This is a genomic window from Tenacibaculum sp. MAR_2010_89 (genome assembly GCF_900105985.1).
Classification (GTDB): Bacteria; Bacteroidota; Bacteroidia; order Flavobacteriales; family Flavobacteriaceae; genus Polaribacter; species Polaribacter halocynthiae.
On the sequence record NZ_FNUB01000005.1, the window covers coordinates 749,730 to 865,072 of the forward strand.

A 115,343-nucleotide genomic window follows, 5' to 3' on the forward strand; every position below is an offset into this window, starting at 1 on the left:
AAAGGAAAGTAAAAAAAATAAAAAGAGAAAATGGCTATAATTATATAGAAGGTTATAGTGATTTTACCATTTGGAATGATGAGTTTCTTTTAATGGTTGACGGTAGTAAATCATATAGTTATTTTAACGACCATAAAGAGCGATTAAATAAGTTAAAAAAAGAGGGAGAGAAAAGTTATTCTTTTAAAAGAAGAATTGTGAATGAGTGGGTGAAGAAGAAAGCTTTTGAAATTTTAAATAACCGTCCTTCTAACTCTATTGCATTAAATTCAAAATTTCAAAGAGGAAAGAAGAAAAATGCTTCTGCATCACTGTGGGTTCGTAATTATGGAATTATGATGTCTAATTTTATTAGTTCTTTTGGTAGTAAAATGTACAGATCAATGTCTTATTTTATGCCTCAAAAAAATAATAATATATACGGTATAGATGAGGTTACTGCCAATTTGTTTTTTGATAAAAACAATGCAAGTGTTTTATTAGATATGACTGTAAATTCTGATATGAAAAAATCTTTTAAAAAGATTTATAATAAAAGAATGGATAATGATTTAATAAAAGGTTTCGATCATAATAATGTATTAGCATTTTGGAGTGTTTCTATGAGTACGAAAGAATTATTGATTCAATATCCTGAATTAATGAATAAAATGTATGGAGGGATTCTTCCTAAATTTAAAGAAGAAATAGATATCGCTGGGAATGTATTGTCATTAATAATTGATGAAGATGCAATAGGACGATTAGTTACAGGTGATGCTCTTTTTGTATTGAATGATTTTGCTAAGAAAGAAGTTGAATATACTACTTACAAGTATGATGAAGATTACAAGAAAAAAGAAATAATAAAAACAAAAGAAACTGTTGTGCCAGATTTTACTTTAATGATTGGCTCTAAAGAAGAGAAATTGTTAAATAAAGTATTAAGATTAGGTCAAAAATATAAGGTTCTTGATAAAGTCAACAATATTTACGAATTCGATTTAAAAGGTCAAAAACTTCCTTTTGGTTTATTTGCAGTAGTAAAAAATGAAGTTTTATATATTACAACTTCAAAAACTAGAGCAATGAATATTAGTTTTGGACGAGGTGGGTATAATTCAAGTAAACATTCTAAATTAATAAAAAGAAATTCAAGTGTTTTATATGCAGATATTAATGAAATTGTAAACAGAGTACCAAAAGAATTTATTGGGAAAAAAGAAAGTAAAATGGTTTTATTTTCAAATGAAAATATAGAAGACATGCATTTTAGAGTTTCGAAAATGAAAGGAAACCAAGTGTCTGCTGAGGTTAAACTAAACACAAAAGGGAATGAAGAAAATACGTTAAAATTGTTGTTTAAGTTTATTAATAGCATGGCTAAATAAAATTTATGATAAAAAAAATAAGTTATACCATTTTAATTATAGGGTGTATACTAATAACGGTTGGGTATTTTAGATATAACCCAACCGTTGTTGTTAATAAGGTAATACCGAATACAGCGGAGGCTGTTGTTCGTGTTAATTTAAGAGCAATAGAGTATAATGTAGTTACTGATATTATAAGTCATCCTTTTTCTTATTTTAACTCAAAAAAGAGTACATCATCTTCTAGTACTAAAGTGAGAAAAATCGCATTGTTAGATCAAGTTGAAATTCCTACTGATTTGTTTTTTTATACGAACTATCAAAATTTAAAGGGAGTTTGGGTAAGTAGTTCTATAAAAGTTAAAGAGAAAAAAACTTTAATCGAGTTTTTTGAACAAGAAGGATTCAAGGAAAAAACAGGTCAAAATTTTAGATATTACGAATCTAAAAATATTGTTTATGTATTGTTGGATGATAACTTGAAGGTGCTTATTAAATTAAAGAGGGTTGAAAATATAGAAATAAAATTAGCAGCTGTATTGAATGTTAAAGAGTATTTAACTGATGAAGATTTAATTATACAGAAGATTAGAGAAAGTAAAGGATTACTAGCTCTAGCTACTAAGCAAGATGATTTTTTTGAAATTAAAATTAACAAGCAGGTATTAAATTTATCTGGGGTTATTGGAGAGGTGAATAATATATTTTTACCGCATCAAACTCGATTTAAAGCTGGAAAAATGGCTCATGTTACTGGTAAGTTAAAAGTGGGGTTTATTTCTAATCTTATAGAAAAGTCAAATAAGGAATCTTTTAAGAAATTATCTACAATGTCATTAGACTCATTGAGTACATCTTGGAATGGTGGTTTTGAGTTAAATTTACAGGGGTTTAAAGAAGAAATAGATACAATAGTTACATATGAGTATGATGATGATTTTAATAAGGTAGAAAAGAAATCTGTTCAGAAGAAAAGAAATCCGAATGTAAGCTTGTATTTAAATAAGACAGATGCTTTTTATAAATATCTAACGTCAAAAAAAGCTGTTAAAACAATAGGTTCAAAAAAAGTGTTTACTATGAACCCTTTATTCACAACATTTATAAATGAAGATAAATTAGGAGTGCTCTTGTATTCTTCAAAAGAGCCTTTGAAAAAGGAAAGTAACGCTAATGATAAGTTTACTTTATTCTTTAATGTCGAAGAATATAATAAAGTTAATAGAGGAATTTACAACATATCTAATAAATACTTTCGATTAATAGAAAACATTAAAGCCAATGTTACAAGTCAAAATGATGTAACAATTGAGATTAGTTTGAAGAATAAATCTCAAAACTTTATGTATCAGTTTTTAAAGTGATATCCTAGTATAATGCAAATGTTATGGTTGAAATTGCCATAATACCAAACGCAGTTAATAGCATGAAAACGAAATTTGCAAAGCAAAACTTTATAAAAGTTTTTATGACTTTTTGTTTGTAGAAATTCTTCATAGCTAAAAACAAGTATAATAAAAACAGGAATAAAAAAGTTAGTAACATTTGATTACTGTTAATTACTTTGAAAAAACTAGTTATTGTAAAAATAATTAAGAGTAAAAAGAATACTGTTTGAATATGGAAAACAAAAACTAAGTGCTCTACATAAGTAAATTTACGTCGAATGTAAAGAAACTTTAATGACAGCGTAAAAATTGGAAGTAACAAAAACAAAGCTATTGATGTATAAGAAACCATTTTTTGAGTAAATTTCTTTGCTTCGTTTTTGTTAGTCATAAAACCATTAATAATTTTGCTTCTTGAATACCAGAACCTGTTTGAAAAATTCTTTTTCATTTTTAAACTGTCAAGAGCTACATCAATATCTGTATTAGGATTGTCTTTGTTGAAAGTGATAAATTTTTGAAGCTTTTCACCGTCAATAAAAGACCTGTCATAATTGATGAAATTATGATTAATAGTGTCAGTGCTTATTGAGTCTTTTGGGATGTTTGTTTTTTCAATAGAATCTATAAGTTTATTAGTATTGTCTAATTGTTTTATTACTTCATATTGAAGAGGAGCTTTTTTGTTTCCTTTGCCAATATTTATAGCCAATTCAGAAGAGGGCATGCTCTTCTCGCTTCTCAAAGTTTGATATTTTTTGTAATTCTCTTTTAAGCCTATTAAAATGAAAAATATAATAGAGGTGGCTAGGTAAAATCTAAAAGGGTTGGTGTATTTATTACGTTTCCCGTTTATATAGTCTTTAGACACCTTCCCTGGTTTAATTAGTAAAGGGAATAAGGTTCTCCAAAATTTAGCGTCCCATGAGAAAAAGCCACTAAACATTTCACGCATGAAACTTCCAAAAGTAACTTTGCTTCCTTTATTTTTTTGACCACATTCAGGGCAGAATTTTTCATTTTGATTAAAGGGGTAGCCACAGTTTAAGCAATTAGGATCTTTTACAATTGGCAGCTTGTTTCTTTTAGCCATTTAATTAAGAGTTGGTGTTGTAGTAAGTTGAAAAGTTGGTATTTTAACAAAAAACTCATTGGAAGAATTAGTGTCAATCATTTTATATTTTCCACTCATAGAGCCTATTGAAGACAGTAGAAAACAATTGGATTTGTAGTTGTACACGCCATTAGGTGTAATGATAGGTGTTTGGCCTATAACACCTTCTCCTTCTATGTATTCTGTGTTGTTTAGTGAATCGAAAATAGTCCAGAAACGCTCAAGTAATTGAACAGTTTTTTCTGATTTGTTTTCTATAGTAATGAAGTAACTAAAAGCATAATAAGGGAGGTAACCACGGTATATGGTTCCGTTGTACATTGTTTTTACCGATATTTTTATGCCTTTTGTTTTTTGTTGAAACATATAATAAATATAATACAAAATATAAATTTCCACAAATTTGTAGAAGTATTATTATCTATTTTGATTAAAATATCCGTTGCCAACTCCTATTACTCTGTCGTAAAAACCGCCAAAAGGGGTGTAGTAAATAATGGCAGTGTATTCATTTTCAGTTTGAAAGAATGACCCGTCTACTTTACTTAAGTTAACTTCTTTTGAATTGTTAATAACTGCATAAGAATAATTATAAAACCCTTGTTTAAGCAGTATTGCGGTTTCATAAGTATTATTTGAGCTGTTATAAGTCATTTTATTCTCTTTTCTCAGTTCAAAATTATTAAAAGCACCATATACGTATACTTCTTCGTTAGTATATTCTTCCTCGACAAAAAGAGAAAAATGAACAAGTGTGTAATCAGCTTCAGTGTTCGTTTCTTGAGCATCTAATGTTTTTATAACAAATTGTCCATTAATATCTGGATTGTATGTGTAAGGTCTGTTAGCTCTTGGTTCATCAGTAAATAAATATGAATTGTATACCTCATTTCTTTCTACCTTGGAAATGTTTAAACTTGTATTTCTTGCATACTTAGTGTCGAAATTTAAAAACTCGTTATTCCCTGAGAAATTAGTGATTTGTGTATGATTGTAAATTAATTGTTGAGGTTTTATAAAAAGAGGTGGTATGTTACTAATAGCTGTACTCCAATCGTAATTCTGTATGAGAACAGATTTTACTTCTTGACTTGGGTTGTTAATTGGTAGATTAGAATGATTTACTAAAAATTGTACTGTTTGCTCTTGTTTGTTTTTTGAGGTATTTCTACTTCTGATAACAGAAACACCTACAGTGCTAATGTTTTCATAAAATATACAACGACGCGTAAATACTACTTCGTAATCTTCATTTAATATTGATATTAAGTAATTTCCACTTTTAGTTATTATAGTATTTTCATTGGGTAGTTTTACAGAGTAATGTGTGTAAGGTTGTAATGTATTAAAAGAGTTAGTTACATTTATAATTGTGTTTTGCTCAAATCCATTAATGTATTGGTTGCTAGTCATGTTACTAGGTTTCCAATCATGAGTCATGTGTTCAATTTTATAAGTGTATTCTTTATTGTCAGCATCTAAATCATCAAATGATAATTCTAATACATTTCCTAAGCTAACAATAGGACTAAAATTATTTAAATTGTTAACTTGTCTTAATTGTATTGTTTTGATATTCTGAGAAATAATTTGGTTAATTGTCAGAAAAAAAAGTAAAATGAAAATATTTCTAATCATAGTAAACAAAAGTATCAAAATATAAGCCAAAAAAACATTTTTTATTTAGAATAAGTATAAATAAAGCTGTTTCTTGAAGATAAGAAAGGATTTGCTCTTATGTGGTTTTCAAAATTTTTAAATTTGCGTGTTTTTAAGAAAATCAAATTAATCAGTTACTATGTCAAAAGACATCCGTATTAAAAAGGGTTTGGATATCAAACTCGTTGGCGAAGCAGAACAGGTAACTACCGAACTTTCTTTAGGTAGTGTTTTTGCTGTAAGACCAGATGATTTTCACGGCGTTATTCCAAAAATTTTAGCAAAAGAAGGTACAGAAGTAAAAGCGGGAGAAGCACTTTTTTATAACAAAAGTGATGAGCGTATGTTATTTCCTAGTCCTGTAAGCGGAAAAATTTCAGAAATCGTTCGTGGAGCACGAAGAAAAGTTTTAGCAATTAAAATCACTGCTGATGGTAAGCAGGAATACAAAGATTTTGGTAAAAAAGATGTTGAGGCAATGTCTGGAGAAGAGGTGAAAAATCACCTTTTTGCTTCAGGGTGTTGGCCATTTATCAAACAACGTCCTTATGATGTGGTAGCCAATCCAAATCAAGCTCCAAAAGCAATTTTTGTATCCGCTTATGCTAGTGCACCTTTAGCAGGAGATTATGATTATTCCTTAAAAGGAAAAGAATCAGAATTGCAAGTTGCTTTAACAGCTTTAACAAAGTTAACAGCTGGAAAAGTACATGTTTCTGTTGGTGAAAATGTAGCTTCATCACCTTTTAAAGATGCGAAAGGAGTTGAGTTACATAAAGTTTCAGGACCACACCCAGTAGGGAATGTGAGTACTCAAATAGCACAAATTGATCCAATAAACAAAGGAGAAGTTGTTTGGGTAGTAACTCCGCAAGATTTAGTAGTAATTGGAGAATTGTTATTAACAGGGAAGTTGAACCTTAGAAGAACAATAGCCTTAACTGGATCTAAATTTAATAAACCTCAATATGTAACTGCTTTAGCAGGTGCTCAAATAGAGGATGTTGTTAAAGGGAATTTAAATGCTGATAATGCTCGTGTAATTAGCGGAAACGTTTTAAGTGGATTACAAGTAAGTGGTAATGATTTCTTAGGATACTATGCTAATCAAATTACTGCAATTCCTGAAGGAGATGATTATGAATTATTTGGTTGGAATAAACCAGTTTTTAATAAAGTATCAACTTCAAGAGCGTTAACATTTTCTTGGTTAAATCCTAAGAAAAAATACGATCTAAATACAAATACAAATGGAGAGCACAGAGCTTTTGTAGTGACAGGAGCTTTTGAAGAAGTATTTCCATTAGATATTTATCCTATGCAACTTTTAAAAGCTTGTATGTATAAAGATCTAGATGAAATGGAAGGGTTAGGAGCATATGAAATTGCACCTGAAGATTTTGCATTAACAGAATTTATTTGTGTATCTAAACAACCTCACCAGAAAATAATTCGTGAAGGATTAGATTTAATGAGAGAAGAACTAGGATAAGATTATGGGCTTAAAACAAAATTTACATAATTTAAAAAAGAAGTATGAAGGAACCAAAATGGCACCGCTATTTAATGGTTTCCATACATTCTTATACCTGCCAAATGAAACGACTCACGGAGGAACTCATATAAAGGCAGCTGATGATTTAAAACGTACCATGAATACTGTAATTATGGCATTAGTGCCATGTTTAATTTTTGGGATGTTTAATGCAGGGTATCAACACAATGCAGCAGTAAATGGATTTACAGAAGGGATGTCTTTTTTTAGTACTGCCTTTTGGAATTTAGATAATTTATTTATTGGAGCAGTTAAAATTTTACCTTTAGTACTAGTATCATACGTAGTTGGTTTAGCTATAGAATTTGTTTTCTGTATTATAAAAGGACACGAGATAGAAGAAGGATATTTAGTAACGGGAATGTTAGTTCCGTTAATTGTACCTATTGATTTACCATTATGGATGCTAGCAGTAGCAGTAGCTTTTGGTGTTGTAATTGGTAAAGAAGTATTTGGAGGTACTGGAATGAATATTTTAAATCCAGCCTTAACAATTCGTGCATTTTTATTCTTTGCATATCCAACATGGATGTCAGGAGATAAAGTATGGGTTGAAGGAGCTAGAGAATTAGCTGGAACAGCTGATGCTATTTCAGGAGAAACAGTTTTAGGAAGCTTAGCTCAAGGGAAAGAATTTGCTTTTTCTACTTGGGATATGTTTTTTGGATTTATTCCTGGATCAGTAGGTGAAACTTCAACATTATTAATTTTATTGGGAGCTTTGTTTTTAATTTTTGCAAAAATTGGAAGTTGGAGAATTATGTTGTCTGCAGTAATAGGAGCTTTAGTAATGGGATTAATTTTTAATCAAGTTGTAACATTAGGATGGATAGGTGAAGGAAGTAAATTCTTTAGTTTAATGAATACTACTTTTTGGCACCATTTATTAATTGGAGGTTTTGCATTTGGAGTAGTTTATATGGCTACAGATCCAGTAACAGCTTCACAAACTAATAAAGGGAAATGGATTTACGGTTTCTTAATAGGTTTTTTATCTATAATGATTCGTGTATTCAATCCAGCATACCCAGAAGGAGTAATGTTAGCTATTTTATTAATGAACGTTTTTGCTCCAACAATTGATCACTATGTGGTTCAAGGTAATGTAAAGAGAAGATTAAAACGTGCTAAAGTTAAAACTGCCTAATTATGAGTAAGAGAACAGATAGTAATGGATACACACTACTTTTTGCCATTGGTATGGTATTAGTAGTAGGAGCGTTGTTAGCTTTTACAGCTTCATCACTTCGCCCAATGATAGACGCTAATAAGCGTATTGAAAAGCAACAAAATATTTTGTATGCAATGGGAGTAAATGAAAATGATGAAAGTAGCGCAATCTTTGTGTCAAAAGAAAAGGTAGCTGAAGAGTTTTCTAAATATATTAAAAAGCAATTAGTTATTGAAGGTGATAATACTACTGAAGATACTAAAGCTTATTTAATAGATGTTAAAAAAGAACAAACAGCTGCTAAAGCTGGTAAGGTAAGAAAATTGCCTTTGTTTATTGGAGAAAAAGATGGTAAAACGTTTTATATAGCACCAATTAGAGGAAAAGGTCTTTGGGACGCTATATGGGGTTACGTTGCTATGGATAAGGATATGGTAGTTCAAGGTGCATTCTTTGATCACAAAGGAGAAACACCAGGTTTAGGAGCTAACATTAAGCAACGCTATTTTATGGATGATTTCATCGGAGAAAATTTAAAAAGTAATGGTTCTTTCAAAGGAATTACTGTTTCTAAATCAAATAATGACCCGAAGAACGAAGATAAAAATGATAACGAGGTAGATGCAATTGCAGGAGCAACTATTACTGGAGACGGTGTTGCAGCAATGATTAAATCTGAACTAGGTTTATACGTACCTTACTTTAAAACATTAAAATAATTATGGGACTTTTATCAAAAAAAGACGCAGCATTAATTACTGACCCATTAGCAGATAATAATCCAATTACAATTCAAGTATTGGGTATATGTTCAGCATTAGCAATTACTGCTGAATTACAAGCATCTATTGTAATGTCAGTATCTGTATTGTTTGTATTAGGAATAGGAAATGTTGTAATTTCTTTATTAAGAAATATTATTCCTTCAAAAATTAGAATTATTGTACAGTTAATCGTAGTAGCAGCTTTAGTAATTATAGTTGATCAAGTATTAAAAGCTTTTGCTTATGAATTAAGTAAAACACTTTCGGTATTCGTAGGGTTAATTATTACGAACTGTATTATTATGGGACGTTTTGAAGCTTTTGCTTTAGGAAACGGGCCTTGGAGGTCATTCTTAGATGGAATTGGAAATGCTTTAGGATATGCAGTGATTTTAATTGCTGTAGGTTTCTTCAGAGAATTGTTAGGTTCAGGTACTTTGCTAGGATTTAAAGTATTAGGAGACCCAATTGAAAAAACTGGATTATATTCTATTGGATACGAAAATAACGGATTTATGTTATTATCACCAATGGCATTAATTGTTGTAGGTATTATTATTTGGGTACAACGTAGTAGAAACAAAGCATTAATCGAGGATTAAATCCTCTTCAATATCTCTTCAATTTTTAGAGATAATTTGATAGAGGGAAAAATATAAAATATGGAACATTTAGAATTATTTTTCAAGTCGATATTTATTGATAATATGGTATTTGCTACGTTCTTAGGAATGTGTTCTTACTTAGCTGTATCTAAAAAAGTATCAACAGCGGTAGGTTTAGGAGCTGCAGTTATATTTGTATTAGCGGTTACAGTACCTATTAACTGGTTATTAGATCAATATTTATTGCAACCAGGAGCATTATCTTGGTTAGGAGCTGAATATGCAGATTATGATTTAAGTTTCTTATCATTTATCATGTTTATTGCAACAATTGCAACAATGGTACAATTGGTAGAAATTATTGTAGAAAAGTTCGCACCTGCTTTATATAACTCTTTAGGTATTTTCTTACCGTTAATTGCTGTAAACTGTGCAATTTTAGGAGGGTCTTTATTTATGCAATCTCGTGAAATTCCTACATTAGGATTATCATTAACATATGGAGTAGGGTCTGGTATCGGATGGTTTTTAGCAATTTTAGCTATTGCTGCTATTCGTGAAAAAATTAGATACTCATCGGTACCACCAGCATTAAGAGGATTAGGAATTACTTTTATTATAACTGGTTTAATGGCAATTGGATTCATGAGTTTTGGTGGAATGTTAACAGGAGGAGATGAAGAAAAGAAAGAAGAAGCACCTAAAGCTGAAATTAAGAAAGAAGATTTAGAAAAAGCAAAGAAAGAAGCTGAAGCTAAATTAGCTGATAACACTAAAAAAATTACAGAATAATGATGTTTTTGGAAGTAAGTACTGGAGGTACAGTAGCTGTAACTGTAGTAGCATTCTTAGGAATTGTATTAGTTTTAGTAGGGTTGTTATTATTTGTAAAGCAAAAATTAGCACCATCAGGACCAGTAAAAATTACAATTAATGGTGATAAGACAATTGAAGTTGCTTCTGGAGCTACATTGTTAACAACCTTAGGAAACGAAAAGATTTTCTTACCATCAGCTTGTGGTGGAGGTGGATCTTGTGTACAATGTGAGTGTCATGTAAATGCAGGTGGAGGTGAAGCCTTACCAACTGAAACACCTCACTTTACACGTAAAGAATTACAACACGGTATCCGTTTAGCATGTCAGGTTAAAGTAAAACAAGACATGGATATTTCTATTCCAGAAGAAATTTTTGGAATTAAGAAATGGGAGGCAACAGTTGTACGTAACTATAATGTTGCAACTTTTATTAAGGAATTTGTAGTTGAAATTCCTGAGGAAATGGACTATAAAGCTGGAGGTTATATTCAAATTGAAATTCCACAATGTGAAATTAAATATGCAGATATGGATATTTCAGCACATCCACAAGATCATCCAGGAGAACCTGATAAATTTGAGGCCGATTGGAATAAGTTTAACCTAAGGCCATTGGTAATGAAAAATACTGAGACAGTAGAGCGTGCATATTCTATGGCTTCTTATCCTGCAGAAGGACGAGAAATTATGTTAAATGTTCGTGTAGCAACACCTCCTTTTGACCGTGCTAAAGGCGGATGGATGGATGTTAATCCAGGTGTAGCTTCTTCATATATTTTTAATCAAAAACCAGGAGATAAAGTAACTATTTCAGGACCTTATGGAGAGTTCTTCATAAATGAATCTGAAGCAGAAATGTTATATGTTGGAGGTGGAGCTGGTATGGCACCAATGCGTTCACATATTTATCATTTATTTAGAACTTTAAAAACAGGTAGAAAAGTAACTTATTGGTACGGAGGTCGTTCTAAAGCTGAGTTGTTTTATATTCACTACTTTAGAGCATTAGAAAAAGATTTTCCAAACTTTAAATTCTACTTGGCATTATCAGAACCATTAGAACAAGATAATTGGAAGCCTAAAACAGACATTAACGATGAGGCAGGAGACGGTTTTGTTGGTTTTATTCACCAAGTTGTAATAGACCAATATTTATCTAAGCATGATAGTCCTGAAGATTTAGAATTATATTTCTGTGGTCCACCACTAATGAATAAAGCAGTACAAAAAATGGGTGAAGATTTTGGTCTTGATGATGAAAACATCAGATTTGATGATTTTGGAGGATAGAAACTTTTAACCTTTTAATATATAAAACCGAGCAAATTGCTCGGTTTTTTGTTAATAACAAAAGGGCATAGGATGGTAAATTTTATTTCTTATTGAAAAATTATTATATTTATAAAAATCAGTTAAAATATGGGGGCATTATTTTTAGGATTTGTATTGAGTGTTTTTAGTTTATTCTTATTACTCATCAATTCAATATTATTTGTAAGCAAAGTAAAAAAAATCAATAATTCTACATATAGTTATGTAGCAACCTATTTAGTAATATTATTTATAGTAGAGTTGTTTTGTAATACAATTGGTTATTTATATCCAGGTCAAAACTTTTATTTATCGCATTTCTATTTCAATGCACAATTCATTTTATTAAGTATCGTTTTTTATCGCTTATTCAAGAGTCACAAACTAAAAAAACTAGTTATTTTGAATTATGTAATAGTAACTTTTATAATACTTGGAATGTATATTTACAATAACCAATTATTTTGGCAATTCAATTTATTTGAAATAGCTATGACTTCTGTATTACTAATTATTTATGCGTTAATTCATTTGAGTAATACAATGGGTACTAAGAAAAAATACTTTTACCTGTCTGTAGGTATGATATTGTATCTTTTATGTAGTTCTTTAATATTTTTGTTTGGAAATTATGAATTAGTTTTTATTGAAGACCCTTATATAGATATTTGGATTTTTAACACCTTGTTTTACATCGTTTATCAAGTGTTTATTTTTGTTGAGTGGAATTATATAAATAAGAATGGTCTAGATGATTAATAATCAGAAAGATTTGTTTTTTATTGTAGCTTATGCAATCATGTTTTTGTTTATTTTTTTAATAGCAATCATTGTTTTTATACTTAAATCTAGAAAGGATAGAATTAACATAGAAGAGAAAAAGAAAGAAATAGAATTAATTGCGAAGCAAAAAACTATTCTACTTAAAGAAATTCACCATAGAGTTAAAAACAACTTACAATTAATTTCAGGACTCTTGTATTTGCAATCAGTTAAACACAAAAATGATGAAGTATCAGCAATGATAGATGAGTCTCAAAAACATATAAATTCGATTGCTCTAGTTCATGAAATGTTATATAAAGATGATACTATTTCGTTAGTTTCAATGGAAAAGTATTTAAAAGAACTAGGAACTCAATTGCTACAAGTTTCATCTCAAAAAAAAATAACTTATAAGTTAAATATTTTAGATGTTTCTTTACCTGTAGATTATGCAACAACCCTTGGATTGATAGTAAATGAATTGATAACTAATTCATTAAAATATGCTCTAACTTCTCAAAACGGAATTGTAAAATTGTCATTAAAAGAGATTCATAAAAATGAGTATTTATTTAAGTATTCTGATAATGGTAGCGGTTATATAGCTAAAAAAGATAATAATAATTCACTTGGTCAGAGATTGATAAAAATGCTAGCTGAAGAAATAGAAGCCGATTTAAAAATTGAAAATGAAAAAGGATTGACTTATATTTTTAACTTTAAAATAGATTAATTGGAAGCACCTATAAAAGTATACATAGTTGAAGATATTGCTATATCAAGAATGTCATTAGAAACAATGTTATTAGAAAATAACTATATCGTATCTGGTTCAGCTGCTAAAGCAGAAGTTGCTTGGATTGATATTCAACAAACAAAACCAAATTTAATTTTATTAGATATTAATTTATCAGGAGATAAAAATGGTATTTGGTTGGCTCAAAAGGTTAGAGAAAATTTTAAAATACCAATAGTTTATTTAACTGCTTATGGAGATCAGCAAACGTTAAAAGAAGTATTAGAAACAAAGCCTAATGGTTATTTAATGAAGCCTTATCAAGAGGCAACATTATTAACAACAATTACTATTGCATTAAATAATTTTTTAGAAAGCGAAAAAGAAAGAGAGGTATTTAAAGAAAACAATGATTCTGATGTTTTTATCTTCATAAAAGATAGAGCTATGAAAGTAAAAATAAATACGAATGATATTTATTATATAAAATCTGATGGGAACTATTTAGAAATTAAGTTAAAAGAAAAAAAATACGTTGTAAGAAATAAATTAATGGAATTTAAAAAACAACTTCCTCATACAATATTCTTTCAAAGTCACCAAAGGTACCTAGTAAACATAAGTAAAATTAAGGTGGTTGGAAAAGATTATGTTTCCATAAATGATGAAAATATTCCACTTTCTTTAAAATATAAAAAAGAAGTAGAGCAAGTATTAATCGTTAAATAGTACTCTTTATTTCAAATGTATGTAAGTCTTATAAAATGAGGCTATATAAGAATATTAATAATTATTGTATTCAACTTCACAAAAAACACTCCAATCTTCACAAATAATTTATAAAAATATTTAAGCGAAGCATATTTGTTTTTTAATTAAAACATAAATGTGGTCTAAACAAAAATTAAACATGCTGTTTTTTTTACTAATGATTAGTGGATTAAAAGCGCAACAAGCAATTATTACTTCTGGAGGTAGTGTTAAAAGTAGTGATGGTAGCTTAACTTATACGATTGGAAGCTTTGCTTATCAAACATATTCAAATGTAAACGGTTCTATAACTGAGGGAGTACAACAACCTTTTGAAATATCGACAGTTTTAGGAACCGATTTAGAGGAGGTTAAGCTGCAATTAAAAGCATTTCCAAACCCGACTATTGAAAATCTTACACTTAGCGTTGGGAATTATATAAATGAAAATTTAAGTTATCAACTTTATGATATCCAAGGAAAATTCATACAGCAAGAAGATTTTGAAACTAATAAAACAGTGATTAGTATGTTGAATTTACCAGCAGGTGCTTATTTATTAAGTGTATATGACAAAAATAGATTAATGAAGATATTTAAAATAATTAAAAACTAAATACATGAAGAAATTTTTCTCCTTATTAATAGCAATAATAATTACAAGTAGTGTATTTGGGCAAACTCCAGATCAAATAAGTTACCAAGCAGTAATAAGAGATGCAACTAACGCATTAATCAAAGAGCAATCAATAGGTGTACAAATAAGTATATTAAAAGGTAGTATTAACGGTTCTGCTGTATATTCAGAAACACAAACACCTTCTACTAATAAAAATGGTTTAATTAGCTTAGAAATAGGAAAAGGTATAAATGTGACAGGCAAGTTTAATTCTATAGATTGGTCTAGTGATACTTTTTTTATTAAAACTGAAATAGATCCAGTAGGAGGAACGAATTATAAGATTACAGGTACTAGTCAATTAATGAGTGTTCCTTATGCCTTGCATGCCAAAACTGCTAGTAATTTCTCAGGTACTATTAAAGAAAGTCAAATATCAGATTTAAAGCATACAATTGATACAAATACACAGTTAAGTGAAGCAGAAGTAGATTCTTTTGTAGATAATAATGGGTATTTGAAAACTGAAGTTGATGGAAGTATAACTAATGAAATCCAAGATTTATCGTTAGTTGGAAATAAGTTGAAAATCACTAAAAATGGAACAGCTACAACAATAGATTTAAGTGGGTATCTAGATAATACAGATACGCAATTAACGGAAACACAAGTAGATGCTTTTGTAGATAATAATGGGTATTTAAAAACAGAAGTTGATGGAAGTATAACTAATGAAATCCAAGATTTATCGTTAGTTGGAAATAAGTTGAAAATCACTAAAAATGGAACAGCTACAACAATAGATTTAAGTGGGTATCTAGATAATACAGATACGCAATTAACGGAAACACAAGTAGATGCTTTTGTAGATAATAATGGGTACTTAAAGACAGAAGTTGATGGAAGTGTAACTAATGAAATCCAAGATTTATCGTTAGTTGGAAATAAGTTAAAAATCACCAAAAATGGAACAGCTACAACAATAGATTTAAGTAGGTATCTTGATAATACAGATACGCAATTAACGGAATCACAAGTAGATGCTTTTGTAGATAATAATGGATATTTAAAAACAGAAGTTGATGGTAGTGTAACTAATGAGATACAAGATTTGTCGCTTGTTGGAAATAAATTAAAAATTACTAAAAATGGAACAGCTACAACAATAGATTTAAGTAAATATTTAGATAATACAAATACACAATTAACAGAATCACAAGTAGATGTTTTTGCAAATAATAATGGGTATTTAAAAACAGAAGTTGATGGTAGTGTAACGAATGAAATACAAGATTTATCATTAGTTGGAAATAAATTAAAGATTACTAACAATGAATCTGCAGTAACAATAGATTTAAGTAAATTTTTAGACAATACTAATACACAATTAACGGAATCACAAGTAGATGCCTTTGCAAACAACAATGGGTATTTACAAACAGAAGTTGATGGTAGTATAACTAATGAAATTCAAGATTTATCATTAGTTGATAATAATTTAAAAATTACTAATAATAGTTTAGCAACTACAGTAGATTTAAGTAAGTACTCTGAATTGCCAACCCAATCTGGAAATTCAGGAAAAGTTTTAACTACTGATGGTACTTCATCTTCATGGAGTGCTCCGGCTACACCTTCTCTTGCTGAGGTGCTAACTAAAAGTAGTGATGCAGGCACAAAAACAATTACTAATCTGAGTAAATTAGGTGTTGGAACTTCAACCGTAACTTCAGGAGCAGCAGTAGAGATCAACTCAACAACAGGAGGTCTTCTTTTACCTCGTTTAACTACTGCTGAAAGAGATGCATTAGCTAAAAACCCTGGATTGATTATTTTTAATAAAGAAACAGGTAAGTTTCAAGGATATCAAGGGTTTCCAGAATCTGAACTATTTATTAATCATAATACATTTATAGGAAATTTAACTTTTTCGGGACAATCATTTACAGCTACAGAAACTGGCAATTTCACAAAATTAGTTTTGAACTTCCAGGCAGCAGTAACCGGAGGGACATTAAAAATATATAGTGGTAATACTGTAACGGGTACTCCAATACATACACAATCATATACAGTAGGAGCTGGAGAACAAGAAATTGTACTATCTAATGCAATAAATGTAGTATCTGGTCAGCAATACACTGTTTTTGTAAATACTACTTGTGCGTATTACCCATTTGCTACATATGCCGGAGGTACAGCTTTTACTGTTAATCTTGCATTTCCAGGGGATTTATGGATGAAAGTAAAGTTTGGAAAATCATCATGGGTAGATTTACATTAAAATAAAATTAAAGCTATTAAAAACCGACGCTTATGCGTTGGTTTTTTACATTTAGAAGCTATTTAATGTCGTTCGGAAAGTTTTGTGGATATTCTATGTGATTTTTTAGAATCTTAGCAGAAGATTAAAATCACCCATTTTGGGTGATTTGGAATATTAGTTAAAGTAATACTTTTGAAAAAATAATAATAATGAATTGTCCAAACTGCCAATCAATAATAGTTAATCGTAAAAAGAGAAGTGTCTTTCAAAAAATTATTTTGCCAAACAGCAAAAAATTAAAATGTTTTAGTTGTGCTACAGTGTTTTTTTATTTTCCTTTTTTTGGAAAATCTATCGTTCCATATAAAACTAAAGTAAATAAGCAAATTAGTAATCAAAATATTTAGGCTCATTTTTTATAAAAACAGGAAAAACCCCCTTCTATTAAAGTTCTTTTTTAGTTATATTTATGAGGCTACCCAACTTCATAAACAAAACCATCATGGAATGTCCTAAATGCAACTCTAAATTGATTAAAAAGGTTAAAAGAACTACACTTCAAAAAACTTTATTTCTACCAAAATTATATAAATGTCATTCTTGTAAAAAAATCTTTTCAAGAATTTCATTCATAAATGCTCTTCATATTGTATAGGTATACATACTAGAGATTTCCTTTTCTAAATATAGAAACCGTACCTTTGTCAAAATTTTCTATAAATGATCTCTTTTCAAGATTTAGATTTATCAAATCCACTAAGAAATTCCATTGAAGACTTAGGATTTATCAACCCAACACCAATACAAGAACAAGCTTTTTCGGTTGTTCGTTCAGGTAAAGATGTAGTAGGTATTGCGCAAACAGGTACAGGAAAAACATTTGCTTATATGTTACCTATTTTAAGGGATTTAAAGTTCTCTAAACAACAGCATCCTAGAATATTAGTGTTAGTACCTACAAGAGAATTAGTAGTTCAGGTGGTAGATGAAATTGAAAAGCTAGCAAAGTATATAAACTTACGTGTTTTAGGAGTTTATGGTGGTGTAAATTTAAATCGTCATAAAGAAGCAGTTTTACAAGGAACTGATATTATAGTTGCAACACCAGGTCGTTTATATGATTTGGCAATAAGCAGAGTGTTGAAACTAAAATCTATTCAAAAAGTAGTTATAGATGAAGTAGATGTAATGTTAGATTTAGGTTTTCGTTTTCAATTGTTGAATATTTTTGAATTATTGCCAGTAAGACGTCAAAATGTAATGTTTTCAGCAACAATGACTGAAGATGTTGAAGCGTTAATAGACGATTACTTTGTTGGGCCTAAAAAAATAGCAATTGCAGTAAGTGGAACACCTCTAGATAATATAGAGCAAGTAGCTTATAATGTACCTAATTTTTATACTAAAATTAATTTATTGTTGGAGTTACTATTCGATAAAAATGAATTTGGTAAAGTGTTAATTTTTGCTCCAAATAAGAGGAATGCTGACAGGATATTTAATTTAGTTGAAGATGAATTTCCAAATCAATCTTGTGTAATACACTCTAATAAAACTCAAAATTACCGTTTACGATCAATTGAAGAATTTAATAATGGAAATCATAGGATTTTAATCGCTACTGATGTGATAGCTAGAGGGTTAGATTTAAATGAGATTACTCATGTAATTAATTTTAATCCAACTCAATACCCTGAAAACTATATGCATAGAATTGGTCGTACAGGTCGTGCTGAGCGTAAAGGGAAGTCTATTTTATTTGCAACTGAAAATGAACAAAAGGTAAAGTTAGCGATAGAAGAACTGATGGATTATAAAATACCACTAGTTGAAATTCCTGAACAAGTAGTAATATCTAAAGAATTAACTGAAGAAGAAAGACCAAGTGAAGATAGAGATCAGTCAAAAAATAGAACCTCACAAGAGTATGTTCCAGGTCCTGCTTTTCATGAAAAGAAGGAAAAAAATAAGAAAGTGAATTTAGGTGGGTCTTATAGAAGGGAAATAGTAAAAAAATATAAGAAACCTAAAACGAGAGGGGATAAGAATTACAATAAGCGCAATAAGAAAAAATAAAAATGCAAAGACTTACCGAGCAAGAATTGCACAATTTAGGGATGAATATTGTAGGGAAAAAACTACAAGAAAAAGGGTATGAATTTGTTGCAATTAATAGCACTTTAAAAAAACATCCTCAATTTGTATTGTTTAAAAAAGGAGAGCCAACAATCTTTGTATTAGTAAACGTAACTCAAAACATACAAAACCCAGAAGACTACGATGTTTTATGGATGGAAACATTTAAAGAGCATGCAAAAAAGCAAAATGCGAAAATATGGTATGCAGGTATAGGAATAGCAAATGCTGAAAGTGTTGACTTGCCAGTGTTTAAAAACCAACCATATTATGTTGCTTTTAATGATTTTTTAACCATTTTATAATAATTTATTAGAACTATTTATAAGTATTCCAAAACCAATTATAATTAATTCTATACCATTTATACATTTTTTTTAATTTAACATTAGAAAACACCTGATTATATTGATAATCAGGTGTTTATGTTTTATTTTTGCAATAGGGAAATTAATTAATAAACATTACAATGAAAAAAACATTACTTAAGGGGATTCAAAACTTTATTAAAAACTTATTATTGGTTTTAAGAGAATTTGGCAAAGGAGCTGGATACGCTATAAACCACTAAACAATAAAGATATTTTGAAGAAGAGACACTCGTTTTAAGATAAAGCGAGTGTTTTTTTATTTACTTAATTTAAAGTGTTTTATTTATTCAATTTCTTGCATAATTTTATTTTATAATACTTATATGTTTTTTAAACTAAATCATAAAGGGGGAAAACACTCTTGATTGTCAGTTGGTTATGGTTTATGTTTACCATGGGAAAAATTAATAAATTAACTAACAATGAAAAAAAGATTACTTAAGGGGATTCAAAAAATTTTAAAAAACATGTTATTGGTATTAGCAGAATTTGGCAAGGGCGCTGGATATGCTATAAATCATTAAGCAAAATTTTTTTGAATAGAAAACACTCGTTTTAAGATAAAGCGAGTGTTTTTTTGTTAGTTTTATAAAATGAATGAATTACTAGAAGAGGTTAGAGGTTGTGATATTTGTAAAAATTATATTACACCTAGGCCAGTAGTTTTTGCAAATGAGAAATCTAAAATATTAATTATTGGGCAAGCACCTGGAACTAGAGTTCATGCTTCTGGTATCCCTTGGGACGATGCTAGTGGAAAACAACTCAGAAAATGGTTAGACGTTACTAATGATCAATTTTATAATGTAGATAATTTTGGAATCATTCCTATGGGATTTTGTTATCCTGGTAAAGGAAAAACGGGAGATTTACCGCCTAGAAAAGAATGTGCTCCACAATGGCATAAGTTATTGTTAAATAAAATGCCAAATGTAGAGCTAGTATTATTAATAGGAATGTATGCTCAAAAATATTATTTAAAAGATAAAGCTGAAAAAACGTTAACCAATACAGTTAGTAATTATCAAAAATATCTTCCAAATTATTTTGTATTACCACATCCATCTCCTAGAAATCGTTTCTGGTTAACTAAAAATCCTTGGTTTGAAAAAAATATTCTCCCTGAACTTAAAAATCAAATAAATAAATTACTTTAATGAGCTTCTAACCAATTATCTCCAATACCAATTTCAACATCTAAAGGAACAGATAATTTAAAAGCATTCTCCATTTCTTCCTTTATTATAGGTTTTATGACCTCTAATTCATCTTTATGAGCATCAAAAACTAGTTCATCATGCACTTGAAGTAACATTTTAGAAGTAAAGTTCTCTTGCTTAAAACGGTTGTGGATATTAATCATTGCTAGTTTAATAATGTCAGCTGCACTACCTTGAATAGGTGCATTTACGGCATTTCGTTCAGCAGCACCACGTACAATGGCATTACGAGAATTTATGTCCTTTAAGTAACGTCTTCTTTCTAAAATAGTTTCTACATATCCATGTTCACGAGCAAAATCTACTTGCTTAGAAATATAATTACGTAATTTAGGATACGTTTCATAGTAAGCATCAATTAAAGATTTAGCTTCTTTTCTACTTAAAGATGTTTGATTACTTAATCCAAATGCAGAAACACCATAGATAATTCCAAAATTTACTGTTTTAGCATTACTACGTTGTTCTCGAGTTACCTCTTCTATAGGTACATTAAATACTTTTGAAGCAGTTGAAGCATGAATGTCTTCACCATCTTTAAAAGCTTTAATCATTGTTTCCTCTTCGCTTAAAGCAGCAATAATACGTAACTCTATTTGACTATAATCAGCAGCTAATAATACATGGTTTTTATCTTTTGGAATAAAAGCTTTACGTACTTCTTGTCCTCTTTTAGTTCTAATTGGAATATTTTGTAAGTTAGGATTGTTAGAACTTAGTCTTCCTGTAGCTGCCACTGCTTGTGCGTATACTGTATGAACCCTTTTTGTTTTCGGATTAACTTCATTTGGTAATGCATCAACATAAGTGCTTTGTAGTTTTTTATATTGACGATATAATAAAATGTCTTCTATTATTTTATGGTCTTTAGCTAAGTTTGATAATACATCTTCAGCTGTTGAATATTGACCAGTTTTAGTTTTTTTAGGTTTGTCAACTAGTTTCATGTTTTCAAATAAAACAATTCCTAGTTGTTTTGGAGAACCAATATTGAACTCTTCACCAGCTTGTTCAAAAATTCGTTTTTCTAATTCTTGAATGTCATTTGTTAACTCAGTTGATAAAGAATTTAAAAAATCAATATTTAAATTAATACCTTCAATTTCCATGGCGGTTAAAACGGACACTAAAGGGGTTTCAACATCATTAAATAACTTTGTTACGTTGCCACTTTCTAATTCTTTAGTAAAATGCTTTTTAAGTTGTAAAGTAATATCAGCATCTTCTACGGCATATTCACTTTGCTTTGAAAGTTCAACTTGACGCATAGAAAGTTGGTTTTTTCCTTTTTTACCAATTAATTCAGTAATAGAAACTGGTTGGTAATTTAAATAGGTTTCAGAAAGTATATCCATATTATGACGCATATCTGGATTTATCAAATAATGTGCAATCATAGTATCAAACAATTTTCCTTTTACTGGAATGTTATAATTTGATAAAACTTTAATATCATATTTTAAATTATGACCAATTTTCTCGATTTTTTCGTTTTCAAAGAAAGGTAGAAACTCTTCAATAATAGTTTGAGTTTCTTCCTGGTTTTCTGGAAAAGTTATATAATATCCTTTTCCAACTTCCCAAGAAAAAGAAATACCAATTAATTCTACTTCTAAAGATTTTAAACCAGTAGTTTCAGTATCAAAACACACTGAAGTTTGTTGTTCAAGTTTTTTAAGTAATAATTTTCTGCTTAACGGAGTATTTACTAATTGATAAAGATGGTTAGTGTTTTCAATCGTTTTAAATCCGTTAATATTGTTTTCTTCAGAAACTGTTCCACTTCCAGGTGTAGCAAATAAATCGAATTGTTGATTATCAGTTGTTTGTGTAGTTTTTGTAGTGGTGGTTTCTGTTTGACTTTTCGTCTCGACAGAAAAATTATAAGTTTTTTTTAAGTTTTCAACTAATCTTCTAAACTCCAATTCACTAAATATTTCTGTAGTTTTTTCAAAATTAGGTTGCTCAAAAATAAGTTTATCCTCTTCTAAATCAACAGGAACATCTAGCATAATAGTAGCTAGTTGTTTTGAAAGTAAGCCTAATTCTTGATTAGCTTCTACCTTTTCTTTCATTTTACCCTTTAGCTGATCAATATTTTCAAATAAGCCTTCCATACTACCATAAGCCGCAAGGAATTTTTTTGCTGTTTTATCTCCAACTCCAGGTAATCCAGGAATGTTGTCAACTGCATCCCCCATCATTCCTAAATAATCAATAACTTGTTCAGGGTGTTCAACTCCAAATTTGTCTTTAACTTCTTCAATTCCCCATTTTTCATATCCATTTCCCATTCTAGGTGGTTTGTACATGAAAATATGTTCAGAAACAAGTTGTGCAAAATCCTTATCTGGCGTAACCATGTAAGTTTCTAAACCAGCTTTTTCAGCTTTTTTGGCAAGAGTTCCTATAATATCATCAGCTTCATATCCTGTTTTTACAATAGCAGGGATGTTCATGGCTTCTAATATTTTTTCAATATAAGGAACTGCTATTTTTATTGCTTCAGGCGTTTCTTGTCTGTTGGCTTTGTATTCAGGAAAAGCTTCTACTCTATCAACACTTCCTCCTTTATCAAAACAAACGGCTAAATAGTCAGGTTTCTCTCTTTTTATTACATCTAAAAGAGAATTTGTAAAGCCTAAAACTGCTGAAGTGTCTAGCCCTTTTGAATTTATCCTTGGGTTTTTGATAAAAGCATAATATCCTCTAAAAATTAAAGCGTATGCATCCAGTAAAAAAAGTCGTTTTCTATTTGCCATGTTGTTATATAAAAGCTATTGAAATATCTTATTTGTTTAGAAATAAATCTAAAGTAAATGTCACATTTAACTAAGCAGTAAAGCTACGAAACTTTAACAAGATGTTAAAAATTGATTTTTAGTTTTACCACTATCTTTACATTCTTCTAAAATTAGATATATGCCTCGTTGGATTTCCTTCTTAATTATTGCTTCTTTAATAATTATTGTTTTTGAAGCTTATGCTTTTCAAGCAATTAAAATGCTAACTAAAAATAAAATGATCAGGTATGGATGGTTATTTGTAGGTGCCTTAGCATATATTAATTTTTTTTATGTAATTTTTTCTACAGACAGAAGCTCAGGGCAAACTCGCCAATTTCAATGGGCAGTAGGTTTTTTGTTGTTAATTTTATTACCAAAATTGATAATGATTCTTTTTATGTTAGGAGAAGATATAGTAAGGTTGATAAAAAAGGGGATTTCTTATTTTTCATCTGAAGAAACAAAAGTATTAGGAGGTAGAAGAAAGTTTATAGCTCAATTGGCATTAGGTTTGGCTGCAATTCCTTTTGCAAGTTTATTGTATGGGATTTTTAAAGGAAAATATAATTATAAGGTATTAAAATATGAATTAAGTTTTGATGATTTACCTGAAGCTTTTGATGGTTTTACAATAACACAAATAACAGATATTCATTCTGGAAGTTTTGATAATAAAGAAAAAATTGAATATGCCGTTGATTTAGTTAATAAACAACAGTCAGATGTTATTTTATTTACAGGTGATATAGTAAATAATTTTGCACATGAAATGGATGATTGGATTCCTGTTTTTTCTCAACTTAAAGCTCCAATGGGAAAATATTCAATTTTAGGAAATCATGATTATGGTGATTATTCAAAGTGGAAAAATAAAGAAGATAAAAAAGAGAATTTTGAAGCAATTAAAAATATTCATCCAAAAATAGGGTTTGATTTATTGCTAAATGAGCATAGATATATAGAAAAAGAAGGACAAAAAATAGCACTAGTTGGAGTTGAAAACTGGGGTAAAGGTTTTAACCAAGCTGGAGATTTAAAAAAGGCGTCTGTAGGAGTTGATAAAGAGGATTTTAAAGTTTTAATGAGTCATGATCCAAGTCATTGGGAATACAAAGTAAAAAAAGATGATTTTAATTATCAGTTAACATTAAGTGGTCATACTCATGGGTTGCAATTTGGAATTGAAATTCCTGGTTTTTTTAAATGGAGTCCGTCTCAATATGTGTACAAACAGTGGGCTGGATTATATGAAGAATTTGGTAGATATGTTAATGTGAATAGAGGTTTTGGATATCATGCTTTTCCTGGTAGAGTTGGTATTTGGCCTGAAATAACTGTTATAGAGTTGAAAAAAGCCTAGCTTTTAGCGTTTTTAATCTTAATTTAAGATTTTAGTGCTAAAAAATTAGTACTTTTAGGCGATTTACAGAAAAAAATTATGTTATATGACAAAATTTGGTGAAATCATAAGTGTTAATAAACCTGTGTTAATTGATTTTTATGCTGATTGGAGTGAGTTTGAGCCAAGTATAGACACACTTCGTGATGTTGCTGCTGCTTTAGGTGATAGAGCAAAAGTTATAAAAATAGACATTAGAAAAAATGAGATTTTAGCAGATGCACTTCGTGTAAAGGGAAATCCAACATTTATGATCTATAAAAATGGAGAAATGAAGTGGCGCCAAACTGGAGAGCAAGATGCAAATACGCTTATAGGTTTAGTTCAACAATACGTTTAAGGAATAGCTTTAAAAAGGTATCCTTTCTTAGTATATTCTTCAAGAATTTTTGGTAATGCATAGTAAAGCTTTTCTTTAGCTTTTATACTGTCGTGAAAAACAATTATGCTTCCATTATTGGTGTTTTTTATAACATTTTCAAAACATTCCTCTTTAGATATATTTTTGTCAAAATCTGCTGAAAGAACATCCCACATTATAATTTTATACCCCTTATTTATAAGTTCAGTAGCTTGTGAACGTTTTATTTTACCATACGGTGGGCGAAAAAGCTTTGTGGTAACTTTTTCTTTACTATATTTCTGAATAATTCCCTCAGCTTTCTTTGTATTGTTTATGTAATCTTTTAAGGAGTGTTTCCAGCCATTTAAATGATTAAACGTATGATTACCTATAATATGACCTTCTTCTAAAATTTGATTAAATATAAGAGGATGTTTTCTAATATTGTCACCAATACAAAAAAAAGTAGCTTTTGCATTGTATATTTTTAGTTGATCTAACACAAATTCAGTTACTACTGGAATAGGTCCGTCATCAAAAGTTAAATAAATCTCTTTTTTAGTAGAAGAAAAACACCACGTATATCTTGAAAATAATTTCTTGATTATACGTGGTGTTTTAATTGTGTAAAATTTCAATGCACTAAGGTTTAATAGAGTCTAATTCTTCAGGTAAAGAATCTTGTTCATCACCCATTAAATGCTTAAACAATTTAGCATGATCGATATAGGCTTTAAAAATCTTGTCAGTAAAATCTTTATCTAAATCGTATTGAGTAATTTGTCGCACTATATTCTGGTACATATATAAATTAGTATCAATATTTTCAAAAACTAATTTTTCATCAGCACCTTTAAAGGTAGTGTAATAAATAAGATTTTGTTGAAAAATATCTATTAATGTTTCAGCAGTTTCACGTGCTTTATCTTTATCACCTATTTTGTAATATAATTCAGGATATCCAAGAGAAATACTATAATGGCCAAAATCTTTAATAGGCATTTTGTACAGAGATAAATCTAAAACATCCTTGGCATTAACTGAATCGTTTAATTTTAAAAATTCTTCTGATAAACGCATTAAGTTATTACGTAATGATATAGCATTTCGCTTACTTTGTTCGTCTAAGTATATTTTTCCATTATTAATAGTTTTCCAGTCCCATTTTTTTACATTAGCATACATCTTTTCAGGATCAATTCTTCCCATATCAAACATAGATTTTCCTTTGTTAGAAGTCTTTATAGGTACTAGCTTATAAGACATACCATCTAATTGTAAATAATCTTTCAACCAAATATATTCTTCATCAGCATTTGCACCTCCAGTGAAATAAATTGGACGTTTCCAATCAAAGTTATTCAAGATGTCAAGCATTAAAATTCGGTTCTTAGCAATGCCTTGTCTGTCAATAGTAATATCAATGTAGTCTACTATTTTAGTAGCGTCTTTTTGTGCAACTAAACCAGTTTTTAATACATTTTCTTTATTTACTGGAATACGAATTCTATTAGTTGGGTAAAACTTTTCTTTTACATTATTTTCTTCATCAATATAATAAGTAACTTTATTGTCACTTTCAATCCAACGCATAAAGTTTTTTATAGACATAATAGAGTCTTTAAATCTAGGATGCGGAATATGGTACGCTAAATCTAAAGTTCCATATTTGTATTGATCATGTGTTAATGTTGAAGGAATAGGATCAGCATCGTATGTTTTCTTTTTCATTTGGTCAATGTACCAATCTGTTTGAAAAAGACTAGTATTAACAATCTTTATATCTGGACGAATACCTTCTACTTGTTGCATGTACCATAAAGGGAATGTATCATTATCACCAATAGTAAAAATAATTGCATTTGGATCACAACTTTCTAAATATGTCTGTGCATTTAGTTGTGCTACAAAACGATCTCCTCTATCATGATCATCCCAGTTTTGAGCACCCATTAATACAGGAACTGCTAATAATGAAACTACAGAAACAGCAATTGCTACAGTTTGTTTGTTTGCATACTTTTTAAAGTAATCATATAATGCAAGTACACCGAAACCAATCCAGATAGCAAATACGTAAAAAGAACCTACTACCGCGTAATCACGTTCACGAGGTTCAAAAGGTTTAGGGTTTGTGTAAAATATAATTGCAAAACCAGTAAAAACAAAAAATAAAGTTAAGGCATATAAGTTTTTCTTGTCTTTGTTTATTTGATAAAGTAACCCTATAAAACCTAATATAAGAGGTAGAAAAAAGTAAGTGTTCCTACCTTTATTATTTTTAATTACTTCAGGGAGATTTTGTTGAGATCCAAGTCGCATTTCATCAATAAAATTAATACCACTTAGCCAGTTACCATTTTCAAAATCTAAATGACCTTGAATATCGTTTTGACGTCCAACAAAATTCCACATAAAATAACGCCCATACATATAACCAAACTGGTAATCTACCATGAATTTTATATTTTCAAGGAATGTTGGTCTTCTTTTACTACGAGCTGGAATACCAGCAATTCTTTTATAATGTTTTTCAGAACCTGGGTCAACCATTCTAGGGATAAAACCTTTATGTTTATCAGAATAGTTAGGTATTACGTTTTTGTATTTATTTACAATTTCATATTTACCATTTCTTTTCTCATATTTTGGTTTGTCATCTTTAAAAGGCTGACTAGCGTCTTGTTCTCTGTTATAAGTTATAGAATAATATTTATCATAAAAAACATTAGCATCACCATATTGTTCACGATTGTAATAAGCTAAAAGTTCACGAGCACTTGATGGGTTGTTTTCATTAATAACAGTATCAGCATTAGCACGTATAGGTAACATTAGCCATGATGAAAAACCAATCATTATAAATAGAACAGATAGTATTAATGTATTACCTGTAATTAAATTCTTTTTACGAGTATAGTTTAATCCGAAATAAAACAATCCTATTAAAATAACACCAGCAATGATAGTTCCAGAATTATAAGGTAATCCTATTTGGTTTATAAAAAACAGCTCAGAAACACTAAAGAATTTTAATGTGAAAGGGAATAAAAATTTAAAAACAAAAGCTAAAACCAATATTGAAATTACAGTAGCAATTGCAGTCGTTTTTATAGTAATGTTTTTATAAGTTTTAAAGAAGTATAACATTACAATAGAAGGGATAACCAATAAAGATAAAATATGAACTCCAAATGATAACCCAACCACAAAACTTATGATAACTAACCATTTATTACCCCTAGGTAAGTGGATTGCTTCTTCCCATTTTAAACCTAACCAGAATAATAAAGCCATTAAAAAAGATGACATTGCGTAAACTTCTCCTTCTACAGCACTAAACCAAAAACTATCAGAGAAAGTATAGGCTAAAGCACCTACTAATCCACTACCTAAAACAGCAATCGCTTCGTTTTTGTTAAAATTACCGTTTTTAATTACCATTTTCTTTGCCAAATTGGTAATTGTCCAAAACATGAATAATATGGTGAAAGCACTAGCTAAACCAGACATGAAGTTAACCATTTTTGCCCATTGACTTGGGTCATTACTGAACATAGCAAAAAATGCCCCTAGCATTTGAAATAATGGTGCACCAGGTGGATGACCAACTTCTAATTTTACGGCTGTTGAAATGTATTCACCACAATCCCAAGAGCTTACTGTAGGTTCAAGAGTTAGGGTATAGGTTATTAACGCCACGGCAAATGAAGCCCATCCTAAAATAGTATTCCATTTTTTGTAGTTAAAATCGTTCATATAATTTTTAATAAGTTGTTGCGAATGTACTAATAACTAGTGTGTTTTAAGTATAGCAAAAATATAATTTTGATTTATTTTTTCAGAATAAAGTTCTGTTAAAAGAAAAAAGTAAAATTTATTTTGTCAAAATAAATTTCTGTTTTATATTTGCACCCGCAATAAGCAATTGGCCTATGGTGTAATGGTAACACACTGGTTTTTGGTACCAATATTCAAGGTTCGAGTCCTTGTAGGCCAACAAAGCTCTTACGAAAGTAAGAGCTTTTTATTTGTGTTTTATTTTAAATCAATAGAACCTTTAATCTTCTTTTTAAGTCAACTTATCTTTGAGATAGCTACCAGTAATCGAAAAACATGTTAAAAAGGTAAGAATCATCATAATTTTGATATTATAAATCAAGGGATTATGAAAAAGTTATTACTTTTTATCGTATTTATAGGGCAAGTTACAATAGCTCAGAATTATAATTATCTAGGAACATATTCTTCTAATGGAAAACCAGATTATTTGGAAAACCCAGGAGATAATGTTTCGGTAGAGACTTTAGAAATGATAAGTAATTCTTTGCCAGAATCATATCCAGTTCCAGATTACAATCCACAATATATAACGGCTGGTTATGATACAAGTATTGAGTTAAATGCACAAGCAGACGTATTTGTTACTTTTGTTTCTGAGGGTGCAGGGTATAGAAATGTATTAGGATTTTATACGTATGATATTAATAACCCTCCTACAACAAAACCAAGTGATGAAGATATCACCATAATTTTTCCTAATGTATCTGCATTAGGAAGTGGAGGAGGACTCCAAACTGGAGATAAAGTTAAAATTGGAAGTTTTCCTGCAAATACAGGAATTGGTTGGGTATTGATGGCGAATGCATGGAGTTCAACATATCAAACTGTTGGGTACGGACATTGGACGTTATTTTCTGAACCAAGTTTTAATCCAGAGAGTTCACCAAGTTTACAGTACCACAATGTTTTACTTTCTGATTCAGATAATGAAAGGATTATTTTAGGGTTTGAAGATATTAGAAGAGACTATAGTAGCTGTGATCAAGATTTTAATGATGCTATATTTTATGTAACTGCTTCTCCTTTTTCAGCATTAAAAACAACTAATGTAGCAGATGTTAGTTCGGCTAATAATGTTACATCTTCATATGATGGTGGGCTTGAGAGTAATGGGAAATTAGCTCAGTTGATTGCAAAAAGAAATCTTGACAGAAGTAAAAACAAAACGTTTAAAAATATTAAAGAATTTCAAAAGCCTTTTAATAAATTAAAGTTATTAAAAAAAGGATCAAAAACATTAGTAGATTATTTACCAACAACAGGTATGTATGGAAATGAAACTTCAAATGTATCTAGTCCAACAGACCTTATAGGGATAACAAATGCTAAAGAAGTGTTTTCGGTAGATTATTATAATGGTAGTGAAAGAGTTTCAGCTGTGTTAGCAACTAGAACAGAGGGTAAAGTGTATGATCATTCTAAGGCCATTTGTGATCGTTTAAATAATTCTGAAATAGAAGATGTAAGAACAGTAATTACCAGAGAACATAAAATTGTAAGTTCAAAAATAAAGAGAGCAAATGGTGTTATTGAATATACACTAAGCTTTTCAGTAAAAACTGGTGATGGTGATAATGAATTGCATAGTTATTGGAATATAGATAAATACCCAGAAGGAGATTATATGAATTTTCAAGTATGGGGGAGCACTTATTCTCAAGTGTTTTCGGTAGCAAATTATATTTTAGATTCTTTTATTGAAGATAAAACACTGACTAGCAATCCTGAAGAAACAACAATACCAACGGTGTTTGTAAAGTCTGGAAGCTATTCTAATGGAAAAATAACGATTGATATTATTAATAAAAGTAAGAGTAAAGAAATAGTTTTTGACGGTAATATATATCCAACTGAAACTTCTAATTCATTTAATATGAATACAGCAATAGAGTTGTCAGGAGAATGGAATGAAACTTTAACTATAGAAACAGGAGTGTTGTTCGATATTGGTTTTTCTTTAAGTGTGCCAGGAAATGATCAAATAGATGCATTGTATTTAGCTGATGGGCCATGGGGTTTAGATTATTTAAAAGAATACGCAAGTGTAACTAGATTTGAAGTAACAAATAATGATGTAACTGATGTAGAAGGAATTTATGAGGTGAATAGAGAGATAGAAGTGGAAGGGAAGGTAAAAGGGAATATGAATATTTTTAGACACCTTTTAGCTGGAGATCAAACATTAGATGTTGCTGAGTATGACTATTTATCTTTTACTGTTAATACAAATAAAGATATCGAGATAGTGTTAATGCCAGAAGGTTTGGAAGATTGGAGCTCTAGGTTACGTTATAAAATAAAAGGAAACTCTAAAGAAACAAAATATGAGATAAATTTTAATGATTTTGTAGATCAGAATGGCGTAAAAGGTGATGTGAAAGATGTTAAAACAATTGTTTTTTCTGTGATAGGAGATTATATTAATGAGGTTGAATATTCTGTAGGTATTAAAGACGTAGTTTTTAGAAGTGGAGTTGCTTTAGGTGTTCAAGATTTTGCAGATACAGCATCTAATGATAAGCTTTTAAATTACCCGAATCCATTTAAAAATACCACAATGATTAGGTTAAATAGAGAATCATCTTTTGCAAATATTAAGGTTTTTGATTTATTAGGTAGAGTGGTTTATTCAGAAAAAGTACAAACATCATTCAGTAATAGAAAGCAAGTAGTGTTTAACGAACCAGGATTTACTTCAGGAATATATAAATATATGGTAATTGATGATGAAGAAAATAAATATAATGGAACTTTTATAGTAGCTAAATAGTTAAATGAAGCGTTAAAAAAAGTAATTATGATTTTTTAATAAAGTTTGTGTTTTTTAATACAAACTTTATTTTTATATTTGCACTCACAAATTATTGGCCTATGGTGTAATTGGCAACACACCGGTTTTTGGTACCGACATTCAAGGTTCGAGTCCTTGTAGGCCAACTTAAAAGTCTTAACTATATTTTAGTTAAGACTTTTTTTTGTAACAAGTTTTAAAACGGGTCGTCTTCTTTTTAAAACCAAATATTATGAAACAATTTTTAACTGCATTTTTTTGCTTATTTTTAGTTAGCATTAATGCACAAGAAGCAAAATTTAAAAGCTTTTATAAGGCAAATAAAGACAAAACAGCTTTCTCAATAAATTTATCAAGTTCTTTTGCTGGTTCATTTTTTGATGATGAAGATGATGACGAAATTAAAAATCTAATTAAAAAGTCAAGTGATTTTAAACTTATGATTTTTGATAAGAATAGAAGCGATGTAGCTAAAGATTTTAAAAGGTTTTCTAGAAGGAATAAATTGAAAACTTTGATAAGAGCTAAGGATAAAGGAGGGAAAGCAGAAATTCTTTTTATCGAAAGAAACAATTTAGTAAGAGAAATCATTATAAAAGCAAGTGCTGATGATGATAAACTTGTTTTGTTGGGGGTTAAAACCAAATTAACAAAAGAAGAGTTAGCTTCAATTATTAGTTCATCAAATAATAAAGATGTTGCTTCCAAATAAAATAAAAAAGGCGGAAAAATTATTTCCGCCTTTTTTTATTGAATTGCCTTTTTTAAACTTTCAATAACCTTTTTACTATTTCCTATATAAATTTCATTGTTTACGATGAAAACAGGGCGTTTTAAGAAAGTGTATTCATCTAAAATATATTGTTTGTAATCAGTTTCTGTTAATGTTTGATTTTTTAAATCCATTTCTCTATACAGTTTTGCTCTTTTATTAAATAACGCTTCAAAACTTCCGCTTAAACTATACATTTCTTCTAGTTGTTTTATAGTAATTGGAGTTGATTTAATTTCTTGTTTTTCAAAACCATCTAAGTTTACTTCTTTTAAAATTCTTCGACAAGTATCACAGGTTTGTAAAAAATAAACTTTCTTCATTTTATGTAAATGTTTAATAATATATTTGAGCTAAAATAAACAGAAAAATGGATACACAATTTGAAGTTCTAAAAAAATCTAGAGAGTTAGTGTTTAATCTTATAGATGGACTAACTATTGAGCAGTTACATAAGATTCCAGAAGGGTTTAATAATAATATAGCTTGGAATGTTGCTCATTTGGTAGTAACTCAACAATTGTTACATTATAAATTATCTGGATTACAGTGTTTAGTGTCAGATGAATTGATAGATAATTATAGAAAAGGAACTAAGCCATCAGAAACTTTTACTGAAGAAGAGTTAGAAGAGGTGAAAGAATTGTTGTTGGGATTACCTGATACTTTAAAAGAAGATTTTGAAGCTGGTATTTTTACAGATTATACGTCTTATAAAACAAGTACAGGTTTTGTTTTAGATTCTTTTAAAACTGCTCTAGCTTTTAATAATATGCATGAAGGAATGCATTTAGGAGTAATTATGGCAATGAGAAAGTTAGTGTAAATTTTTAGTAGTATGAAATTTAATACTAAAGCTATACATGGTGGTCAACAGCATGAAGAAGCAACAGGGTCGGTAATGACCCCGATTTTTCAAACTTCTACATATGCTCAATCTAGTCCTGGTGTGCATAAAGGTTACGAGTATTCACGTGCAGCTAATCCTACAAGAACTGCTTTAGAAAATGCATTTGCATCTATAGAGAATGGAACTCATGGGTTTGCCTTTTCTTCAGGGTTGTCTGCTATTGATTGTGTACTACGTTTATTAAAACCAGGTGATGAGATTATTACAGGAGATGATTTGTATGGTGGAACGTATCGAATGTTTACCAGACTGTTTCAAAAATATGATTTAAAGTTTAAATTTGTTGATGTAGGTGAAGTTACTAATGTAGTTGATGAGGTTTCTGATGCAACAAAGTTAATTTGGTTAGAAACGCCTACCAATCCATTAATGAAAATAGTTGATGTTGTAGGAGTAACTAATGCTGTAAAAAATAAAAACCCTGATATTTTAGTTGCTGTTGATAATACATTTGCAACCCCTTATTTACAACGTCCATTAGATTTAGGAGTAGATATTGTTATGCATTCAGCTACTAAATATCTAGGAGGTCATTCAGATTTAGTAATGGGAGCTCTAATGGTAAAAGATGAAAAGTTAGCTAAAGAGTTACACTTTATACAATTCGCAGCTGGGGCGATAGCTGGCCCTATGGATTCCTTTTTAGCATTACGAGGCATAAAAACATTACATTTACGTATGCAACGCCATTGCGAAAATGGAATGGCTGTAGCTAAATTTTTGAAAGAGCATAACAAAGTAAGTAAGGTATATTACCCAGGTTTAGAAAGTCATCCTAATCATGAAATTGCTAAGAATCAAATGGATGATTTTGGCGGGATGGTTTCTTTTCGTTTGAAGGATGAAAGTAAAAAAGCAACGTTTAAATTTTTAGAGAGCACTAAGTTATTTACGTTAGCAGAATCTTTAGGAGGAGTAGAGAGTTTAGTGAATCATCCAACTACAATGACTCATGCTTCAATTCCAGAAGAAGAAAGATTAAAAATAGGAATTACTGAGTCTTTAATTAGATTAAGTGTTGGTGTTGAAGATATAGATGATCTATTAGATGATTTGTCACAAGCTTTAAAGCAGTAAGAAATATTTTAAATTTACTTTTAAAAGAATCTTTTATAGGTTTTTATCAGAATTATAAAAAAAGAAAAGCACTACAATGTAGTGCTTTTCAATTTAATTATCATTGTTGATTAATCCCCCAATTATCAAAATGATTCCCCTTGTATATTACACTGCAAATATGAGATTAAAAAATAATTTAATATAGGCTTAATGTATAGTTTGCATATCTTCATGTATAATTTGCATATAATTTGTTATGAGATGTATTATTTATGATGTGAGGGCACTAAAATGAGGTTTTTTCAATTTTAATTTTAGCTTTTTAAAGGTTACATTTGATACAAATACTATAATATGATAAGAGCAGTTATTGTAGATGATGAGCCTAAGGCAATTCAAGGTCTTACCTGGGAATTGTCTAATTTTAATAATGACTTAGAAATTATTAAAACTTTTACTGAGGCTGATAAAGCAATTGAATATATCAATTCAAATGTTCTTGATTGTTTATTTTTAGATATTGAAATGCCAACTATGGATGGTTTTCAATTGTTAGAAAAACTAGAGAGAAAAGATTTTGCGGTTGTAATAACAACTGCTTATAATGAGTATGCTATAAAAGCATTAAAAAACCAAGCAATTGATTACTTGTTAAAGCCTGTTGATTCTGATGACTTGGAAGAAACATTAAGTCGAATAAAAAATTACTATTCTAAAACTAGTAGTACAAGTAAGTTTGATAAAATATTATCAAGTTTTAATGAGAAGTTTAATAGACGTAAAATTACAATTAATACCGATGGAAAGCTTGTTTTTTTAGAGGAATCAGAAATTTTGTTTGTTGAATCTGATGGAAACTATTGTTCAATACATACAATAAATAATAAAAAAATAGTAATAACTAAAAAATTAAAAGAAGTTAATATCTTGTTGCCTGACGATCATTTTTTTAGAATTCATAATTCTTTTATTATCAACCTTAATAAGATAAAAGAGTTTTTAAAATCAGATGGCTATGTTATTTTAGAAAACAATCATAAAATACCTGTTTCAAGGCAGAAAAAATCAGATTTTTTAGACAAATTTTAAAATTTAATGAAACTCTTTCCCTTATATATTTTCTTTTTTTGTATAAACTTCAGTGGATATTCTCAAGATCAACCTGTTGAGAGTGAAACTATGATTAAAGCTTTTTTTAAAGAAGACTTTAACGACTATTTTCAAGTACAGCATTATTTTAATAAGACGCAGTTTGGAAAAGGTGAAATAGATTTCCTATTAGAAAAAAGTAAGGGGAGTAAAAATATTCTAGGAAAAATTTATTCTTATACCTTATTAGGTAGGTATTATAGAAATAAAACAACCTATGAAAAAGCAATTGAAAATTATTTAAATGCGCTTAATTTATCAAGAGAGTTTAAAAAGGTAAATGCAGAAATTGTTGTATTAAATCAAATAGGGGTTGTTTATCGAAGACAAGATAAAATAAGAAGTGCTTTAAACTATCATCAATTTGCTCTTGAGTTAGTAAATAAAATACCCAATCCTACCAAAGACATAAAAATAAGTAAAAGTGTATGTGAAAATAGTATTGGTAATATATATTTAAAACTGAAGCAATATAAATTAGCGCTAGAAAAATTTGAAAAAGCAATTGTAACCCAACAAGAGTTACAAGATAAAAGAGGACTAGCAATTAATCACCAAAATATTGGATTTGCATACCAAAATTTAGAAAAATTAGACAGTGCATTGGTTAATTATAATAAGTCGTTACAATACAATTTAGAAAATAAATCTAGAATAGGTAAGGTTATATGTCATAATAGTATTAGTAATGTTTTAATTTTAAAAGGTGAATATAAAAAGGCTTTAAAATATATTGAAGAAGTAAAAGTTTTATCTGAACAAATAGGAAACAAATTTTACATATCTAGAATTTACAACACTCTTGGTTATTGTCAAATAAAATTAGGGAAACTTGATGAAGGTAAAAATAATGTAAACAAGTCTTTAAGTATTTCGTTAAAGCATGGTATTCCTACTAATACAAATAAATCATATGAATATTTATCAGAAATTTATAGGTTAAAGAGAGATTTTGAGAAAGCGTATGTTTTTTATAAAAAATCTATTGTAGGAACTCATAAAACATTTAATGATAGGAATATTCTTTATGTGAATAACTTGATTAATAAGTATGATAATGAAGTAAAAAATAATAAAATAAAAAGTTTAGCGAAAGAAAATGAGATTACTAAATTAAAGCTTACTCGAAATAGAAATATTTTAATAATAGCTTTAGTTTCAATTGCTTTATTTGGTGTTTTACTGTATGCTATCTATGGCCAACGTTTGTTAAGTAATGATAAAAAAATACTGGTGCTAGAGCAAGAAGCACTACAAAATCAAATGAATCCTCATTTTGTGTTCAATGCGCTTAATTCGATAAAACTTTATATTATAAATAATGAACAGAAAAATGCAGTTTATTACCTGAATAAATTCTCAAAACTAATTAGAAGTATTTTAGAATCATCAAAAACAAAAGAAGTTCCTCTAAGTGATGAGTTAAAAACAATGAACCTATATATGAGTATTGAAAATATTAGGTTTTCAAATGAAATTGTTTATCATGAAAATATTGATGAAGGAATAAATTTAGACAAAGTAAAAGTACCTCCTTTAATTTTACAACCGTTTTTAGAAAACGCAATATGGCATGGTTTGTCTTCAAAAAAAGGAATAAAAAAAGTAAGCTTATCTGTACTTAAAGTATCCAATGATTTTATACAAATTGATATATCAGATAATGGGATAGGGAGAGAGGAAGCTTTAAGAATAAAAAAGAACAAATCACTTAAAAGAAAGTCAATAGGTATTGAGTTAACAAAACAACGGTTGCAAAACTTTACAGATGAGTTTAAGAATTGTTATTCATTAGTTTATACTGATTTAACTGATAAAAATAATTCTCCAGCTGGGACAAAAGTATCATTGAAAATACCACTTAGTTAAAAATCAAAAGATAACTGTATCCAAACTGGATCTTTTTTATCAGTATCTAAGTTACTAAATGATATACCTAACAGCCTAACAGATTCTTTTAATTCCTCTTGATATAAGAGCTCTTTAATAATAGGCATAAAGTCTTTTTTTAAATGAATATACTCAGAAACAGTTTTACTTCTTGTTTGTTGAGTAAAATTACTATATTTAATTTTTAAGGTTAATGTTTTTCCTTTGGTTTTAGAATGAAGCATTCTTTTTTCTAACTCTTCTGCTATTGCATCAAGCCGTTCTATCATGTATATTTCTGAAGAAATATTTTCATTAAAAGTTCTTTCAGCAGCTATAGATTTACGAATTCTGTTAGGTTTTACTTTGCTGTTCTGCATACCTCTTACTATGTTATAGTAGTGTAAGCCAGATTTCCCAAAAAGTTTAATGAGTTCTTCTAAGTTTTTTCTCTTTAAATCTAAACCAGTAAATATCCCTAAGTTATGCATCTTAGCTGCGGTTACCTTTCCAACGCCATAAAACTTATTTACAGGGAGTTTTTCTAAGAAGTCAATAACTTCATTAGGTTTAATTGTTTTTTGTCCGTTAGGCTTGTTAATATCAGAAGCTACTTTGGCTATAAATTTATTAATAGAAATACCTGCAGAAGCACGTAATTCTAATTCTTCCCAGATACGTTGACGAATTTCTTGTGCAATTAAACTAGCTGACGAAATACCTTTTTTATTTTCAGTGACATCTAAATAGGCCTCATCTAAAGATAAAGGCTCAACCAAATCAGTATAGTCATAAAAAATAGCTCTTATTTTCGATGATATTTCTTTGTAACGACTATATCTTGGTTTTACAAAAATTAAATGCGGACATTTTTGTTTTGCTAAAGCGCCACTCATTGCTGATCGTACGCCAAATACTCTGGCTTCATAACTAGCAGCAGATACAACACCTCTAATTTCATTACCTCCAACAGCAACAGGTTTACCCAGTAAATCGGGATTGTCAAGCTGCTCTACAGAAGCATAAAATGCATCCATATCAACATGAATTATTTTTTTATATGGAGGTTGTAAGTCTATACAGTAAAAATATAAAAACTCCCAAAGAAAGTTAACTTTCTTTGGGAGTTTTTATAGGAGTATTATGGTAACTTATTTAAAAATTGACCTAAAAATATCATTTCCGTTTGCAAATAGTAATAATGCTAGTAAAAATACAAAACCTATTACCTGTGCATATTCTAAGAATTTATCACTTGGTTTTTTACCAGTAATCATTTCCCATAAGGTAAATACTACATGACCACCATCTAATGCTGGAATAGGTAATAAATTCATAAAACCTAACATGATTGATAAGAAAGCTGTAATATTCCAAAATGCTTGCCAACTCCATGTTACAGGAAAGATATCCATTATCGATTTAAAACCACCTAAGCCTTTCCAAGCTCCAGTACTAGGGTTTACTATTTTTTTCATTTGCTTGATGTAGTTTGTTAAGGTACTCCAAGCTTTATTTGTTCCTGCAGGAATTGCTTCAGTAAATGTATAAGATTTACTCGCTAATTTGTAGTATCCTAATTTTTCTAAATTAGACATAGAAACACTAGTCCACATTACACCTAAATTCCCATGATTTGATACTTTAACAGGAACATTTTTAGTTTCTTCACCTCTTTTTAAAGTGATCGATATATCTTGACCTTTTAAGTTTTTTAGTATAGGTTTAGCTTCGTCATAATAAGTAATAGAAGTACCATTAATGGCTGTGATTATATCTTTTGGTAAAATATCAACCCCAGCATTTAAAGAGTCTTTTTGAACTTTAGCAATAACAAATGGATATCTAACAGCTAAAAAAGGTCCAGCATCTTTTCCTCTATCAACTAATTTAGAAATAAAATCTGTAGGGATTTTTTTCTCTATTGTTTCTCCGTTACGTTCAACAGTATATGTATTTCCATTAATAAATTGTATTGTTAGTTCTCTAAATTTATTAACTTTTTCACCATCAATTGACAATACTTTATCTCCAGTTTGCAATCCTAAATCGGCAGCTAGTTGGTCTTGAACCCAAACACCATCTTTTACGCTGTCATTAGGTAAAAATTTCTCACCATATCCCCACATTAGGCATATATATATTAAAATACCCAACACAAAATTAACAACCACACCACCTAACATAATAATTAAACGTTGCCATGCTGGTTTTGATCTAAATTCCCATGGTTTAGGTTCTTCTTTTAACTGCTCAGTATCCATACTCTCATCAATCATTCCAGCAATTTTTACATAACCACCTAAAGGAATCCATCCAATACCATAAACAGTTTCACCAATTTTCTTTTTAAATAAAGAAAACTTGTAATCAAAAAATAAGTAGAACTTTTCTACTTTGGTTTTAAATAGTTTGGCTGGTATAAAATGGCCTAACTCATGAAGAACAATTAAAAGCGATAAGCTTAAAATAAATTGTGATGCTTTTATTAAAATTTCCATAAATGGGTTTATTTCTAAAATTTAAAATTTGACAAATGTACGTTTTTAAAAAGAGTTCTAAAAGTTTGCAATAGGAGGGATTCATTGATTTAACAAACTTTTTGTAGTATGAATATAGAATACTTGTTTTTAGTCGTATTTTTGTATAAAATTTCAGAAGAATGGACTTAAAATTCTTTAAAAAATCGAAAAGCACATTAATTTTTTTACTTGTTTTTTCAGCAATAGCACTTCCTGTTTTTTATCATTTAGTAAAAGTAGATAAGAAATTACCAATTTATAATCCAGTTGATATAAATCCGAAGTTAGTAGACGCCTCTGTTAGAAATAAATCTAAAAATCATACAGTTGGAGATTTTTCTTTAATAAATCAAAATGGAGAAACAATTACTCAAGAGAATTATAAAAATAAAATTTATGTAGCTGATTTCTTTTTTACCCGTTGCCAAACTATTTGTATAATAATGGCTTTAAATATGACTGAATTACAAAGTCATTTTAAAGATGATAAAGAAGTCTTGTTTTTATCACATTCGGTAACACCAGTTATGGACAGTGTTCCTGTTTTAAGAGCGTATGCTAATAAAAAAGGGGTTATTGATGGGAAGTGGAATGTAACTACAGGAGAAAAAAAAGAAATTTATAACTTAGCTCGTAAACATTACTTTGCTGTATTAGATGAAGGTAATGGTGATGAGAATGACTGGGTTCATACCGAGAATTTTGTGTTAATAGATAAGGAACGTCGTATTCGTGGTATTTATGATGGTACCAAGAAAGAGAATATGCAAAAAATTATTAACGATATCAGCTTACTAAAAGAAGAGTATAAAAAATAGATTGTTATTTTTTATTCCCTTCTTCATCAAAATTCTTATTAATTTCTTGTTCTGTTTTTATTACAGAAACTGCTAACGATAATAACATAATAGCCATAGGTTGCCAGCTTATTTTAGCATTAATAGAAACAAGTAACAAAGAAGCTATTAAAGAAATAGTGGCATATATTAAAAATTGTTTGGTAAAAAAGGCATTAGCAAAATTCCAAACAGCTTCATTTTTCATTGTTTTATTAGTACGGTACCCATAAAAAGAATTTATCTTTTTAGGAGGAAAAAAATAAAAGACAATACTAAATATAAATAGTAATCCATTAATTGATAATACGTAGTAGTAAGGATTCATGTATTAGTTTTTTATAGATGAAATTATATTTTTCAAAAATACATTAATATCTGCGTTTTTAGTCAATCCCATTCTAACAATTACTAATTCTTGATCAGGTAAAATAAATACATTTTGTCCTTTATATCCGTTAAAAGAATACATGTTTGTAGGAGCATCAGGATATCTTTTAGCTGTGTTTAACCATATTTGAGCACCGTAACCACCTTCTTTTTTTATATTAGAGGTAGGTGTTGGTGTGGTTGCATAGGTAACCCAATCCTTATCAAATAAATTTTTACCATTCCAATGCCCATTATGTAAATACAATAATCCAAATTTAGCCCAATCTCTTGGGGTAGCCCAAGCATAAGAAGAACCAATATAATTCCCTCTCATGTCAGCTTCTAAAATCATAGAATTCATTCCTATTTTATCAATTAAAGCACTATACCAAAAATCTAAATATTCTTGATGTGAAGAAAATTGACTACGTAAAATACCAGATAGTAAATTTGTGGTTCCAGAGGAGTAATTCCAAGTTTCATTTGGTTTACCAACTAATGGTTTGTTTATTTGGGTTTTAGTAACATCTTTTTCTAAAAATAACATTTTTGTTACATCAGAAATTGTATTGTAATCTTCCAACCATTCTAATCCTGAATTCATTTGAAGCAGGTTATGTATGGTTATGTTTTTACGATCATCATTTTGCCATTCTTTTATAGGAGCTTTATCCATGACATTAATTCCACCTTTACATTGTAAAATTCCAAACAAGGTTGAGGTTATACTTTTTGTCATAGACCAACCCAATAACTTTGAATCTTTAGTAAAACCTTTATCGTATTTTTCTGAAATAATTTTATCCTTGTAAAGAACAACTACAGCTCTAGTTTTATTGGTTTCATTAAATATAGAGCTAACAGTATTATGTAGCTTATTGTAGTCAATATTTGCAAAAACCGAATCCTTTTGAGGTGCGTTTCCATAAGGGTATGGAGTTAAGTTATCTGAAGTTTCTCTATTAGGTGTTAAATACGGTGCAGAGGTGTCAAAATCGTCAGTAATTAAAACAGCTCCTAACCCTTTTCTGTATATAGCTTTTCTTTTTAATAAGCCAAAAGCAGAACCTGTTGCTGATTTTTCTTCTAAATTAATTTTATCTGAAGTTAAATTAATTGGAGAAAAATTATTGTCTGTACTATCAGTAAAAGCTAAATTTCGGCCTGCAACAAAAACTGAAGAAGCGGTGTTTTTTGCTGAATACCCTGCTAATATGTTTAACTTAGAGTAATTATAAAAAACTACAGCTATTACTATAACTAAAATAATAAGAAGTATTCTTTTTAGGAGTTTCATTATCAATGTTTTTTAGCAAATGTAATAATTTAATTGATTGTTCTCATTTTTAAAAACCAAGTATTACCTTTGTTTTAAATTAGATGATAATATGTTTAGTATAGAAAAAATTCGAGCAGATTTTCCTATTCTTAATCGTGAGGTTCATGGAAAGCCATTAGTATATTTTGACAATGGTGCTACTTCACAAACTCCACAAATAGTTATAGATGCAATTGTTGATTATTATTCTAATTACAATGCAAATATTCATAGAGGAGTTCATACTTTAAGTCAAGAAGCTACTGATAAGTATGAAGAGGCACGTCTTAAAATTCAAAAGCACTTTAATGCTAAACATTCTTATGAGATAATTTTAACAGCTGGAACAACACATAGTGTAAATATTGTTGCATCTGGATTTGCTTCATTACTAAAAGAAGGAGATGAAATAATTGTTTCATCTTTAGAGCATCACTCTAATATTGTTCCGTGGCAAATGCTATGTGAAAAAACAGGAGCAGTTTTAAAAGTAATCCCTATGGCTGAAGATGGTTCATTAGAAATGGAAGCTTATCATGAGCTATTAAATTCTAAAACAAAATTGGTGTTTTGTAATCATGTTTCTAATGCTTTGGGTACCATTAATCCAATTAAAGAAATGATTCATGCCGCTCATAAATTTGGTGCTTATGTTTTGATTGATGGTGCACAAGCTTGTCCTCATATTAGGCCAGATGTTCAAGAGTTGGATGTTGATTTTTATGTAGCTTCTGCTCATAAAATGTGTGGACCTACTGGTGTTGGACTTTTGTATGGAAAAGAAGAGCTATTGAATAAATTACCACCTTATCAAGGAGGAGGAGAGATGATTGAAACAGTAACTTTTGAAAAAACCACGTATGCAGGTTTACCTCATAAATTTGAAGCAGGGACTCCAAATATTTGTGGAGGTATTGCTTTTGGAGTTGCTATAGATTATATGAATTCAATAGGTTTTGATGCCATTGCTAAACAAGAAAACGAATTGTTAGCTTATGGAACTCAAGAGTTAGAAAAAATAGATGGATTAAAAATATATGGAACTACCAATAAAGCATCTGTTATTTCATTTAATATAGAAGGAGTTCACCCGTATGATATTGGATCTATTTTGGATAAATTAGGGGTGGCAGTTAGAACTGGGCATCATTGTGCTCAACCTATAATGAATTTTTATTGTATTCCTGGAACAATAAGAGCTTCTTTCTCTTTTTACAATACAAAAGAAGAAATTGATATTTTGGTGAATGCTGTTAAAAAAGCAAAAATGATGTTGTCTTAACTAATTGATTTAGATAAGGTTTGTTTGAAATCAAAAAATGATATAAATAAAAAAGCAATGTAAATTACATTGCTTTTTTATTTTTTGTTATAAGTTTTTATTAATCTCTTGACATGAAAATTTGCAATACATACCAAAATAAAAGCATCAAAGAAGCAAATAATCCCATTGCAGCAGGAATATAATCTTCATTAGAAAATTTATGAACTAAGTTTGATGTTTGATATAATATTGAACCACCAGCTAATACACACATTCCTACAGAGAACCATAATCCAAGGTTAAATCCAAATAACATACCAGCTATCATTAAACCAATAGCAATAAAAAAGCCAATAGATAATCCTGCACTAATAAAAGAAAAATCCTTTTTTGTAATAAAAACAATAGAAGAAATACCAGCAAACAACCCTAATGTTACTATAGCCGCTTGTTTTAATAAGTCAAAATTGTTAGTATAAGAAATTGCAATATAAATAAGCGGAATAAATATAAAAGCTTGAGCAAAAGTATAACCTGCATATGCTAAATATTGTAAATTTTTATCTGTAGTTTTTAAAGCAGTACTTTCAGCATAGTTTGTAATAAGCATAAAACCACCTAATAAAAGTAACCATTTATACCCTTGAGTCATAGATAACGTAAACTCTACAATGGTAGCGTTTTGTAGTAATAAGTATTCGAATAAAACAAAAAGTAATACACCACCAGCTACATGCGCATAGGTCTTTTTGTAAAAAGCGATTCTTTCTGCTCCTGATAATTGAGATACTAATACTTTGTTGTTGAATGAATTTTCCATAAATATTTAATTTTCTGTAAAGATATTTATAAATAACTAATACTAAAAAGTTAGTTTATTATTTGTTATTTTTAATGTTTAAAATGCAACATAATTGCATTAATTTGTTTAATTTTTTAATTATTTAAGTGATTATTTGACGTTTTTTCAATCTTTTTTGATTTTAACGTTTGGTTTTATGAATTTGTTAAAAGGAGCTCAGTAGTGATATTTAAAAGGGTTCTTATACATTTTTGTTGTTAAAAAAAAGTGTTTTTATTATTAAAAAAAGATTATATCTTGCAAATCGTTAAGAAAACCCTTCTAATTTTATCTTTTCGGTAATAAGTTAACATTTCTTTAACCTTTTAGGTTTTATAGATGGTTTTTTGACAAACAGTATATAATTAATTTTAATTTATTAACATGAGAAAAATTTTTTTAACAATGGCAGTAGCAACTGCTGTTCTAATGGGGTGTCAAGATGAGTCAAAGAATGACGAAGTTTTAGGTCAAGAAGTGCCGGTTGACATGAGTGATTTCTATGTTCAAACTGATGAAGTTCAACATAGAGGGGGGAATGATCAATGTCATTCAATGAAAGTTCTAAACAGACAGCTTAAAGAAAACCCAAAGCTTTACAAAAAAATGTACGATGTTGAGTACGCTACAAGAAAGTTAATCGCTGGTAAGAAAGGTGGTAACGGTGGTGGAAATGGAAACGGCGGCGGTGGTACCGGTGGCGGTGGCGGTGGAACTACACCTGACAACTTAGGTGTTATCAATATTCCTGTTTATGTACATGTTGTGTATAGTAACTCAAACGAAAATATTAGTAATACTCAAATAGCTTCTCAAATGAGTGTGCTTAATGATGATTTTAGAAAGACTAATTCTGATGCTAGTAATACTCCTTCAGAATTTGCAGGGGTTGCTGCTGATTCAGAATTTACTTTCTCATTAGCAGGTACGTTTAGATATTCTAATTCTAGAACTTCTTGGGGAACTAATGATGCTGTAAAGTCAGCTTATCCTCCTGTAACACCAGAAACTCACTTAAATATTTGGGTATGTAATATTGGTGGTGGAATTTTAGGTTATGCACAATTTCCTGGAGGAAACTCTTCTACTGATGGTGTTGTTTGTGCACCACAATATTTTGGTACAACAGGTTATGTTTCTTCTCCATTTGATGGTGGTAGAACTATGACACATGAAGTAGGTCATTATTTAAACTTACGTCATATATGGGGAGATGGTAGATGTCGTCAAGATGATTTCGTTGCTGATACTCCTTCTTCTGATGCTCCTAACTATGGATGTCCATCATATCCAACTGTAAACTGTCGTTCAAATGATATGACAATGAACTATATGGATTATACGGATGATGCATGTATGAGTTTGTTTACAGAAGGTCAAAAATCAAGAATGAGAGCTATCTTTCAATCTGGTGGAGCTAGAGCTTCAATGATCAACTAAAAATATATAAGCGCTATGAAAATAGCGCTTTTTTTATATCCCTTCTTTAATAATTCTTATTAAGTTTCCCTCTTGTCTTAATTATTAAGTAATCATTAAAGTATTAGTGCTTTTTAAACTCTTAACTAATATTAATTAAAATTTAAAATTTTAAAAGATGAAAAAACTTATTTTATCTCTAGCAGTAGTTGCTAGTGTTTTAATTGGATGTGAAACCAATGAGCAAAACCCTATTGAAAGCGAATTTACTGAGACAACTTCATTGCAAAAAGCAGAAAAGCAATGTTTTACAATGGATGTTTTAGGTAAAAACATGAATAATGATCCTTCTTTAAAAGGTAAAATGGAAGCTGTTGAAAGTTTTACTAATGAATATGTTTCTAAAGTAAAAAAAGGTGAGTTTTCTCAAAGATTAGTAAATGGAAAAATTCAAATACCAGTGGTGTTTCACGTAATCTATAAGCGTTCTAGTGAAAACGTGTCATTGGCAGTATTGCAAGATCAAATAACAGCAATGAATGAAGATTTTAACCTTCAAAATCCAAACAGAGGATCTTTACCAGCTGAATTTGCAGGTGTTGAAGCGAATGTTGAAGTTGATTTTGTAATTGAAAGTGTAATTAGAGTTCAAAATAAAAAGAAAAGACGTTGGAGACCAGATGATTCTATGAAATTTGCTTCTTCAGGAGGTAGTGATGTAGTTAATCCACAAGAATTTTTAAATATTTGGATAGTTAATTATATGCCATATCAAACAGGTCAAATTTTAGGATATGCACAATTTCCAGGAGGTAGCTGGTCTACTGATGGAGTTGTTTTAGCTGCTCCTTTTGTTGGAAGAAACCAAAGAACAGCAACTCATGAGGTTGGACACTGGTTAAACTTACGTCATATTTGGGGCGATGGAGGATGTGGTGCTAGTGATTTTGTTGCTGATACACCAGATGCAGATGGTCCAAGTAGAGGTTGTCCTTCTTATCCTACAAATGAGTGTGGTAGTAATAATATGACAATGAATTTCATGGACTATTCTGATGATAATTGTATGTACATGTTTACGCAAGGTCAAAAAACAAGAATGGATGCAGTTTTTGCTCCAGGAGGATTTAGAGCTACTATGGCTGACTAATAAAAATATTTATTTTATTAAAAAGGTGTCTTTTTAGGCACCTTTTTTTATATTTATCACAAAATAAAAGGAACATGAAGTATTTATTAAAAATAACATCAATCATATTTTTTATGGCGATGAATAGTTTTGCACAAGAAAAAGTAAATGATTTTACTGAAATTACTTACGAAGCAAGAACAAGAGGAAGTGAGCATGTTATTAAAGTAACTCAAAATAGTGTATACTTTAAAAACAATCAAGAAACAAAAGAAGTTCCTTTATCTAAAGTAAATAGAGATAAGCTTGTTCAGATGTTAAGTGATTTATCACTTAAGAATATAAACTCATTAAAGGCACCTAGTAATAAAAGAGCTACAGATCGTGTTTTGCATGCTAATTTAGCTGTAAAAACTGGAGGAGCATCATACAAATCTTCAACATTTGATGAAGGGTATCCACCTAATGAATTAAAAAAAATAGTAAAACTGCTTTTTAGTTTGAATAAAGCAGAATAAAAAAAACCGAGCAAATTGCTCGGTTTTTTTATGATTAAAATTTTAACGTGGCTCCAAGTAAAAAGTTTGTGCCAGCTTGTGGGAAATAATATGGAGTTGTTCCCCACATGTATCCATTAGAGCTATATTCTGTATCGAAAATGTTATTAATCAATCCTGATATAACAATATTTTTGAATATAGAAGTTGTATTTATAGTATAATTAATATTCAAGTCATTCACAAAATAACCATCTAACTTTGAGTCTTTAAACTCATTGTTGCTCATAAATTGAGAGCTTACGTATTTAGATAAAAAAGCTATGTTTAAATTTTGAATAGGTTGCACATTAATAGCATTACCAGCAATAAATTCAGGAGAATATGAAATACTAGTATTCCCTAAGTTATTTAAAATTGTTCCTGTAGTTTCTTTGAAATCAACATTTCTGTTTTTACTAATTGTAAAATTAGGGGTAACGTTTAGATAATCAGTTATTTTTATAGAAGCATCAACTTCTAATCCTAAACGATAGCTTTCACCAATATTAGCTCTAATAAAAGATCCTACGTTGTCAATTTCACCAGTTAACGCTAATTGGTCAGTATACGCCATATAGTAAACATTTGTATTAACTTTAATGTTACCTGAGTTAAAACGCCATCCTAATTCATAATCATCTAACTTTTCAGGTTTTGGATTCCCATTTTCGTAATCTGTTCTGTTAGGTTCTCTTTGTGCACGTGCAAATGAAAAATATAAGCTGTTATTATCATTGAATTTAAAATTGAACCCTGCTTTAGGATTGAAAAAATTAAATGTATCGTTTACTAAGTTAGGCTGTACTCCGTTAGCTTTATAGTTCACGTTTCTGTTTTGAAGATCAACAAATAAAGATAATTGATCACTCATTTTATAAGTAGCTTTTACAAAAAGGTTAAAATCTTCTTTATTTCCATAGTTATCATAATAGCGATTTCTTATTTCACTTGATGATGCATAGCGAGCCCAAATAACTTCACCAAAATGATCTCCTTTATATTGATTCCATGCACCTCCAAAAAGAATATCTAAATAATCATTTTTGTAATTTAAATTATAGGTAATTCCGTAGAAGTCATTTCTTAACCATTTTCTTCTTACTAAATCAGTAGAGTTAATAGTTTGCCCTCCAATAGTAATAGGTGTTAGGTTATAACTTGAAAAACTTGCACCTTGCTTATATTGCTCGTAAAAACCTCTTCCAAAAGTATAATGCAACGCAATATTTGATGATAAATTTTCATTATATTTTTGATTCCAGTGTAATTGAGCATGATCTTGTTTATAATTATCAACCTCATTGTCATAATATCCTATTACATTCCAGTTAGTATCATATAAAGCACCTGCAGAATTAAAAGTTTTGTTAGTTTTTAAAGTAGCTGCATCAACACCATTCCATGATTGATATGTAATTTCATGACCTCCAAAAACAAGTCCTTTAATTAACGTATTATCATCAACATAACTTCCTTGTAAGAAATAAGATTTTAAATTTGAAGAAGCTCTATCAATAAATCCATCAGATCTAACTCTAGAAATACGTCCTGTAAACTTAACATGGTCATTTAATTTTCCAGTACCAGCTTTTGCAGTGTATTTTTGTGTGTTAAATGAACCAAATGAAGTAGCTATTTCACCATAAGCTTCATCAGAGTCACTATCAGTTAGTACGTTTAAGCTAGCACCAAATGCACCAGCACCGTTCGTTGATGTACCTACTCCTCTTTGTAATTGAATACTTTGTGTAGATGATGAAAAGTCAGGCATGTTAACCCAAAAAGTTCCTTGGCTTTCGCTATCATTATAAGGAATACCATTAATAGTAACATTTACACGTGTTGCATCTGAACCACGCACACGAATACCTGTGTAACCAATTCCAGCACCAGCATCTGAAGTAGTTACTACAGAAGGTAAGTAATTCATTAAGATAGGAATATCTTGTCCTAAATTACGTTTAGCAATCTCTTTTTTTGATAAATTAGAGTGAGTAACAGGAGCGTCTGCTTTTACACGTACTGCTGATACTAAAACTTCATCTAAAAGATCAGTGTCTGAGTTTAATTGAAAAATAAAATTTTCGTTACTTGTTAACGTAACGTTCTGTATTAATGTTTTAAAACCAACATAAGACACTTCAATAGAGTGAGTACCTTTTGCTAATTTTAATTTAAAACCACCTTCAAAATCAGTAATTGTTCCTTTTTTGATAGATTTTACAACAACAGTTGCTCCTTCTAAGCCCTTTTGTTTACTATCAACTACTTTACCTGATAAAATAAAAGATTGTGCATTTGCAGTTAAGGTTGCAAATAATACCATTAAAAAAGCTACTCTCTTCACTTGTTTAATAAAAGACATCGGTCTCATTTTTTTGTTAAAATAAAATGGAATAAAAAGAGGTAATTATTCTATGGTTTGTTATTGAATAATTAGTTGCCATTTTATAACATTGATGAAGTGTAATTTTCTTTACCAATAATTAGTATCGTAATTTTTTAATTACTTGTTTATGACATTCATTTTCCTAAACAGCATTACCTGTTCTAGGTTCAATGGGTATGATCTCAGCCTAATTTTAATTTTTAAGGCACCCCTTTATGAGAACGGCACAAATGTATGACGGATTTTTGAATTAGAAATGATTAAAAAGAATTATTAGGTCAAGATTTAATTTGATACTTTAGTAGTCGTAATCTATTTTTATTTATGAATAAACCATTTAAAATAAACGTTAATGAATTATATGATTTTAACTTTAATGAGAATGAAATAAACTCATTAGATATTGTTGAAAAATCAAATAAAAGTTATCACGTTATAGAGAATAATCAAACTTTTGAAGCAGCGCTTCTTAAGAGTGATTTTAATAAGAAAAAGTACTCAATTCAAATTAATGGAAATGTGTACGAAATAAAAGTTTCTGATGAGTTAGATATATTAATTAATGAGTTAGGAATGGAAGCCTCTTTAGAAAAGAAAGAGAATGATGTTAAGGCTCCAATGCCAGGACTTATTGTTTCTATTGATGTAGTTGTAGGCCAGGAAGTAAAAGAAAATGAAGGTATTTTGGTACTTGAAGCTATGAAAATGGAAAATACATTATTAGCTCCACGAGACGGGATTATTAAATCGATAGACATTAAAGTTGGAGATAAAGTAGAAAAAAATACAGTTTTAATTGAAATGGAAGCGTAAAATGAGGAAGATATTAGTTGCAAATAGAGGTGAAATTGCGTTAAGAGTAATGCGTTCAGCTAAAAAAATGGGAATTAAAACTGTAGCTGTTTTTTCAGAAGCAGATAGAAAATCACCACATGTTAAGTTTGCTGATGAAGCAGTTTGTATAGGACCAGCACCCTCTAATGAATCGTATTTGTTAGGAGATAAAATTATTGCAGTTGCTAAAGAATTAGGTGTAGATGGAATTCATCCTGGATATGGTTTTTTAAGCGAAAATGCCGCATTTGGCGAGGCTGTAGCAGCAAGTGGAATTACTTTTATTGGTCCAAAATCAAAAGCTATAAAAGTAATGGGTAGTAAGTTAGCAGCTAAGGAAGCTGTAAAAGCATATAATATTCCTATGGTACCAGGAATAGATGAAGCCGTTACCGATGTGTCTTATGCTGAAAAAGTAGCAAATGAAATAGGGTATCCAATTCTTATTAAAGCGTCTGCTGGAGGAGGAGGAAAAGGGATGCGTGTTGTTGAAAAACAAGCAGATATTAAAGAGCAAATGGAACGTGCAATATCTGAGGCAGTATCTTCTTTTGGTGATGGTTCAGTTTTTATTGAGAAATATGTGGGCTCTCCACGCCATATTGAAATACAAGTACTCGCAGATAGTCATGGGAATGTAGTACACTTATTTGAACGTGAATGTTCAGTTCAAAGACGTCATCAAAAAGTAGTTGAAGAAGCTCCTTCTAGTGTATTAACACCAGAAATTCGTCAAAAAATGGGAGATGCTGCAATAAAGGTAGCGAAGGCATGTGATTATTTAGGAGCTGGTACCGTTGAATTTTTGTTAGATGAAAACAAGAATTTCTATTTTTTAGAGATGAATACTCGTTTGCAAGTAGAGCATCCAGTAACAGAAATGATAACTGGAGTAGATTTGGTAGAAGAGCAAATAAAAATAGCTAGAGGAGAAGCACTGTCGTTTACTCAAGAAGATTTAAAAATTAAAGGACATGCATTGGAATTACGTATTTATGCAGAAGATCCGTTAGAAGGATTTAGTCCAAGTATTGGAATTTTGGAAAAGTATCAAGCACCAGTTGGAAAAAACATTCGTGTAGATGATGGTTTTGAAGAGGGTATGGAAATTCCTATTTATTATGACCCTATGATTTCAAAATTAATTACTTATGGTGAAACCCGTGAAGGAGCCATTGAGTTAATGAAAGAAGCCATTGTTAACTATAAAATAAAAGGAATAAAAACTACATTACCTTTTGGTAAGTTTGTTTGTGAGCATGATGCTTTTATTTCAGGTAATTTTGACACACATTTTGTGAAAAAGTTTTATACACCTGAAAGTTTAGAAAAAAACTTCAAGATTGAGGCTAAAATTGCAGCTAAAATAGCATTACAACAATATTTAAAAGAACAACAAATTTTAAAAGTACCAACTCGTGAAATCTAAAATAGAACAATTACAAGAAAAAATAGCAGAAGCAAAGTTAGGAGGAGGTCAAAAAAGAATCGCCCGTCAGCATCAAAAAGGAAAGCTTACTGCACGAGAACGAATACATTATTTATTAGATGAAGGTTCTTTTGAAGAAGTAGGTATTTTAGTAACACACCGAACTAAAGATTTTGGAATGGAAGATCAAAAGTTTTATGGAGATGGTGTAGTTACTGGATATGGTACAGTAAATGGACGTTTAATATATGTTTTTGCACAAGATTTTACTGTTTTTGGAGGGTCATTATCTGAAACTCATGCTGAAAAAATATGTAAAATAATGGATTTAGCTGTGAAAATAGGAGCTCCTTTAATCGGGTTAAATGATTCAGGAGGCGCACGTATTCAAGAAGGAGTTCGCTCATTAGGAGGATATGCAGATATTTTTTACAGAAACGTACAAGCTTCAGGAGTAATTCCTCAAATTTCAGCTATTATGGGACCCTGCGCAGGAGGAGCGGTTTATTCACCAGCGATGACTGATTTTACTGTTATGGTAGAGAATTCTAGTTACATGTTTGTTACAGGACCTAATGTTGTTAAAACTGTAACGAACGAAGAAGTAACGTCTGAAGAGTTGGGTGGAGCAAGTGCTCATTCAACAAAATCAGGAGTAACTCATTTAACAGCTGTTAATGATGTACAATGTTTAGAAGATGTCAAAACATTGTTGAGTTATATGCCACAAAACAATCAAGAAACGACTCAGAAAATTCCTTTTACGCTAGGAGATGAGTTTAGAGAAGAATTAGCGAGTATAGTTCCTGAGAATGCAAATAAACCGTATGATATGAAAGCGGTTATTAATGGAATTGCAGATGCTGACTCTTTTTTTGAAATACATAAAGATTATGCTGAAAATATTGTAGTTGGTTTTGCTCGTTTAGGTGGTAGAAGTATCGGAATTGTTGCAAATCAACCAATGAGTTTAGCTGGATGTTTAGATGTTAATAGTTCTAAAAAAGCAGCTCGATTTACGCGTTTTTGTGATTGTTTTAATATTCCTTTATTAGTGTTGGTTGATGTACCTGGGTTTTTACCAGGAACAGATCAAGAATGGAACGCAATTATTACAAACGGAGCAAAATTATTATATGCTTTAAGTGAAGCTACTGTTCCAAGAATTAGTGTGATTACTCGTAAGGCTTATGGAGGAGCTTATGATGTAATGAACTCTAAACATATTGGAGCTGATATGAATTTTGCTTGGCCTGCTGCTGAAATTGCTGTAATGGGAGCTAAAGGAGCAAGTGAAATTATCTTTAAAAAAGAAATTTCAGAAGCTGAAGATAAAGAAGCTAAATTGTTAGAGAAGGAAGCAGAATATGCTGAGTTATTCGCAAATCCTTATACAGCTGCTGAACGTGGATTTGTAGATGAAGTTATATTACCTGAAGAAACAAGAAGAAAGTTAATAAAAGCTTTTGCAATGTTAGAAGGTAAAAAAGTGGAAAGACCCAAAAGAAAACACGGGAATATTCCTTTGTAATAAATAGTACTTGCATGAGTTTATTTTAATAAACTCATGCAATATTATATTTTAGGTTTTTTACGTAATGCTTTTTTTAAAGAATTCTTCTTTTTAGTTTCTACCCTTTTTTTTATAGAGTTTTTAGTAGGTTTTGTAGGTCTTCTACTTTTAGGACGAATTAAATTGAGCTTAATTAATTCAATAAATCTTTTAATAGCTAATTCTTTATTTCGGTGTTGTGAACGAGTATCATCACAAAATAAAATAAGGAAATGATTTTTAGTTAATCGATGTGCTAAGTTTTTAGAAAGTAATTCTTTTTCTCTAGAAGAAAGTCCTATAGAATTTTTTATATCAAAAGATAGTTCAATTTTTGATGAAACTTTATTTACATGTTGTCCACCAGCACCAGAACTTCTTGTAGCTTTGAAGGTAAGCTCTCTAAATAACTCAGCAATATTCACTATTGTAAAGAAAAATTGTTAGAATCGATATTTTGATGCATAAAATGCATATCTAAATCAGTTAAACTATCAGAAAAAGAATATAAATTTTCTTTTTTAGAAAGTAAATTATCAATAATAGTTATTGCTTTTTTTAAACGAGTTTCTTTGTCTCCTTTTAATAAAACATAAGGTCTGTTGTATTTCTTTAATGTATTTTCAAAAGCTTTAAACATTTCTTCGCGTTCTTCGGGTTTATCACGTAAATCATCGGCTTCCCAAGGAGTGTCTATGTATGTTAGAAAGTAAATGTCATAGGTGTTAGATAGGGCAGCGCTGTCTAAAACAGGATCAACGAATCCTCCATAATATTCTTCAGAATATACTTTAGTTTCTAATAAATCAGTATCACAAATTAATACTTTGTCTGCTTTTTTAGCTAATTCATTTTCTAATTTTATTTGACCTTCAGCTATAGGAAGTATGTCTTCTTGTTCACAAGTTTTACGTTCGTTATTCCATTTGTCTTGCAAATATTCACGTGCAAATTCAGGTGTCCATACCGTATTGTAATGACGTGCTAATTGCCCAGAAAGTGTTGTTTTTCCAGTACTTTCTGGTCCAAATAATACAACCTTTACAAGGTTGATTTGTTGTTGTCTATATTTTTTTTCCATGCTATATAACCTAAAACTGCAATGAATATAAAAAAGAAATATTGTATACTAGTAAATGTAAAGCCTTTATACCAATATAAAGGAACGGATATTAGGTCTCCTATAATCCAATAAATCCAGTTCTCAATTTTTCTTCTAGCCATTAACCACATACCTACAAAGAATACTGCTGTTGTAACGGTATCAACATATGCAGTCCAGTTATTCCATTTGTCGAAATAAGTATACACAGCATACACAAAAATTAAGGTAGCAAAGAAAATAAGGATACTCACTTTCTTTTCTTTAGTGGTTGTTCTTGATATTGGTGTAACATGAGATGCATCAACTTTACGTGTCCATATATACCAACCATATACACTCATAGCAAAATAGTAACCATTTATCATCATATCACCAAGTAATCCCCATTTTAGTAATAAGTATACAAAAATGGAAGTACTAATCATTCCTGTTGGAAAAACCCAAATGTTATTCTTCTTAGAACACCAAACAGATAAGAAACCAAAAAAAACAGCTATAATTTCAAGAGAAATGTCAAGTGTAGAAGAGTTAGCGTATTGGCTAAAAAGAAAATCAAAAACTTGGTTCATAGTTACTACGGTCAGATTTTACAATTTTCATTAATAAGATTCCATTGTCTATGAGTTCAAACGAGTTTTTTAATTCGGAAGTAATTAACTGCATTACTTGATCATAATCTCCATAAACTTGAGTACTCAATGGATTTTCAAGTATAGTTAAACCAGATGCTCTTAGTTTTTTAATAAAGTTTATTATTGGTTCTTCAAATTCATTTTGAAGAGGGGTTAAAGTCAATTCAACAGATATTTTCATTGTTTAAATTTAAAAAAGTAAAGATAATCTATTGCTTGAATAAATTCTTCAATTCTTCTTTTGTTGTTTTTTTCATGTTTAATTGTATCTCTGAATTATCTAACTTTTCATTTAGTGTTATTTTATCATAATAAATTTGAGTTCTATAACTTCCAACTATAATAATGTAAGTTGTTCCACTTATTGGGATGTTTTCAAAAAGTATATCATTTTCGAATTTAGATTCGTGTATAAATGAATTTATGTTTTTATAAACTATATAGGAATCGAAGCCTGAGAATTTATTAGACTTATCATTTAACTTAAAATTAATTTTAGATGTATTTTTAACAAAGCGATCAATATTAATCCAGTTTGTATCATTTTGATTAAGAATAAAAAAGTCCTTAACTATTAAATCTTTGGAAAGATATTTTTCATAGGTTTCATGACCTATACTATTTAAATTTATTTTTTTGTAATAAGGTATTGAATCTTTATCAATAAGTGTTTCTATCCAAATTCCACCACCTCTATAAATTGAAAATAAGCGGTAATTCTGACTTGTAATTTTCCATTTTATATTCCCTGTATGATCTGATTCTGAAAGAAAAATAGTATTATTTTTTAATTTCCTTTTAGGAGGGTATACAATAATCTTTTCTCCTTTTCTAAGGTTTAACTTTTTACCATTAGAGGTAAACACTATTTTTAAAACTCCAGAAGTTTCTAAAAGTTCATTATCAGTTGTAAGTGTTTGTATATTTCTATATAATATTTCATTAAAATCATATAATTCGATTAACTCTAATTGAACTTTATCATTTTGTTTTAAGTTAAAGTAATCTCTCACGTATCTGATTTTTGTTCCATATTTACCTATAATTTCTTTAAATTCGATAGTATCTAAATCAAAAAACTGAGATTTTTCTGTGATAAAATCAGCTAAATGATTCTTAGGTATAAATGGTTTTTGATTTTCTTTTTTACAACTAGTAACAAAAAAAGGAAGAAGTAAAAATAAAAGGTAACGTAGTTTCATGGCAATTAGTTTTGATATTGTTTTCAATGGTTAATCAAAACCTATACCAAAACTAATACGCATAAACACAGGTGAAATCATCTATTTCTAAAAAATGAATATCATAATGTGAGGTTATACCTTCGTATAATATTTTACCAGTGGTTTGTTTATTACTGTTAAAAGGGAAGTCTTCAATGTAAATGTTTTCCAAGAACAATAATTTTTTCTTCCCGTAAATTTTATATAAACTTTCTTTGGCCCCCCAAACAATGGTAAGTTTACTTACTAAAGCATCGTGATTGGCAATTGATTTGTATTCTTCAATTGGAGTAAACTTATGAGCAATTTTTACAATTTTATCTCTTCTTTTCTCAATATCAATACCAACAGGTTTTTCATCAGAAATAATAATACCAGAAAAAGTAAAAGAATGGGTAATTGAAATATGTTTTCCGTCTTTTAAATGCGGTTTTCCAAATTCATCATAAATTAAATCATTATCTGTATATCCTACCTCTTTTAATAAGTGACGAATACTTAAAAAACCTCTTTGATGCAGTTCAGATTTCATTCCATTTAGTCTGTTAGCGCTTTTTTCGGTTAATTGAATTTCTTTTAACAAATCATTAAATGATTCTTCAATCTTCCAAATCAAGGCTTTAGTGCTATTACTAATTGTTACTATTTTGTAAAGTGGCATAATTTAAAAAGTTATTTTGTAACTTTGCAGTTCGAAAATTTGATAATAAATATACAAAAATATGAGCACAAATACCGCTGCATACGTACCATACAAAGTTAAAGATATTTCTTTAGCAGATTGGGGAAGAAAAGAAATAGAATTGGCAGAAGCTGAAATGCCAGGTTTAATGAGCTTGCGTGAAGAGTATAAAGACGAGCAACCTTTAAAAGGGGCAAGAATTGCTGGTTGTTTACATATGACAATTCAAACTGCGGTTTTAATTGAAACATTACAAGCTTTAGGTGCTGAGGTAACTTGGAGTTCATGTAATATTTTTTCTACTCAAGATCAAGCTGCTGCTGCTATAGCTGCTGCTGGAACTCCAGTATATGCTTGGAAAGATATGACAGAAGAAGAGTTTGATTGGTGTATTGAGCAAACTTTATTTTTTGGAGAAGATAAAAAGCCATTAAACTTAATTTTAGATGATGGAGGTGATTTAACTAATATGGTATTAGATAAGTATCCTGAGTTAGCTGCTGGAATTAATGGTTTATCAGAAGAAACTACTACTGGTGTTCACCGTTTATATGATAGAGTTAAAGCTGGAACATTACCTATGCCAGCGATTAACGTAAATGATTCAGTTACTAAATCAAAGTTTGATAACAAATACGGATGTAAAGAGTCTGCAGTTGATGCAATTCGTAGAGCAACTGATATTATGTTAGCAGGTAAGCGTGTAGTTGTTTGTGGATATGGTGATGTAGGTAAAGGTACTGCTGCTTCATTTAAAGGAGCTGGAAGTATTGTTACTGTTACTGAAATTGATCCAATTTGTGCGTTACAAGCTGCAATGGACGGTTTTGAAGTAAAAAAATTAGAAACTGTTATTGGTAATGCTGATATTGTAATTACTACAACAGGTAACAAAGACATCGTTCAATCTCGTCATTTTGAAGCATTAAAAGACAAAGCCATCGTATGTAATATTGGGCATTTTGACAATGAAATTGATATGGCTTGGTTAAATGAAAACCATGGACATACTAAAGATACTATTAAGCCACAAGTTGATAAGTATAATGTAAACGGAAATGACATTATTATTTTAGCTGAAGGTCGTTTAGTAAACTTAGGATGTGCTACTGGACACCCTAGTTTTGTAATGTCTAACTCATTTACTAACCAAACATTAGCTCAAATTGAATTATGGACTAATCGTGATGCTTATGAAAATGAAGTATATATGTTACCTAAGCATTTAGATGAGAAAGTAGCAAAATTACATTTAGCTAAAATTGGTGTAGAGTTAACTGAATTACGTGAAGATCAAGCTTCTTATATTGGTGTTACAGTTGAAGGTCCTTTTAAACCAGAACATTATAGATACTAATTAATAATTTATTTTATTAAATTAAAACCTCTCAATTTGAGAGGTTTTTTTATTGTGCTAATTCTTATGTAACTAAAAAACTCGCCAATGGGCGAGTTTTTGTATATTAATTATTACTGTCTATTACATTTTTAAAGACTCAAATAATTTAACTAATTCAGGACTAGAAGGTCTTGGAGCATTTGCATTCACAATATTTCCTTCTGGATCAACTAAAATAAATCTTGGAATTCCAGAAATAGCATAGTCTTTTACAAATTTAGAATTCCAGTTATTATCAGCAAATAATTGAACTCCACCTAATTCTTTATCATTAACCATTTTTACCCAAGTATCATGGTCTTTTTGTTGATCGATAGAAACACTTACAAATTCAATGTTTTTATCATGAAATTTCTTTTCTACGGTCTTTAAATAAGGGATTTCTTGTTTACAAGGATTACACCAAGTTGCCCAAACATCTATATAAACGTATTTTCCTTTTAAATCATCTAAAGAAGTTTTTCCTCCTTTATGGTTTTCATACTCTGTAAATTTTGGAGAAACTAATCCTTTAGCTAAGGTTTCAGCCATGTATTTTTCTTGAGCATATCTACTGTCTAAATACGGTTTAAGACCTGAAATGTTTTTTGTTTGATTCGCTGTAAAAGCAGAATCTAATGGTTTTGCTACAAGTCTTGAATTAAAACCATCTATATATGATTTTATTTTAGCGTCAAATTCAGCTTTAGGTAATTTGAAAAGAGATTCATCCTTGAAAAACTCTTCTTGAGCTAAAGCAGTTTTTGCTATGAAATTACTCTCCCCAGCACCTTTACCAGTATAAGAAATGGTTTCATCAAATTGTTTAGCGTCTAATGTTAATTTTATATCATCACCATTTCTTAAAAATGTTGTAGCAAATTCTTTACCGTCAAAAACAGAATAAACTCCATTAACTACTTTCATAGTGTCTTTAAAAGCACCGTTTTCGTCAACTTTTATTACTCTTTTAAAGCCTGCTCGATTTGCAACAACAATAGAGTCAGAATTTTTATTTGTTATTTTTCCTGAAAAAGTAACATAATCTTTCGCTTCTTGTTTACAAGAAACTATAGCAATAGAGGCAATTGCTAGGTAAATTAATTTTTTCATTTTAGTTTAATTTAAAATTAATAGTTTATAGTAGACGACTAAGGTAATAAATATTTAATGAACCATATAAACCTAAAAGAAGTACTAAGAAAAGTGATTTATATTAAAAAATAGTCAATTTTAGGTATTGATTTTCAGAGGCTATTATTTGAATTTTGTTGTATGAATAATCAAAACCAAATAATCATGAAAAAACTTATTTTATCGTTAGTGTTAGTTTTAGCACTAAGTTGTACAAAAAATGAGGAATTAGCTTTAACAAGTAATTCTAAAACTGAAAACGAAGTTGTTTTTAAAAAAGATGAAGCTACTAATCTTAATGGTTGGGGTTATATAAAAATTAAAGATAAAATAGCTAAAGAAGAAGTTACTTTATGGATGACACTTAATCAGTATAATTGGTTAAGAAGAAGTTCAAGAAATCAACTTAACTTTATTAAGTATAAAGGGAAATCTATTTATTATACAAATTCTAAAGAGTTGAATTTTACAGGTGATTATCCTATAAGCCCTTTTCCTTTTGATCCTTCTGTCCCTCCAATTCCTGCTGTGTTTGATAATTGTTTACCAAATTCATTTGAATTGAATAATACTACCTATCCAGGGAACTGTGCGTCAAAAAAACAAGCTTTTTGTGATCATCAACAAGAAATTGCAAATTCAAACTGTGAAATACGATTGTTTCAAAAAATATGTTGTGGAAATACAAATGTAGGTCCCTTAGTCTTTTTCCCAGATGAGCCTTGTGTCCAAATTCCATCATTAACAATGAATAACTAATGAATAAAAGCTATCGGATGAATTTTTATTCGATAGCTTTTAAAATTTAAGTTTACTTGTTTAATAATAGCATAAGTATTTTATTAGATTGTAATTTGACTGGATTTTTAATTTCCTTTTTATGCTTCTCCAATGTGTTCTTGTTGTGTAAATTGAAATATACAATGAGTCTGAAATTGTATTTAAAGATTCACCATGTATATATTTAAATAAAACTTCCTTTTCTCTTTTTGTAAGCGAAAGGAATTTTAAATAGTTTTTTTGTTTAAATTTTTCTACTTCTATAATACTCTTTAGAGATTTTAAAAGATTAGAAGTTTCTGAATTTGTTTTAAATTTTAACACCACATTACCTTGTTCGTCTATTCCGTTAAATGAAATATAAGGTTCAACGTTGTCCTCAAGGGTGTTAAATGTATTGGAAGATATCCATTCCATGGCTAAAGATTTGTTTGGAAAATGTTTTGGAGAATCTATTTTTGTTCCTTTAAAACTATCTAATACACTTAAATGAGAGAATATATTTTCACTCACTACAAAAGCTAGTTTTTTGTTGCCAGCTTTAACACAAGGGACTATTACATTTTTTTCTGTCCATTTTTTTGTTTCTAAGTCTATCATAAATTTAAAATTTTCATGCAACCAAAGAGCTTTTGAAGGAGAATATTCTATGTATTTATGAACAAATTTTAGCATTTCACCTTTAAAAATAATTTTTGTGTTTGGAGATGTTTTCCATGTTTGAATGAATAAATCATTTGGTTGGTCGAAAAAAACTTCTAAATAAGTTGTTTCATGTACTACCATAATTTTGTTAAGTTATAATTAATATGACATTATAATATAGCCTAACAATAAGTATTGTTTATTTGTATTTATTACCCTAACCAACCTTCTCTATCTAAGCTTCTATATTGAATGGCTTCAGCAATATGGTTTGAGTCTATACTATTAGCAGCATCTAAATCAGCAATAGTACGAGATACTTTTAAAATTCTATCATAAGCACGAGCAGAAAGGTTTAGTTTTTCCATAGCAGTTTTAAGAAGTTGTTTGCTTTCTTCAGATAGTTTACAAAATTCTCGAATTTGTTTTACATTCATTTGAGCATTGTAATGAATGTTTTCGAAATTGTTAAACCTCGTAGATTGTTTTTCACGAGCTTTAGTAACTCGTTCTCTTATACTTTTACTATTCTCTCCTTTTCTGTCATCTGATAGTTTGTCAAAAGGAACTGGAGTTACTTCAATATGAATATCTATTCGATCTAATAAGGGACCAGAAACTTTGCTTAAATATCGTTGCATTTCTGCTGGTGATGAAGTAACTGGAGCATTTGGATCATTAAAATACCCTGAAGGACTAGGGTTCATGCTTGCAACTAACATAAAACTACTAGGATAGGTAACTGTAAATTTTGCTCTTGAAATCGTCACTTCTCTGTCTTCCAAAGGTTGCCGCATAACTTCTAAAACGTCTCTTTTAAATTCTGGAAGTTCATCTAAGAACAACACACCATTATGAGAAAGTGAAATTTCTCCTGGCCTAGGATATTGACCACCACCAACTAAGGCAACATTTGAAATAGTATGATGAGGACTTCTAAAAGGCCGGTTATAAAGTAACCCTTCATTTTTGGTTTTACCAACAACAGAATGAATTTTTGTAGTTTCTAATGCTTCATGTAAAGTCATTGGAGGTAAAATGGATGGCAATCTCTTTGCTAACATTGTTTTTCCTGATCCAGGAGGGCCAATTAAAATGATATTATGTCCGCCAGCTGCAGCAATTTCCATACAACGTTTTATACTTTCTTGACCTTTAACATCAGAAAAATCAAATTCAGGAAAATCAATATGTTTATAGAATTCAGCTCTTGTATCAACAATAGTTGGTTCAATTTTTTTATCATTATTAAAATGATTGATAACCTCTAAAATATTGTCAACTCCTAAGATTTCTAAATTATCTACAATTGCAGCTTCTTTTGCATTTTCTTTTGGAAGAATTAAATATTTAAAGCCTTCTTCTCTTGCTTTTATCGCAATAGGTAATGCACCTTTTATAGGTTGTAAGCTTCCATCTAATGAAAGTTCACCCATTATAACGTATTGGTCAATTTTTTCAGATTTTATTTGATTAGATGAAGCAAGAATTCCTATAGCAAGAGTTAAATCGTACGATGCTCCTTCTTTACGTATATCAGCAGGAGCCATGTTTATAATAATTTTTTTACCTGGAAGTTTGTAACCGTTGTTATTTAAAGCTGCTGAAATTCGATAAGAACTTTCTCTAACAGCGTTATCAGGTAAGCCTACTAAATGATATCCTATACCTTTGTCAATATTTACTTCAACCGTGATTGTAGTTGCTTCAATGCCAAATACGGCAGATCCATAGATTTTTACTAGCATTTTTTTCTTTTTTTGTTAAAGATATATTTTTTTAAACAAGTTTTAACTTCTTATTAGGTTAAAAAAGAGGTGATTGATATAATTTTTTTAACTTTAAAAAGTTAAATAATATGTAATAGCCTTATTGCTTTTTGAATTAATCAGTAATATCTCTAACTTTACAAACCTTCTTTCTTTTTTTGATAACTTATTTAAAAAGATATTAAGGTTCGGTTATATCTTATTTTTAAGTTTCATTTCAAGAAACTATAACTTCCTATAAGTAGAGATTACTCTCTATTATCTAGGTTTACAATTGCTATTGTACTTATTTTAAATTTTTATTTTATGAGAAAAGAAAAATTGACTATTCTAATAGTTAATGATTACCCATTAATGTGTGAGGCATATAAAAGGGCATTCATTAATGTGAGTAATTATAATGATAATCAATATGATTTTGATTTTATTACGATCCACAACTGCGATGATGCATGTGAAATCATAAAAACATTTTATGATAGGGAGGAAAAAATTGATTTAGTCTTTCTAGATTTAAAGCTATTTCCGTCTAATAATAAAAAGATAATATCAGGAGAAGATTTAGGAATCTTAATAAGAGATATGTTTCCAAGTTGTAAAGTGATTTTATCTACTACTAATGATAATAAATATAGAATTCATAGTGTTTTTAGGAGTATAAATCCTGAAGGTTTTTTAATAAAGAGTGATATTACATTTAAAGAGTTGGTGAAAGCTATTAATGAAGTAGTAAGTGATCCTCCTTTTTATAGTAAAACAGTTTTAAAATTATTAAGAAAGAAAGTTTCAACTGACTTTTTGTTAGACGATGTTGATAGGAAAATATTGTATGAGTTATCTATCGGAGCAAAAGTAAAAGATATGCTTGGGTATATTCCTTTATCAATAGCAGCTATCGAAAAAAGAAAGAGACATTTAAAAAAGATATTCAATGTGAAAGAAAAAGGACATAGAGAATTGATATTGAAAGCCAAAGAAAATGGCTTTATTTAATCTGAATAATTGAAAGTAATGTTTATCCTTACTTTTTTTATCAAAAAAAAATCAAGTTTATATTTTTTTAAAGATAAATTTGATAATAATCTTAAAAATAGCTTAAAAAACTACCGTTTTGAAAAATTCATTAAGTTCCTTAGTAGAGCAATTACTTAGAAAAAATAAAATCTCTTTTGATAAAGAAGAGTTAAGATTTCAAATACAGAGTCATCCATCGTATCCTAGTTTACACGCTATAACAGGAGTGTTAGATCATTTTAATATAGAAAATGTAGCAGCAGATGTTCCTGTTAACTCAGAAACACTAGAGCAATTACCTTCTTGTTATATCGTACAAGTAAATGATAGTACTGGACAGAACTTAACTGTAGTTGAAAAAAAGAAAAGTGATTATATTTTATATACCACAGAAGGCAAAAAAGAAAAGATATCAGAAGAAGAGTTTTTAAAGAAGTTTACAGGGATTATAGTAGCTGTTGAGAAAACAGATACAATACAAACTAGTAAAAAAACTAGTAAGATTCCTCAATATGTAGGTTTTGGAATCATAAGTATGTTAGCAGTTTTCTTAGTGTTAAAAACAACTGGTTCAGTTTTTAGTATTTCTCATTTATTGCTATCTATAGTAGGAATTGTGGTTAGTGTAGCTATCTTAAAACAAGAATTAGGCTTGCAAACTTCTATTGGCGATGCTTTTTGTTCTGGAGCAGATGATAAAAAAGATTGTGATGCAGTTCTTACTTCAAAAGGCGCAGAAATAATAAAAGGGTATAAACTAAGCGACTTCAGTATTTTATATTTTTCAACATTAACCCTTTTAACCTTTTTAGAAATAGCCACACCAGCTGTTTCTTATACATTAAGTTTAGTAGCAGTTCCAATAACATTATATTCAATTTATTATCAATATGCAGTAGTAAAAAAGTGGTGTTTATTGTGTTTGAGTATTGTTGGTTTATTATGGGTACAAGCATTAATTCCTATACTAACAAATACTTATATTTCTAGCTTTGTACCTAGTGATTATGTTGTTTTAGCAATTATAGGAACAAGTACATGGTTGGGATGGAGTTATGTAAAACCTCTTATCTCTGAAGTAACAGAATTACGAAAAGAAAAAATAGAAGGAGTTAAATTTAAAAGAAACTACACTTTGTTTGAAGGTATGCTAAATAAATCCCCTCAAATAAATACAACATTTGATAAAAACCAAGAGATTGTTTTTGGAAATCCAACCTCAAATTTAGAAATAGTTGTTGTAACCAATCCTTTTTGTGGTCATTGTAAACCAGTTCATAAACAAGTAGATGAGATTTTACATAAATATAATGATTCGGTTAAAATAAGAATACGTTTTAATATAAACACTGAAGATAAAAGTGGTAATGCAGTAAAAGTAACTAGTCGATTATTAGAGCTCTATAACAACAATAAACAAAAAGAATGTTTAGAAGCTATGAGTGAGATTTATGAAGAAGGGAATGTTGATTTATGGTTAAAGAAATGGGGAGCGACTAATAATAGCGACTACTTTTTATCTGAATTAGAAAGAGAAAAAGAATGGTGTAAAAACAATGCTATTAATTTCACTCCAGAAATTTTAATAAATGGAAGGTCATTTCCAAAAGAATACAATAGATCAGATTTAATTTTCTTCATCGAAGAACTAGAAGAAAATAGTCAAATTACAATAAGTAAAGTATAAAAAGACAAAGCCCTAAAAAGGGCTTTGAATTTGAAACATATTCTCTCGCGAAGAATAGACACACTCGGTGAGTGTCTTAAAATGTTCGCCGCAAAAGTAATCTTATTATTTTAATTATGAAAAAATCAATTTTAAATTTAGGAAAAGTACTAGATAAGACGGCTCAAGAAAAAATTAAAGGAGGTATAGGTATCTGTAGTTTTATCCCTTTATGTCCTAATATTTCTGATAGATATTGTATTGTAATACGCAATCAACAATGTATTGTTATTGGTGGGTAATAAAATAAGATAATTAAGTCTTGTTATTATACAGGTGTTTTTATAAGGATGAAATTAGAAAAATTTCTAATAATTACTTATGATAAGAGAATAATATAGATATGAAGTATCGAATTTTTTTAGGAAAAAGTTAAATACTATTGAACAAAAGGAAGTGATAGGAGGTTTTCCTGCTATGTGTGATCCAGGTTCTGAAGATGAGTGTAAAAGCTTGGCTTTGATTATTGTAACTCTTTAGGAGTTTGTGTTAAACTATTTTAATAAAACATTAAAACAATTATTTATGAAAAAATCAATTTTAAATTTAGGGAAAAAGTTAAATATTACTGAACAAAAAGAAGTTAATGGAGGAGGAAAAGGCTTAAGACTTTGTAGTTACCATTGTAATGGAACATCATGGGTTTTAGATGGTGGGCAAGGTTCTTATTGTACCTTAAACTTTCCATCTATAATTTATAACCATCCTAATTGTGGAGGCTCTGGTGGAGGAGGAGATGTTTGGGCTTAAACATTTTCGTTATTATTAAAAAATAGAAACCACTTTAAAAAATCAATGGCTGGGGTGGTGTAATGCATCCCAGTTTTTATTAACATTCCACTTGAAGAAATTTCCAAATTATAAGCAAACCGAGGCAAAAGATTGTGGCCCAACGTGTATAAAAATAATTGCAAAGCATTATGGTAAAACAATCAACACACAACAACTAAGAAAACTAAGTGAAACAACCCGAGAGGGAAGTAGTTTATTAGGTTTGAGTGAGGCAGTTGAATCTATGGGGTTTAAATCTTTAGGAATTAAACTTGCTTTTAGCAAACTTAGAGAAGCTCCATTACCTTGTATTATTCATTGGAATAAAAACCATTATGTGGTTCTTTATAAAATAAAGAAAAATACTGTATACGTTTCAGATCCAGCTCATGGACTTATTACTTTTACTAAAGAAGAGTTTATTCAACATTGGATAGGAAACAATGCTGATGAAAATACAGAAGAAGGAATAGCTTTACTAGTTGAACCTACTCCTAGGTTTTATCAAGAAGAATTTGAAGAAGATGAAAAATTTGGGTTCTCATTTATATTCAAATATCTTTTCAAATATAAAAAATTCATCATCCAACTTATTATTGGGTTATTAGCTGGTAGTTTATTACAATTAATCTTACCCTTTTTAACACAGAGTGTGGTTGATGTTGGTATAAAAAATCAAGATCTTAACTTTGTGTATTTAATATTATTTGCACAACTATTTTTATTTGTAGGAAAAGCCTCTTTAGAAATAATACGTAGTTGGATTTTATTACATTTAAGTACTCGTATTAATATCTCGTTAATCTCTGACTTTTTTATCAAACTAATGAAACTTCCTATTTCTTATTTTGATGTAAGAATGACTGGAGATTTATTACAACGAATTAATGACCACAAACGTATAGAACGAATTTTAACTACCTCTTCATTAACGGTGTTATTTTCATTCTTTAACCTTATTATTTTCAGTTTAGTTTTAGGGTTTTATAGCCTACAAATATTTGGCGTATTTGTTTTAGGAAGTGTTTTGTATTTTGGTTGGGTTTTGTTTTTCTTCAAGAAAAGGAAGGAACTAGATTATAAACGATTTTCACAAGTTAGTCAAGAACAAAGTAAAGTTATTGAGCTGATAAATGGAATGCAAGAAATTAAACTTCATAATGCAGAAAGACGAATGCGTTGGAACTGGGAGTATGTTCAAGCTCGTTTATTTAAAGTAGCTACCAAAAGTTTAGCATTAGAACAAACCCAAAGTGTAGGGTCAAACTTTATCAATGAATTAAAAAATATGTTCATTACCATTTTGTCTGCCAAATTAGTAATTGATGGCCAAATTACTTTAGGTATGATGATGGCTATTAGTTATATCGTTGGGCAATTAAATGGTCCTATTGTTCAATTAATCAATTTTATGAGAGATGTGCAAGATGCACAAATATCTATCGATAGATTAGGAGAAATTCATAATATGGAAGATGAGGAAAAGCCTGAAGATGAAAAAGTAACTCATATCCCAGAAAAAGAACCTATAAAACTTAACAATATATCTTTTAGATATACAGGAGGTTTGGAACCTGTATTAAAAGATTTATCCTTAGAAATTCCTGCCAATAAAACCACTGCTATAGTTGGGGTTAGTGGAAGTGGAAAAACAACCTTAATGAAATTATTACTTGGTTTTTACCAAGTAGATACTGGAGATATAAGTATAGGAAACTTTAATTTAAAAAATATTTCTCAAAAAGAATGGAGAAGAAACTGTGGAGTAGTAATGCAGGAGGGGTATATTTTTAATGATTCCATCGCAAAAAACATCGCTGTTGGAGAGGATTATGTAGATAAGGAGAAATTAGCACATGCTATAAACGTAGCCAATATAGCTGATTATATAGAGGGTTTACCTTTAGGATACAACACAAAAATAGGTAGTGAAGGAAACGGGCTTAGTACAGGGCAAAAACAACGATTACTAATTGCACGATCAGTATATAAAAATCCAAAGTTTTTGTTTTTTGATGAAGCGACTAGTGCATTAGATGCAAATAATGAGAAAGTAATTATGGGGAAACTGAATGAGTTTTTCTCTAATAAAACCGCAGTAGTTATTGCACATAGATTAAGTACTGTTAAAAATGCGCATCAAATAGTAGTGCTAGAAAAAGGAAAAATTATAGAAAAAGGAACACATCAGGAATTAATAGCATTAAAAGGAAGCTACCATCACCTAGTTAAAAATCAACTAGATTTAGGTAAATAAAATATAAAAACGTCATAACGAGGAATGAAATAACGAAGTTATCTCTTTAAAATTAGATCACTCCATTGGTCATGACAAAAATATTCTCTCGCGAGGAATAGACATATACCTTGAATGTCTTAAAATGATCAAGGGTTTAATAAATCAATTAAATCTTTTTAAAATGAAAAAATCAATTTTAAATTTAGGAAAGACTTTAAATAAAGTTGAACAAAAAACTATTAGTGGAGGACAAGTGTTTAATGGACCATGTTTTGAATGGTGTGCTGATCCTGACATACAACAAATGTATTGGAAGCCACTATACTGTAACTGTAATACAGGAGGAGGAAATAGTGGAGGCGGTAATGGAGGTGGAGATAATGGAGGTGGCTCAGGTGTTATTGTCTAGTAATAAAATAAGCAAATTAAATGTGTTCCTAATGATTAAATATTAATAATTAAAATATTTAATCATTAGAAAACAAATTAAAACTTAGGGAAAGCTGTAGGTAAGGCTGAACAAAAAAGTATTTGGTGGAATAAAAATAGTGGGTCTGAAATTCCTTTTTCTTGTGAATTTCTTGTATTAGCCCCACCGCCAATTGGTTGTAGATGGGTTAGTAATGTGCCTTGTACTTACTAGTTTGTTTGTGATAGTTGAGGTGTTTTAACCTAAATACTTTCTGAGGTTTACCTCGAAGATTAGCTGTTGTAGAAAATCTCGAAGAATAGACATATACCTTGAATGTCTTAAAATGATCAAGGGCATAATAAACCAATTAAATCTTTTAAAAATGAAAAAATCAATTTTAATTTTAGGTAAAACCTTAAGTAAAAAAGAGCAAAAAGAAATTAATGGTAACGGAGCTATTGGTTTTTGTGATGCTAGTGGAGGTTGTCCAACAGGAAGCCACTGTGAAGGCTATTTTTGTGTAAAAGATAGTACAGGTGGTGGTAATCCTGGAGGAGGTAATGGAGGCGGAGGTTGTGTTCCAGATAGATTTTGTGTTGATGATAATGATACATGTTGTATAGGGTAAATTCAAAAAAGATGAAAAAAACACTATTAAATTTAGGTAAAAGCTTAAGCAAAGTTGAACAAAAAGAAATATTAGGAGGTAACAATCCAGTATTACCTATTTGTAAATGTAACACAGTAGGAACAATTATAAATCAACCATGTGATGGTATTGGAACTGGTTGTGGTATTATAGATATTGAAGTTCCTGATATTTGTGATGTATTTCCTGCTTTATGCTAATTAGTAACTAAAAATATTTACAGATTATTATGAAAAAACAAATTTTAAATTTAGGAAAGACTTTAAATAAAATAGAACAAAAAGCGATTAACGGTGGAGTTGATTGTTTTGAATGTCAAAGCTATTGTATATCCAACAGTGGAGGTGATCGATTAGTGTATGGTATCTGTATGGATGAATGTATCGCTCAGTATTGTCAACTATAATAGATAGATTAAAATTAGATCTAATATTTTCTATTTAAAAATGAAACAGTCATTACTAAACAAAATAGTAATTCTTTAATTTTTAAATAGAAAAATAATAAACGATTAAAAATGAAAAAACAAATTTTAAATTTAGGAACGACTTTAAATAAAAGACAACAAAAAGCTATTAATGGAGGAATTGCTCAATGCGATCAGTACAACCATTGTAATGGCTCAGGATTTTGCTGTTCTGGCGGAGGATGTAAAAGAATAGGAGCTCCTGGAGTAATCTGTGATGCAGAGTTGCCTAGACCAGATTTTTCTCTGTAAAGAATTTATGTAAAATCTAATGTTTTAAAACAATTGATAATTTAATCAAAACTAAATAATTTAAAAATGAAAAAATCAATCTTAAGCTTAGGTAGAGCTTTAAATAAAGTAGATCAAAAAAAAGTATTTGGAGGAACAAAGCAAATTGATCCTCAAATTCCTTTCCCATGTGAGTTTCCTGTATTAGCTCCACCACCAGTTGGATGTAAATGGGTTAGCACTGGGCCTTGTACATACAAATTAGTTTGTAAGAGCTTAGATATCTTAATCTAATACAATTTTTAGGTTAGGTTAATAGTTTTTACTGATAGCTATAGTAATAAAAAATTTCGCGAAGAATAGACACATACCTTGAATGTCTTAAAATGATCAAGGGTTTAATGAACTTATTAAATCTTTTAAAAATGAAAAAATCAATATTAAATTTAGGAGAAGCTTTGAATAAAGCTAAACAAAAAGAAATTAACGGAGGTACTAGTTGTAATGGGCCTTCTTGTTATGGAATTCCAGGAATGGGATGTGGTACTTGTGAGCAATATCATCAACTTTCTAATTACTGTAAAGTAAGAGTTTTTGTTCATATAAGTTGTGAAACTGCTGATACATTTTAAGCTATTATGAAAAAACAAGTATTAAAATTAGGAAAAGTTTTAGGTAAAACTAAACAGAAAGAGATATTAGGAGGAGGTAAGCCTATTAAAGGAGTAAATCAATGTTATAATGACAGTGATTGTTGTAATCATCAACATAATCATAGCTATGGTTATGTTTGTTTTGGAGCAACTCCTGGTGGTCCAGGTGTTTGTGTACCAGGAATTTTTGGAGAGAATCCTTGCGGACTTTAAATTTAACTAACAACTGTATAAATGAAAAAAACAATTTTAAGTTTTGGTGATGCTTTAAGTAAAGATCAGCAAAAGATAATTAAAGGAGGAGTTGGTATAGGATGTTTTCATCATTCTGATTGTCCACGTGATATGGGATGTTGTGATAATGCTCCTTATCTAGGTTTATGTATGTTAGGTAGTGATTATAGAAGGTATTGTAATTAATTTATAAGACTTAATAAGATGAAAAAAACAATTTTAAATTTAGGAAAGACTTTAAATAAAGCTGAGCAAAAATATATTAATGGAAGTGGAGGCGTATTAAGTCTTCGACCATGTGAATGTTCTTCTCCTGGAATACCTAATATTCAACCTTGTGACTGGAGTTCACGTAGTATTGATTGTGATGGTTTTTCTGATGATATTTGTTTGTTTTTTCCAAATACTCCTGGATGTTAACTTTTACATACTATTTAGGTGTGAAGTGTTAATGTCAGTAAATAATTTTTAATATAGAATATCATTTAAAATGAAGAAATCAATTTCAAACATAGGAACGCCTTTAAATAAAGAAAAGCAAAGAACGATTAATGGAGGAGGTTCAGGGAAATGTACTTTTGGCTCGTGTCAAAAGCACTATTGTTGCATAAATAATAGATGTGTAATTGGTCCTTTTCAGGAAGCTTGTCCTGAATGATCAATTTAATTATTGAATATTTATATTCTTTAAAAGTATAAATAAGCTCATCCCTTGAGAGCATTAAAAATCAAGGTTTATTAATTATAAAGTATTTAAATAATGAAAAAGCAAATTTTAAATTTAGGTAAATTTTTAAACAAGAAAGATCAAAAGTTAATTAATGGTGGATTTGATTATCCAGTTGGATTTTGTTATGCTGTTGGGGTAAATCCTCCACAGTTAATTGCTAAAGTTCTTTGCAATGAATTATGTCCAGATGGAGCAACTCCTTTCTGTCCAGTATTTGATGATGGAATTAGAAATTAGTTTTAAAAAATAAAGTAATGAAAAAACAAATTTTAACTTTTGGAGTATCCTTAAATAAAGAAGAACAAAAGTCTATTAAAGGAGGAGATACAGTGGCTCAAATTGCTTGCCGCCAATGTTTACCTGGATATCATTTTGATTTTTGTGATATGCAACTTGCTTGTGATAAGGTTAAAGCCTCAGTTGAAGACTAGATCTATCATTTAAATAATAGATAAATTGCAAATAAAGGGAGTTGAAGAGCTCCCTTTTTAAAGAATAAATTTTAAAATGCCAGAAAATAATCAAGACATAGAAATACGAAGTGAAGAAGTACAAGAAATATTAAGTTATGTACCTAATTGGATGATTCGTTGGGGAAACACTTTATTTTTTTTATTAATTATCATGTTATTGTTCATTTCTTGGTTTGTAAAATATCCTGACGTAATAGCAACAGAGGTAATGGTAACTACTTCTTTTCCTCCAGAGAAAATCTATGCAAAATCTGCTGGCCAGTTTGAAGTTTTTTTAACACATGAAGGAAAAAAAGTAACTAAAAATGAAGTATTAGCTGTCATAGAAAATAGTGCTTCTTATAAAGATGTTTTATTATTAAAAAGTATTACAGATACAATAAATAAAGAAAAAGAAATTTTTTCTTTCCCCATTGATAAGTTACCTCCTTTATTATTAGGTGATATTACAACCAGTTATTCTCAATTTGAAAATCAATATTCTGAATATGTTTTAAATAAAGAATTAACACCATACAAATCAGAATCTTTTGCTAACAGGATGACTGTTATTGAAGCTAAACAACGATTACAAATTTTACGTTCCCAAAGAGAGTTTAGTAGGAAAGAACTAGAAATAAAACAAAAAGATTTAGAACGAAGTATAAAAATGTTTAATGAAGGTGTTATTTCAGCTAAAGAAAAAGAGCAAAAAGAAATAGAAATATTACAATCGAAAAGGTCTTATGAAAATTCAGAAAGTTCAATTTCTCAATTAAGAGAGTTTATTAATAATTCAAAGAAAAACTTAGTAGGAACTACTATTAAAAAAACACAAAACGACACTCGTTTAAAGAAAAAGGCTATTCAGTCGTTTTTATATTTACAAAAAGCAATAAAAGATTGGCTTAAGCAATACGCTTTAACTAGCTCAATAAATGGAAAAGTTTCATTTTTAACATTCTGGAGTGAAAATCAAACTGTAAAAACAGGCGATTTAATATTTACAATAATTCCCGAAAAAAGTGATTCTTTTATTGGTAAGATAAAAGCACCTGCAGCAAATTCAGGGAAAATAAAAAAAGGCCAAAAAGTACAAATACAATTACTGAATTATCCTTCAGATGAATTTGGAGAATTAAATGGAAAGGTGAAGTCAATATCTCCAATAGCAGATGCGGAAGGAAATTATTTAATAGATGTAATGTTGCCTCAAGATTTAAAAACTACTTATGATAAAAACATAGAGTTTAGGCAAGAGATGAAAGGTACAGCTAACATAATAACTGAAGATTTACGTTTGATAGAACGATTTTTCTATCAACTTAAAAATATTATTAAATAAAAGAAATTCTCTCGCGAAGAATAGACAAAATCTTGGGTGTCTTAAAATGATCAAGGATTACTAAATTCTAAATTTTTTAATCATGAAAAAACAAATTTTAAACTTGGGTAAAGTATTAAAGAAGGGTGAACAAATAAGTATTAAGGGAGGTTCAGTTTCATGTTCAACTGGTAACCCTCCAATCCTGACTTGTAGTAATCATATATTATGGGCTTATTGCGGTCCTGGTGAAGTTACATACATGGGACGATGCTAATCTTTTAAATAAAATATTCTCTCGCAAAGGATGGACATAAACCTTGAGTGTCTTAAAATGATCAAGGGATATTAAATTATTAAATTTTTTAACCATGAAAAAACAAATTTTAAATCTAGGAAAAACATTAAATAAAGTAGAGCAAAAAGAAATCAACGGGTCAAAAGCAGCTGTCGGTGGTTGTATAGGATCTGGAGGTCTTTGTCATAGGACAGGGCCAGGTCCAAAATGCTGTTCAGGTAAATGTAATGGCCGTCAGTGGGGTATTTGTGGATAGTACAGAGTTTAGTCAATTATAAAAAGAGATATACTCTTTTTTATAAATTCATGACACAAGTAACTCAAAACTTATTAATATTAAATGAAGAATCATAAGTTATTTACTCAACTTGAAGATTCACTTGAGTAATACTTTATTATTAATTGTAATTTATTAAAATATTCTCTCGCAAAGGATAGACATAAACCTTGAGTGTCTTAAAATGATCAAGGGATATTAAATTATTAAATTTTTTAACCATGAAAAAACAAATTTTAAATCTAGGAAAAACATTAAATCGAATAGAGCAAAGAGAAGTTAATGGAGGTAGAGCTCCTGAATGTTGTATTGATTGGAATCCAGTTGAACGCCATTGTTATAAATGGGATAGAAACTGTAGGTAAATAAAAAAAACAAACAACTAGATTGGATTTTCTAGTTGTTTGTTGTAAATTAATGGCTCTTAACTAAATAAAGAATGTCTTGTTGTTTGATTATAATATTTAAACATTGACATTATTGATAATAAAAGCATAGCTTTTAAATAAATTAAAAGCGGTACTACTATGTTTTATATAAATTGATTGTATGGGTTTTTAGCTTAAAGCTACTATAGCAACAACTATTTATTCGGCAAAACTTATTGAAAAAAAACTCTTCAGAGTTATGAAATGATGGATTTTTATTTAATGATTGTAAATTCTAATTAAATAAAATAGTAAGTTATTTTACTACTACTACTACTACTACAAAAATTTGACGTAAATATTTTAATCTCGATTATTATTAATAGAATAAGCTCTTTTAATTATAAGGGTACATAATATTCATTCGCGAAGAATAGACACAAGTCTTGAGTGTCTTTAAATGTTCAAGAAATTATTAATTACTAAATTTTTTAATTATGAAAAAACAGATTTTAAAGTTAGGAAAAACCTTAGATAGGTCTGAACAAAAACAAATAAATGGAGGAACAGGATGCGTTGTGTATACTCCAGCAAAATGTTTTGGGTGTGGAGGATTTTCTTTACCAAATGGATGTTGTTTAGGATCATATGAAACACATGCTTGTTTGGGTGAAATTGTTCCACAATAGAGGGCATATCAATTATTATTTTTAAGTATAATCCATCCTAGGTTTAATATTTGTTAAGGATATTAAACCTAGGATAAAATACTTTATATAAGTCAATTGATTTATTTCATGTGCAGTAAATTATTTATTCCTAATAAGGAGATGGTGTGCATCTTGAACGTCTTAAAAAACGAGAATTATTAAACTATTAAATAAAAAATTAAAGATGATGAAAAATAAAGTTTTTGGTTTTGGTAGAAACTTAAGTACTAAAGAACAAAAAGAGATTAATGGAGGTATCAGTAATTGTGGTTATTATGCTAGAATTAACCTTTGTTTTGCAGATAATGACCCTTATTGTATTCCTTGTAATCAAATAGGTAGTTATCCAGGAGCAAGTTCTTGTAATAATTTAGATAATGGGTGCTTTGAGTAACATAGTACTCAAAAAGATAAATGTCAATCAATTTAAATAGATAAAAAAATAATATCTTTTTTAATAAAATGAATAAACAAATTTTAAGTGTAGGGATAGTCTTAACCAAAGCTAATCAAAAAGAAATAAAAGGTGGTAATAATGGAACATTTCATTATCCTCAATGTAAATGTGATGCTCATGGAAATATAATTAATGCACCATGCGACGGTGGTTGTATTCGTAAAGAGGAAGAACCTCCTTTAGAAAGTATTTGTGATGTGTATCCTGATTTTTGCTAAGTTTTAGCTTTTAATAAAAAGAGTAATTGCTCTAAATTCATTTCTCTCGTAATATATAGACACATGCCTTGAGTGTCTTAAAGTGTTCAAGGATTAACAAACTATTTAATTTTACAATTATGAAAAAACAAATTTTAAATTTGGGAAAACCGTTAACAAAAGAAAAACAAGTTCAAATTAATGGAGGTAGAAAACAATGTAAACCACATAGCGTATGTATAGATTATGGTAGGCATTGTGCTGAGTTAGAATGCGTGTTTGGACCTTTTTAAATAGTTAGTTTTTTAAAATTATCCATTAAAAAAGCCTCTTTTTTAAAAAGAGGCTTTATTTTTATTATAAAATATATAGTTAATTACCCTTGTAACGGTCTAAACCAGACTTTAACCACTTAAGATAAGTGTCCTTGTCAGTATACTGTTCAGGAGTATTTAATATTTCTAAATCAGGGCTTAATGATACATAGAATGGTTGAGATGCAGTTTTGAAATTTGCAATCTGCAATGTAGCCCATTTATCACCATAAGTTCTAATTCTTTTTACTTTACCATTAGGTTTAATGTAGTCAAATTGTTCATCTTCAGGTAACATTCTTTCATTATCATCTACATATAATGAAATTAATACATAATCATTACTTAATACCGAGTAAACGTCTGGTTGACTCCAAATGTTTTCTTCCATTTTTCGACAGTTCACACAAGCCCAACCTGTAAAATCTAATAAAATAGGTTTGTTTACAGATTTAGCATAAGCAACACCTTCATTAAAATCTTTAAAACAATTTAGGTTTAAAGGACATTTATTATCTTGTTGATATATACTGTGAAACTGAGGAGGTGCAAAACCACTTAGTAACTTACTTTGACTCCAAGCTGGTTTTTCCATAACACCAGGAGCTAAGTATACAGCAAGACCCAAAGAACAAATACCTAAAAGAACTCTGAAAAGAGAAATTTTGCCGTATTTCTTGCCTATAAATCCAAATAGATATAAAGCCATTAATAGAGCTAAAAGTGTCCAAATACCAATGAAAACTTCACGCTTTAATAAATCCCAGTGTCCAACTAAATCAGCATTTGATAAGAATTTAAATGCAAAGGCAAGTTCTAAGAAACCTAAAATAACTTTTACAGTATTTAACCATCCTCCTGATTTTGGTAGTGAGTTTAACCAACCTGGGAACATAGCAAATAAAGCAAAAGGTAAGGCTAATGCTACACCAAATCCAGTCATACCAGCTGTTAATTGCATTGCTCCTCCACTAGAAGTTAAAGAACCTGCTAATAATGACCCTAAAATAGGACCAGTACAAGAGAAAGAAACTATAGCAAGAGTTAAAGCCATAAAGAAAATTCCTATAATACCTCCTATACTAGAAGCACTATCAGCTTTATTACTCCAAGAACTTGGTAAAGTTATTTCGTAGAAACCAAAAAATGATCCAGCAAAGAATATTAATACAGCAAAGAAAAATACGTTTAACCATACATTCGTAGATATATTATTTAATATTTCTGGATCTAATGTGTCTAAGTAATGGAAAGGAACACTTAATAAAGCATATATAAGAATAATAAAGAATCCATATAGTAAAGCACTTCCTAATCCTTTTCCTTTTTGTTCTGTTTTCTTTGTAAAGAAAGATACAGTTAAAGGAACCATAGGGAAAACACAAGGAGTTAAAAATGCTAGTAATCCACCAACAAATCCTAATAAGAATATATTAAGTAAACTACTGTCTTTATCGTCACCAGCTTTATCAGTTGAACTTTTAAGTAAAACAGTGTTTTTTAAATCTAATTTTAATGACTCTGATAAAGATTTACTTTTGTCACTAACTTCAGCTACAGTTTGTTCTACAGCTTCTCCAGTTAAAGAAAACGTAAAATCTTCATCAAATGGCAAACAGTATTCTTTACAAACCTGCGCATCTAAGTTAAGTGTTATTTGAGTTAAAGATGTGTCTGTAATAGTTATACGCTGTACTATAGTAGCTTCATCTACAAAGAAAACTTCATCTTTTCCCCAAATTTCACTAAATTCAGTTTCGGTTTCACTTTCTTTAGCTTTTCCACTTATTGTGTACCCTGACTCACCTTCAGCGGGTGTTATTGTCATTGGTAAAGAAGCGTCTTCCGGATTGTATTGGGAGTACAGGTGCCAATCTTCAGCAATTGTTATGTTGAAGATTAAATCATATTCAGTATCTGAAACTTTTTCAACTGTTGGGTTAACCAATATTGGGTTATCATCAGTTTGGGAGAAAGTAACGAAACCTATAAAAAATAAAATAAGAGTAAAGAGTTTTTTCATTCTATAATTGTTTACAGGGGTTTATATATACTTATTTGCAACATATTGATAGTTTTGTCTGATGGTAGAAAACGCCTGTCTTGTCGTTTCCCTAAAATCCATATTATTTCATTTTTATCAGAACAAAGTATCCATATATTTTGTTTTTCAATTAGTGATAATTTTTCATCCTTAAAATACTTACTAACTTTTTTTTTACCAAGCATTCCTTTAGGGTAAAAAAAATCACCATCATTCCACTTACGCAGAGTGAGGGGGTAATTTAGTGAATTTTTATCAACATAAATAGTATTTTTGTCTAAAGATGTTGTTTTTTGAACGTTTTTAAATAATAAATTTATTGGATAACTGACTTTTGAATCATTACTATTTATTGTAACTAGTTGATTTTCAGTATTTATAAATTTATCAGAGGGTAAAAGTAATAAAAAATCTCTGTCTTTCAACAATGTATGTGATTTTGTTGTTAGTACTTTTCCTGTTTGAGTGTAAATTAAATTAAAAACATCATTCCATTCTGTAAAACCGTATTTTTTAAATAAATGATATAAATAGGCTTTTGGATTGGTGAATTCTTTTATTTTTTTGATGTTGAATTTTATTATTTCACCATCATATGAAATTATCTCTAAGGATTTTTGTTTTATAGTATCATCAATAATTTGTTGACCTTCTTGAAGAAAAGTACTAGTATTATTAAAAGAATTTATAAGATTAGGATTAATTTCTTTTAAAACAGGAATTACGTTATGTCGTATTTTATTCCTTATATATTTTGTTTCTGTATTGCTAATGTCTTCTCTCCATTCAATGTTGTTTAACGTTGCGTAATTTAAAATTTCTTCCCTTGAAAATTTTAATAAAGGACGTATGATTTTACCATTTATAGGAGGGATTCCTGTTAATCCTTCTAAACCAGTTCCACGAGTTAGATTAATAAGGAAAGTTTCTAAGTTATCATTGGAATGATGTGCAGTTGCTACATAATCAATTTTTTGTTCTTCTAATAATTTAAAAAACCAATTGTAGCGTAACTCTCTAGCCGCTAATTGTGTTGATAATTTGTTTTTATTTTGATACTCTCGTGTTGAGAATTTTATAGTAAAAGTGTCTATATTAAATTTGTCTCCGAGCTTTATTATGAATTGTTCATCTAAATCACTTTCATTTTCTCTTAGTTGAAAATTACAATGAGCTAAAGTGATATTATAGTTTAACTTATAAAGTAAATGAGTTAGAACAACACTATCAACTCCACCAGAAATTGCTATAAGTATTTTTTTACCTTCTAAAAAAGGAAAACTTGAAGTAAGATGTTGTTTAAATTTATTGACCATTGATACTAATAAATTAAACTTGTTGGTTTAGCCAATCAACAATGTTTTGTAGCATTTCTTCTTTACATAAATCATTGTGTAATTCATGATAACCATTTTCATAAAGTTTCAAGGTAGCTGTGTTTGAATTTTCAGCAAAAGCTCTAGTGCCTTTGTAATCAATTATTTTGTCTTCAATCCCATGTAATAAAAGCATTGGTGTTTTTAGTAAAGAAGCATTATTAATGGCCCATTCTCCAGAATCTATAAAAGTTAAAGAAAAGTTTGGGCTAATTTTGTCATGTACCAGAGGGTCGTTAATATATTTCTTAACTTCATTTGCATCTCTAGAAATATCATTAGGATCTAATTCATTACCTAAAGTTATCGATGGAGCTATTTTTTGCATGATTTTCCCAAGAGAAATTTTCCATTTTGGTGGTTGAAAAGCTAATTTTAAAAAGGGGCTAGTAGCAATCACACCTTGTAAATTATGTTTTTTACGTAACGTGTAATTAATCACAGCATTACCTCCCATGGAATGACCGTATAAAAAAACTTTTTTGTTTCCAAAAATGTCTTTGGCTTTATCAATTAATTTTGAAACGCTTTCTAAAACAGCATTGTAATTAGGATTATGACCTCTTTTGCCAGTTGTTTTACCATGTCCAAAATGATCAAAAGTTATTACTCCAAAATCATTATCAGTTAGTTTTTTAGCAACGTGAGTGTAGCGTCCAGAGTGTTCTCCCATCCCATGAATAATTACTACTATAGCTTTTGTTTTTTTGGGTTTCCAAAATTGACCAAAAAAATTAGTTTTATGATAATTGAAATTAAACTCTTGATGTGTCATAAATTATTGTTTTTGCAACCATTGTCTAATCTCTTTTCTTAAAGATTGTTCTGGTCTTGGTAGTGGAATTGTTCTACCAAATTGTTTACTTCGTTTAAATTTTGAGAATGTAATTTTTAGTTGTTTCCAATCTTCAGGATATGTTTCTAAAAACATATTAAAAAAACTTTGTTCATTAGCTGTTCCTTCAATTTTAGAAAGTACATGATTAAATTTCTTCTCTTGCTCTATGATCATATTTTTTAGTAAATATAAGTAAAACTACTTTGAGTTAAGTAAAACGTATTTCATTGCTTTTGCTTTTAATAAGCATTCTTCATACTCTTTTTCAGGAATTGATTTAGCAGTAATAGCTCCTCCTACTGAATAAGAAACGTATTTTTCATCAGCGTTATATAGAATACTACGAATTACAACATTGAAATCAAAATCACCTTCAGGAGTAAAATACCCAACAGTTCCTGAATATAACCCTCGTTTAGTTTCTTCTAATTCTTCAATGATTTTCATAGCAGATACTTTTGGTGCTCCGGTCATACTTCCCATTGGAAAAGTATCTTTGATAACATCCACAGGATGTGTTGTTGAATTTATTTCAGAAACGATTGTTGAAATCATTTGATGTACTTGCTTAAACGAGTATACTTTACATAATTCTTCAACGATAACACTTCCTTTTTTAGCTGTTTTTGATAAGTCGTTTCTAACTAAATCAACAATCATGATATTCTCAGAGCGTTCCTTTTCATCACGAGCTAAATCAAAAGCAATTTTATCGTCATCTATTTTGTTAATTAAACGTTTGGCCGTGCCTTTTATCGGTTGAGAAATAATTTTATTACCTTCTTTTTTAATATACCTTTCAGGGGTTGCTGATAATAAATAAAGATTCTCATGTTTAAAGAAAGTAGCAAAAGGAGGTTCAGAAATTTCGTTTAAATGAGTATATATATGATGAGGATCAATATTGGTGTTTTCTGCATAAAATTCTTGACAAAAATTAGCCTCATAAATATCACCTCGATGAATATGTTTTAATACTTGAGAAACTTTTTTATGGTATTCGTCTTTATGAATTCTAAGTTTTATTTTAATATTATTTTCTTGTGATGTGTCTTTATTGGGTAAATTAATGTTTGTTTCAAAAATTTCTTCATAATCCTCTTCTAATTCATCATCAATCATTTGTAAATAATGAAATTCAACTGTATTACCTTTTATAAAAATTATTTTTTGAGGTTGAAAAAAATACAAATCAGGAAAATGAAGGCCATCGAAATTTTTAGAATGTAGTTTTTCTACATTGTTTTTAACATCATAAGAAATATATCCAAATATATAATCATTAGTATACGATTGGTATTCTTTTAATTTATTAAAAGCTTCATGATAGTCAGTTTTGATAGCTGTAAACTCATCAACAGCAAGAGCACTATCAAAAGAGCTATATGTTTGATCATGGTTATTAGAATCTAACCAAATTGCAGTTTCAAATTGTTTAGCCCAAAGAAATAGTTGTTTTTTAAATACTATTGGGTTTTCTATTGAAAATTTACGAATTACTCTTAACATTATGCAAAAATAAGAAACCGAATAGAAACTTAAATGTAATAAGGGTTTTTCTTGTGGATTATCTTTAAAACTATAATTAATACTTTATCGCTACATTTATAGCTGTTAAAAAGTATTTTATGATTAAAAATTGGCTTAAAAACATAGGTCCAGGAACTTTAGTTGCGGCTGCTTTTATAGGTCCAGGAACTGTAACACTATGTACGTTAGCTGGAGTTAATTTCGGAATGAATTTATTGTGGGCTATGTTGGTGTCAATTATAGCCACAATTATATTACAAGAAATGGCTGCCAGATTAGGTATTATTTCTCAAAAAGGACTTTCTGAAGTTATTAGAAGTGAGATTAACAATCCTTTTTTAAGACAGATAATAACAGTTTTAATTTTATCAGCAATAGTAATAGGAAATGCTTCTTATGAAGCAGGTAATATTAGTGGAGGAATTTTAGGTTTAGAAACCGTTTTTGGGAAAATGATATTAGAAATTGGAGGTGTTTCAATTAACTTTATGAGTGTTTTTATTGGTGTGATTGCTTTTGCATTGTTATTTATTGGCAACTATAAATTTTTAGAAAAAACATTGATAACTCTAGTTTTACTAATGAGTTTTTCTTTTTTAATTACTGCATTAATAACAAAACCCAATTTAGTAGAAATATTAAAAGGGTTGTTTGTTCCTAAATTTCCTGAAGAAAGTTTACTAACTATTATAGGTTTAATAGGTACTACTGTAGTTCCGTATAATTTGTTTTTACATGCATCTTTAGTTAAAGAAAAATGGAAAATAGCTGATGAGTTAACTTTCGCAAAAAAAGATACTATAATTTCTATAATTTTGGGAGGATTAGTGTCAATAGCAATTATCATTTCTGCTGCATCAATCCAAACTAATAGTGTTGGGAGTGTTACAGATTTAGCAAAAAGTTTAGCGCCTTTATATGGAGAGTTTGCAAAATATTTTTTAGCATTAGGAATGTTTGCTGCAGGAATAACATCGGCAATAACAGCTCCTTTAGCTGCGGCTTATGTTGCTAAAGGTTGTTTAGGTTGGAGTGGTGGATTAAAATCTAATAAATTTAGAATGGTCTGGATATTTATATTGTTTCTGGGAGTGTTGTTCTCTTCATTTGGGATTAAACCGATTGAAATTATAAAATTTGCACAAGTAGCTAATGGAATGTTGCTACCAGTAATAGCAGGTGTGTTATTGTGGATAATGAATAAGAAATCTGTGTTAGGTAAATACAGTAATACAAAAACTCAAAATATTTTTGGGATTATTATACTTGTGTTTAGTGTTTTTTTAGGGGTTAAAAGTATACTAAAAGTACTCAATGTTTTTTAATATGAAAATAGATATAAATTGTGATGTGGGTGAAGGTGTTGGTAATGAGGAGTTGTTAATGCCTTACATATCATCTTGTAATATTGCATGTACAGCTCATGCAGGTACTATTGAAACAATTGATGCTGTTATACAATTAGCAAAAGAAAATAATGTTAAAATAGGAGCGCATCCTTCATTTCCAGATAAAGAAAATTTTGGAAGAAAAATAATGGATATTTCTACTATAGAGCTTCAAAAAAGTGTTGAGTGGCAAATTAACTTACTTAAAGAAAGAGTAAAGATTCAAAAAAGTGAATTGAATCACATAAAATTTCATGGAGCTTTATACAATTTAGTAGCTAAAAATAAAGAAATAGCTGAAGTAGTTATTCAGTCAATATTAAAAGTAAGTCCAGCTACTTTTTTATATGTTCCTTTTAATTCTAAAATAGCTGAGATAGCAGAAAAAGAAAATATTAAAATTAAGTATGAAGCATTTGCTGACAGAAATTACAATGATGATTCAACGTTAGTTTCTAGAAGTTTATCTAATGCTGTTATAAATGATAAAAGTAAAGCTTTTAACCATGTTTTTAGAATGCTCTCATTAGGAGAATTGAAAACAACTAATGGAAAACTGATAAAAATAAAAGCAGATACTTTTTGTGTGCATGGAGATACTGAAAATGCGATAGAATTAGTGAGTTATATTTATAAATCAATGCAGAAAAAAGGAATTACTATTGCTTAAAGTATTATCATATAAACCATTTGGGGTAAAAGCTATTTTGATAGAGTGGGAGGCTAGAATTAGTACTGTTATTTTAAATGACATCATTAATTTTAAAACTAAAATTAGTTTTTCAAAAAATGATGTTTTAGATGATTGTATTGTTGGGTATCATTCATTAACTCTTGTTTATAAAGAAAGAATCAATGATTTTTTAAGAGAAGTAGAGTCGTTGAAGAGATTAAGTTTAATAGAAGATATAAAGAATAGTACAGCGAAATATATTTGGGAGATACCAGTTTGTTATGATCTTCAGTTTGGAATTGATTTAGAAGAAATGTCTAGAGTAAAAAATATAAATATAGATGAAATTATAAAGTTTCATACTCAAAATTTATATACTGTATATTTTATTGGTTTTTTACCTGGTTTTTTATATTTAGGAGGATTAAACAAAATACTTTATATGAACCGTAAAGCTACACCAAGGTTAGAGGTTTTTGAAGGAGCTGTTGCTATAGGAGGAAATCAAACAGGTGTTTATCCATCTAAAAGTCCAGGAGGATGGAATATATTAGGAAAAACTCCAGTTTTGTTTTTTAATCATAATAATAGTACTCCATGTTTTGCTAAATCAGGAGATAAAATTCGTTTTAAGCCTGTCAACTTAGAAGAGTTTAAAAAGCTTGAAAAAGAAATAAAAAATGGGAACTATATACCTGTAAAAGAAATAATTTATGATTAAAGTTTTATCTGCAGGTTTTTATACAACTATTCAGGACTTAGGAAGGGTTGGATATGGAAGTTTTGGCTTGCCAATCTCTGGAGCTATGGATTTTTATTCAGCTAAACTTTCAAATTTTTTACTAAATAATAATGTTAATGATGCAGTGTTAGAAGTTGTTTATGGTGGATGTAAATTATTGTTTGAAAATGATACTATTGTAAGTGTAACTGGTGCAGATTTTTCAGTTAAAATAAATGAGAATGAAGTGACTATGAATACAGCTTTGTTTATTGAGAAGGGAAGTGTTTTGTCTTTTGGAAAAAGAGGTTATGGAGTGAGAACTTATATTGGGGTTAAAGGAGGAATTCGTTCTGAAAAGTTATTTGGAAGTAGGAGTATGTATAAAGGCATAACATCTAGTTTTAAAATTAATAAAGGAGTACAATTGCCAATTATTCAATTGGGTAAAACAAATGAAAAAAGTTTTTCAAAGATAAAAATAGATGGAAGCTTTTTTTTGTCTAAAAATATAGAATGTAATGAAGGTCCTGAATTTAGTTTATTATCTAAAAAAGAAAAAATGAATTTATTTAGAATGATATTTACAATTTCGTCAGATAATAATAGAATGGGATACAGATTAGAAGAAAAAATTAATAATACTTTGCCTTCAATGTTAACATCTGCAGTTTTACCAGGAACTGTTCAGTTAACACCATCAGGAACACTTATTGTTTTAATGAAAGATAGTCAAATTACTGGTGGATATCCAAGGGTTTTGCAATTAACTGAAGAAGGAATAAGTAAATTGGCTCAAAAAACAACGGGAGACCGTTTTCAATTTAAAATAGTATAAAAAAAACCTCGCAATGAGCGAGGTTTTTTTATACTATGAAATTAACTTTTGTTTTTTGGTTTATGAAGGATTACCATTTTTTGAGTTTCTCCTTTAGAGCTGTCTAATTTAAAATGCTTTTCTCCATGAATTCCTTTTCCCTTCATGTTTTCAATCTTATTTTCAACCTCTTCCAAGGAACCTTCAATTATTTCTTTTTTAGTTTTTTCAACACCATTTTCTGTGTAAGTTGTTGTAATAACTGCTTTAGCTAAATCATCATTTTTAACAGTAAGATTAACTTCTTTTTTTATCTTTTCTGAAGCATGACTGTCAGTGGTTGAGTGTCCTCCTAATATTGGAGCAATTACTAATCCTATTAAACATGTTAACTTAATTAAAATATTCATAGATGGTCCTGAAGTGTCTTTAAATGGATCACCTACTGTATCACCTGTAACTGCAGCTTTATGTGCGTCAGAACCTTTGTATGTCATTTCTCCGTTGATTTCTACGCCAGCTTCAAAAGATTTTTTTGCATTGTCCCAAGCACCTCCTGCATTGTTTTGGAAAATAGCCCATAATACACCACTAACAGTAACACCAGCCATATAACCACCTAGCATTTCAGCAATCGCCATGTTGTTCATTCCAAAAATCATAGGAACGAAAGCGATAATTAAAGGGAAACCGATAGTTAATAATCCTGGTAACATCATTTCTTTTAAAGAAGCTTCGGTAGAAATAGCTACACATTTGTCATATTCAGGTTTACCAGTACCTTCCATTATACCTGGAATGTCTTTAAATTGACGACGAACTTCTTGTACCATTTCCATTGCAGCTTTACCAACAGCGTTCATAGCTAAAGCGGAAAAAACAACAGGTACCATACCTCCAACAAACAACATAGCTAATACTGGAGCTTTAAAAATATTAATACCATCAATGCCTGTAAAAGTAACATAAGCAGCAAATAAAGCTAATGAAGTTAATGCAGCAGAAGCAATAGCGAAACCTTTACCCGTTGCAGCAGTTGTATTACCAACTGAATCTAAAATATCTGTACGTTCTCTAACGATTGGTTCTTGCTCACTCATTTCAGCAATACCACCAGCATTATCAGCAATAGGCCCAAAAGCGTCAATAGCTAATTGCATAGCAGTTGTAGCCATCATAGCAGAAGCAGCTAATGCAACTCCATAAAAACCTGCGAAAGCATAAGATGCCCAAATAGCACCTGCAAATAATAATACAGAAGGAAATGTAGATATCATTCCTGTAGCTAAACCAGCTATAATATTTGTTCCTGCACCAGTGCTAGATTGTTGTACTATCTTTAAAATAGGCGATTTCCCTAATCCTGTATAATATTCGGTAACAGAAGAAATAACTGCTCCAACTATTAAACCAACAAGGGTAGCGTAGAAAACTCTCATAGAAGAAATTTCTTGCAATCCTTCTCCAAAAAACTCCATGTTCATTGTTTCTGGTAACATCCATGTTACAAGTCCATAGCAAGAAATAGCAACTAAAGCAATAGATGTCCAGTTTCCTTTGTTTAAAGCTCCCATTACTTGAGACTCTTTAGCATCATTGCTTTTTATTTTAACAAGCATTGTTCCAATAATAGAAATAATGATTCCAGCCCCAGCAATTGCCATAGGTAATAAAATTGGACCTATTCCGCCAAAAGCATCTGAAATAGAACCTCCCATGTCTTTAATTACATAGTTACCTAAAACCATTGCTGCTAAAACTGTAGCAACATATGACCCAAATAAGTCAGCACCCATTCCAGCAACATCACCAACATTATCACCAACATTATCAGCAATTGTAGCAGGGTTACGAGGGTCATCTTCAGGAATACCAGCTTCTACCTTACCAACTAAGTCAGCACCAACATCAGCTGCTTTTGTATATATACCTCCACCAACACGAGCAAATAAAGCTATAGATTCAGCACCTAAAGAAAAGCCTGCTAAGGTTTCTAAAACTATTGTCATGTCCATTGTATTTGTCCATGAGCCCCCCATAAAAAAGTGAAAGAAGAAGATGAAAAATGCAGTTAAACCTAAAACAGCCAAGCCTGCAACACCTAATCCCATTACGGTACCTCCATCAAATGATATTTTTAGAGCATTTGGTAAACTAGTTCGTGCTGCTTGAGTTGTTCTAACGTTAGTTTTAGTAGCTATTTTCATTCCTATATTTCCTGCATAGGCAGAAAAAACGGCTCCAAATATAAAAGCGACAACGATTAACCAGTGGGTTGTAGGTACAATGAAGGAAACAATTGCTAGTAATACACTAACAATTATTACGAATATTGCTAAAAGTCTATATTCTGCGTTTAAAAAGGCTAAAGCTCCTTCGTAAATATGATCTGAAATTTCTTTCATTTTTCCATCACCTGCATCCTGTTTCATCACCCAAGCCTTTTTAAAGACCATATAAATTAAACCTAAAGATGCCATTATTATTGGCATCCAAATCATCATTGATTCCATATATTATTGTTTGATTAGTTAATTAATGTTCGTAAATATAACAAAATCAGCGACTAATAAAAAAGCCTTTCAGAACTAACTGAAAGGCTTAATGTATTTTTGAAGAAAAAAATTACTAGATAGTAAAGTTTCCGTTTGCTTTATGTTCACTGTTTGCGTAACGTTCAATACACTTATCTAAAATTTCATAAGCTTCATTTGCGTCACCCCAATCACCAATATCAACTTTCTTTTTTTCTAAATCTTTATATACTTGGAAAAAATGTGTAATTTCTTGTTGACGGTGTGGGTTTAAGTCTGATAAATCATTATATCTATTCCAAATTGGATCAGATACAGGTACACAAACAATTTTTTCATCTGGACCTTTTTCATCTGCCATATGGAAAACACCAATAGGTTTTACTTCCATAACACACATTGGGAAAGTAGGTTCTGCACCTAATACTAATACATCTAATGGATCTCCATCTAATGCTAATGTTTCAGGTATAAATCCGTAATCACCAGGATACATCATTGATGAAAATAACATTCTATCAAAACGTATTTTACCTAAATCAAAATCGTATTCGTATTTATTTCTACTTCCTTTTGGTATTTCTATTAAAACATCTACTGTCTTTCTTTCTTTTGCAGTCATATTACTTAACTTATCTTCGTTTCTAAAATCGGAGTGCAAAAGTAATAATTTATTGCTGATTTTATAGTTAAAAACAAGGTTATTTTATGGTTAAATGTATGGCTATAAGCCTGGTTTAATTCCTATTCGTATTGCAAATTTTGGAGTTGGACTTACTACTGAGCCTGCTGGAGGGGTGTAGTTACTTCTCCAAATAGCGTCAATACGTAAAAAACGTAAGTTTCCGTAGCCTATGTTTTCTACTCCAACACTATATTCATAATACATTTTATTTGGTGTGTTGTAATTTATGTTTGACTTATTAATAGCTATATTGTTATTTGAAATTGTACCATAAGCTGCTCTGAAAGTTACTAAACTACGTAGCTTTAGTTTTTTTAATAGAGGTATTTTATTTAAAATAAATCCATTAAAGTGATGCTCTAAATGTGTAGCTGCGTAGGTGTCAGTAACAAAATCATAATAATTTAATAAAGAAAAAGTGTTCTTAACTAAAGAAAGTGATTGGTTAGCTGGTACTGGGTTTAGTAGTCCAATTGGTACAGTTCCAAAAGTTTTACCACCTTCAATCGTTGCGTCTAGTAAACCAAATTTTCCTAAAAGAATAGGTTGCGTATATTTAAATTGAATTTTATCATAACTATGAGTTCCATTAAAAGGCCCTTTATATCCTTTTCTGTAGTTTAATACTAGAGTAGGGAATATATTTCTTCCAAAACGCCTTTCAACCCCCAATCCATAAACAAAACGTCCAGGAGTATAAGAAACATAAATGTCAGAAGCAACGTCTGTTATTTGTGAGCGTAAATTCCCTTTTTCATCAAGGTAATTCATTGAAAAATCTTTCTGTGAAGCAGTTCCAATTCTAGCATGTGATAGGTTAAAGCCTACATGCAGATTCATTTTTATCTGGTAATCAAAATTTGCAGCTACCTTTTTGACTCTTGAAAGGAAAAAATTGTCTCCTCTATTAAGTATAGCAGTGGTACCAAAACTTCTTCCTAATAATTGAGTAGTATTTAATAGCACACTACCTAGTTGTTCAATATCATCTTGATAGGCTAATCCTACAGCTATTCTTGGTTTGTATGATAGTAGGTATCTAGCTTCAGCTCCGTACTTAACTTTTTTGTCTTTAAATCCGTATGCAATGTGCCCACCTAACCTAAAACGATCATCTTTTGTTTTAAAAGTTCTAAATCCTATTTTTGTTCTAAATCCTTCTACTTGATTACTTGCAAAAGCTGTCCAAAATGGGCCGAATTGAATCCCTAAATTAGTGTTTATATATCCACTAGCTACTGTATTTATTAATCCTGTAATGTTTTTTATTTCTTTCTTTTGTTTTACAGAATTAATTAATTTATAGGTTGATTTATTTTCCTCATCAGTAACTCCTTTCCAGTATTCTTGCTTTTTTGTATACTGATCTGGTCGTATTTTAATGTTTTTTTGAGTATAGAAAATAGAAGGCTTTGGTTTGTTAAGAATGTAGTTTTTGAATAAAATAGTTTTCTTTATTGTTAACCCTTTATTACTTTCATTCTTGTCGAGAAAAGTAAAATCACCATCATAAGCATTTTTTGTAGAAAGATATATGCTATCATTTTTAACTTCGTATTCTTTTTCAAAACTCAATCCCCTCACAAAGTTTAAATTAATACTTTTGTGAACTTTCATTTTTATTTTTTTTACTGAATAGTTTTTATCAGCAATCCAAACATTTCCTTGAAAAGCTAAATCACCATTTCTTCTAGGGAAAAAATAGATGTTATATAGCTTCTTTTTATTTTTTACAATACTATCATATAAAACATAATCATAAGTAGCAAAACCGTCTGAAGATAGGGGGCTAACAAATGACTTCTGTAATAGTGTAATGTTATTTTTAAATACATCAATGTTTTGAAAAGTATTTGACATTCTATCAAAAACAAAACCTTGAGCACCTAATCCTTCTTCTTTTTCAGCTTCGATATCGGTTCTAATATTGTTCTCTTTATTATTACCATATACATTGGCAACTTGCTCTCTTAAATATACAGGGATATAGTAATTAATACCGTCGTTGTCATATTTAATTTCAGAAATTGCTTTTTCGTAATCTTGTTTAAAAATTCTTTTAATGAATACTGTATCTAAATTATTAAGCCCAATTTCAATACTGGTATGTTTTTTAAATTGATAATTATCAACTAAGTTTAGGCCTAGTTTACGTTTACGCTTCCATACTTCTTTTAAAATTCTATAAGCAGGGTTTTCTTTTTTCTTTAGCCTTTTTTTAGGTTTAGTTACAACAATAACTTCTTCAAGTTCATTTGAAAGTTCTTTTAAAACAACATTAAGATATTTTGTTTTTTGATTAACTTTTAAAACTTGAGTTTTATATCCTATAAAAGATATTTCTAAAGTTCCTCTGTATTTTTTTGTTTTTAAAAAAAACTTACCATCATCACTAGTAGTAGTTCCATAAGTTGTGTTTTGTAAAAAAACATTAACAAATGGTAATGGATTATTAAATTCATCAACTACTTTCCCTTTTAAAGTTATTTGTGCACTAACTGAGGTAGTTATGAATATAAGTAAGTAAAACAGCCGAATTTTCATTATTTTCTTTTACTGCAAAATCCTTTTGATATAAAAAATCAAAAGGATTTTGGATTATTTTTTCAATTTCAATTTGTTTATTTGATGTATAAAACTTCTTTTACAGCAGTAACAACATCATTTGCGTTTGGTAACCATTTTTCTAATAAAACTGGTGAATACGGAGCAGGAGTATCAGCTGTCGTAATTCTTTTTATAGGTGCATCTAGATAATCAAAAGCTTCATCTTGAACTCTAAAAGTTATTTCTGAAGAAACACTTCCAAATGGCCAAGCTTCTTCTAGAACTACAAGTCTGTTTGTTTTCTTTACAGATTCTAAAATTGCATTATGATCCATAGGACGAACAGTTCGTAAATCGATAATTTCGATAGAAATACCTTCTTTAGCAAGTTCGTCAGCAGCTTTATAAGCTTCTTTAATTATTTTACCAAAAGAAACTACAGTAACATCAGTACCTTCTCTTTTAATATCTGCTACACCAATAGGTATTATGTATTCCCCTTCTGGAATTTCCATTTTATCACCATACATTTGTTCAGACTCCATGAAAATAACTGGATCATCATCACGAATTGCTGCTTTTAGTAAGCCTTTTGCATCGTATGGGTTTGAAGGAACGATAACTTTTAACCCAGGACAGTTAGCAAACCAGCTTTCAAAAGCTTGTGAATGAGTTGCAGCCAATTGACCAGCAGAAGCAGTTGGTCCTCTAAATACTATAGGACAATTGAATTGTCCTCCACTCATTTGTCTAATTTTAGCCGCGTTATTTATAATTTGATCAATTCCTACTAATGAGAAATTGAAAGTCATATATTCAACAATAGGGCGGTTTCCATTCATTGCTGAACCAACAGCAATTCCACCAAAACCTAATTCAGCAATAGGAGCATCAATTACACGTTTAGCACCAAATTCATCTAGCATCCCTTTACTAGCTTTATATGCACCATTGTACTCAGCAACTTCTTCACCTATTAAGTAAATGCTTTCATCTCTGCGCATTTCCTCACTCATTGCTTCGCAAACGGCCTCTCTAAATTGTACTGTTTTCATACGTTTTATAAGTAGTTGTTTATCAAGAGTGCAAAAGTAGTAAAAATAGATGTAATGTAAAGGTTAGAATTTTCTTAAAATCCAAATATCTTGTGTAGGTTTATTATTAATAATCCCTCTTTCAATATGCTTAAGTACTTTAAAGTTATTTGAGGTGCATAAATTATTAAAGAAAATAGGAGGGTGGTAAGTAGCAAAAAGTCTATTACCTTCTACTTTATATGAATGTTCAATTAGTTTTCCCTGATTAAAATTTATAGTCTCTTTCTTAGAAAGTTTGTTTTTATATGCATTTCCATGAGTTGTTATGAATAAAATAGCTCCTTTTTTTGAAACTCTATTTAATTCTTTTATCCATAAATGATGTTTTTCCTCTGATAGATGCGTGAAAATTGAAATGCTATAAATGAAATCAAAAAAGTTAGCTTGAAAATTTAAAGGAGGGGTTAAGTTGTTTTTAATAACATTTATATTCGATAAATTTTTTGAACACCATTTTATGTATTTTGAATTATAGTCAGAACCCCAAAAAATAGATTTTTTAATAAATTTAGGCATATGCCTTAATATTCTTCCAGTTCCGCAGCCCCAGTCTAAAACTTTAATGTTTGTTGGTTTTATGAATTCTTTAATGTGTTCAACAATCCATTCGGCTGTGTCTTCTCCACCAAAATATATTTTATGATAGTCTAAGCCAAAGGTTTCATACAAATAAAAATCAGGAGGTATTTTTACAAAAGGGTTTTCATTCAAAAAGATAGTATTCTTTTTTTTATTCTTGAATTTTTGATAAAAAAAATTCCCATGCTCAAAAAGAGGTAGTAGACCAATTAGTTTCACAGTTTTTTTAATTTTTCTCTTCATATTCAATGAGTAAGGTTTTTTAGCGAAATGATTAATTGCAAAAATAAAAAGGAAAAAATAATTTACTATGCACGCATAGTATTTTTAAAAAAAATGCGTAACTTCGTCGTTCAAAAAATAAGTTTCTTTAAAACAGCAATATATGAAAATATTAGTATGTATCAGTCACGTACCTGATACCACTTCAAAAATTAACTTTACAGATAGCGATACAAAGTTTGATACGAATGGAGTACAGTTTGTTATAAATCCATATGATGAGTTTAGTTTAACTAGAGCTATGTGGTTTAAAGAAAAGCAAGGTGCTTCGGTAACTGTAGTTAACGTTGGAGGAGCTTCAACTGAACCAACTTTGAGGAAAGCTTTGGCTATAGGAGCTGATGAGGCTATAAGAGTTAATGTTGAGCCAACTGATGGTTTAATGGTAGCGAAAGAATTAGCTGAGATAGTAAAAGAAGGTGGATACGATTTAGTATTAGCAGGGAAAGAATCTGCTGACTATAATGGGCAAATGGTTCCAGGAATGTTAGCTTCTTTAGTAGATTTCAATTTTGTTAATGGTTGTGTTGGGATGGAAGTAGAAGGAACTAATGTAACTTTAGATAGAGAAATAGATGGAGGAGAAGAAAAAGTTTCATCTGTTTTACCTATGGTAGTTGCTGGGCAAAAAGGGATCGTAGAAGAAAAAGATTTACGTATACCTAACATGAGAGGTATTATGATGGCTCGTAAAAAACCATTAAAGGTTGTTGAAGGAAGTGGAGCTGCTGCATCATCTGTAACAAAAACCTTTGAAAAACCAGTAGCAAAAGGAGCTGTTAAGTTAGTGGATAATGTTGATGATTTAATCAACTTATTACATAACGAAGCAAAAGCAATTTAAAAATAAAATATAAAATTTTGCGGGTGATATTAAAATCACTTAGCAACCTAAAAATATAAAAAATATGTCTGTATTAGTTTTTGCCGATTCAACGGAAGGAAAATTCAAAAAAACAGCTTTTGAAGTTGTTTCATACGGAAAAAAAGTTGCTGAACAGTTAGGAACTAGTTTGGTAACGTTAACAATAAATGGTGGTGATGCTTCAGAACTGAATACTTATGGAGCAGAAAATGTTGTAGAAGTGAAAAATGAATTATCAACGTTTAACGCTAAATCATATGCTTCAATTATAAAGCAAGTAGCCGAAGCAAAGGAGGCTAGTGTTGTTGTTATTGATTCAAGTGTTGATGGTTTAACTGTGGCTCCTTTAGTAGCAGTTTCTTTAGAAGCTGGGTACGCTTCAAATGTAGTAGCATTACCAAGCGATACTGCTCCTTTTGTAGTTAAACGTAAAGCTTTTTCGAATAAAGGATTTAATAATACTGAAATTTCTACTGATAGAAAGGTAATAGGTGTAGCAAAGAATTCATATGGTGCACATGAAAATCAAGCTTCAGGTGCTGTTGAAGGATTTGAAGCAGTATTACCAGAATTAAATGTAAAGTCTGAAGCGATAAATAAGGCATCAGGTAAAGTTACAATTGCAGATGCAGATGTTGTTGTATCAGCAGGTAGAGGTTTAAAAGGCCCTGAAAACTGGGGGATGGTAGAAGAGTTAGCTGAAGTTCTTGGAGCTGCAACTGCTTGTTCAAAGCCAGTATCTGATTTAGGTTGGAGACCACATAGTGAGCATGTTGGACAAACAGGTAAGCCAGTTGCATCTAATTTATATATCGCAATAGGTATTTCTGGAGCTATTCAACATTTAGCAGGTGTAAATGCATCAAAGGTAAAAGTAGTTGTTAATAATGATCCTGAAGCACCATTTTTTAAGGCTGCTGACTATGGTATTGTTGGAGATGCCTTTGAAGTTATTCCTCAATTAATAGAAAAATTAAAAGTATTTAAACAAGCATAATTAATGAGTTAATTTTTCTTTTAAAAGAAAATAGAAAAGAACTCATAATTTTTAGTAAATTGTGCTCGCATAAAAAAGGCTGTCTAAAACTTAAAAATAAGCCTAAGTTAGACAGCCTTTTTCTTTTTTATGATGATGATACATGAGTTTAATAAAACTAACTATTAAAGGAATTTCATATAGTCAAACACAAAGTGGAGCCTACGCTTTGGTGTTGAGTGAAATAGAAGGAACAAGAACGTTGCCTATTATAATTGGAGCTTTTGAAGCTCAGTCTATTGCTATAGCTTTAGAGAAAGAAATTAGACCCCCAAGGCCACTAACTCATGATTTGTTCAAAACATTTGCTGATCGTTTTTCTATAAATATAAAACAAGTAATTATTCATAAGCTGGTTGATGGTGTTTTCTTTTCAAGTTTACTTTCTGAAAGAGATGGTGTTGAGGAGGTTATTGATACCAGAACATCTGATGCAATTGCATTAGCAGTTCGTTTTCAAGCGCCTATTTATACTTATGAAAATATTTTAGATAAAGCAGGGATATATTTGAAATTAGACGAAGAGTTTTCTGAAGAAGAAGGTTTGGATGAAGATGAATTTGAGTTAACTTTTGAAGAAGAAGTTGAGGAAGATGCGTATAGCCAAATGTCTTTGTCAGAATTACATGATGAGCTAAATGAAGCTGTTTCAAATGAAGATTATGAAGTAGCAGCTAAAATTCGAGATGAAATTAGCAAACGATCTTAAAAATATTTAAAACTACAAAAATGAAGAAGTTATTTACACTTTTGATGCTTTGCGTTTCAATAGTAACGTTTAGCCAAAGTATTGAAAAAAAGTGGAATTTTTCATCTATAACAACAACTGAAGGAAAAGAAGTTGTTTCTATAAATCAAAATGATGTTTTCGAATTATCTAAAGGAGAGTTTTGTTATTCTTTAGAGGCGAAAGATGATTTAAAATCGTCTGGAAGCTATATACATCAAAATAATCTATTAATTTTTAATTACAAACAACCTAAAGATACCGTTAGGTACTATAATATTACTGAGTTAACTGATAAAGTATTAACATTATCAGAGAATAATATACTATACAAGTTCTCTTCTAGTGAAAGTGTAGCGCCAATTGTAGCGGAAAAATCTGAAATAAAAGAAATGAATTCTGGAATAGTTTCTAGTCAAGGATTTACAATGCAAAGTTTGTGGAGAGGTGTTTTAGGAATGGTCTCGTTATTAGTTATCGCATTTTTATTTAGTTCAAATAGAAGGGGGATAGATTGGAAAACTGTAGGTTTAGGATTGGCTTTTCAGTTGTTGATAGCTATTGGTGTTTTAAAAGTTCCGTTTGTTCAAAAAGCTTTCGAATGGGTTGGAGGTTTATTTGTAAGCGTGCTCGATTTTACAAGAGCAGGAAGTGAATTTTTGTTTAGTGGATTAGTAGCTGATATGGATTCTTTTGGATTTATTTTTGCTTTTCAAGTACTACCTACTATTATATTCTTTTCGGCGTTAACTTCCTTATTGTTTTATTTAGGTTTAATTCAAAAAGTTGTAAAAGTTTTAGCTTGGTTATTAAGTAAAGTTTTAAAGATATCAGGAGCAGAGAGTTTATCTGTAGCGGGTAATATCTTTTTAGGGCAAACAGAAGCTCCATTGTTAATAAAGGCATATTTAGAAAAGATGAATAAATCTGAAATGCTTTTAGTAATGATAGGAGGAATGGCAACAGTTGCTGGAGCAGTTTTAGCTGCTTATATTGGTTTCTTAGGTGGAGATGATGAAGTGTTGAGATTGTTATATGCTAAGCATTTATTAGCTGCATCTGTTATGGCAGCGCCTGGTGCAATTATAATTTCTAAAATATTATACCCTCAAACTGAAAAAGTAAATACAGATGTGAAAGTTTCTTCAGAAAAAATAGGTTCTAATATTTTAGATGCTATAGCTAATGGAACTACTGAGGGGTTACAGTTAGCAATGAATGTGGCAGCTATGTTGTTAGTTTTTATCGCTTTTATTGCAATGATAAATGGAGTTTTAGGTTGGGTTGGAGATATTACTTCAATTAATACATGGATGATTGAAAATACATCTTATTCTAAACTTTCATTAGAGGCAATTTTGGGGTATCTTTTTGCGCCATTAATGTGGTTAATAGGGGTTGCTAGTGAAGATATGGCTTTAATGGGTCAATTGTTAGGTATAAAATTAGCAGCAAGTGAGTTTGTAGGGTATATTCAATTAGCTGAACTTAAAGATGTTGCTAGTGCTACTCATTTAACTTATAATAAGTCAATTATAATGGCAACATATATGTTGTGCGGATTTGCAAATTTCGCTTCTATTGGAATTCAAATAGGAGGTATAGGTTCATTAGCTCCGGGACAGCGTAAAACATTATCTGAATTTGGAATGAAAGCTTTAATTGGAGGTACTATTGCATCTTTAATGTCTGCAACTATTGCTGGGATGATTATAGGTTAATAAAAAAATAAAAAAAAATAAAAAAAACACCAACTGTACAGTTGGTGTTTTTTTTATGTAAAATTTGGTATGAATATTGTCAATAAAGTGTACAAAAAACTATTATGAAGAAACTACTATTTTTAATTACGTTGTTAATTACTAACCTTGTGATTAGCCAAAAAACACCTACTTTAAATGTAGGTAAAAGACAATTAGCATTATCTTCCTTAGATATTAAAGCAACAATTACAGGCAATATAGCAACTACAACTTACGATATGTTGTTTTATAATCCAAGTTCAAGAGTTTTAGAAGGAGAATTAAAGTTTCCTTTGGGAGAAAGCCAAGAGATTTCTAGATTAGCATTAGAAATACAAGGGAAGCTAAGGGAAGCTGTTGTTGTAGAAAAAGAGTTAGGTAGAGTTGCTTTTGAAGGAATTGTAAGAAAAGGAGTCGATCCTGCATTGTTGGAAAAAGGGAAAGGAAACTCATATAATGTAAGAGTGTATCCTATTCCTGCAAATGGGTATAAACGTGTTGTTATTGCTTATGAGCAAGAGCTTGTTTATAAAGATGAAGCGCATTATTATCATTTACCACTAAGCTTTAAAGATGAATTAGATTTTTTTAATGTTTCTATAGAAACTAGTCAACAAAAATTTACACCATTATTAATTAAAGGAGATAAAACAATGTCTTTTTCCAAATGGGAAAATGTATTTAGAACAACATTAAAAAAAGAAAAATATATACCTAATAAAAGTGTTTTGGTAAAAATGCCAATTGCATTAAAAGAAGAGAAATTAGTAGCTTCTTCTAATCATTTTTATTTTTATAAAACAATTAAACCAGAAGAAAAAAAACGTGAAAGACCGAATAAAATTACCATTTATTGGGATGCTTCATTGTCTATGAAGTCTAGAAACACTTCTAAAGAAATAAATTTATTACATCAATATTTTAGAAATTTAAAAAATGTAGACGTTGATTTTTTGCCTTTTAGTAATCTTATTAATGGTAAAGAAAAATTTAAAATAAGAAATGGAGATTGGTCTCGTTTAAAGAAAAGAATAATGAGTACTGTATATGATGGAGGAACATCATATTCTTCACTAAAGAACATGAAAGATAATTCAGATGTGATTATTCTTTTTTCTGACGGTATAACTACACTAAGTAAATCTGATTTAGCTAAGGGTATCCCTGTTTTTGTTATAAATAGTAAAACAAAAGCAGCACACAAAAAGTTACATCGTATAGCAAAAAATACAAATGGAGGTTATCTTAATTTAAACAGAACAAGCATAAAAGAAGCGTTATCAATTTTAAATAATATACAACTTCAATATTTAGGGTATAATTCATTTACAAAAAACATAGAAGTGTATAGGTCAGAATCGTCAAAAGGATTGTTTGATTTTTCTATTGCTGGTAAAAATTATAAGCAGGGAGAAAAGATAACTTTTTTCTTTGGGTATGGTGATAAAGTTACACAAGAAATTTCTGTTGTATTAAAAAAGAATGTGTCAAGTGATAAGGGAATTATAAGAAGAATTTGGGCTAAAAATAAAATAAATCATCTTTTAGAAAATAAGGAGGAAAATAAAGAAAGTATCATTAATACGGCAGTTGAACATAGTTTAGTTACTGAGTATACTTCTTTAATAGTGTTAGAAGATGTTCAAGATTATATTACTTATAATATACCTCCACCTAAAGAATTGTTGGATCAGTACAATATGATAAAAAATAATTCTACTAAAAGAAGTGTGAATAGGAGTAATATGGGGAATTCTTCTCTGCAACCAGAAAGAATTGAAATAGTTGAAGATACTAAAGATGTGGAAGAAATGATTATAGAAGTTACTGAAACTGATGAAGCTGAGGTTGTAGCGTTAGATGAAATTGTAGAAGTAGAGGAAGAAGAAGTGGTTGTTGAAGATGTTCCGTTTTCGATAGTAGAAAAGCTTCCAATTTATTTAGGGTGTGAAGAAAATTTAAGAAAAGAAGATCAAAAAAAATGTTTTATAGATAAGTTAGATGAGCATATAAAAATTAATTTGAATACAAGTTTAACTCAAGGTTTAGAAATAAGATCTAATACTAGAATTCTGGCAAAATTCACGATAGATAAGAGAGGTGAAATTATTAATATTCAAGTTAGAAGCCAATATTTAATTTTAGCAAATGAAGTTGTTAGAGTTTTAAAGATGTTACCTAGGTTTATTCCAGCAAGTCAAAGAGGAAGGTCAGTAAACGTTTCTTATATATTGCCTATAACAATGAGTAAATCAAATAATCCTGAAAGAATAAATTTACAAAGACCAGAATCAGTAATAGTTAAAGCAAATACCATAGAACTCCCTAATAATGCAAGCAATAGAAGACCTAATTCTAATAGTTTAACAGAAAGTCAGGTAGTTAATAATTCGTTAGTGAAACCTTCTTATAAAAAATACAAAGGAAGTTTGCAGGTAGAAAAGCGAATAGTAAATACACCATATTTAAATGCGTTAGACTTTTTTAAAGATAAAGAAACTGCTTATTTATTTTATATAAAGCAAAGAGAAAGCTATAAAGAAGTACCACATTATTATATAGATGTTTCTGATTATTTTAACAGGAGGTTTAATGCTAGAATATATGCAAGTAGAATTTTATCTAATGTATCTGAATTAGATGCAGATAATTATGAGTTATTAAAAGCGTATGCTTATAAATTAGAAGAAAGAAATGAGAATACTTTAGCATTGTTTATCTATAAAACTATTTTAGAACTAAGACCTGAAGATGCACAGTCATATAGGGATGTTGCTTTAGCATATCAAAACATTGGTTTATGTCAAGAAGCTTTTGATGTTTTATTAAGTATTGTAAATAATAAAATATACGAAAAAAATAAACACCGAAGAGTTTTTAAGGGGATGCAAGATATAGCAAAACAAGAGTTAAATATTTTATATAAAAAATATAAGGATGATTTAGATATATCAAAAGCGCCTGAAGGTTTTTTTGAAGAAATGACACCTATAGATTTTAGAACGGTAGTTGACTGGAATCACAATGATACAGATATTGACTTGCATGTTATAGATCCTAATTTAGAAGAGTGTTATTATAGTCATACTAAAACTGAACAAGGAGGTAGTATTTCTAGAGATATGACTCAAGGTTTCGGACCAGAATGTTTTACATTGAAGGAAGCAGAAAAGGGGCTTTATTATGTGAAGATTAAATATTTTGGAGATCGTAAACAAAAAATTGAAACTCCCACTTTTATGAAAATAACAATTTATAAAAATCAGGGAAAGAAGGATGAAAGTAAGCAAGTAAAAGTTATTAGATTAACTAAGAAAGATAAAGAAGAGATGATTGCTAAAGTTAAAATTTAGAAGGCTTTTTAGTTAATAACTTATTAATATAATTATGAAAAGCTTCAGTATAATATATGGAAGCTTTTTTATTTTTACAAAATGAAATGTTTTCCTTAAGGGAAGTGAATATAGAATTATGAAGCAGTATTTAGATTTAGTAAAGCACGTTTTAGAAAACGGAAATGAGAAAGGAGATAGAACAGGAACAGGAACTAAAAGTGTTTTTGGGCATCAAATGCGTTTTGATTTAAGCAAAGGTTTTCCAATGGTAACAACCAAAAAACTGCATTTGAAATCTATTGTTTATGAGCTTTTATGGTTTATTAAAGGAGATACAAATATTAAATACTTACAAGAAAATGGTGTTCGTATTTGGAATGAATGGGCAGATGAGAACGGAGATTTAGGCCCTGTATATGGTCATCAATGGCGAAATTGGAATAGTGATGAGGTTGATCAATTAAAAGAAGTAATTGAAACGTTAAAAAAGAATCCTAATAGTAGAAGGATGTTAGTTTCTGCTTGGAATCCATCTGTTTTACCAGACACTTCAAAGTCATTTGGAGAGAATGTAGCAAATGGTAAAGCTGCATTACCACCTTGCCATGCCTTTTTTCAATTCTATGTAGCTAATGGAAAATTATCATGTCAATTATACCAAAGAAGTGCTGATATATTTTTAGGTGTTCCATTCAATATAGCCTCATATGCTTTGTTTACTATGATGGTAGCACAAGTATGTGGTTATGAAGCAGGGGAGTTTATTCATACTTTTGGAGATGCTCATATTTATAATAATCATTTAGAGCAATTGGAATTACAATTATCTAGAGATCCAAAAGAACTTCCAAAAATGAAGATAAATCCAGCGATTAAAAATATTGAAGACTTTACATTTGAAGACTTTGAATTGGTTGGTTATGAATCACATCCTCATATAAAAGGAGTGGTAGCTATTTAATTTTTAACGTTCTTTTATCTTTTTAATAATTAAAAATTAGTTCTTAGTTATTACTTTAGTACTAACCCTAAAACATAGAATATGACCAATGAAATAGATACTATAAAAGAGAATATTTACGATAAGATAGCTGAAATTAATGACGAAAATGTGTTAATAGCTATTCAAACTATTATTGTAAATATTGAAAATAGTAGGGAAGATAAAATAACGAATAAAGAAGACTTTACAAGCTATATAAAAGAATGGGTAAAGAATATGTAATTAAAACATGTATTGAAAACTTAGAAAATATACTTAATTCATTTCCTTTACAGGTAGCTTCTATTTCTAAAGAGAGTTGGAATAAGAAAGAATCTGAAAGTAAATGGAGTAAAAAAGAAGTTCTAGGCCATTTAATTGATTCGGGTTTTAATAATTTACAGCGTTTTATTAGAGTTCAATATGAAGAAACTCCACATATTGCATATAATCAAAATGAATGGGTGAAATCACAAAATTGGCAAGCATTACCTATTGAAAATGTTGTGCAGTTATGGAAAGTGATTAACCAACAAATACTTCATATATGGAAAAATTTTCCAGAGAATAAAGTAAATGCTAAAATTAATGTTTCAAAAGAGAAAACAGAATTATATACATTTGCTGAAATAATGGAAGATTATATTGTCCATTTTCATCATCATGAAAAACAAATAGTTTCAAAAATGATTATAGTAATTGCTGCAATAGGTAAAAATAATGAGTTAGGAAAAGGAAATGATTTAATATGGCACTTACCAGCCGATTTAAAGCGATTTAAAAAAGTAACTAGTGGTCATCATATTGTCATGGGACGTAATACTTTTGAAAGTATAGGGAAACCTTTACCAAATAGAACAACAATCATTATTACTAGAAATAAAGACTATTCAAAAGAAGGTTGCTTAACTGCTAATAGTATAGAAGAGGCTTTAGAGTTGAGTAAAAAAGATACAGATGTTTTTATTATTGGAGGTGCTCAAATTTATAAACAAGCATTAGAAAGTAATTTAGTAGATAAATTAGATATTACATTGGTTCATGAAAATTTTGAAGCGGATGTTTATTTTCCTGAAATTAATACTTTAGTTTGGAAAGAAGCTTCAAGAGAAGATTTTATAGCTGATGAAAAAAATAAATATGATTATAGTTTCGTTTCTTATGTAAAGAAGTAATGATTTATAAAGAAACACATGCGTTAAGCGAATTTGAAAAAGAAGCAGTAAGATTATTGTGGAATAATGAGTACCCCGAAATAATTCAACAAAAAAGTAAAGCAGAATTTGATGAGTATTTATCTCAACTAAAAAATAAAAAACATATTCTTATATTAAAAGAGAATGAAGTTTTAGGGTGGTATTGCGATTTTATTAGAAATAATGAGTTGTGGTTTGCTATGATAATTGACGCTAAAATGCAAGGTTTTGGAGAAGGGAGAAAACTAATACAAAAAGCAAAGAAAAGAAATAAAGAATTGAATGGTTGGGTAGTTATAGAAAATAGTTACCTTAAACAGAATAAAAAAGAATATAAATCTCCTATTGAATTTTATAAAAAGTTAGGTTTCAAAATTTTCTTAAATAAAAAATTAGAATCAAACGAAATGAATGCAATAAAAATTCAATGGAAATCTGAAGATCAATGTCATTAAAACTTACCTCGATAACTAAAATATACGGAACACAAAAAGCTGTTAATACTATTTCTTTTTCAGTTGAGAAAGGTGAAATAGTAGGGTTTTTAGGTCCTAATGGAGCAGGGAAGTCAACTACTATGAAAATCATAGCCGGTTATATAAAACCAACCGAAGGTGAAGTGTTAGTAGATGGTATTGATGTAATTAAAACACCAATAGAAGCGCAAAAAAGAACAGGATATTTACCCGAACATAATCCGTTGTATTTAGATATGTACGTTCGTGAGTATTTAAAATTTCAAGCTTCAATTTATAAAATTGACTTAACCAAGATAGCTGAAGTAATAGATAAAGTAGGTTTAATTAATGAAGCGCATAAAAAAATAAACCAATTATCAAAAGGGTATAGGCAGCGTGTTGGTTTAGCTGCAGCAATTTTACATGATCCTGAAGTATTAATTTTAGATGAACCTACTACAGGTTTAGATCCTAATCAATTAGTTGAAATACGTGAATTAATAAAAGAGTTAGGAAAAAACAAAACGGTACTATTGTCTACACATATCATGCAAGAAGTTGAAGCTGTTTGTGATAGGGTGTTATTGATTAATAAAGGAGAGGTAATTATAGATAAACCTTTAAAAGAATTAAAAACAAGTAAAGAACAAATTATTAAAGTAACATTTGATTATAAGTTAGAAGAACAATTTATAAAACGCTTACCAAATATTTTGTCTTTTAAAAATACTACTGAGAACAACTGGATTTTGACTTTTGAATCAGAACAAGATATGCGTCCAGTAATTTTTGATTTCGCTCAAGAAAACGGACTTAAAATTCTTGGCTTAAATACAGAAAATAAAAACTTAGAAAGTTTATTTCATGAGTTGACTAAAAGTTAATTCATAAAAATATTTTAAATACTTTATAAAACCTCTAAATATCATGTTTAGAGGTTTTTATGTTTTTAAGTCAAAATCTAAACTTTTTAATTGTTAAAAACTAGAGTGTTTTTCCTTTTTTTAATTCATATTATCACCGAAAATAATTAAAGAAAAAGAACTTTTTTTAAGGAGATTTTCATTGTAAATTTTTCATGTAGTTAGGGGTAGTTTTGGAAACCAACTAAACTAGGAACTACTAATGATTTACGAAATACTACAAATCATAGCAGAAGAACTAAATGATTATTTAGATTCTAATGATGTAGCATTAGCAAACATAGCTGATGCAAACTCTGAGGGTAATTCACCTGGTAATTTTCCCAATATATCTCTTACTTTAATAAATACACAAGAAGAATTTGCATTAAAAAATTTACGAAATAATTATGTAAACGGAACTACGGTTTCATATAAAAACCCAAAAATTTACTTAAACCTTTTTGTGTTATTCAGTATTAATAAATCTACCTACACTGAGTCGTTAAAAAGTCTTACTAATGTTATTGCTTTTTTTCAAGGCAAAAAAGTATTTACACAAGCCAATAGTAACTATGAAAATGTTGACGGAGTTGAAAATATTAAAAGTTTCAAGTTTATAACGGAGTTATATACGCCAACTTTTGAAGAATTGAATTTCATATGGGGAACCTTAGGTGGAAAACAAAACCCATCAGTACTTTATAAAATAACATTACTAGAGATAGAAAGAGATGTACTAAAACGCGAAGGATCAGTAGTTACAGAAATGAATAAAAATGCAATAATTAATAATTAATTACAATGGTATATCAAACACTCTTTAATATTAATTTATTACATGCTTATTTTTTAGATAGAGGTGAAAAAAAGTATCATTCAATTAATCCAGATCCTAACAAAAAATTAAAGGCTAAAGAAAAAGAAGAAGCAGATAAAGTATACAATAGTAAAACTTGTATTGAAATAGTACCTAATAGGATTACCCAAGAAACAATAAAGGATTATAGATTAATGATAAGAAATCATTCAAAAGGAATGAGAGTTCTTACTACTTCATTGAAAGAAGTAGCTATGGAAGGAAATAATGAAATAGAAAGGTATAGTCCGCTTATTAATTTACCAAACGATTTAACACTAACTTTTTTTGTAAAAATAACAGATAAGTATTTTGAAAACTACACTGAAATAATAGATAAAAACACAAAGAAATTCTATCAGTTATCCAATATATCATCTTCCGCTATTAACATTTTTGAAGCAAGTACTGATATTGAAAAATGGAGTTCTTTTTTAATTTCTGAAGAAGAATCAAGAAGATTAGTATATGAAATGGAAAAAGAGAATGAGTTTAATACGAATACGCCTAAGAAAGTTACTATTGCTGATTTTGACTCAAATCAAATTAATATAATTGAAAACAAAATACAGAATAATGTTTCATTAAATACTCAAGAACAAGAAGTTTTGGATAGTTTAAATTTAAGTATTCAAAAGTATAAAAGCAAAGGAATTATTGGTGTTTTGAGGTTGAAAATTTTAGGAGACAATAATTCTAAACTAACTGAAAACGTTTTTGTAAAAAATCCTGAAACAAACAATTTTGATGTTAGTAAAAAATGTGTATTAAAAGAGGTTCCAAATTTTCAGATCTATATAGAAAATAGAAAAACATTTTGGAGGTATAGTCAGTTGTCTGAAAATTTAAAAATGATTACAAATACTAAGCACCCTTTAACAAAAAATGGGCGCGTAGAAATTGGTAAAACTGATGTAACTCCCCCGTCTCAAGGAACTGTTTTTTTTCCAAATCCCACAATAGAGAGTATTACACTAGATAAGGATAGCCAAGATTACTATTCAGAAATATTTATATAATAAAAATTAAAATTAATAATTATGTCAGCTTACAAAACACCAGGAGTCTACATTGAAGAAATTGTGAAATTTCCACCATCAGTAGCTCAAGTAGAAACAGCAATTCCAGCCTTTATTGGATATACAGAAAAGGCGACAAAAAAAGCAATAGGAGATTTAAAAGGGAAACCAACTCGTATTACTTCGATGTTAGAGTATGAAAATTATTTTGGGAAGCCTCAAAATGAAACTGGTATAAAAGTATCAGTTGTTAATGGAGAAATTTTTGCAGAAGGCCCTTCTAAAAATAATAGATCTCCATTTCTTATGTATTATAGCCTTCAAATGTTCTTTGCTAATGGTGGAGGGCCGTGTTATATAGTTTCTGTTGGTAGATATGGTACTGTTATAGATGATGAAGACGCAACGGTTTCTATAGTAGAACAACCAAAATTAAAAGTAGGTTTAGATGCTATTGAAAAAGTAGATGAAGCTACATTAATTGTATTTCCTGATGCTACTAATATAGGAGATGCTGATAGTTTTTATGGTTTGTATAATGATGCTTTGAAGCAATGTTTGAAATTAAAAGATCGTTTTGTAATTATCGATTCAGAGCATGATGATGAAACACAATCGCCTACTCCTGTAGAAGATTTAAGAAATAAAATTTCTAGTATTAAAAATGAAGTTAAATATGGAGCCGCATATTATCCATTTTTAAAAACAATTTTAGATTACGCCTATGATGAATCTCAAATTTCAGTAGTTGAAAAATCTACAACTCAGGAAGACTTAGAAGCGCAAGTACAATTGATTTCTGATGATATCGATACCGCTAAATTTAATGATTTAAAAACAGCGTTAAATACTTTAAAGGCAGACACAGATGCTAATGTTACAGATGCAATTTCAGCTGCAGCTTATACGCCAATAGTTAAGGCATCTATAGATAATGTAATAAATTACGTGAATTCAATTAAAACTAGTTTAGAAGCTGCTTTGGCAATTTCAAGAAAAAATGCTAGTGTAGTTGCAGAATCTAATGCTTTAGATACTTGGATTACAAACATTCTTGAAGATATAGTGCTTGATTTTAATAAAGCAAAAGATAGATTAAATGATGATGATACAGCTACTAAAATTAAAAATGAAATTGATGCAAATGTTTTAGAAATTGACACTTTAAAAACAGCTATAGATACACTTATTACTCCTGGAGAGTTAAGTTTATTAATTGCTGCTTTAAATGCTAATGCTGCTGTTTTTCCTTCAACAACAACTATTCTTAGAAACCTTAAAAATACAAATGATCGTTTGTATAATCAAGTAAAAGCTGAAATAGGGCGTATACCATTGGTATTACCTCCAAGTTCAACAATAGCGGGGATTTATGCGGCGGTTGATTCTAATAGAGGAGTATGGAAAGCACCAGCAAATGTAAGTTTAAATTATGTTGTAGAACCAACGATTCAAGTTTCTCATGAAGAGCAACAAGGGTTAAATGTAGATGAAGTTGCAGGTAAATCTATAAACGCAATTAGAGCTTTTGTAGGAAAAGGAAACTTAGTGTGGGGGGCAAGAACTCTTGCAGGAAATGATAACGAATGGAGATATGTACCAGTAAGACGTTTCTTTAATATGGCAGAAGAGTCAATTAAAAAAGCTACTGAACAGTTTGTTTTTGAACCAAATGACAAAAACACTTGGATTCGTGTAAAAGCAATGATAGATAATTTCTTAACACTTCAATGGAGAGCAGGAGCATTAGCTGGTCCTACGCCAGAAAAAGCTTTTTATGTAAATATAGGCTTAGGAGAAACAATGACAGCGCAAGATATTTTAGAGGGTAATATGATTATTGAAATAGGAATGGCGGTTGTTCGTCCTGCAGAATTTATCATTTTAAAATTCTCTCATAAAATGCAAGAAGTATAAGTAACTCGCTAAATAAAATTAAATAAAAAAATAAAATTATGTCAGTATTATATCCATTTAGTAAATTTTCCTTCGCTGTAGATTTTGGAGGGGCTAAATTTAACTGTACAGAGGTTTCAGGGTTAACCTTTGAAAATAAAATGATTGAGTACCGTGGAGGAGCGGATAGAGAGTATCATAAATCTAAACAACCTGGGTTATTTGAGTATGCTAACATTACTATAAAGAGAGGAATATTTGCAGATAAAAGTAAAGAGTTTTATGAGCAATGGGCTAAAACTGTATACCTACAAGAAGGAGGTGCTCAGTTTAGAGGAGACTTAACTATTAGTTTATTAGATGAAAACGGAGATGCATCTGTAAACTGGAAATGTACAAATGCATATTTGGCTAAACTTTCTGATACAGATTTAAAAGCAGATGGTAATGAAATAGCTATACAAAGCGCTGAATTTGTAATAGAAAAATTAACAATGATAGATTAATGTTTAGTTACTATCCACCAGTAGGCTTTAGTTTTAAAGTAGAGTTTGAAACAATTCCAACTTCACAAGGAGACAACTCATTTCAATCAGTTTCAGGGCTCTCAGTAGACCTTGAAACTGAAGAAATTGCTGAAGGTGGAGAAAATAGATTTAAGCATAAAATACCAGTACGCTCAAAATACCCAAATTTAGTTTTAAAAAGAGGAGTTCTAGTAAATTCTGAGGTTATTAAATGGTGCAAGAAAGCATTAGAAAACTTTGAAATTCAACCAGTAAATATAAATGTTATGTTGCTTGGAGAAGATCATCAAGCTATCCAAACTTGGAACATAGTTCATGCATATCCAGTTAAATGGAATGTGGGCGACTTTAATGCTGAAGAAAGTAAACTTGTAATAGAAACTCTTGAATTAACGTATAATTATTTTAAAGTAACCTAACCATGCCAATTACTATTAAAGAATTACATATTAAAATAAATGTAGATGAAAAGCCTGAAATACAAGGACAGGCTAGTGGAACAAATATTAGTAATACTGCAGCCATAGTTGCAACTTGTGTAGAGGAAGTAATGGATATTCTTGAAAGACAAAAACAACGATAATGAGTCAAGGAGAATTAAAAAAACTAGTTATAAAAGCTTATAAAGACGATAAATTTAATGATGAGGTTGCTAATGGAGAGTTTACAACATTGGTAAACCCTGAAAAATATATGGTGGCATACAAGCCAGAGTATACTGAAGTTCAGGGTCAAGGAACAAGTGGGGGACAACCAAAATTCACTAAAATACCTCCACAAGAACTAGATCTAGATTTGTTATTTGATAGTAGCGGAGTAATTGATGGAAAAGGTGATTTGAAGAATGGAATTATCGATAAAATTGAAGCTTTTAAGAAGATTGTTTTTGAGTACAAAGGAGAAGAACACAAGCCTAATTATTTAATGATTAAATGGGGGGCGCTTTTGTTTAAAGGATCTTTAGTAGATCTTTCAATTGAATATAGATTATTTGCTCCTGATGGTACTCCATTACGTGCGAATGCAAAATTAAAAGTAAAAGGTACTATTGATGATGATTTACGAATAGCTAAAGAAAATAATCAATCGCCAGATTTAACCCATTATCGTAAAGTAAAATCTGGAGATACCTTGCCCCTGATGTGCCACCGTATTTATGGAGACTCTAAGTATTATCTAGAAGTAGCGAGGGTAAACAAGATTATGCAATTCAGAAAATTAAAATCTGGTCAAGAAATTTTTTTTCCACCATTACAAAAATTCGCCTAAATGAATAGTACAGGAACCATACAAACTTCAAAAAGTGCTGATTTAACCACTTTTAAAATACTTGTTGAAGGAGAAGAATTGTCAAAAATATATGAGGTAAAAAGCATCACTGTTTCTAAAGAGGTAAATAAAATACCAACGGCTCAAATTATTTTAATTGATGGAGATGCTTCAAAACGAGATTTTAAATTAAGTAATGAAAACTTACTTATTCCAGGGAAAGAGATTGAACTTACAGCTGGTTATCATTCAGATGAAGAAACTATTTTTAAAGGAATTGTGATTAAACATAATTTAAGAATTAGGGCTCATTCAGCACAGTTAGTTATTGAATGTAAAGATGAAGCTGTAAAAATGACGATGGGTAGAAAAAGTAAATATTTCTACGAAAGCAAAGACAGTGATATTTTTGAAGAAATTATTGGTGAATATGGACTATCTAAAGAAGTTGAATCAACAAATCATTCTCACCCTGAATTAGTTCAGTATAATGCTTCAGATTGGGATTTTTTAGTTTCAAGAGCTCAAGCCAATGGAAAGCTATGCTTTGTAGATGATGGAACTGTGACTATAGCAAAACCAAACATTGGTCAATCTGAAATAGAAACAGTAACCTTTGGAGGTTCACTTTTAGATTTTGATGCAGAAATAGATGCTCGTCATCAAGTTAAAAAAGTGGCTGCTTATAGTTGGAATCATACAGATCAAGAATTAGTTGAGGTTGAAGGTAAAGATCCAGGAGTTACGTTAAACGGAAATTTATCAGTTTCTGATTTAAACAAAATTATAGATTTAGAAAACTTAGAACTTAGGCATGGAGGAGGTATTACAGATACTGAATTACAAGATTGGGCAGATGCAAAATGGTTATTTCAACAATTAGCAAAAGTAAGAGGTAGAGTGAAATTTCAAGGAATTCCATCGGTAAAGCCTAATACAATTTTAAAATTAGAAGGAGTTGGTGATCGCTTTAACGGTAATGTTTACGTAACTGGTGTACAACATGTTATTTCTAATGGAAATTGGGTATCGAATGCTCAATTTGGATTGTCAACAGAGTGGTTTTCTGAAACTTTTGAAATTTCTTCAAAACCAGCATCAGGATTATTACCAGCAATTCAAGGATTGCAAATAGGTGTTGTTTCTCAATTAGAAGAAGACCCTGATGGTGAAGATAGGATTTTAGTGCAAATTCCAATTATTAATAATGAAGAAGAAGGTATTTGGTGTAGAGTTGCTTCACCAGATGCTGGAGAAAATAGAGGTGTTTTTTTTCGACCAGAAATAGGAGATGAAGTTATAGTAGGTTTTATTAATCAAGACCCTAATGATGCTATTGTTTTAGGAATGTTGCATAGTAGTGCTAAACCTTCGCCAATAACAGCTACAGATGATAATCATGAAAAAGGAATTATTACAAGAAGCGAAATGAAAGTATTGTTTGATGATGATAAGAAGATAATTACTATTGAAACACCAGCAGGAAAAATTATATCTCTTGATGAAGATGAAAACACTATAACTATTGAAGATGATAATTCAAATGTAATTACTATAAATAGTGATGGTATATCAATGGAAAGTGCAGGAGATATTTCTTTAAAAGCTTCTGGAGATGTTTCTATTGAAGGAACTAATGTGAGTTTAACGGCAAATGCTGAATTCAAAGCTGAAGGGAGTGCAGGAGCAGAGTTATCAACTAGTGCGATAGCAGTTTTAAAAGGATCATTAGTACAAATAAATTAATTTTTAAAAGGTAAAACAATAATGTCATTCCGAGGAAATAAGACGAAGGAATCTGTCTTTTAAAGTAAGGTTACCTCCTTTAACTCGTAATGATAGTTCAAATAAGTAAAGTAAATGGGAAATCCAGCAGCAAGAATTACAGATATGCATGTTTGCCCTATGGTTACAGGAGTGGTTCCTCATGTTGGAGGGCCAATTTTACCAGCAGGAGAACCAACAGTTTTAATTGGAGGTTTACCAGCTGCAAGAGTTGGAGATATGGCAGTTTGTGTTGGACCACCTGATAGTATAGTAGCAGGTTCAGGAACAGTATTAATAGGAGGTATGCCAGCGGCAAGAATGGGAGATAGTACTTCACATGGAGGCACAATAGTATTAGGAGAACCAACAGTATTAATAGGATAGTTAATGATGGAAAATAAAAAAGCATTTTTAGGAATAGGATGGGGGTTTCCTCCTGAGTTTTCTAATGATTTAAGAGAAGTAGTTATGATATCCGATGAAGAGGATATTAAAAGTAGTTTAGAAATACTATTAACCACACGATTAGGTGAACGAGTATTATTACCAAATTATGGTTGTAACCTGGAAGAATTACTTTTTGAACGATTAGACAGAACACTTATAACTTATGCAAAAGAACTGATTCAAACTGCAATATTATACCATGAACCAAGAATTGATGTAATTCATATTGATGTTTCAGAAACAGATCCTTTAGAAGGGATGTTAGTTATAAAAATCGAGTATACAATTAGAGCTACAAATAGTAGAACCAATGTGGTGTTTCCTTTTTATAAAGGAGAAGGAACTGATATAAATTAAAAAAAACATGAGTAAAATCATTCCTAATATATTACAACGAAACGGAACAGGACAAGAACAGCGTACTATAGATGCGTTAGATCCTGAAAATTTCGAACTTCATGATTTTACGATTGAAGATTGGATTTTATTTGCGTTTAATTTTGCTGAGAAATTAAATTATTTCTCTACAGAAAATCATGAAGTAGCATCTGGAAATTGGAAAGTTTTTTTTAACAAACTAACAACATCTCAAGTGCCTTTTAGGGGTACTCGTGAATATGGAAAGCTAAAAGAAAATATAACAACAATACTTAATGATTTTACGAAAGAAGCTAGACTTTCTCCACATTTAACTTTATTTGTTTGCTTCTTAAAGTTGTTAGAGTTCTCAAAAGAAAGGTTTAATAAGTTAACTAAACGTCATTTAGATTTTTATTACAAAGAAATTCTTCAAGTAAATAATAAAGAAGCAATACCAGATCAAGCGCATGTAATTTTTGAATTAGCTAAAAAAATAACGAATCAACAGGTTAAAAAGGAAACCTTACTAGATGCAAAAAAAGATATTTCAGGAAATTCTTTAATGTATAAAACGGATGAAGATCTAACTGTAAACAAAGCCAAAGTAGGGGCTATAAAAACTATTTATAATAAAAATTCTAATAGTTTAAAAAAGATAAAAGTAAGTCATGTAGCGAATACAAAAGATGGTATAGCTGAGCCGCTTCTTGAAACTGAACCGTATTGGCACCCTTTTGGGTATCCATCAAGTGGTAAAAATGTAGATGAATTACAAGACGCAGAAATGGGGTTTTGTATAGCTTCCCCTATGTTATGGCTCCAAGAAGGAAGACGAGTAGTAACGATAACCATTAAATTTGATACTGATTTTGAAAAAGAACCATTTAAAGTAGATACACTTATTGAAAATTTAAAGTTGTATGGAAGTGGAAAAGAAAAATGGATAGAGCCTACTCTAATAGCAATTAATGATGCAAATGATGGTGATTTAGAAGTTTCTGATGAAATAAGTTTCACATTTTTTTTAGGAGAAGATACAGAAGCGATAGTAAATTATGAAGAAGAGTTTCTATTAAAAAAATATAAAACAACACATCCATTAGTTCGTTTTGTTTTTGATATATCTAATAATACGGGGTATGATTTTTATAGATTTTTAGCAAGTAATACAGTTAATAAAATAACAATAAAAACTGTTGTTGAAGGAGCTAAATCATTAATTGTTGAAAATGATAATGGTTTGGTTAAGAGTAAAAAACCTTTTCATCCTTTTACCACTCGACCTATTGAAGGATCTAACTTTAGTGTTGATTATAAAGAAGCGTTTTCTAAAAAATGGACAAGTTTTTCAGTTAATTTACGTTGGAAAAATACTCCAGAAGATTTCAAAAATTGGTATCAAGCGTATTTAAAAAAATCAAGCTACTCTTCTATTAAAACATATGGGGAAGAGTTAGCAAAAGCTATAGCTAATAGAAGTTTACTAATAGAAAATGAAGGATTTTTCAAGGCAAAAAAAAGAATGTTACATGCAGCTGGTGAAGCGAATGAAACAATAGGAGAGATAAAAAAAATATTTACTAAAGAGGTATTAGAAAAAGCTGATGAAGATGAGGTTTTTTATACTGGAAATTTTACAGCTATAAATTCAAGTAATACTTATGATGTTCATAAAGCAGGACCTTTGAAATTAACATTAGAACAATCTTTTTTTCATGATTTATATCCTCGCTTGTATGCTTTGGCAGTTAGTTCTGAAAATAAAGATGTTAATCTCCCTAATGAGCCTTACACTCCTTTGGTTGAAACAATTACAGTAGATTATGTAGCTGAAGAAACTATTCTAGTGTCAGAAGTTAGAAAAGATGAAAATCGAATTCAACTTTTTCATGAGCATCCTTTCGGAGAACATGAAGAAAATTATGCACATAAAAAATACTTACAAGAAGAAAAAAATATTATAGATATTTTTGATAAAGATACTATTCAAACTTTTTTAGTTCCTAAATA

At 29.7% G+C, this 115,343-nt stretch carries 115 protein-coding genes, 2 tRNA genes and 1 riboswitch (2 of these 118 cut by a window edge); of the genes, 85 read left to right on the forward strand and 32 right to left on the reverse strand.

The window, feature by feature from the left end:
- On the forward strand, positions 1 to 1,370 hold the 3' portion of the coding sequence (locus BLV71_RS07015; protein ID WP_093869855.1) for a hypothetical protein. The gene continues 343 nt to the left of window position 1, outside the view; the window shows 1,370 of its 1,713 coding nt (coding positions 344–1,713); its start codon lies off the left edge, out of view; the stop codon is at positions 1,368 to 1,370.
- A gap of 5 nt (positions 1,371 to 1,375) precedes the next feature.
- On the forward strand, positions 1,376 to 2,716 hold the full coding sequence (locus tag BLV71_RS07020) for a hypothetical protein (protein ID WP_093869856.1): 1,341 nt from the start codon (positions 1,376 to 1,378) through the stop codon (positions 2,714 to 2,716).
- 4 nt (positions 2,717 to 2,720) lie between these two features.
- Here the strand turns inward: BLV71_RS07020 and BLV71_RS07025 are convergent, their stop codons facing one another.
- Genes BLV71_RS07025 through BLV71_RS07035 form a run of 3 tightly spaced genes read right to left on the reverse strand, consistent with a single transcriptional unit; the run spans position 2,721 to position 5,492 of the window.
- Positions 2,721 to 3,833, reverse strand: coding sequence for a DUF3667 domain-containing protein (locus tag BLV71_RS07025; protein ID WP_093869857.1), 1,113 nt, complete (start codon positions 3,831 to 3,833; stop codon positions 2,721 to 2,723).
- Complete coding sequence (gene apaG / locus BLV71_RS07030; protein ID WP_093869858.1) at positions 3,834 to 4,220, reverse strand: Co2+/Mg2+ efflux protein ApaG; 387 nt, start codon at positions 4,218 to 4,220, stop codon at positions 3,834 to 3,836. It lies immediately after the preceding gene.
- A 51-nt stretch (positions 4,221 to 4,271) separates the two neighbouring features.
- Complete coding sequence (locus BLV71_RS07035) at positions 4,272 to 5,492, reverse strand: type IX secretion system plug protein (RefSeq protein ID WP_093869859.1); 1,221 nt, start codon at positions 5,490 to 5,492, stop codon at positions 4,272 to 4,274.
- Positions 5,493 to 5,652: 160 nt separating this feature from the next.
- Here BLV71_RS07035 and BLV71_RS07040 point away from each other — a divergent pair, with 160 nt between their 5' ends.
- The 14 genes from BLV71_RS07040 to BLV71_RS07110 all read left to right on the forward strand — a co-directional run bounded on the left by BLV71_RS07040 (position 5,653) and on the right by BLV71_RS07110 (position 20,537).
- Positions 5,653 to 7,005 (forward strand): Na(+)-translocating NADH-quinone reductase subunit A, encoded by a 1,353-nt coding sequence (locus tag BLV71_RS07040; protein WP_093869860.1) that lies wholly within the window; start codon positions 5,653 to 5,655, stop codon positions 7,003 to 7,005.
- Positions 7,006 to 7,009: 4 nt separating this feature from the next.
- Positions 7,010 to 8,215, forward strand: coding sequence for an NADH:ubiquinone reductase (Na(+)-transporting) subunit B (locus BLV71_RS07045; protein WP_093869861.1), 1,206 nt, complete (start codon positions 7,010 to 7,012; stop codon positions 8,213 to 8,215).
- Between the two features lie 2 nt (positions 8,216 to 8,217).
- A complete protein-coding gene (locus BLV71_RS07050) occupies positions 8,218 to 8,958 on the forward strand; it encodes a Na(+)-translocating NADH-quinone reductase subunit C (protein ID WP_093869862.1) in 741 nt (246 codons plus the stop codon).
- Between the two features lie 2 nt (positions 8,959 to 8,960).
- Positions 8,961 to 9,605 carry an NADH:ubiquinone reductase (Na(+)-transporting) subunit D gene (locus BLV71_RS07055; protein ID WP_093869863.1) on the forward strand — a complete coding sequence of 215 codons (645 nt, stop codon included), beginning with the start codon at positions 8,961 to 8,963 and terminating at the stop codon, positions 9,603 to 9,605.
- Positions 9,606 to 9,665: 60 nt separating this feature from the next.
- Positions 9,666 to 10,400, forward strand: a complete 735-nt coding sequence (gene nqrE / locus BLV71_RS07060) for an NADH:ubiquinone reductase (Na(+)-transporting) subunit E (protein WP_093869864.1) — start codon at positions 9,666 to 9,668, stop codon at positions 10,398 to 10,400.
- A gap of 2 nt (positions 10,401 to 10,402) precedes the next feature.
- Positions 10,403 to 11,716 (forward strand): NADH:ubiquinone reductase (Na(+)-transporting) subunit F, encoded by a 1,314-nt coding sequence (nqrF, locus tag BLV71_RS07065; protein WP_093871983.1) that lies wholly within the window; start codon positions 10,403 to 10,405, stop codon positions 11,714 to 11,716.
- A gap of 129 nt (positions 11,717 to 11,845) precedes the next feature.
- Entirely contained in the window at positions 11,846 to 12,496 is a 651-nt protein-coding gene (locus BLV71_RS07070) for a hypothetical protein (protein WP_093869865.1), read from the forward strand.
- Complete coding sequence (locus BLV71_RS07075; RefSeq protein WP_093869866.1) at positions 12,489 to 13,235, forward strand: sensor histidine kinase; 747 nt, start codon at positions 12,489 to 12,491, stop codon at positions 13,233 to 13,235. Before BLV71_RS07070 ends, BLV71_RS07075 begins: the two co-directional genes overlap by 8 nt.
- Complete coding sequence (locus BLV71_RS07080; RefSeq protein ID WP_093869867.1) at positions 13,236 to 13,967, forward strand: LytR/AlgR family response regulator transcription factor; 732 nt, start codon at positions 13,236 to 13,238, stop codon at positions 13,965 to 13,967.
- Positions 13,968 to 14,148: 181 nt separating this feature from the next.
- Entirely contained in the window at positions 14,149 to 14,604 is a 456-nt protein-coding gene (locus tag BLV71_RS07085; protein WP_176974365.1) for a T9SS type A sorting domain-containing protein, read from the forward strand.
- Positions 14,605 to 14,608: 4 nt separating this feature from the next.
- Positions 14,609 to 16,891 carry a hypothetical protein gene (locus tag BLV71_RS07090; RefSeq protein WP_093869869.1) on the forward strand — a complete coding sequence of 761 codons (2,283 nt, stop codon included), beginning with the start codon at positions 14,609 to 14,611 and terminating at the stop codon, positions 16,889 to 16,891.
- 702 nt (positions 16,892 to 17,593) lie between these two features.
- The gene (locus BLV71_RS07100; RefSeq protein WP_176974366.1) at positions 17,594 to 18,949 is read left to right on the forward strand and encodes a DEAD/DEAH box helicase; all 1,356 of its coding nucleotides are present in this window, start codon (positions 17,594 to 17,596) and stop codon (positions 18,947 to 18,949) included.
- Positions 18,950 to 18,951: 2 nt separating this feature from the next.
- Positions 18,952 to 19,314 (forward strand): Na(+)-translocating NADH-quinone reductase subunit F, encoded by a 363-nt coding sequence (locus tag BLV71_RS07105; protein WP_093869871.1) that lies wholly within the window; start codon positions 18,952 to 18,954, stop codon positions 19,312 to 19,314.
- A gap of 659 nt (positions 19,315 to 19,973) precedes the next feature.
- On the forward strand, positions 19,974 to 20,537 hold the full coding sequence (locus BLV71_RS07110) for a uracil-DNA glycosylase family protein (RefSeq protein ID WP_093869872.1): 564 nt from the start codon (positions 19,974 to 19,976) through the stop codon (positions 20,535 to 20,537).
- Here the strand turns inward: BLV71_RS07110 and polA are convergent.
- Positions 20,534 to 23,362 carry a DNA polymerase I gene (gene polA, locus BLV71_RS07115; RefSeq protein ID WP_093869873.1) on the reverse strand — a complete coding sequence of 943 codons (2,829 nt, stop codon included), beginning with the start codon at positions 23,360 to 23,362 and terminating at the stop codon, positions 20,534 to 20,536. The two genes, BLV71_RS07110 and polA, sit on opposite strands and share 4 nt — an antisense overlap.
- A gap of 160 nt (positions 23,363 to 23,522) precedes the next feature.
- Here polA and BLV71_RS07120 point away from each other — a divergent pair, with 160 nt between their 5' ends.
- Both BLV71_RS07120 and BLV71_RS07125 read left to right on the forward strand, forming a co-directional pair.
- On the forward strand, positions 23,523 to 24,746 hold the full coding sequence (locus tag BLV71_RS07120; protein ID WP_093869874.1) for a metallophosphoesterase: 1,224 nt from the start codon (positions 23,523 to 23,525) through the stop codon (positions 24,744 to 24,746).
- A gap of 85 nt (positions 24,747 to 24,831) precedes the next feature.
- Entirely contained in the window at positions 24,832 to 25,125 is a 294-nt protein-coding gene (locus BLV71_RS07125; protein WP_093869875.1) for a thioredoxin family protein, read from the forward strand.
- Here BLV71_RS07125 and BLV71_RS07130 read toward each other — a convergent pair.
- Both BLV71_RS07130 and BLV71_RS07135 read right to left on the reverse strand, forming a co-directional pair.
- Positions 25,122 to 25,766 carry a polysaccharide deacetylase family protein gene (locus tag BLV71_RS07130; protein ID WP_093869876.1) on the reverse strand — a complete coding sequence of 215 codons (645 nt, stop codon included), beginning with the start codon at positions 25,764 to 25,766 and terminating at the stop codon, positions 25,122 to 25,124. The genes BLV71_RS07125 and BLV71_RS07130 overlap by 4 nt on opposite strands.
- 4 nt (positions 25,767 to 25,770) lie before the next feature.
- Positions 25,771 to 28,887: a glycosyltransferase family 117 protein gene (locus BLV71_RS07135; protein WP_093869877.1), complete on the reverse strand. Its 3,117-nt coding sequence runs from the start codon at positions 28,885 to 28,887 to the stop codon at positions 25,771 to 25,773.
- 170 nt (positions 28,888 to 29,057) lie between these two features.
- Between BLV71_RS07135 and BLV71_RS07140 the strand changes: the two genes are divergently transcribed.
- The 4 genes from BLV71_RS07140 to BLV71_RS07155 all read left to right on the forward strand — a co-directional run bounded on the left by BLV71_RS07140 (position 29,058) and on the right by BLV71_RS07155 (position 32,474).
- A tRNA-Gln gene (locus BLV71_RS07140) sits at positions 29,058 to 29,128 on the forward strand.
- 168 nt (positions 29,129 to 29,296) lie between these two features.
- Positions 29,297 to 31,741: a DUF4114 domain-containing protein gene (locus BLV71_RS07145; protein WP_093869878.1), complete on the forward strand. Its 2,445-nt coding sequence runs from the start codon at positions 29,297 to 29,299 to the stop codon at positions 31,739 to 31,741.
- Positions 31,742 to 31,836: 95 nt separating this feature from the next.
- A tRNA-Gln gene (locus BLV71_RS07150) sits at positions 31,837 to 31,908 on the forward strand.
- An 86-nt stretch (positions 31,909 to 31,994) separates the two neighbouring features.
- A complete protein-coding gene (locus BLV71_RS07155; protein ID WP_093869879.1) occupies positions 31,995 to 32,474 on the forward strand; it encodes a DUF4252 domain-containing protein in 480 nt (159 codons plus the stop codon).
- 35 nt (positions 32,475 to 32,509) lie between these two features.
- Here the strand turns inward: BLV71_RS07155 and BLV71_RS07160 are convergent, their stop codons facing one another.
- Positions 32,510 to 32,857, reverse strand: a complete 348-nt coding sequence (locus BLV71_RS07160; protein WP_093869880.1) for an arsenate reductase family protein — start codon at positions 32,855 to 32,857, stop codon at positions 32,510 to 32,512.
- A 47-nt stretch (positions 32,858 to 32,904) separates the two neighbouring features.
- Between BLV71_RS07160 and BLV71_RS07165 the strand changes: the two genes are divergently transcribed.
- From BLV71_RS07165 to BLV71_RS07180, 4 genes are all read left to right on the forward strand, one after another.
- Positions 32,905 to 33,360 (forward strand): DinB family protein, encoded by a 456-nt coding sequence (locus BLV71_RS07165; RefSeq protein ID WP_093869881.1) that lies wholly within the window; start codon positions 32,905 to 32,907, stop codon positions 33,358 to 33,360.
- A 12-nt stretch (positions 33,361 to 33,372) separates the two neighbouring features.
- Complete coding sequence (locus BLV71_RS07170; RefSeq protein WP_093869882.1) at positions 33,373 to 34,521, forward strand: cystathionine gamma-synthase; 1,149 nt, start codon at positions 33,373 to 33,375, stop codon at positions 34,519 to 34,521.
- A 336-nt stretch (positions 34,522 to 34,857) separates the two neighbouring features.
- Entirely contained in the window at positions 34,858 to 35,592 is a 735-nt protein-coding gene (locus BLV71_RS07175; RefSeq protein ID WP_093869883.1) for a LytR/AlgR family response regulator transcription factor, read from the forward strand.
- A gap of 6 nt (positions 35,593 to 35,598) precedes the next feature.
- Positions 35,599 to 37,521: a tetratricopeptide repeat protein gene (locus BLV71_RS07180; protein WP_093869884.1), complete on the forward strand. Its 1,923-nt coding sequence runs from the start codon at positions 35,599 to 35,601 to the stop codon at positions 37,519 to 37,521.
- On the opposite strand, the gene dinB is transcribed toward BLV71_RS07180, so the two are convergent.
- Both dinB and rseP read right to left on the reverse strand, forming a co-directional pair.
- Positions 37,518 to 38,600, reverse strand: coding sequence for a DNA polymerase IV (gene dinB / locus BLV71_RS07185; protein ID WP_093869885.1), 1,083 nt, complete (start codon positions 38,598 to 38,600; stop codon positions 37,518 to 37,520). The genes BLV71_RS07180 and dinB overlap by 4 nt on opposite strands.
- A 72-nt stretch (positions 38,601 to 38,672) precedes the next feature.
- Positions 38,673 to 40,022, reverse strand: coding sequence for an RIP metalloprotease RseP (gene rseP / locus BLV71_RS07190; protein ID WP_093869886.1), 1,350 nt, complete (start codon positions 40,020 to 40,022; stop codon positions 38,673 to 38,675).
- A gap of 161 nt (positions 40,023 to 40,183) precedes the next feature.
- Here rseP and BLV71_RS07195 point away from each other — a divergent pair, with 161 nt between their 5' ends.
- Positions 40,184 to 40,861: an SCO family protein gene (locus BLV71_RS07195; protein WP_093869887.1), complete on the forward strand. Its 678-nt coding sequence runs from the start codon at positions 40,184 to 40,186 to the stop codon at positions 40,859 to 40,861.
- A 4-nt stretch (positions 40,862 to 40,865) separates the two neighbouring features.
- Here the strand turns inward: BLV71_RS07195 and BLV71_RS07200 are convergent, their stop codons facing one another.
- Both BLV71_RS07200 and BLV71_RS07205 read right to left on the reverse strand, forming a co-directional pair.
- Positions 40,866 to 41,207 carry an SdpI family protein gene (locus BLV71_RS07200; protein WP_093869888.1) on the reverse strand — a complete coding sequence of 114 codons (342 nt, stop codon included), beginning with the start codon at positions 41,205 to 41,207 and terminating at the stop codon, positions 40,866 to 40,868.
- 3 nt (positions 41,208 to 41,210) lie between these two features.
- Positions 41,211 to 42,548: a serine hydrolase domain-containing protein gene (locus BLV71_RS07205; RefSeq protein ID WP_093869889.1), complete on the reverse strand. Its 1,338-nt coding sequence runs from the start codon at positions 42,546 to 42,548 to the stop codon at positions 41,211 to 41,213.
- A gap of 91 nt (positions 42,549 to 42,639) precedes the next feature.
- On the opposite strand from BLV71_RS07205, the gene BLV71_RS07210 reads away from it, so the two are divergent.
- Positions 42,640 to 43,851, forward strand: a complete 1,212-nt coding sequence (locus BLV71_RS07210) for an aminotransferase class V-fold PLP-dependent enzyme (protein WP_093869890.1) — start codon at positions 42,640 to 42,642, stop codon at positions 43,849 to 43,851.
- A 100-nt stretch (positions 43,852 to 43,951) separates the two neighbouring features.
- Here BLV71_RS07210 and BLV71_RS07215 read toward each other — a convergent pair whose 3' ends face one another.
- Positions 43,952 to 44,653, reverse strand: coding sequence for a Bax inhibitor-1/YccA family protein (locus BLV71_RS07215; RefSeq protein WP_093869891.1), 702 nt, complete (start codon positions 44,651 to 44,653; stop codon positions 43,952 to 43,954).
- A gap of 405 nt (positions 44,654 to 45,058) precedes the next feature.
- Here BLV71_RS07215 and BLV71_RS07220 point away from each other — a divergent pair, with 405 nt between their 5' ends.
- The 3 genes from BLV71_RS07220 to BLV71_RS07230 all read left to right on the forward strand — a co-directional run bounded on the left by BLV71_RS07220 (position 45,059) and on the right by BLV71_RS07230 (position 47,740).
- The gene (locus BLV71_RS07220; protein ID WP_093869892.1) at positions 45,059 to 46,114 is read left to right on the forward strand and encodes a zinc metalloprotease; all 1,056 of its coding nucleotides are present in this window, start codon (positions 45,059 to 45,061) and stop codon (positions 46,112 to 46,114) included.
- A 157-nt stretch (positions 46,115 to 46,271) separates the two neighbouring features.
- Positions 46,272 to 47,243 (forward strand): zinc metalloprotease, encoded by a 972-nt coding sequence (locus BLV71_RS07225; protein WP_093869893.1) that lies wholly within the window; start codon positions 46,272 to 46,274, stop codon positions 47,241 to 47,243.
- A gap of 74 nt (positions 47,244 to 47,317) precedes the next feature.
- Entirely contained in the window at positions 47,318 to 47,740 is a 423-nt protein-coding gene (locus BLV71_RS07230; RefSeq protein ID WP_093869894.1) for a hypothetical protein, read from the forward strand.
- Between the two features lie 34 nt (positions 47,741 to 47,774).
- On the opposite strand, the gene BLV71_RS07235 is transcribed toward BLV71_RS07230, so the two are convergent.
- Positions 47,775 to 50,126 (reverse strand): TonB-dependent receptor, encoded by a 2,352-nt coding sequence (locus BLV71_RS07235; RefSeq protein WP_093869895.1) that lies wholly within the window; start codon positions 50,124 to 50,126, stop codon positions 47,775 to 47,777.
- A gap of 146 nt (positions 50,127 to 50,272) precedes the next feature.
- Positions 50,273 to 50,374, reverse strand: a riboswitch (TPP riboswitch).
- Between the two features lie 100 nt (positions 50,375 to 50,474).
- Between BLV71_RS07235 and BLV71_RS07240 the strand changes: the two genes are divergently transcribed.
- The 3 genes from BLV71_RS07240 to BLV71_RS07250 are packed head-to-tail and all read left to right on the forward strand — an operon-like array spanning position 50,475 to position 53,944.
- Positions 50,475 to 50,963 (forward strand): acyl-CoA carboxylase biotin carboxyl carrier protein subunit, encoded by a 489-nt coding sequence (locus tag BLV71_RS07240; protein ID WP_093869896.1) that lies wholly within the window; start codon positions 50,475 to 50,477, stop codon positions 50,961 to 50,963.
- A gap of 1 nt (position 50,964) precedes the next feature.
- Positions 50,965 to 52,413, forward strand: coding sequence for an acetyl-CoA carboxylase biotin carboxylase subunit (gene accC, locus BLV71_RS07245; protein ID WP_093869897.1), 1,449 nt, complete (start codon positions 50,965 to 50,967; stop codon positions 52,411 to 52,413).
- On the forward strand, positions 52,403 to 53,944 hold the full coding sequence (locus tag BLV71_RS07250; protein ID WP_093869898.1) for an acyl-CoA carboxylase subunit beta: 1,542 nt from the start codon (positions 52,403 to 52,405) through the stop codon (positions 53,942 to 53,944). Before accC ends, BLV71_RS07250 begins: the two co-directional genes overlap by 11 nt.
- Before the next feature lie 44 nt (positions 53,945 to 53,988).
- Here BLV71_RS07250 and arfB read toward each other — a convergent pair whose 3' ends face one another.
- From arfB to BLV71_RS07280, 6 genes are read right to left on the reverse strand one after another with little or no spacing between them, the layout of a single operon-like run.
- Positions 53,989 to 54,390, reverse strand: a complete 402-nt coding sequence (arfB, locus tag BLV71_RS07255; RefSeq protein ID WP_093869899.1) for an alternative ribosome rescue aminoacyl-tRNA hydrolase ArfB — start codon at positions 54,388 to 54,390, stop codon at positions 53,989 to 53,991.
- Entirely contained in the window at positions 54,390 to 55,046 is a 657-nt protein-coding gene (locus BLV71_RS07260) for an AAA family ATPase (protein ID WP_093869900.1), read from the reverse strand. Before BLV71_RS07260 ends, arfB begins: the two co-directional genes overlap by 1 nt.
- Positions 55,007 to 55,639: a nicotinamide riboside transporter PnuC gene (gene pnuC / locus BLV71_RS07265; RefSeq protein WP_093869901.1), complete on the reverse strand. Its 633-nt coding sequence runs from the start codon at positions 55,637 to 55,639 to the stop codon at positions 55,007 to 55,009. Before pnuC ends, BLV71_RS07260 begins: the two co-directional genes overlap by 40 nt.
- Complete coding sequence (locus BLV71_RS07270) at positions 55,623 to 55,883, reverse strand: thiamine-binding protein (RefSeq protein ID WP_093869902.1); 261 nt, start codon at positions 55,881 to 55,883, stop codon at positions 55,623 to 55,625. The genes pnuC and BLV71_RS07270 overlap by 17 nt, the downstream gene beginning before the upstream one ends.
- A 28-nt stretch (positions 55,884 to 55,911) precedes the next feature.
- Complete coding sequence (locus tag BLV71_RS07275; protein ID WP_143032766.1) at positions 55,912 to 56,931, reverse strand: hypothetical protein; 1,020 nt, start codon at positions 56,929 to 56,931, stop codon at positions 55,912 to 55,914.
- A gap of 25 nt (positions 56,932 to 56,956) precedes the next feature.
- Positions 56,957 to 57,586 (reverse strand): 4'-phosphopantetheinyl transferase family protein, encoded by a 630-nt coding sequence (locus tag BLV71_RS07280; protein ID WP_093869904.1) that lies wholly within the window; start codon positions 57,584 to 57,586, stop codon positions 56,957 to 56,959.
- A gap of 61 nt (positions 57,587 to 57,647) precedes the next feature.
- Here BLV71_RS07280 and ahcY point away from each other — a divergent pair, with 61 nt between their 5' ends.
- The gene (gene ahcY / locus BLV71_RS07285) at positions 57,648 to 58,964 is read left to right on the forward strand and encodes an adenosylhomocysteinase (RefSeq protein ID WP_093869905.1); all 1,317 of its coding nucleotides are present in this window, start codon (positions 57,648 to 57,650) and stop codon (positions 58,962 to 58,964) included.
- A gap of 123 nt (positions 58,965 to 59,087) precedes the next feature.
- Here the strand turns inward: ahcY and BLV71_RS07290 are convergent, their stop codons facing one another.
- A complete protein-coding gene (locus BLV71_RS07290) occupies positions 59,088 to 60,098 on the reverse strand; it encodes a TlpA family protein disulfide reductase (RefSeq protein ID WP_093869906.1) in 1,011 nt (336 codons plus the stop codon).
- Between the two features lie 186 nt (positions 60,099 to 60,284).
- On the opposite strand from BLV71_RS07290, the gene BLV71_RS07295 reads away from it, so the two are divergent.
- Positions 60,285 to 60,878 (forward strand): hypothetical protein, encoded by a 594-nt coding sequence (locus tag BLV71_RS07295; protein WP_093869907.1) that lies wholly within the window; start codon positions 60,285 to 60,287, stop codon positions 60,876 to 60,878.
- Positions 60,879 to 60,938: 60 nt separating this feature from the next.
- On the opposite strand, the gene BLV71_RS07300 is transcribed toward BLV71_RS07295, so the two are convergent.
- Both BLV71_RS07300 and BLV71_RS07305 read right to left on the reverse strand, forming a co-directional pair.
- The gene (locus tag BLV71_RS07300) at positions 60,939 to 61,685 is read right to left on the reverse strand and encodes a helix-turn-helix transcriptional regulator (protein WP_093869908.1); all 747 of its coding nucleotides are present in this window, start codon (positions 61,683 to 61,685) and stop codon (positions 60,939 to 60,941) included.
- 71 nt (positions 61,686 to 61,756) lie between these two features.
- Positions 61,757 to 63,292 carry a YifB family Mg chelatase-like AAA ATPase gene (locus BLV71_RS07305; protein ID WP_093869909.1) on the reverse strand — a complete coding sequence of 512 codons (1,536 nt, stop codon included), beginning with the start codon at positions 63,290 to 63,292 and terminating at the stop codon, positions 61,757 to 61,759.
- 327 nt (positions 63,293 to 63,619) lie between these two features.
- Between BLV71_RS07305 and BLV71_RS07310 the strand changes: the two genes are divergently transcribed.
- From BLV71_RS07310 to BLV71_RS18555, 24 genes are all read left to right on the forward strand, one after another.
- Complete coding sequence (locus tag BLV71_RS07310) at positions 63,620 to 64,306, forward strand: response regulator (protein ID WP_093869910.1); 687 nt, start codon at positions 63,620 to 63,622, stop codon at positions 64,304 to 64,306.
- Between the two features lie 118 nt (positions 64,307 to 64,424).
- Positions 64,425 to 66,014 (forward strand): vitamin K epoxide reductase family protein, encoded by a 1,590-nt coding sequence (locus tag BLV71_RS07315; RefSeq protein ID WP_093869911.1) that lies wholly within the window; start codon positions 64,425 to 64,427, stop codon positions 66,012 to 66,014.
- A gap of 116 nt (positions 66,015 to 66,130) precedes the next feature.
- A complete protein-coding gene (locus BLV71_RS18535) occupies positions 66,131 to 66,295 on the forward strand; it encodes a hypothetical protein (protein ID WP_158530817.1) in 165 nt (54 codons plus the stop codon).
- Between the two features lie 283 nt (positions 66,296 to 66,578).
- Positions 66,579 to 66,803 carry a hypothetical protein gene (locus tag BLV71_RS07320; RefSeq protein WP_143032767.1) on the forward strand — a complete coding sequence of 75 codons (225 nt, stop codon included), beginning with the start codon at positions 66,579 to 66,581 and terminating at the stop codon, positions 66,801 to 66,803.
- A 91-nt stretch (positions 66,804 to 66,894) separates the two neighbouring features.
- Entirely contained in the window at positions 66,895 to 69,081 is a 2,187-nt protein-coding gene (locus tag BLV71_RS07325) for a peptidase domain-containing ABC transporter (RefSeq protein WP_093869074.1), read from the forward strand.
- Between the two features lie 163 nt (positions 69,082 to 69,244).
- A complete protein-coding gene (locus BLV71_RS07330) occupies positions 69,245 to 69,472 on the forward strand; it encodes a hypothetical protein (RefSeq protein ID WP_093869913.1) in 228 nt (75 codons plus the stop codon).
- A 385-nt stretch (positions 69,473 to 69,857) separates the two neighbouring features.
- A complete protein-coding gene (locus BLV71_RS07335) occupies positions 69,858 to 70,103 on the forward strand; it encodes a hypothetical protein (protein WP_093869914.1) in 246 nt (81 codons plus the stop codon).
- An 11-nt stretch (positions 70,104 to 70,114) separates the two neighbouring features.
- Positions 70,115 to 70,324 carry a hypothetical protein gene (locus BLV71_RS07340; protein ID WP_093869915.1) on the forward strand — a complete coding sequence of 70 codons (210 nt, stop codon included), beginning with the start codon at positions 70,115 to 70,117 and terminating at the stop codon, positions 70,322 to 70,324.
- A 317-nt stretch (positions 70,325 to 70,641) separates the two neighbouring features.
- Positions 70,642 to 70,842, forward strand: a complete 201-nt coding sequence (locus tag BLV71_RS07345) for a hypothetical protein (RefSeq protein ID WP_093869916.1) — start codon at positions 70,642 to 70,644, stop codon at positions 70,840 to 70,842.
- A 66-nt stretch (positions 70,843 to 70,908) separates the two neighbouring features.
- Positions 70,909 to 71,115 (forward strand): hypothetical protein, encoded by a 207-nt coding sequence (locus BLV71_RS07350; RefSeq protein ID WP_093869917.1) that lies wholly within the window; start codon positions 70,909 to 70,911, stop codon positions 71,113 to 71,115.
- Positions 71,116 to 71,246: 131 nt separating this feature from the next.
- Complete coding sequence (locus BLV71_RS07355; RefSeq protein WP_143032768.1) at positions 71,247 to 71,453, forward strand: hypothetical protein; 207 nt, start codon at positions 71,247 to 71,249, stop codon at positions 71,451 to 71,453.
- 6 nt (positions 71,454 to 71,459) lie between these two features.
- Complete coding sequence (locus BLV71_RS07360; RefSeq protein WP_093869919.1) at positions 71,460 to 71,687, forward strand: hypothetical protein; 228 nt, start codon at positions 71,460 to 71,462, stop codon at positions 71,685 to 71,687.
- 21 nt (positions 71,688 to 71,708) lie between these two features.
- Complete coding sequence (locus tag BLV71_RS07365) at positions 71,709 to 71,894, forward strand: hypothetical protein (protein ID WP_093869920.1); 186 nt, start codon at positions 71,709 to 71,711, stop codon at positions 71,892 to 71,894.
- An 18-nt stretch (positions 71,895 to 71,912) separates the two neighbouring features.
- Positions 71,913 to 72,128 carry a hypothetical protein gene (locus tag BLV71_RS07370; protein WP_093869921.1) on the forward strand — a complete coding sequence of 72 codons (216 nt, stop codon included), beginning with the start codon at positions 71,913 to 71,915 and terminating at the stop codon, positions 72,126 to 72,128.
- A 70-nt stretch (positions 72,129 to 72,198) separates the two neighbouring features.
- Positions 72,199 to 72,366 (forward strand): hypothetical protein, encoded by a 168-nt coding sequence (locus BLV71_RS18540; protein ID WP_176974367.1) that lies wholly within the window; start codon positions 72,199 to 72,201, stop codon positions 72,364 to 72,366.
- 102 nt (positions 72,367 to 72,468) lie between these two features.
- Positions 72,469 to 72,675 carry a hypothetical protein gene (locus BLV71_RS07375; protein WP_093869922.1) on the forward strand — a complete coding sequence of 69 codons (207 nt, stop codon included), beginning with the start codon at positions 72,469 to 72,471 and terminating at the stop codon, positions 72,673 to 72,675.
- A 17-nt stretch (positions 72,676 to 72,692) separates the two neighbouring features.
- The gene (locus tag BLV71_RS18545) at positions 72,693 to 72,869 is read left to right on the forward strand and encodes a hypothetical protein (protein ID WP_176974368.1); all 177 of its coding nucleotides are present in this window, start codon (positions 72,693 to 72,695) and stop codon (positions 72,867 to 72,869) included.
- 76 nt (positions 72,870 to 72,945) lie between these two features.
- Positions 72,946 to 74,235, forward strand: a complete 1,290-nt coding sequence (locus BLV71_RS07380) for an HlyD family secretion protein (protein WP_093869923.1) — start codon at positions 72,946 to 72,948, stop codon at positions 74,233 to 74,235.
- 350 nt (positions 74,236 to 74,585) lie between these two features.
- Positions 74,586 to 74,768: a hypothetical protein gene (locus BLV71_RS07385; RefSeq protein WP_093869924.1), complete on the forward strand. Its 183-nt coding sequence runs from the start codon at positions 74,586 to 74,588 to the stop codon at positions 74,766 to 74,768.
- A 242-nt stretch (positions 74,769 to 75,010) separates the two neighbouring features.
- A complete protein-coding gene (locus BLV71_RS18550; protein WP_176974369.1) occupies positions 75,011 to 75,154 on the forward strand; it encodes a hypothetical protein in 144 nt (47 codons plus the stop codon).
- 500 nt (positions 75,155 to 75,654) lie between these two features.
- Positions 75,655 to 75,846, forward strand: coding sequence for a hypothetical protein (locus tag BLV71_RS07390; RefSeq protein WP_093869925.1), 192 nt, complete (start codon positions 75,655 to 75,657; stop codon positions 75,844 to 75,846).
- A 205-nt stretch (positions 75,847 to 76,051) separates the two neighbouring features.
- Entirely contained in the window at positions 76,052 to 76,261 is a 210-nt protein-coding gene (locus tag BLV71_RS07395) for a hypothetical protein (protein ID WP_093869926.1), read from the forward strand.
- A gap of 68 nt (positions 76,262 to 76,329) precedes the next feature.
- The gene (locus tag BLV71_RS07400; protein ID WP_093869927.1) at positions 76,330 to 76,542 is read left to right on the forward strand and encodes a hypothetical protein; all 213 of its coding nucleotides are present in this window, start codon (positions 76,330 to 76,332) and stop codon (positions 76,540 to 76,542) included.
- Positions 76,543 to 76,661: 119 nt separating this feature from the next.
- Complete coding sequence (locus BLV71_RS18555; protein ID WP_158530868.1) at positions 76,662 to 76,814, forward strand: hypothetical protein; 153 nt, start codon at positions 76,662 to 76,664, stop codon at positions 76,812 to 76,814.
- A 79-nt stretch (positions 76,815 to 76,893) separates the two neighbouring features.
- Here BLV71_RS18555 and BLV71_RS07405 read toward each other — a convergent pair whose 3' ends face one another.
- The 5 genes from BLV71_RS07405 to BLV71_RS07425 are packed head-to-tail and all read right to left on the reverse strand — an operon-like array spanning position 76,894 to position 82,602.
- Complete coding sequence (locus BLV71_RS07405) at positions 76,894 to 78,858, reverse strand: protein-disulfide reductase DsbD family protein (protein ID WP_093869928.1); 1,965 nt, start codon at positions 78,856 to 78,858, stop codon at positions 76,894 to 76,896.
- A gap of 11 nt (positions 78,859 to 78,869) precedes the next feature.
- A complete protein-coding gene (gene tilS / locus BLV71_RS07410) occupies positions 78,870 to 80,195 on the reverse strand; it encodes a tRNA lysidine(34) synthetase TilS (protein WP_093869929.1) in 1,326 nt (441 codons plus the stop codon).
- A gap of 13 nt (positions 80,196 to 80,208) precedes the next feature.
- Entirely contained in the window at positions 80,209 to 81,030 is an 822-nt protein-coding gene (locus tag BLV71_RS07415) for an alpha/beta hydrolase (protein ID WP_093869930.1), read from the reverse strand.
- Between the two features lie 3 nt (positions 81,031 to 81,033).
- Positions 81,034 to 81,267, reverse strand: coding sequence for a CIA30 family protein (locus BLV71_RS07420; protein ID WP_093869931.1), 234 nt, complete (start codon positions 81,265 to 81,267; stop codon positions 81,034 to 81,036).
- Positions 81,268 to 81,291: 24 nt separating this feature from the next.
- Complete coding sequence (locus BLV71_RS07425; protein WP_093869932.1) at positions 81,292 to 82,602, reverse strand: anthranilate synthase component I family protein; 1,311 nt, start codon at positions 82,600 to 82,602, stop codon at positions 81,292 to 81,294.
- A 119-nt stretch (positions 82,603 to 82,721) separates the two neighbouring features.
- Between BLV71_RS07425 and BLV71_RS07430 the strand changes: the two genes are divergently transcribed.
- From BLV71_RS07430 to BLV71_RS07445, 4 genes are read left to right on the forward strand one after another with little or no spacing between them, the layout of a single operon-like run.
- Positions 82,722 to 83,948: an Nramp family divalent metal transporter gene (locus tag BLV71_RS07430; protein WP_093869933.1), complete on the forward strand. Its 1,227-nt coding sequence runs from the start codon at positions 82,722 to 82,724 to the stop codon at positions 83,946 to 83,948.
- A gap of 1 nt (position 83,949) precedes the next feature.
- The gene (pxpA, locus tag BLV71_RS07435; protein ID WP_093871985.1) at positions 83,950 to 84,681 is read left to right on the forward strand and encodes a 5-oxoprolinase subunit PxpA; all 732 of its coding nucleotides are present in this window, start codon (positions 83,950 to 83,952) and stop codon (positions 84,679 to 84,681) included.
- Positions 84,674 to 85,405, forward strand: a complete 732-nt coding sequence (pxpB, locus tag BLV71_RS07440) for a 5-oxoprolinase subunit PxpB (protein ID WP_093869934.1) — start codon at positions 84,674 to 84,676, stop codon at positions 85,403 to 85,405. The genes pxpA and pxpB overlap by 8 nt, the downstream gene beginning before the upstream one ends.
- The gene (locus tag BLV71_RS07445; RefSeq protein ID WP_093869935.1) at positions 85,398 to 86,243 is read left to right on the forward strand and encodes a 5-oxoprolinase subunit C family protein; all 846 of its coding nucleotides are present in this window, start codon (positions 85,398 to 85,400) and stop codon (positions 86,241 to 86,243) included. The genes pxpB and BLV71_RS07445 overlap by 8 nt, the downstream gene beginning before the upstream one ends.
- A 41-nt stretch (positions 86,244 to 86,284) precedes the next feature.
- Here BLV71_RS07445 and BLV71_RS07450 read toward each other — a convergent pair whose 3' ends face one another.
- The 5 genes from BLV71_RS07450 to BLV71_RS07470 form a co-directional block, all read right to left on the reverse strand.
- The gene (locus tag BLV71_RS07450; protein ID WP_255405132.1) at positions 86,285 to 88,735 is read right to left on the reverse strand and encodes a sodium-translocating pyrophosphatase; all 2,451 of its coding nucleotides are present in this window, start codon (positions 88,733 to 88,735) and stop codon (positions 86,285 to 86,287) included.
- Between the two features lie 115 nt (positions 88,736 to 88,850).
- A complete protein-coding gene (locus tag BLV71_RS07455) occupies positions 88,851 to 89,378 on the reverse strand; it encodes an inorganic diphosphatase (RefSeq protein ID WP_093869936.1) in 528 nt (175 codons plus the stop codon).
- Positions 89,379 to 89,480: 102 nt separating this feature from the next.
- The gene (locus BLV71_RS07460; protein WP_093869937.1) at positions 89,481 to 91,985 is read right to left on the reverse strand and encodes a DUF5686 family protein; all 2,505 of its coding nucleotides are present in this window, start codon (positions 91,983 to 91,985) and stop codon (positions 89,481 to 89,483) included.
- 77 nt (positions 91,986 to 92,062) lie between these two features.
- Positions 92,063 to 93,043, reverse strand: coding sequence for a pyruvate dehydrogenase complex E1 component subunit beta (locus BLV71_RS07465; protein WP_093869938.1), 981 nt, complete (start codon positions 93,041 to 93,043; stop codon positions 92,063 to 92,065).
- A gap of 63 nt (positions 93,044 to 93,106) precedes the next feature.
- A complete protein-coding gene (locus BLV71_RS07470; protein WP_093869939.1) occupies positions 93,107 to 93,907 on the reverse strand; it encodes a class I SAM-dependent methyltransferase in 801 nt (266 codons plus the stop codon).
- A gap of 142 nt (positions 93,908 to 94,049) precedes the next feature.
- On the opposite strand from BLV71_RS07470, the gene BLV71_RS07475 reads away from it, so the two are divergent.
- The 21 genes from BLV71_RS07475 to BLV71_RS07570 form a co-directional block, all read left to right on the forward strand.
- Positions 94,050 to 94,790: an electron transfer flavoprotein subunit beta/FixA family protein gene (locus BLV71_RS07475; protein WP_093869940.1), complete on the forward strand. Its 741-nt coding sequence runs from the start codon at positions 94,050 to 94,052 to the stop codon at positions 94,788 to 94,790.
- A gap of 64 nt (positions 94,791 to 94,854) precedes the next feature.
- Positions 94,855 to 95,808: an electron transfer flavoprotein subunit alpha/FixB family protein gene (locus BLV71_RS07480; protein ID WP_093869941.1), complete on the forward strand. Its 954-nt coding sequence runs from the start codon at positions 94,855 to 94,857 to the stop codon at positions 95,806 to 95,808.
- A gap of 142 nt (positions 95,809 to 95,950) precedes the next feature.
- Entirely contained in the window at positions 95,951 to 96,556 is a 606-nt protein-coding gene (locus tag BLV71_RS07485; protein WP_093869942.1) for a bifunctional nuclease family protein, read from the forward strand.
- A 20-nt stretch (positions 96,557 to 96,576) separates the two neighbouring features.
- Positions 96,577 to 98,295, forward strand: a complete 1,719-nt coding sequence (locus tag BLV71_RS07490) for a NupC/NupG family nucleoside CNT transporter (RefSeq protein WP_093869943.1) — start codon at positions 96,577 to 96,579, stop codon at positions 98,293 to 98,295.
- Positions 98,296 to 98,399: 104 nt separating this feature from the next.
- Positions 98,400 to 101,669 carry a VIT domain-containing protein gene (locus BLV71_RS07495; protein WP_093869944.1) on the forward strand — a complete coding sequence of 1,090 codons (3,270 nt, stop codon included), beginning with the start codon at positions 98,400 to 98,402 and terminating at the stop codon, positions 101,667 to 101,669.
- 118 nt (positions 101,670 to 101,787) lie between these two features.
- Positions 101,788 to 102,612, forward strand: a complete 825-nt coding sequence (locus BLV71_RS07500; protein WP_093869945.1) for a thymidylate synthase — start codon at positions 101,788 to 101,790, stop codon at positions 102,610 to 102,612.
- An 81-nt stretch (positions 102,613 to 102,693) separates the two neighbouring features.
- Positions 102,694 to 102,876 (forward strand): hypothetical protein, encoded by a 183-nt coding sequence (locus BLV71_RS07505; protein ID WP_093869946.1) that lies wholly within the window; start codon positions 102,694 to 102,696, stop codon positions 102,874 to 102,876.
- Positions 102,858 to 103,808, forward strand: a complete 951-nt coding sequence (locus BLV71_RS19020) for a dihydrofolate reductase (protein ID WP_093869947.1) — start codon at positions 102,858 to 102,860, stop codon at positions 103,806 to 103,808. Before BLV71_RS07505 ends, BLV71_RS19020 begins: the two co-directional genes overlap by 19 nt.
- Entirely contained in the window at positions 103,808 to 104,284 is a 477-nt protein-coding gene (locus BLV71_RS07515; RefSeq protein ID WP_093869948.1) for a GNAT family N-acetyltransferase, read from the forward strand. The genes BLV71_RS19020 and BLV71_RS07515 overlap by 1 nt, the downstream gene beginning before the upstream one ends.
- The gene (gldA, locus tag BLV71_RS07520) at positions 104,275 to 105,171 is read left to right on the forward strand and encodes a gliding motility-associated ABC transporter ATP-binding subunit GldA (protein WP_093869949.1); all 897 of its coding nucleotides are present in this window, start codon (positions 104,275 to 104,277) and stop codon (positions 105,169 to 105,171) included. The genes BLV71_RS07515 and gldA overlap by 10 nt, the downstream gene beginning before the upstream one ends.
- Positions 105,172 to 105,412: 241 nt before the next feature.
- Positions 105,413 to 105,988 (forward strand): Pvc16 family protein, encoded by a 576-nt coding sequence (locus tag BLV71_RS07525; protein ID WP_093869950.1) that lies wholly within the window; start codon positions 105,413 to 105,415, stop codon positions 105,986 to 105,988.
- Positions 105,989 to 105,993: 5 nt separating this feature from the next.
- A complete protein-coding gene (locus BLV71_RS07530; RefSeq protein ID WP_093869951.1) occupies positions 105,994 to 107,067 on the forward strand; it encodes a hypothetical protein in 1,074 nt (357 codons plus the stop codon).
- Positions 107,068 to 107,088: 21 nt separating this feature from the next.
- Positions 107,089 to 108,984, forward strand: coding sequence for a phage tail sheath family protein (locus BLV71_RS07535; protein WP_218131768.1), 1,896 nt, complete (start codon positions 107,089 to 107,091; stop codon positions 108,982 to 108,984).
- Between the two features lie 38 nt (positions 108,985 to 109,022).
- Positions 109,023 to 109,469: a phage tail protein gene (locus tag BLV71_RS07540; protein ID WP_093869953.1), complete on the forward strand. Its 447-nt coding sequence runs from the start codon at positions 109,023 to 109,025 to the stop codon at positions 109,467 to 109,469.
- Complete coding sequence (locus BLV71_RS07545) at positions 109,469 to 109,909, forward strand: phage tail protein (protein WP_093869954.1); 441 nt, start codon at positions 109,469 to 109,471, stop codon at positions 109,907 to 109,909. Before BLV71_RS07540 ends, BLV71_RS07545 begins: the two co-directional genes overlap by 1 nt.
- A 2-nt stretch (positions 109,910 to 109,911) precedes the next feature.
- Positions 109,912 to 110,073, forward strand: coding sequence for a DUF5908 family protein (locus BLV71_RS18560; protein WP_176974370.1), 162 nt, complete (start codon positions 109,912 to 109,914; stop codon positions 110,071 to 110,073).
- On the forward strand, positions 110,073 to 110,759 hold the full coding sequence (locus BLV71_RS07550) for a CIS tube protein (RefSeq protein ID WP_093869955.1): 687 nt from the start codon (positions 110,073 to 110,075) through the stop codon (positions 110,757 to 110,759). Before BLV71_RS18560 ends, BLV71_RS07550 begins: the two co-directional genes overlap by 1 nt.
- On the forward strand, positions 110,760 to 112,505 hold the full coding sequence (gene vgrG, locus BLV71_RS07555) for a type VI secretion system tip protein VgrG (protein ID WP_093869956.1): 1,746 nt from the start codon (positions 110,760 to 110,762) through the stop codon (positions 112,503 to 112,505).
- A 114-nt stretch (positions 112,506 to 112,619) separates the two neighbouring features.
- Positions 112,620 to 112,910: a PAAR domain-containing protein gene (locus BLV71_RS07560; RefSeq protein WP_093869957.1), complete on the forward strand. Its 291-nt coding sequence runs from the start codon at positions 112,620 to 112,622 to the stop codon at positions 112,908 to 112,910.
- 3 nt (positions 112,911 to 112,913) lie between these two features.
- Positions 112,914 to 113,330, forward strand: a complete 417-nt coding sequence (locus BLV71_RS07565) for a GPW/gp25 family protein (RefSeq protein ID WP_369813910.1) — start codon at positions 112,914 to 112,916, stop codon at positions 113,328 to 113,330.
- A gap of 7 nt (positions 113,331 to 113,337) precedes the next feature.
- Positions 113,338 to 115,343: the 5' portion of a baseplate J/gp47 family protein gene (locus tag BLV71_RS07570; RefSeq protein WP_093869959.1), read on the forward strand. 1,177 nt of this gene lie beyond the right edge of the window; the window shows 2,006 of its 3,183 coding nt (coding positions 1–2,006); it begins with the start codon at positions 113,338 to 113,340; the stop codon falls past the right edge of the window.

Excerpts from the sequence above, each read along its gene's own strand:
- BLV71_RS07020 (WP_093869856.1), top strand. The coding sequence starts at position 1,376 with ATGATAAAAAAAATAAGTTATACCATTTTAATTATAGGGTGTATACTA.
- BLV71_RS07025 (WP_093869857.1), bottom strand. The coding sequence starts at position 3,833 with ATGGCTAAAAGAAACAAGCTGCCAATTGTAAAAGATCCTAATTGCTTA.
- apaG (WP_093869858.1), bottom strand. The coding sequence starts at position 4,220 with ATGTTTCAACAAAAAACAAAAGGCATAAAAATATCGGTAAAAACAATG.
- BLV71_RS07035 (WP_093869859.1), bottom strand. The coding sequence starts at position 5,492 with ATGATTAGAAATATTTTCATTTTACTTTTTTTTCTGACAATTAACCAA.
- BLV71_RS07040 (WP_093869860.1), top strand. The coding sequence starts at position 5,653 with ATGTCAAAAGACATCCGTATTAAAAAGGGTTTGGATATCAAACTCGTT.
- BLV71_RS07045 (WP_093869861.1), top strand. The coding sequence starts at position 7,010 with ATGGGCTTAAAACAAAATTTACATAATTTAAAAAAGAAGTATGAAGGA.
- BLV71_RS07050 (WP_093869862.1), top strand. The coding sequence starts at position 8,218 with ATGAGTAAGAGAACAGATAGTAATGGATACACACTACTTTTTGCCATT.
- BLV71_RS07055 (WP_093869863.1), top strand. The coding sequence starts at position 8,961 with ATGGGACTTTTATCAAAAAAAGACGCAGCATTAATTACTGACCCATTA.
- nqrE (WP_093869864.1), top strand. The coding sequence starts at position 9,666 with ATGGAACATTTAGAATTATTTTTCAAGTCGATATTTATTGATAATATG.
- nqrF (WP_093871983.1), top strand. The coding sequence starts at position 10,403 with ATGTTTTTGGAAGTAAGTACTGGAGGTACAGTAGCTGTAACTGTAGTA.
- BLV71_RS07070 (WP_093869865.1), top strand. The coding sequence starts at position 11,846 with ATGGGGGCATTATTTTTAGGATTTGTATTGAGTGTTTTTAGTTTATTC.
- BLV71_RS07075 (WP_093869866.1), top strand. The coding sequence starts at position 12,489 with ATGATTAATAATCAGAAAGATTTGTTTTTTATTGTAGCTTATGCAATC.
- BLV71_RS07085 (WP_176974365.1), top strand. The coding sequence starts at position 14,149 with ATGCTGTTTTTTTTACTAATGATTAGTGGATTAAAAGCGCAACAAGCA.
- BLV71_RS07090 (WP_093869869.1), top strand. The coding sequence starts at position 14,609 with ATGAAGAAATTTTTCTCCTTATTAATAGCAATAATAATTACAAGTAGT.
- BLV71_RS07100 (WP_176974366.1), top strand. The coding sequence starts at position 17,594 with ATGATCTCTTTTCAAGATTTAGATTTATCAAATCCACTAAGAAATTCC.
- BLV71_RS07105 (WP_093869871.1), top strand. The coding sequence starts at position 18,952 with ATGCAAAGACTTACCGAGCAAGAATTGCACAATTTAGGGATGAATATT.
- BLV71_RS07110 (WP_093869872.1), top strand. The coding sequence starts at position 19,974 with ATGAATGAATTACTAGAAGAGGTTAGAGGTTGTGATATTTGTAAAAAT.
- polA (WP_093869873.1), bottom strand. The coding sequence starts at position 23,362 with ATGGCAAATAGAAAACGACTTTTTTTACTGGATGCATACGCTTTAATT.
- BLV71_RS07120 (WP_093869874.1), top strand. The coding sequence starts at position 23,523 with ATGCCTCGTTGGATTTCCTTCTTAATTATTGCTTCTTTAATAATTATT.
- BLV71_RS07125 (WP_093869875.1), top strand. The coding sequence starts at position 24,832 with ATGACAAAATTTGGTGAAATCATAAGTGTTAATAAACCTGTGTTAATT.
- BLV71_RS07135 (WP_093869877.1), bottom strand. The coding sequence starts at position 28,887 with ATGAACGATTTTAACTACAAAAAATGGAATACTATTTTAGGATGGGCT.
- BLV71_RS07145 (WP_093869878.1), top strand. The coding sequence starts at position 29,297 with ATGAAAAAGTTATTACTTTTTATCGTATTTATAGGGCAAGTTACAATA.
- BLV71_RS07155 (WP_093869879.1), top strand. The coding sequence starts at position 31,995 with ATGAAACAATTTTTAACTGCATTTTTTTGCTTATTTTTAGTTAGCATT.
- BLV71_RS07160 (WP_093869880.1), bottom strand. The coding sequence starts at position 32,857 with ATGAAGAAAGTTTATTTTTTACAAACCTGTGATACTTGTCGAAGAATT.
- BLV71_RS07165 (WP_093869881.1), top strand. The coding sequence starts at position 32,905 with ATGGATACACAATTTGAAGTTCTAAAAAAATCTAGAGAGTTAGTGTTT.
- BLV71_RS07170 (WP_093869882.1), top strand. The coding sequence starts at position 33,373 with ATGAAATTTAATACTAAAGCTATACATGGTGGTCAACAGCATGAAGAA.
- BLV71_RS07175 (WP_093869883.1), top strand. The coding sequence starts at position 34,858 with ATGATAAGAGCAGTTATTGTAGATGATGAGCCTAAGGCAATTCAAGGT.
- BLV71_RS07180 (WP_093869884.1), top strand. The coding sequence starts at position 35,599 with ATGAAACTCTTTCCCTTATATATTTTCTTTTTTTGTATAAACTTCAGT.
- rseP (WP_093869886.1), bottom strand. The coding sequence starts at position 40,022 with ATGGAAATTTTAATAAAAGCATCACAATTTATTTTAAGCTTATCGCTT.
- BLV71_RS07195 (WP_093869887.1), top strand. The coding sequence starts at position 40,184 with ATGGACTTAAAATTCTTTAAAAAATCGAAAAGCACATTAATTTTTTTA.
- BLV71_RS07200 (WP_093869888.1), bottom strand. The coding sequence starts at position 41,207 with ATGAATCCTTACTACTACGTATTATCAATTAATGGATTACTATTTATA.
- BLV71_RS07205 (WP_093869889.1), bottom strand. The coding sequence starts at position 42,548 with ATGAAACTCCTAAAAAGAATACTTCTTATTATTTTAGTTATAGTAATA.
- BLV71_RS07210 (WP_093869890.1), top strand. The coding sequence starts at position 42,640 with ATGTTTAGTATAGAAAAAATTCGAGCAGATTTTCCTATTCTTAATCGT.
- BLV71_RS07215 (WP_093869891.1), bottom strand. The coding sequence starts at position 44,653 with ATGGAAAATTCATTCAACAACAAAGTATTAGTATCTCAATTATCAGGA.
- BLV71_RS07220 (WP_093869892.1), top strand. The coding sequence starts at position 45,059 with ATGAGAAAAATTTTTTTAACAATGGCAGTAGCAACTGCTGTTCTAATG.
- BLV71_RS07225 (WP_093869893.1), top strand. The coding sequence starts at position 46,272 with ATGAAAAAACTTATTTTATCTCTAGCAGTAGTTGCTAGTGTTTTAATT.
- BLV71_RS07230 (WP_093869894.1), top strand. The coding sequence starts at position 47,318 with ATGAAGTATTTATTAAAAATAACATCAATCATATTTTTTATGGCGATG.
- BLV71_RS07235 (WP_093869895.1), bottom strand. The coding sequence starts at position 50,126 with ATGTCTTTTATTAAACAAGTGAAGAGAGTAGCTTTTTTAATGGTATTA.
- BLV71_RS07240 (WP_093869896.1), top strand. The coding sequence starts at position 50,475 with ATGAATAAACCATTTAAAATAAACGTTAATGAATTATATGATTTTAAC.
- accC (WP_093869897.1), top strand. The coding sequence starts at position 50,965 with ATGAGGAAGATATTAGTTGCAAATAGAGGTGAAATTGCGTTAAGAGTA.
- BLV71_RS07260 (WP_093869900.1), bottom strand. The coding sequence starts at position 55,046 with ATGGAAAAAAAATATAGACAACAACAAATCAACCTTGTAAAGGTTGTA.
- pnuC (WP_093869901.1), bottom strand. The coding sequence starts at position 55,639 with ATGAACCAAGTTTTTGATTTTCTTTTTAGCCAATACGCTAACTCTTCT.
- BLV71_RS07270 (WP_093869902.1), bottom strand. The coding sequence starts at position 55,883 with ATGAAAATATCTGTTGAATTGACTTTAACCCCTCTTCAAAATGAATTT.
- BLV71_RS07280 (WP_093869904.1), bottom strand. The coding sequence starts at position 57,586 with ATGCCACTTTACAAAATAGTAACAATTAGTAATAGCACTAAAGCCTTG.
- ahcY (WP_093869905.1), top strand. The coding sequence starts at position 57,648 with ATGAGCACAAATACCGCTGCATACGTACCATACAAAGTTAAAGATATT.
- BLV71_RS07290 (WP_093869906.1), bottom strand. The coding sequence starts at position 60,098 with ATGAAAAAATTAATTTACCTAGCAATTGCCTCTATTGCTATAGTTTCT.
- BLV71_RS07295 (WP_093869907.1), top strand. The coding sequence starts at position 60,285 with ATGAAAAAACTTATTTTATCGTTAGTGTTAGTTTTAGCACTAAGTTGT.
- BLV71_RS07300 (WP_093869908.1), bottom strand. The coding sequence starts at position 61,685 with ATGGTAGTACATGAAACAACTTATTTAGAAGTTTTTTTCGACCAACCA.
- BLV71_RS07305 (WP_093869909.1), bottom strand. The coding sequence starts at position 63,292 with ATGCTAGTAAAAATCTATGGATCTGCCGTATTTGGCATTGAAGCAACT.
- BLV71_RS07310 (WP_093869910.1), top strand. The coding sequence starts at position 63,620 with ATGAGAAAAGAAAAATTGACTATTCTAATAGTTAATGATTACCCATTA.
- BLV71_RS18535 (WP_158530817.1), top strand. The coding sequence starts at position 66,131 with ATGAAAAAATCAATTTTAAATTTAGGAAAAGTACTAGATAAGACGGCT.
- BLV71_RS07320 (WP_143032767.1), top strand. The coding sequence starts at position 66,579 with ATGAAAAAATCAATTTTAAATTTAGGGAAAAAGTTAAATATTACTGAA.
- BLV71_RS07330 (WP_093869913.1), top strand. The coding sequence starts at position 69,245 with ATGAAAAAATCAATTTTAAATTTAGGAAAGACTTTAAATAAAGTTGAA.
- BLV71_RS07335 (WP_093869914.1), top strand. The coding sequence starts at position 69,858 with ATGAAAAAATCAATTTTAATTTTAGGTAAAACCTTAAGTAAAAAAGAG.
- BLV71_RS07340 (WP_093869915.1), top strand. The coding sequence starts at position 70,115 with ATGAAAAAAACACTATTAAATTTAGGTAAAAGCTTAAGCAAAGTTGAA.
- BLV71_RS07345 (WP_093869916.1), top strand. The coding sequence starts at position 70,642 with ATGAAAAAACAAATTTTAAATTTAGGAACGACTTTAAATAAAAGACAA.
- BLV71_RS07350 (WP_093869917.1), top strand. The coding sequence starts at position 70,909 with ATGAAAAAATCAATCTTAAGCTTAGGTAGAGCTTTAAATAAAGTAGAT.
- BLV71_RS07355 (WP_143032768.1), top strand. The coding sequence starts at position 71,247 with ATGAAAAAATCAATATTAAATTTAGGAGAAGCTTTGAATAAAGCTAAA.
- BLV71_RS07360 (WP_093869919.1), top strand. The coding sequence starts at position 71,460 with ATGAAAAAACAAGTATTAAAATTAGGAAAAGTTTTAGGTAAAACTAAA.
- BLV71_RS07365 (WP_093869920.1), top strand. The coding sequence starts at position 71,709 with ATGAAAAAAACAATTTTAAGTTTTGGTGATGCTTTAAGTAAAGATCAG.
- BLV71_RS07370 (WP_093869921.1), top strand. The coding sequence starts at position 71,913 with ATGAAAAAAACAATTTTAAATTTAGGAAAGACTTTAAATAAAGCTGAG.
- BLV71_RS18540 (WP_176974367.1), top strand. The coding sequence starts at position 72,199 with ATGAAGAAATCAATTTCAAACATAGGAACGCCTTTAAATAAAGAAAAG.
- BLV71_RS07375 (WP_093869922.1), top strand. The coding sequence starts at position 72,469 with ATGAAAAAGCAAATTTTAAATTTAGGTAAATTTTTAAACAAGAAAGAT.
- BLV71_RS18545 (WP_176974368.1), top strand. The coding sequence starts at position 72,693 with ATGAAAAAACAAATTTTAACTTTTGGAGTATCCTTAAATAAAGAAGAA.
- BLV71_RS07380 (WP_093869923.1), top strand. The coding sequence starts at position 72,946 with ATGCCAGAAAATAATCAAGACATAGAAATACGAAGTGAAGAAGTACAA.
- BLV71_RS07385 (WP_093869924.1), top strand. The coding sequence starts at position 74,586 with ATGAAAAAACAAATTTTAAATCTAGGAAAAACATTAAATAAAGTAGAG.
- BLV71_RS18550 (WP_176974369.1), top strand. The coding sequence starts at position 75,011 with ATGAAAAAACAAATTTTAAATCTAGGAAAAACATTAAATCGAATAGAG.
- BLV71_RS07390 (WP_093869925.1), top strand. The coding sequence starts at position 75,655 with ATGAAAAAACAGATTTTAAAGTTAGGAAAAACCTTAGATAGGTCTGAA.
- BLV71_RS07395 (WP_093869926.1), top strand. The coding sequence starts at position 76,052 with ATGATGAAAAATAAAGTTTTTGGTTTTGGTAGAAACTTAAGTACTAAA.
- BLV71_RS07400 (WP_093869927.1), top strand. The coding sequence starts at position 76,330 with ATGAATAAACAAATTTTAAGTGTAGGGATAGTCTTAACCAAAGCTAAT.
- BLV71_RS18555 (WP_158530868.1), top strand. The coding sequence starts at position 76,662 with ATGAAAAAACAAATTTTAAATTTGGGAAAACCGTTAACAAAAGAAAAA.
- BLV71_RS07405 (WP_093869928.1), bottom strand. The coding sequence starts at position 78,858 with ATGAAAAAACTCTTTACTCTTATTTTATTTTTTATAGGTTTCGTTACT.
- tilS (WP_093869929.1), bottom strand. The coding sequence starts at position 80,195 with ATGGTCAATAAATTTAAACAACATCTTACTTCAAGTTTTCCTTTTTTA.
- BLV71_RS07415 (WP_093869930.1), bottom strand. The coding sequence starts at position 81,030 with ATGACACATCAAGAGTTTAATTTCAATTATCATAAAACTAATTTTTTT.
- BLV71_RS07420 (WP_093869931.1), bottom strand. The coding sequence starts at position 81,267 with ATGATCATAGAGCAAGAGAAGAAATTTAATCATGTACTTTCTAAAATT.
- BLV71_RS07425 (WP_093869932.1), bottom strand. The coding sequence starts at position 82,602 with ATGTTAAGAGTAATTCGTAAATTTTCAATAGAAAACCCAATAGTATTT.
- BLV71_RS07430 (WP_093869933.1), top strand. The coding sequence starts at position 82,722 with ATGATTAAAAATTGGCTTAAAAACATAGGTCCAGGAACTTTAGTTGCG.
- pxpA (WP_093871985.1), top strand. The coding sequence starts at position 83,950 with ATGAAAATAGATATAAATTGTGATGTGGGTGAAGGTGTTGGTAATGAG.
- BLV71_RS07445 (WP_093869935.1), top strand. The coding sequence starts at position 85,398 with ATGATTAAAGTTTTATCTGCAGGTTTTTATACAACTATTCAGGACTTA.
- BLV71_RS07450 (WP_255405132.1), bottom strand. The coding sequence starts at position 88,735 with ATGGAATCAATGATGATTTGGATGCCAATAATAATGGCATCTTTAGGT.
- BLV71_RS07455 (WP_093869936.1), bottom strand. The coding sequence starts at position 89,378 with ATGACTGCAAAAGAAAGAAAGACAGTAGATGTTTTAATAGAAATACCA.
- BLV71_RS07460 (WP_093869937.1), bottom strand. The coding sequence starts at position 91,985 with ATGAAAATTCGGCTGTTTTACTTACTTATATTCATAACTACCTCAGTT.
- BLV71_RS07465 (WP_093869938.1), bottom strand. The coding sequence starts at position 93,043 with ATGAAAACAGTACAATTTAGAGAGGCCGTTTGCGAAGCAATGAGTGAG.
- BLV71_RS07470 (WP_093869939.1), bottom strand. The coding sequence starts at position 93,907 with ATGAAGAGAAAAATTAAAAAAACTGTGAAACTAATTGGTCTACTACCT.
- BLV71_RS07475 (WP_093869940.1), top strand. The coding sequence starts at position 94,050 with ATGAAAATATTAGTATGTATCAGTCACGTACCTGATACCACTTCAAAA.
- BLV71_RS07480 (WP_093869941.1), top strand. The coding sequence starts at position 94,855 with ATGTCTGTATTAGTTTTTGCCGATTCAACGGAAGGAAAATTCAAAAAA.
- BLV71_RS07485 (WP_093869942.1), top strand. The coding sequence starts at position 95,951 with ATGAGTTTAATAAAACTAACTATTAAAGGAATTTCATATAGTCAAACA.
- BLV71_RS07490 (WP_093869943.1), top strand. The coding sequence starts at position 96,577 with ATGAAGAAGTTATTTACACTTTTGATGCTTTGCGTTTCAATAGTAACG.
- BLV71_RS07495 (WP_093869944.1), top strand. The coding sequence starts at position 98,400 with ATGAAGAAACTACTATTTTTAATTACGTTGTTAATTACTAACCTTGTG.
- BLV71_RS07500 (WP_093869945.1), top strand. The coding sequence starts at position 101,788 with ATGAAGCAGTATTTAGATTTAGTAAAGCACGTTTTAGAAAACGGAAAT.
- BLV71_RS07505 (WP_093869946.1), top strand. The coding sequence starts at position 102,694 with ATGACCAATGAAATAGATACTATAAAAGAGAATATTTACGATAAGATA.
- BLV71_RS19020 (WP_093869947.1), top strand. The coding sequence starts at position 102,858 with ATGGGTAAAGAATATGTAATTAAAACATGTATTGAAAACTTAGAAAAT.
- BLV71_RS07515 (WP_093869948.1), top strand. The coding sequence starts at position 103,808 with ATGATTTATAAAGAAACACATGCGTTAAGCGAATTTGAAAAAGAAGCA.
- gldA (WP_093869949.1), top strand. The coding sequence starts at position 104,275 with ATGTCATTAAAACTTACCTCGATAACTAAAATATACGGAACACAAAAA.
- BLV71_RS07525 (WP_093869950.1), top strand. The coding sequence starts at position 105,413 with ATGATTTACGAAATACTACAAATCATAGCAGAAGAACTAAATGATTAT.
- BLV71_RS07530 (WP_093869951.1), top strand. The coding sequence starts at position 105,994 with ATGGTATATCAAACACTCTTTAATATTAATTTATTACATGCTTATTTT.
- BLV71_RS07535 (WP_218131768.1), top strand. The coding sequence starts at position 107,089 with ATGTCAGCTTACAAAACACCAGGAGTCTACATTGAAGAAATTGTGAAA.
- BLV71_RS07540 (WP_093869953.1), top strand. The coding sequence starts at position 109,023 with ATGTCAGTATTATATCCATTTAGTAAATTTTCCTTCGCTGTAGATTTT.
- BLV71_RS07545 (WP_093869954.1), top strand. The coding sequence starts at position 109,469 with ATGTTTAGTTACTATCCACCAGTAGGCTTTAGTTTTAAAGTAGAGTTT.
- BLV71_RS18560 (WP_176974370.1), top strand. The coding sequence starts at position 109,912 with ATGCCAATTACTATTAAAGAATTACATATTAAAATAAATGTAGATGAA.
- BLV71_RS07550 (WP_093869955.1), top strand. The coding sequence starts at position 110,073 with ATGAGTCAAGGAGAATTAAAAAAACTAGTTATAAAAGCTTATAAAGAC.
- vgrG (WP_093869956.1), top strand. The coding sequence starts at position 110,760 with ATGAATAGTACAGGAACCATACAAACTTCAAAAAGTGCTGATTTAACC.
- BLV71_RS07560 (WP_093869957.1), top strand. The coding sequence starts at position 112,620 with ATGGGAAATCCAGCAGCAAGAATTACAGATATGCATGTTTGCCCTATG.
- BLV71_RS07565 (WP_369813910.1), top strand. The coding sequence starts at position 112,914 with ATGATGGAAAATAAAAAAGCATTTTTAGGAATAGGATGGGGGTTTCCT.